Annotated in this window: 103 protein-coding genes and 1 other annotated feature (2 of these 104 running past the window's edge); of the genes, 68 read left to right on the forward strand and 35 right to left on the reverse strand. The window is 27.3% G+C overall.

Annotated elements, in window-relative coordinates; genetic code table 11:
• The 4 genes in view from IC175_RS14020 to IC175_RS14035 are tightly spaced (at most 29 nt apart) and all read left to right on the forward strand, a layout consistent with a single transcriptional unit that may run on beyond the window.
• Nucleotides 1-567 carry the 3' portion of a LamB/YcsF family protein gene (locus IC175_RS14020; RefSeq protein ID WP_227434288.1) on the forward strand. The gene continues 225 nt to the left of window position 1, outside the view, so only the last 567 of its 792 coding nucleotides appear in the window; its start codon lies beyond the left edge, outside the window; its stop codon occupies nt 565-567.
• A 28-nt stretch (nt 568-595) separates the two neighbouring features.
• Nucleotides 596-1,816, forward strand: a complete 1,221-nt coding sequence (locus tag IC175_RS14025; RefSeq protein ID WP_227434289.1) for an NRAMP family divalent metal transporter — start codon at nt 596-598, stop codon at nt 1,814-1,816.
• Between the two features lie 19 nt (nt 1,817-1,835).
• The gene (gene pxpB, locus IC175_RS14030) at nt 1,836-2,531 is read left to right on the forward strand and encodes a 5-oxoprolinase subunit PxpB (protein ID WP_227831190.1); all 696 of its coding nucleotides are present in this window, start codon (nt 1,836-1,838) and stop codon (nt 2,529-2,531) included.
• A 29-nt stretch (nt 2,532-2,560) separates the two neighbouring features.
• The gene (locus IC175_RS14035; RefSeq protein WP_227831189.1) at nt 2,561-3,547 is read left to right on the forward strand and encodes a biotin-dependent carboxyltransferase family protein; all 987 of its coding nucleotides are present in this window, start codon (nt 2,561-2,563) and stop codon (nt 3,545-3,547) included.
• 202 nt (nt 3,548-3,749) lie between these two features.
• On the opposite strand, the gene IC175_RS14040 is transcribed toward IC175_RS14035, so the two are convergent.
• Nucleotides 3,750-4,316, reverse strand: coding sequence for a helix-turn-helix domain-containing protein (locus IC175_RS14040; protein ID WP_227434292.1), 567 nt, complete (start codon nt 4,314-4,316; stop codon nt 3,750-3,752).
• A 341-nt stretch (nt 4,317-4,657) separates the two neighbouring features.
• Here IC175_RS14040 and IC175_RS14045 point away from each other — a divergent pair, with 341 nt between their 5' ends.
• Genes IC175_RS14045 through IC175_RS14055 form a run of 3 tightly spaced genes read left to right on the forward strand, consistent with a single transcriptional unit; the run spans nt 4,658 to nt 9,015 of the window.
• Nucleotides 4,658-5,725, forward strand: a complete 1,068-nt coding sequence (locus IC175_RS14045) for a mandelate racemase/muconate lactonizing enzyme family protein (RefSeq protein WP_227434293.1) — start codon at nt 4,658-4,660, stop codon at nt 5,723-5,725.
• Between the two features lie 19 nt (nt 5,726-5,744).
• Nucleotides 5,745-6,905 (forward strand): DUF819 domain-containing protein, encoded by a 1,161-nt coding sequence (locus IC175_RS14050; protein WP_227434294.1) that lies wholly within the window; start codon nt 5,745-5,747, stop codon nt 6,903-6,905.
• A gap of 13 nt (nt 6,906-6,918) precedes the next feature.
• Nucleotides 6,919-9,015, forward strand: a complete 2,097-nt coding sequence (locus IC175_RS14055) for a CocE/NonD family hydrolase (RefSeq protein ID WP_227851643.1) — start codon at nt 6,919-6,921, stop codon at nt 9,013-9,015.
• Between the two features lie 96 nt (nt 9,016-9,111).
• Here IC175_RS14055 and IC175_RS14060 read toward each other — a convergent pair whose 3' ends face one another.
• Nucleotides 9,112-9,456 (reverse strand): RidA family protein, encoded by a 345-nt coding sequence (locus IC175_RS14060; protein ID WP_227434296.1) that lies wholly within the window; start codon nt 9,454-9,456, stop codon nt 9,112-9,114.
• A 301-nt stretch (nt 9,457-9,757) separates the two neighbouring features.
• Between IC175_RS14060 and IC175_RS14065 the strand changes: the two genes are divergently transcribed.
• A complete protein-coding gene (locus tag IC175_RS14065) occupies nt 9,758-10,657 on the forward strand; it encodes a DMT family transporter (RefSeq protein WP_227482274.1) in 900 nt (299 codons plus the stop codon).
• Nucleotides 10,658-10,843: 186 nt separating this feature from the next.
• A complete protein-coding gene (locus IC175_RS14070; protein ID WP_227482275.1) occupies nt 10,844-12,130 on the forward strand; it encodes a Gfo/Idh/MocA family protein in 1,287 nt (428 codons plus the stop codon).
• A 78-nt stretch (nt 12,131-12,208) separates the two neighbouring features.
• Here IC175_RS14070 and IC175_RS14075 read toward each other — a convergent pair whose 3' ends face one another.
• From IC175_RS14075 to IC175_RS14090, 4 genes are all read right to left on the reverse strand, one after another.
• The gene (locus IC175_RS14075) at nt 12,209-12,652 is read right to left on the reverse strand and encodes a regulatory YrvL family protein (RefSeq protein ID WP_227434299.1); all 444 of its coding nucleotides are present in this window, start codon (nt 12,650-12,652) and stop codon (nt 12,209-12,211) included.
• A 22-nt stretch (nt 12,653-12,674) separates the two neighbouring features.
• Nucleotides 12,675-13,469 (reverse strand): M55 family metallopeptidase, encoded by a 795-nt coding sequence (locus tag IC175_RS14080; protein WP_227851644.1) that lies wholly within the window; start codon nt 13,467-13,469, stop codon nt 12,675-12,677.
• A 617-nt stretch (nt 13,470-14,086) separates the two neighbouring features.
• Nucleotides 14,087-14,563, reverse strand: coding sequence for an SAM-dependent methyltransferase (locus tag IC175_RS14085; RefSeq protein ID WP_227482276.1), 477 nt, complete (start codon nt 14,561-14,563; stop codon nt 14,087-14,089).
• A 97-nt stretch (nt 14,564-14,660) separates the two neighbouring features.
• On the reverse strand, nt 14,661-15,830 hold the full coding sequence (locus IC175_RS14090; RefSeq protein WP_227482277.1) for a M20 metallopeptidase family protein: 1,170 nt from the start codon (nt 15,828-15,830) through the stop codon (nt 14,661-14,663).
• A 173-nt stretch (nt 15,831-16,003) separates the two neighbouring features.
• Here IC175_RS14090 and IC175_RS14095 point away from each other — a divergent pair, with 173 nt between their 5' ends.
• Both IC175_RS14095 and IC175_RS14100 read left to right on the forward strand, forming a co-directional pair.
• Nucleotides 16,004-16,867, forward strand: a complete 864-nt coding sequence (locus IC175_RS14095; RefSeq protein WP_227434303.1) for a S66 peptidase family protein — start codon at nt 16,004-16,006, stop codon at nt 16,865-16,867.
• Nucleotides 16,868-16,937: 70 nt separating this feature from the next.
• Nucleotides 16,938-17,531: a DUF3867 domain-containing protein gene (locus IC175_RS14100; protein WP_227434304.1), complete on the forward strand. Its 594-nt coding sequence runs from the start codon at nt 16,938-16,940 to the stop codon at nt 17,529-17,531.
• Nucleotides 17,532-17,753: 222 nt separating this feature from the next.
• Here the strand turns inward: IC175_RS14100 and IC175_RS14105 are convergent, their stop codons facing one another.
• Nucleotides 17,754-18,392, reverse strand: a complete 639-nt coding sequence (locus IC175_RS14105) for an isochorismatase family cysteine hydrolase (RefSeq protein WP_227482279.1) — start codon at nt 18,390-18,392, stop codon at nt 17,754-17,756.
• Nucleotides 18,393-18,471: 79 nt separating this feature from the next.
• Entirely contained in the window at nt 18,472-19,203 is a 732-nt protein-coding gene (locus tag IC175_RS14110; RefSeq protein ID WP_227434306.1) for a glycerophosphodiester phosphodiesterase, read from the reverse strand.
• A 336-nt stretch (nt 19,204-19,539) separates the two neighbouring features.
• On the opposite strand from IC175_RS14110, the gene IC175_RS14115 reads away from it, so the two are divergent.
• The 3 genes from IC175_RS14115 (at nt 19,540) to IC175_RS14125 (ending at nt 24,408) form a co-directional block, all read left to right on the forward strand.
• On the forward strand, nt 19,540-21,729 hold the full coding sequence (locus IC175_RS14115) for an amino acid adenylation domain-containing protein (RefSeq protein ID WP_227851645.1): 2,190 nt from the start codon (nt 19,540-19,542) through the stop codon (nt 21,727-21,729).
• A gap of 410 nt (nt 21,730-22,139) precedes the next feature.
• Entirely contained in the window at nt 22,140-24,068 is a 1,929-nt protein-coding gene (locus tag IC175_RS14120; RefSeq protein WP_227434308.1) for an OPT family oligopeptide transporter, read from the forward strand.
• Complete coding sequence (locus tag IC175_RS14125) at nt 24,055-24,408, forward strand: PqqD family protein (RefSeq protein WP_227434309.1); 354 nt, start codon at nt 24,055-24,057, stop codon at nt 24,406-24,408. The genes IC175_RS14120 and IC175_RS14125 overlap by 14 nt, the downstream gene beginning before the upstream one ends.
• Before the next feature lie 146 nt (nt 24,409-24,554).
• Here the strand turns inward: IC175_RS14125 and IC175_RS14130 are convergent, their stop codons facing one another.
• The 4 genes from IC175_RS14130 to IC175_RS14145 all read right to left on the reverse strand — a co-directional run bounded on the left by IC175_RS14130 (nt 24,555) and on the right by IC175_RS14145 (nt 29,735).
• Entirely contained in the window at nt 24,555-26,474 is a 1,920-nt protein-coding gene (locus IC175_RS14130; protein ID WP_227482282.1) for an ABC-F family ATP-binding cassette domain-containing protein, read from the reverse strand.
• A gap of 25 nt (nt 26,475-26,499) precedes the next feature.
• Nucleotides 26,500-27,282 carry a M15 family metallopeptidase gene (locus IC175_RS14135; protein ID WP_227851646.1) on the reverse strand — a complete coding sequence of 261 codons (783 nt, stop codon included), beginning with the start codon at nt 27,280-27,282 and terminating at the stop codon, nt 26,500-26,502.
• 81 nt (nt 27,283-27,363) lie between these two features.
• On the reverse strand, nt 27,364-28,812 hold the full coding sequence (locus IC175_RS14140; RefSeq protein WP_227851647.1) for a PLP-dependent aminotransferase family protein: 1,449 nt from the start codon (nt 28,810-28,812) through the stop codon (nt 27,364-27,366).
• 23 nt (nt 28,813-28,835) lie between these two features.
• Nucleotides 28,836-29,735, reverse strand: a complete 900-nt coding sequence (locus IC175_RS14145) for a D-alanine--D-alanine ligase (protein ID WP_227482284.1) — start codon at nt 29,733-29,735, stop codon at nt 28,836-28,838.
• Nucleotides 29,736-29,994: 259 nt separating this feature from the next.
• Between IC175_RS14145 and IC175_RS14150 the strand changes: the two genes are divergently transcribed.
• Both IC175_RS14150 and IC175_RS14155 read left to right on the forward strand, forming a co-directional pair.
• Nucleotides 29,995-31,251 (forward strand): competence/damage-inducible protein A, encoded by a 1,257-nt coding sequence (locus tag IC175_RS14150; RefSeq protein ID WP_227845301.1) that lies wholly within the window; start codon nt 29,995-29,997, stop codon nt 31,249-31,251.
• Nucleotides 31,252-31,320: 69 nt separating this feature from the next.
• Nucleotides 31,321-32,100 (forward strand): HAD family hydrolase, encoded by a 780-nt coding sequence (locus IC175_RS14155; RefSeq protein WP_227434315.1) that lies wholly within the window; start codon nt 31,321-31,323, stop codon nt 32,098-32,100.
• Between the two features lie 193 nt (nt 32,101-32,293).
• Here IC175_RS14155 and IC175_RS14160 read toward each other — a convergent pair whose 3' ends face one another.
• The gene (locus IC175_RS14160) at nt 32,294-32,878 is read right to left on the reverse strand and encodes a zinc dependent phospholipase C family protein (RefSeq protein WP_227482286.1); all 585 of its coding nucleotides are present in this window, start codon (nt 32,876-32,878) and stop codon (nt 32,294-32,296) included.
• 199 nt (nt 32,879-33,077) lie between these two features.
• A complete protein-coding gene (locus IC175_RS14165; RefSeq protein WP_227434317.1) occupies nt 33,078-34,499 on the reverse strand; it encodes a sigma-54 interaction domain-containing protein in 1,422 nt (473 codons plus the stop codon).
• 325 nt (nt 34,500-34,824) lie between these two features.
• Between IC175_RS14165 and IC175_RS14170 the strand changes: the two genes are divergently transcribed.
• A complete protein-coding gene (locus tag IC175_RS14170) occupies nt 34,825-35,769 on the forward strand; it encodes a DMT family transporter (RefSeq protein WP_227851648.1) in 945 nt (314 codons plus the stop codon).
• A 153-nt stretch (nt 35,770-35,922) separates the two neighbouring features.
• Here the strand turns inward: IC175_RS14170 and IC175_RS14175 are convergent, their stop codons facing one another.
• Complete coding sequence (locus IC175_RS14175) at nt 35,923-36,864, reverse strand: TIGR01212 family radical SAM protein (protein WP_227836117.1); 942 nt, start codon at nt 36,862-36,864, stop codon at nt 35,923-35,925.
• A 118-nt stretch (nt 36,865-36,982) separates the two neighbouring features.
• Nucleotides 36,983-37,531 (reverse strand): DUF308 domain-containing protein, encoded by a 549-nt coding sequence (locus tag IC175_RS14180; RefSeq protein WP_227434320.1) that lies wholly within the window; start codon nt 37,529-37,531, stop codon nt 36,983-36,985.
• Between the two features lie 152 nt (nt 37,532-37,683).
• Between IC175_RS14180 and IC175_RS14185 the strand changes: the two genes are divergently transcribed.
• Together IC175_RS14185 and IC175_RS14190 are read left to right on the forward strand one after the other, a co-directional pair.
• Nucleotides 37,684-38,112: a DMT family transporter gene (locus tag IC175_RS14185; protein ID WP_227434321.1), complete on the forward strand. Its 429-nt coding sequence runs from the start codon at nt 37,684-37,686 to the stop codon at nt 38,110-38,112.
• Nucleotides 38,113-38,202: 90 nt separating this feature from the next.
• Entirely contained in the window at nt 38,203-38,853 is a 651-nt protein-coding gene (locus tag IC175_RS14190) for a diphthine--ammonia ligase (RefSeq protein WP_227434322.1), read from the forward strand.
• Between the two features lie 111 nt (nt 38,854-38,964).
• Here IC175_RS14190 and IC175_RS14195 read toward each other — a convergent pair whose 3' ends face one another.
• Complete coding sequence (locus tag IC175_RS14195; protein ID WP_227434323.1) at nt 38,965-40,320, reverse strand: MATE family efflux transporter; 1,356 nt, start codon at nt 40,318-40,320, stop codon at nt 38,965-38,967.
• A gap of 948 nt (nt 40,321-41,268) precedes the next feature.
• Between IC175_RS14195 and IC175_RS14200 the strand changes: the two genes are divergently transcribed.
• Nucleotides 41,269-41,556 carry a hypothetical protein gene (locus tag IC175_RS14200; protein ID WP_227434324.1) on the forward strand — a complete coding sequence of 96 codons (288 nt, stop codon included), beginning with the start codon at nt 41,269-41,271 and terminating at the stop codon, nt 41,554-41,556.
• Between the two features lie 159 nt (nt 41,557-41,715).
• Entirely contained in the window at nt 41,716-44,259 is a 2,544-nt protein-coding gene (locus IC175_RS14205; RefSeq protein ID WP_227851649.1) for a cell wall-binding repeat-containing protein, read from the forward strand.
• Between the two features lie 317 nt (nt 44,260-44,576).
• On the opposite strand, the gene IC175_RS14210 is transcribed toward IC175_RS14205, so the two are convergent.
• Both IC175_RS14210 and IC175_RS14215 read right to left on the reverse strand, forming a co-directional pair.
• A complete protein-coding gene (locus IC175_RS14210; protein WP_227851650.1) occupies nt 44,577-44,888 on the reverse strand; it encodes a hypothetical protein in 312 nt (103 codons plus the stop codon).
• Nucleotides 44,889-44,916: 28 nt separating this feature from the next.
• The gene (locus tag IC175_RS14215) at nt 44,917-45,903 is read right to left on the reverse strand and encodes a CPBP family intramembrane glutamic endopeptidase (RefSeq protein WP_227482291.1); all 987 of its coding nucleotides are present in this window, start codon (nt 45,901-45,903) and stop codon (nt 44,917-44,919) included.
• A 196-nt stretch (nt 45,904-46,099) separates the two neighbouring features.
• Between IC175_RS14215 and IC175_RS14220 the strand changes: the two genes are divergently transcribed.
• A complete protein-coding gene (locus IC175_RS14220) occupies nt 46,100-46,270 on the forward strand; it encodes a hypothetical protein (RefSeq protein ID WP_227482292.1) in 171 nt (56 codons plus the stop codon).
• A 670-nt stretch (nt 46,271-46,940) separates the two neighbouring features.
• Here the strand turns inward: IC175_RS14220 and IC175_RS14225 are convergent.
• Both IC175_RS14225 and IC175_RS14230 read right to left on the reverse strand, forming a co-directional pair.
• A complete protein-coding gene (locus tag IC175_RS14225) occupies nt 46,941-48,674 on the reverse strand; it encodes a sensor domain-containing diguanylate cyclase (RefSeq protein WP_227432764.1) in 1,734 nt (577 codons plus the stop codon).
• A 413-nt stretch (nt 48,675-49,087) separates the two neighbouring features.
• Complete coding sequence (locus IC175_RS14230; protein ID WP_227482294.1) at nt 49,088-51,322, reverse strand: EAL domain-containing protein; 2,235 nt, start codon at nt 51,320-51,322, stop codon at nt 49,088-49,090.
• A 410-nt stretch (nt 51,323-51,732) separates the two neighbouring features.
• Between IC175_RS14230 and IC175_RS14235 the strand changes: the two genes are divergently transcribed.
• Both IC175_RS14235 and IC175_RS14240 read left to right on the forward strand, forming a co-directional pair.
• Nucleotides 51,733-52,542: a MerR family transcriptional regulator gene (locus IC175_RS14235; RefSeq protein ID WP_227851651.1), complete on the forward strand. Its 810-nt coding sequence runs from the start codon at nt 51,733-51,735 to the stop codon at nt 52,540-52,542.
• Nucleotides 52,543-52,983: 441 nt separating this feature from the next.
• Entirely contained in the window at nt 52,984-53,667 is a 684-nt protein-coding gene (locus IC175_RS14240) for a hypothetical protein (RefSeq protein ID WP_227432768.1), read from the forward strand.
• Nucleotides 53,668-53,710: 43 nt separating this feature from the next.
• On the opposite strand, the gene IC175_RS14245 is transcribed toward IC175_RS14240, so the two are convergent.
• The 3 genes from IC175_RS14245 to IC175_RS14255 form a co-directional block, all read right to left on the reverse strand.
• Nucleotides 53,711-54,385, reverse strand: coding sequence for an MgtC/SapB family protein (locus IC175_RS14245; RefSeq protein ID WP_227432770.1), 675 nt, complete (start codon nt 54,383-54,385; stop codon nt 53,711-53,713).
• 220 nt (nt 54,386-54,605) lie between these two features.
• Nucleotides 54,606-55,160: a cysteine hydrolase family protein gene (locus IC175_RS14250; protein ID WP_227823704.1), complete on the reverse strand. Its 555-nt coding sequence runs from the start codon at nt 55,158-55,160 to the stop codon at nt 54,606-54,608.
• A 78-nt stretch (nt 55,161-55,238) separates the two neighbouring features.
• The gene (locus IC175_RS14255; RefSeq protein WP_413926667.1) at nt 55,239-55,517 is read right to left on the reverse strand and encodes a winged helix-turn-helix transcriptional regulator; all 279 of its coding nucleotides are present in this window, start codon (nt 55,515-55,517) and stop codon (nt 55,239-55,241) included.
• Nucleotides 55,518-55,829: 312 nt separating this feature from the next.
• Between IC175_RS14255 and IC175_RS19460 the strand changes: the two genes are divergently transcribed.
• Both IC175_RS19460 and IC175_RS14260 read left to right on the forward strand, forming a co-directional pair.
• Nucleotides 55,830-55,964: a hypothetical protein gene (locus tag IC175_RS19460; RefSeq protein ID WP_255287760.1), complete on the forward strand. Its 135-nt coding sequence runs from the start codon at nt 55,830-55,832 to the stop codon at nt 55,962-55,964.
• Nucleotides 55,965-56,159: 195 nt separating this feature from the next.
• The gene (locus IC175_RS14260; RefSeq protein WP_227851652.1) at nt 56,160-56,945 is read left to right on the forward strand and encodes a GNAT family N-acetyltransferase; all 786 of its coding nucleotides are present in this window, start codon (nt 56,160-56,162) and stop codon (nt 56,943-56,945) included.
• 94 nt (nt 56,946-57,039) lie between these two features.
• Here the strand turns inward: IC175_RS14260 and pdaA are convergent, their stop codons facing one another.
• On the reverse strand, nt 57,040-57,864 hold the full coding sequence (gene pdaA, locus IC175_RS14265) for a delta-lactam-biosynthetic de-N-acetylase (RefSeq protein WP_227432773.1): 825 nt from the start codon (nt 57,862-57,864) through the stop codon (nt 57,040-57,042).
• Between the two features lie 224 nt (nt 57,865-58,088).
• Here pdaA and IC175_RS14270 point away from each other — a divergent pair, with 224 nt between their 5' ends.
• Both IC175_RS14270 and IC175_RS14275 read left to right on the forward strand, forming a co-directional pair.
• On the forward strand, nt 58,089-61,199 hold the full coding sequence (locus tag IC175_RS14270) for a helicase C-terminal domain-containing protein (RefSeq protein WP_227851653.1): 3,111 nt from the start codon (nt 58,089-58,091) through the stop codon (nt 61,197-61,199).
• 24 nt (nt 61,200-61,223) lie between these two features.
• Complete coding sequence (locus IC175_RS14275; RefSeq protein ID WP_227432776.1) at nt 61,224-61,823, forward strand: viroplasmin family protein; 600 nt, start codon at nt 61,224-61,226, stop codon at nt 61,821-61,823.
• A 184-nt stretch (nt 61,824-62,007) separates the two neighbouring features.
• Here the strand turns inward: IC175_RS14275 and IC175_RS14280 are convergent, their stop codons facing one another.
• Complete coding sequence (locus tag IC175_RS14280; protein ID WP_227851654.1) at nt 62,008-64,101, reverse strand: peroxiredoxin; 2,094 nt, start codon at nt 64,099-64,101, stop codon at nt 62,008-62,010.
• 264 nt (nt 64,102-64,365) lie between these two features.
• Between IC175_RS14280 and IC175_RS14285 the strand changes: the two genes are divergently transcribed.
• The 26 genes from IC175_RS14285 (at nt 64,366) to IC175_RS14410 (ending at nt 88,607) form a co-directional block, all read left to right on the forward strand.
• Nucleotides 64,366-64,614 carry a hypothetical protein gene (locus tag IC175_RS14285; RefSeq protein ID WP_255612780.1) on the forward strand — a complete coding sequence of 83 codons (249 nt, stop codon included), beginning with the start codon at nt 64,366-64,368 and terminating at the stop codon, nt 64,612-64,614.
• A 164-nt stretch (nt 64,615-64,778) separates the two neighbouring features.
• Nucleotides 64,779-66,170: a UbiD family decarboxylase gene (locus IC175_RS14290; RefSeq protein WP_227831171.1), complete on the forward strand. Its 1,392-nt coding sequence runs from the start codon at nt 64,779-64,781 to the stop codon at nt 66,168-66,170.
• A gap of 123 nt (nt 66,171-66,293) precedes the next feature.
• Nucleotides 66,294-67,763 carry a VanW family protein gene (locus IC175_RS14295; protein WP_227834606.1) on the forward strand — a complete coding sequence of 490 codons (1,470 nt, stop codon included), beginning with the start codon at nt 66,294-66,296 and terminating at the stop codon, nt 67,761-67,763.
• A gap of 64 nt (nt 67,764-67,827) precedes the next feature.
• Nucleotides 67,828-68,421 carry a GAF domain-containing protein gene (locus IC175_RS14300; protein WP_227432784.1) on the forward strand — a complete coding sequence of 198 codons (594 nt, stop codon included), beginning with the start codon at nt 67,828-67,830 and terminating at the stop codon, nt 68,419-68,421.
• 181 nt (nt 68,422-68,602) lie between these two features.
• Nucleotides 68,603-69,952: a tetratricopeptide repeat protein gene (locus IC175_RS14305; protein ID WP_255613196.1), complete on the forward strand. Its 1,350-nt coding sequence runs from the start codon at nt 68,603-68,605 to the stop codon at nt 69,950-69,952.
• A 180-nt stretch (nt 69,953-70,132) separates the two neighbouring features.
• Nucleotides 70,133-70,504: a CidA/LrgA family protein gene (locus IC175_RS14310; RefSeq protein WP_227432786.1), complete on the forward strand. Its 372-nt coding sequence runs from the start codon at nt 70,133-70,135 to the stop codon at nt 70,502-70,504.
• Nucleotides 70,497-71,186 carry an LrgB family protein gene (locus IC175_RS14315; RefSeq protein ID WP_227432787.1) on the forward strand — a complete coding sequence of 230 codons (690 nt, stop codon included), beginning with the start codon at nt 70,497-70,499 and terminating at the stop codon, nt 71,184-71,186. Before IC175_RS14310 ends, IC175_RS14315 begins: the two co-directional genes overlap by 8 nt.
• 511 nt (nt 71,187-71,697) lie before the next feature.
• Nucleotides 71,698-72,564, forward strand: a complete 867-nt coding sequence (locus IC175_RS14320; RefSeq protein WP_227432788.1) for a YitT family protein — start codon at nt 71,698-71,700, stop codon at nt 72,562-72,564.
• Nucleotides 72,565-72,809: 245 nt separating this feature from the next.
• Nucleotides 72,810-73,619, forward strand: a complete 810-nt coding sequence (locus IC175_RS14325) for an MORN repeat-containing protein (RefSeq protein ID WP_227432790.1) — start codon at nt 72,810-72,812, stop codon at nt 73,617-73,619.
• Between the two features lie 159 nt (nt 73,620-73,778).
• Entirely contained in the window at nt 73,779-74,843 is a 1,065-nt protein-coding gene (locus IC175_RS14330) for a CAP domain-containing protein (RefSeq protein WP_227432791.1), read from the forward strand.
• Between the two features lie 27 nt (nt 74,844-74,870).
• Nucleotides 74,871-75,590: a polysaccharide deacetylase family protein gene (locus IC175_RS14335; RefSeq protein ID WP_227851656.1), complete on the forward strand. Its 720-nt coding sequence runs from the start codon at nt 74,871-74,873 to the stop codon at nt 75,588-75,590.
• A 24-nt stretch (nt 75,591-75,614) separates the two neighbouring features.
• On the forward strand, nt 75,615-76,199 hold the full coding sequence (locus tag IC175_RS14340; protein ID WP_227432795.1) for an anthranilate synthase component II: 585 nt from the start codon (nt 75,615-75,617) through the stop codon (nt 76,197-76,199).
• Between the two features lies 1 nt (nt 76,200).
• Nucleotides 76,201-77,550: an aminodeoxychorismate synthase component I gene (gene pabB, locus IC175_RS14345; RefSeq protein ID WP_227432797.1), complete on the forward strand. Its 1,350-nt coding sequence runs from the start codon at nt 76,201-76,203 to the stop codon at nt 77,548-77,550.
• A complete protein-coding gene (locus IC175_RS14350; RefSeq protein WP_227432799.1) occupies nt 77,540-78,280 on the forward strand; it encodes an aminotransferase class IV in 741 nt (246 codons plus the stop codon). Before pabB ends, IC175_RS14350 begins: the two co-directional genes overlap by 11 nt.
• Nucleotides 78,281-78,316: 36 nt before the next feature.
• Nucleotides 78,317-79,018, forward strand: coding sequence for a hypothetical protein (locus IC175_RS14355; RefSeq protein ID WP_227432800.1), 702 nt, complete (start codon nt 78,317-78,319; stop codon nt 79,016-79,018).
• A gap of 25 nt (nt 79,019-79,043) precedes the next feature.
• Nucleotides 79,044-79,616 carry a GTP cyclohydrolase I FolE gene (gene folE, locus IC175_RS14360; RefSeq protein WP_003429416.1) on the forward strand — a complete coding sequence of 191 codons (573 nt, stop codon included), beginning with the start codon at nt 79,044-79,046 and terminating at the stop codon, nt 79,614-79,616.
• Nucleotides 79,617-79,682: 66 nt separating this feature from the next.
• Nucleotides 79,683-80,474 (forward strand): dihydropteroate synthase, encoded by a 792-nt coding sequence (folP, locus tag IC175_RS14365; RefSeq protein WP_227836044.1) that lies wholly within the window; start codon nt 79,683-79,685, stop codon nt 80,472-80,474.
• Nucleotides 80,475-80,484: 10 nt separating this feature from the next.
• A complete protein-coding gene (folB, locus tag IC175_RS14370) occupies nt 80,485-80,850 on the forward strand; it encodes a dihydroneopterin aldolase (protein WP_227432804.1) in 366 nt (121 codons plus the stop codon).
• On the forward strand, nt 80,843-81,349 hold the full coding sequence (gene folK / locus IC175_RS14375) for a 2-amino-4-hydroxy-6-hydroxymethyldihydropteridine diphosphokinase (RefSeq protein ID WP_227432806.1): 507 nt from the start codon (nt 80,843-80,845) through the stop codon (nt 81,347-81,349). The genes folB and folK overlap by 8 nt, the downstream gene beginning before the upstream one ends.
• On the forward strand, nt 81,330-82,115 hold the full coding sequence (aroF, locus tag IC175_RS14380) for a 3-deoxy-7-phosphoheptulonate synthase (RefSeq protein ID WP_227851657.1): 786 nt from the start codon (nt 81,330-81,332) through the stop codon (nt 82,113-82,115). The genes folK and aroF overlap by 20 nt, the downstream gene beginning before the upstream one ends.
• Nucleotides 82,116-82,378: 263 nt before the next feature.
• The gene (gene dnaG, locus IC175_RS14385; RefSeq protein WP_227432809.1) at nt 82,379-84,166 is read left to right on the forward strand and encodes a DNA primase; all 1,788 of its coding nucleotides are present in this window, start codon (nt 82,379-82,381) and stop codon (nt 84,164-84,166) included.
• Between the two features lie 17 nt (nt 84,167-84,183).
• Nucleotides 84,184-85,350: an RNA polymerase sigma factor RpoD gene (gene rpoD, locus IC175_RS14390; RefSeq protein ID WP_227432810.1), complete on the forward strand. Its 1,167-nt coding sequence runs from the start codon at nt 84,184-84,186 to the stop codon at nt 85,348-85,350.
• 148 nt (nt 85,351-85,498) lie between these two features.
• Nucleotides 85,499-86,188, forward strand: a complete 690-nt coding sequence (locus tag IC175_RS14395; RefSeq protein ID WP_227831165.1) for a class I SAM-dependent methyltransferase — start codon at nt 85,499-85,501, stop codon at nt 86,186-86,188.
• A 13-nt stretch (nt 86,189-86,201) separates the two neighbouring features.
• A complete protein-coding gene (locus tag IC175_RS14400) occupies nt 86,202-87,299 on the forward strand; it encodes a Nif3-like dinuclear metal center hexameric protein (protein WP_227482307.1) in 1,098 nt (365 codons plus the stop codon).
• A gap of 62 nt (nt 87,300-87,361) precedes the next feature.
• A complete protein-coding gene (locus IC175_RS14405; RefSeq protein ID WP_227432814.1) occupies nt 87,362-87,943 on the forward strand; it encodes a flavodoxin family protein in 582 nt (193 codons plus the stop codon).
• Between the two features lie 142 nt (nt 87,944-88,085).
• Entirely contained in the window at nt 88,086-88,607 is a 522-nt protein-coding gene (locus IC175_RS14410; protein ID WP_227432815.1) for a GNAT family N-acetyltransferase, read from the forward strand.
• A 341-nt stretch (nt 88,608-88,948) separates the two neighbouring features.
• Here the strand turns inward: IC175_RS14410 and IC175_RS14415 are convergent, their stop codons facing one another.
• The 3 genes from IC175_RS14415 to IC175_RS14425 all read right to left on the reverse strand — a co-directional run bounded on the left by IC175_RS14415 (nt 88,949) and on the right by IC175_RS14425 (nt 91,281).
• A complete protein-coding gene (locus IC175_RS14415) occupies nt 88,949-89,551 on the reverse strand; it encodes a TetR/AcrR family transcriptional regulator (RefSeq protein WP_227432817.1) in 603 nt (200 codons plus the stop codon).
• A 244-nt stretch (nt 89,552-89,795) separates the two neighbouring features.
• Complete coding sequence (locus IC175_RS14420; protein ID WP_227432818.1) at nt 89,796-90,515, reverse strand: hypothetical protein; 720 nt, start codon at nt 90,513-90,515, stop codon at nt 89,796-89,798.
• A gap of 298 nt (nt 90,516-90,813) precedes the next feature.
• Nucleotides 90,814-91,281 carry a pyridoxamine 5'-phosphate oxidase family protein gene (locus IC175_RS14425; RefSeq protein ID WP_227482310.1) on the reverse strand — a complete coding sequence of 156 codons (468 nt, stop codon included), beginning with the start codon at nt 91,279-91,281 and terminating at the stop codon, nt 90,814-90,816.
• Between the two features lie 146 nt (nt 91,282-91,427).
• Nucleotides 91,428-91,694, forward strand: a binding site (T-box leader).
• Between the two features lie 170 nt (nt 91,695-91,864).
• Here IC175_RS14425 and IC175_RS14430 point away from each other — a divergent pair.
• Nucleotides 91,865-92,416, forward strand: coding sequence for a tryptophan transporter (locus IC175_RS14430; RefSeq protein ID WP_227432821.1), 552 nt, complete (start codon nt 91,865-91,867; stop codon nt 92,414-92,416).
• 118 nt (nt 92,417-92,534) lie between these two features.
• Here the strand turns inward: IC175_RS14430 and IC175_RS14435 are convergent, their stop codons facing one another.
• The 3 genes from IC175_RS14435 to IC175_RS14445 all read right to left on the reverse strand — a co-directional run bounded on the left by IC175_RS14435 (nt 92,535) and on the right by IC175_RS14445 (nt 94,609).
• A complete protein-coding gene (locus IC175_RS14435; protein WP_227432822.1) occupies nt 92,535-93,011 on the reverse strand; it encodes an HD domain-containing protein in 477 nt (158 codons plus the stop codon).
• 118 nt (nt 93,012-93,129) lie between these two features.
• Nucleotides 93,130-94,227: a DUF5808 domain-containing protein gene (locus IC175_RS14440; RefSeq protein ID WP_227851658.1), complete on the reverse strand. Its 1,098-nt coding sequence runs from the start codon at nt 94,225-94,227 to the stop codon at nt 93,130-93,132.
• On the reverse strand, nt 94,220-94,609 hold the full coding sequence (locus tag IC175_RS14445) for a GntR family transcriptional regulator (RefSeq protein ID WP_227432825.1): 390 nt from the start codon (nt 94,607-94,609) through the stop codon (nt 94,220-94,222). The genes IC175_RS14440 and IC175_RS14445 overlap by 8 nt, the downstream gene beginning before the upstream one ends.
• Nucleotides 94,610-94,815: 206 nt before the next feature.
• On the opposite strand from IC175_RS14445, the gene IC175_RS14450 reads away from it, so the two are divergent.
• From IC175_RS14450 to IC175_RS14475, 6 genes are all read left to right on the forward strand, one after another.
• The gene (locus IC175_RS14450) at nt 94,816-95,271 is read left to right on the forward strand and encodes a hypothetical protein (RefSeq protein WP_227851659.1); all 456 of its coding nucleotides are present in this window, start codon (nt 94,816-94,818) and stop codon (nt 95,269-95,271) included.
• A 268-nt stretch (nt 95,272-95,539) separates the two neighbouring features.
• Nucleotides 95,540-96,244: a response regulator transcription factor gene (locus IC175_RS14455; RefSeq protein ID WP_227482313.1), complete on the forward strand. Its 705-nt coding sequence runs from the start codon at nt 95,540-95,542 to the stop codon at nt 96,242-96,244.
• A complete protein-coding gene (locus tag IC175_RS14460) occupies nt 96,231-97,481 on the forward strand; it encodes a sensor histidine kinase (RefSeq protein ID WP_227851660.1) in 1,251 nt (416 codons plus the stop codon). Before IC175_RS14455 ends, IC175_RS14460 begins: the two co-directional genes overlap by 14 nt.
• Before the next feature lie 79 nt (nt 97,482-97,560).
• Nucleotides 97,561-98,238: an ABC transporter ATP-binding protein gene (locus IC175_RS14465; protein ID WP_227432830.1), complete on the forward strand. Its 678-nt coding sequence runs from the start codon at nt 97,561-97,563 to the stop codon at nt 98,236-98,238.
• On the forward strand, nt 98,239-100,803 hold the full coding sequence (locus tag IC175_RS14470) for an ABC transporter permease (RefSeq protein WP_227432832.1): 2,565 nt from the start codon (nt 98,239-98,241) through the stop codon (nt 100,801-100,803).
• 224 nt (nt 100,804-101,027) lie between these two features.
• Nucleotides 101,028-102,302, forward strand: a complete 1,275-nt coding sequence (locus IC175_RS14475) for a 4Fe-4S dicluster-binding protein (protein WP_227482316.1) — start codon at nt 101,028-101,030, stop codon at nt 102,300-102,302.
• A gap of 75 nt (nt 102,303-102,377) precedes the next feature.
• On the opposite strand, the gene IC175_RS14480 is transcribed toward IC175_RS14475, so the two are convergent.
• Nucleotides 102,378-105,422 carry a serine hydrolase gene (locus IC175_RS14480; protein WP_227851661.1) on the reverse strand — a complete coding sequence of 1,015 codons (3,045 nt, stop codon included), beginning with the start codon at nt 105,420-105,422 and terminating at the stop codon, nt 102,378-102,380.
• A 207-nt stretch (nt 105,423-105,629) separates the two neighbouring features.
• Here IC175_RS14480 and IC175_RS14485 point away from each other — a divergent pair, with 207 nt between their 5' ends.
• Entirely contained in the window at nt 105,630-105,929 is a 300-nt protein-coding gene (locus IC175_RS14485; RefSeq protein ID WP_227823720.1) for a rhodanese-like domain-containing protein, read from the forward strand.
• Between the two features lie 303 nt (nt 105,930-106,232).
• Here IC175_RS14485 and IC175_RS14490 read toward each other — a convergent pair whose 3' ends face one another.
• Both IC175_RS14490 and IC175_RS14495 read right to left on the reverse strand, forming a co-directional pair.
• The gene (locus tag IC175_RS14490) at nt 106,233-106,802 is read right to left on the reverse strand and encodes a TetR/AcrR family transcriptional regulator (RefSeq protein WP_227851662.1); all 570 of its coding nucleotides are present in this window, start codon (nt 106,800-106,802) and stop codon (nt 106,233-106,235) included.
• A gap of 200 nt (nt 106,803-107,002) precedes the next feature.
• Entirely contained in the window at nt 107,003-109,231 is a 2,229-nt protein-coding gene (locus tag IC175_RS14495) for a YhgE/Pip domain-containing protein (RefSeq protein WP_227432838.1), read from the reverse strand.
• A gap of 291 nt (nt 109,232-109,522) precedes the next feature.
• Between IC175_RS14495 and IC175_RS14500 the strand changes: the two genes are divergently transcribed.
• From IC175_RS14500 to IC175_RS14525, 6 genes are all read left to right on the forward strand, one after another.
• Nucleotides 109,523-111,298, forward strand: coding sequence for an ABC transporter ATP-binding protein (locus IC175_RS14500; RefSeq protein WP_227851663.1), 1,776 nt, complete (start codon nt 109,523-109,525; stop codon nt 111,296-111,298).
• Between the two features lie 12 nt (nt 111,299-111,310).
• The gene (locus IC175_RS14505; protein ID WP_227432841.1) at nt 111,311-113,134 is read left to right on the forward strand and encodes an ABC transporter ATP-binding protein; all 1,824 of its coding nucleotides are present in this window, start codon (nt 111,311-111,313) and stop codon (nt 113,132-113,134) included.
• A gap of 118 nt (nt 113,135-113,252) precedes the next feature.
• Nucleotides 113,253-113,798, forward strand: coding sequence for an NADH peroxidase (locus IC175_RS14510; RefSeq protein WP_107594844.1), 546 nt, complete (start codon nt 113,253-113,255; stop codon nt 113,796-113,798).
• A gap of 164 nt (nt 113,799-113,962) precedes the next feature.
• The gene (locus IC175_RS14515; RefSeq protein ID WP_227432842.1) at nt 113,963-114,574 is read left to right on the forward strand and encodes a dienelactone hydrolase family protein; all 612 of its coding nucleotides are present in this window, start codon (nt 113,963-113,965) and stop codon (nt 114,572-114,574) included.
• Between the two features lie 510 nt (nt 114,575-115,084).
• Nucleotides 115,085-115,294: a FeoA family protein gene (locus IC175_RS14520; RefSeq protein ID WP_227432843.1), complete on the forward strand. Its 210-nt coding sequence runs from the start codon at nt 115,085-115,087 to the stop codon at nt 115,292-115,294.
• 12 nt (nt 115,295-115,306) lie between these two features.
• Nucleotides 115,307-115,343, forward strand: partial view of a FeoA family protein gene (locus IC175_RS14525; RefSeq protein WP_227432844.1) — the 5' portion only. It continues 185 nt past the right edge of the window; the window shows 37 of its 222 coding nt (coding positions 1-37); its start codon is at nt 115,307-115,309; its stop codon lies off the right edge, out of view.

The raw sequence follows: 115,343 nt of genomic DNA on the forward strand, positions 1-115,343 counted from the left end.
GAGATGAAAATAACAAAACAAGAAGCTAAAGATTATACAAAGTATCAATTAGGAGCATTAATGGCATTTGCAACTTCAAATGAATGTAATATACAGCATGTAAAGCCACATGGAGCTTTATATAATATGGCTGCAAAAGATAAAAATTTAGCCATGGCGATTTGTGAAGCTATATATGAAGTTAATAAAGATATTACATTGTTAGGGCTATATAATAGTGAAATGATAAATTCAGCTAAAGAGGTTGGACTTAAGTTTGCAAATGAAGTATTTGCAGATAGAGCCTATGATAGCAACGGATTTTTGGTTCCAAGAAATGTAGAGGGAGCCGTTATACATGATACAAAAACTGCAATAGATAGAGTTGTTAAGATGGTAAAAGAAGGAACAGTGGAAACTATAACTGGCGAAATTATACATATTAAAGCGGACTCTATATGTGTGCATGGAGACAATCCAAAAGCAATAGAGTTTGTTAAAGAAATAAGAAAACGTTTTGAATTAGAAAGTATAGAGGTTTGTCCATTAGAAAATATGGAAGTTTGTTCATCAGAGGACACATTGTAAGACTGATAATATGAGGGGGAAATAAAATATGAGTACAAAAAATATTACAGATAACGAAAAAGGTAAAAAAGACGTTGGGGCACTTATAGGGGCCGCATTTATAATGGCAACATCAGCAATTGGGCCAGGATTTTTAACTCAGACAGCACAGTTTACTCAAGATTTTGGGCCAAGTTTTTCATTTGTAGTACTAATTACAACTATCCTTTTTATAGGAGCTCAAGTGAATGTATGGAGAGTAATTGGTGTATCAGGTCTTAGAGGTCAAGATATAGCAAATAAAATAGTACCTGGCTTAGGTTACCTAGTAGCCTTTTTAGTAGGCCTTGGTGGATTAGCTTTTAATATAGGAAATGTTGGTGGAGCTGCACTTGGTATGAATGTAATGTTTAATATGAATATGACATTAGGAACTGTATTAAGTGGATTAATAGCAATATTTGTATTTATGTCAAAAAATTCAAATTCTTTAGTAGATAAGATAACTAAGTTTTTAGCATTAGGTATGATAATTATAGTTGGATATGTAGCAATATCAAATCATCCTCCTGTTGGAGAAGCAGTTTATAGAATGGTAAAACCAGAAAATCCAAAGACACTGATATTTCCAATAATAACTCTACTTGGAGGAAGTGTTGGAGGATATATAACATTTGCTGGAGGGCATAGATTAATAGATGGTGGAATAACAGGTGAAGAAAATATAAAAGAAATAACTAAATCATCTCTTTTAGGGATATTAGTTGCAACTATGATGAGGGTACTTTTATTTTTAGCAATATTAGCAGTGGTTTCAAAAGGGATTCAACTTGACCCAGAAAATCCAGCAGCTTCAGCTTTCAAATTTAGTGCAGGAGCGATAGGATATAAATTTTTTGGGCTTGTATTATGGTCTGCTGCAATTACATCAGTTATAGGAGCTGCTTATACATCAGTTTCTTTCTTAAAGACGCTAAATCCTTTCATAGCAAAAAATGAAAAGTATTTTATAATAGCATTTATAGCTATATCAACACTTATAATGGCATTTATAGGAAAGCCAGCAACTTTATTAATTTTAGCAGGAGCTTTAAATGGTTTAATACTTCCAATAACTTTAGGAATAATGCTTATAGCATCTAAGAGAAAAGATATTGTTGGTGATTATAAACATCCTACATGGCTTTTGATATTTGGATTAATAGTAGTTTTAATATCTGCTTATGCAGGGATAACTTCTCTTAGTAGCCTGAGTACTTTATTTGCTTAATTTAAAAGAGGTGACATTTATGGAAACTAGATACTTGCTATCAGGAGACAAAGCAGTAGTTGCTGAATTTGGAAATGAAATATCGGAAGATATAAATAAAAAAGTAATTTCGTTTATGAGAGCGATAGAAATATCAAATCTCAAAGGTATTGTTACAGAAATGGTGCCAACATATAGGTCACTTATGATAAGCTACAATCCCTTGAAAATAGATTTTGATAGTTTAATTGAGAGCTTAAAAAAAATAGAAAATAATTTAGAAAGTATAGAGCTGCCAAAACCTAAAATACATGAAATTCCAGTATGTTACGATAAGGTATTTGGTATAGATATTGAAACTGTTGCAAGCTACAATAATCTGACTGTAGATGAAGTCATAAATATACACACAGGCAGAGAGTATTTAATATATATGTTGGGATTTACTCCTGGATTTCCATATTTAGGTGGAATGGATGAAAGAATAGCTACACCTAGATTAGAAGTACCAAGAACTAAAATTTATGGTGGAAGTGTGGGAATAGCTGGTTCTCAGACAGGTGTATATCCTATAGATAGCCCTGGTGGATGGCAAATAATTGGTAGAACACCTTTAAAACTATATGACGAAAATAGAGAAGAACAAATTTTACTTCGAGCTGGAGATTTTATAAAGTTTGTTCCAATAACTTTAGATGAATTTATAGAAATTGAAAAAAATAATTTAAGTGTTTAAAAATAGTGATAATACAGGGAGTGGTATATATGGGATTTAAAGTAGAATTAGGAGGTTTCCAAACATTAATACAAGACAGAGGTAGAGTTGGATATGGACAATATGGTGTATCTGGGTGTGGAGCAATGGACGAATATGCACATAGAGTGGGAAATATATTAGTTGGAAACTCTGAAGATGAAGCTTCTTTGGAGGTTCTAATGTTAGGTCCTACAATTACCTTTGATGAATATACACAAATAGCAGTAACTGGTGGAGATTTAGGAGCTAGAATAAATGGAAAAGAGATTCAAAATTGGAGGTCATATCAAATAAATCCTGGTGACATATTATCATTTAGAGGTGTAAACTCAGGGGCTAGGGCATATGTATCAATAGCTGGTGGAATAGATGTTCCACTTGCAATGGGAAGTAAATCAACTTATACAAGAGCTAAGATTGGTGGATTTGAAGGTAGAGCACTTAAAAAAGGTGATTATATAAATACTTTTGCTCAAGAAAAAGATTTTACAATAAACAAAAAATTAAATTCAAAATACATTCCAAATTATAGTTCAGAAATAGTACTAAGAATTGTAAAAGGACCTCAATTTGATGCTTTTTCTAAAGAGGAAGTAGAAAAATTTCTATTAAATGAATATAAAGTTACAAATGAAATAGATAGAATGGGTTGTAGATTAGAAGGAGATAGTATAAAGCATATTAATGGAGCAGATATTATATCTGATGGTATTTCTTATGGAGCTATACAAGTACCTGGACACGGGAAACCTATCATAATGTTATCAGATAGACAAACTAGTGGTGGTTATACTAAAATAGGAAATGTTATAAGTGTAGATTTGTGTAAGTTAGCACAAGCAAAGCCAAATGATGTAGTAAAGTTTGAGTTTGTAGATATATATGAAGCTCATAGATTATTGAAAGAACAAGAAGATAAGATTCAAGATATATATAAAAGTATGAAAAATATAAGAGTTGTTAAAGCCAAAGTATTAAACGATATAGCGGTTTAATTTAAATTTAATTAATATTAATTTTTGTTACAATTTAAAGTACAATTTAGAAATAGCTATTTACTATTTGCCATTATTAAAATGGTTTGAATTAGTCAAATAGCTATTTTTATTTGAGTAAATACATTAATTTTAAAAGAGCTTACGTTTTGGTTTTATGTATTAAAACATTTTACATATTAAACAATTGTATTGTAGATATTTACTTGGACTTTATTGGCCAAATGGGAGGTGATATAACACCATATCCACGAGCTGGTTTATCTTTACTTGGATTAATAATTTTATGAGGAGTATTAGCTTTTATAAATGTTGAATCCCCAGGATTTAATCTTACTATATTTTCACCTATACAAATATCAACTATACCACTTGTCAATACAACTACTTCTTCTGATGCATGAGAGATATAGTCTTTAGTATCTTCACTTTCTGGTTTAAGTTCAAATTCTAAAAATAAGATTGAAGGTGCAAAATCAGCTGTTGGCATTGGAGATACTATCTCATAAAACATTTCACTTTTTGGAAACTTCATCATAACTCTATCTTCTTTTCTGATGACTAAATCATCCGTGTTATTATCATCCATAAACATATATAAAGGAGTATCTAAAACTTCAGCGATTTTTCTTAATGAAGACAGGGATGGTTCAATAGCATCTCTTTCGATTTGAGATATATAACTTATAGATAAGTCTGTCAATTTGGAAACATCACTTAGTGTTTTTTTCTTGTTTTTTCTTATATTTCTCATCTTTTCCCCTAGCATAAGAACCTCCAAATAATAAAATTTATACAAAATATTCGATTAAAACAAAGTAATTATAGCATAACATAGAAGTAGTAGCAAGAAAGATGAATGGAAGATTTTAAGAATTAGCAATTAGTGAGGTGCAAATAAAATCTTATAAAAATAAATTGTTGATAAATTAATATAATGCAGAAAAATTTAATATAGGATTATTAATTTTAAAGGTATTATTGTAGGATATTTTAGAAAAAATTAAATTTTCAGTAAATTATATTGACAGATACATTGAAGTAATAATATAATTTGAAGTATAAAAATAAAGAAATTAAATTATTACTTCAAAAAATGAGGAGGTTAACATGAAAATAACAGATATTAAATTTGAAAAATTAAGAATCAAATTAAGAAAGCCTGTTGTAGTTTCGTTTGGAACAATTGAATATGGAGAGAGCATAATCTTAAAAATTGAGACTGATGAAGGTTACTGTGGATTTGGAGAAGCTGCTCCTCTTGCAGCAGTTACAGGTGAAGTTTTAGATACTGTAATTTCTATATTAATCATGTTTAAAAAGGAACTTATAGGTAAAGACCCATTAGATATTGAAACTATACATACAATTATGGATGGAATCATAATAGGTAATACTTCTGCCAAAGCAGCAATTGATATAGCTTTGTATGACCTTAAAGGTAAAATTATGAATGTACCTCTTTATAAAGTTCTTGGAGGATATGATAACAAAATTCAAACAGATGTAACTATAGGTATAGATAAACCAGAGAAAATGGCAGAAGAAGCACTGGGAAGAGTTAGAGAAGGTTTTAGAATATTGAAACTTAAAGCTGGAATAAGACCTGAAGAAGATATTGAAGCTGTAAAATTAATTAGAGAAGCTGTTGGAGATAATATAAGAATTAGAATAGATGCAAATCAAGGCTGGAATGTAAATAGTAGCATAAATACTATCAAAAAACTAGAAGAATTTGGCGTTGATGCGATTGAACAAGCACTTCCACATTGGGATTTAGATGGAACTGCTTACATAAGAAATAAGAGTAATACTAAGATTATGATAGATGAGTCATTACATTCACCAATAGATGCAATTAAAGCTATAAAGAAAAATGCAGTTGATACATTTAATATCAAGTTAATGAAATCTGGTGGAATTTACCCTGCAATAAAAATCAATAATATAGCTGAAGCAAGTGGGGTTAATTGTATGTTAGGATGTATGCTTGAGACAAGGATTGGTATAACAGCAGCAGCAAATTTAATAGCATCTAAGAAGAATATAACAGAAGCTGACCTTGATAGTTTTATGTTTTGTGAAGAGTTAGAAAGTATATCTGGAGGATTTGAAATGGATGGAGATATTATGAATCTTATCGACAAACCAGGTTTAGGAATAGAAGTAAACTTATGATGAAATTAGGGGGTTAAATATGAATACACTTTTTTCAAGTACAGGTAGTATACTTGCAATAATGACAGCTATGGTTGCATTTGGATTTTACTTACAAAAATATAAAGTAACTAAGAGTTTAGGACCAGCACTTACAATAATCATAATGGGAATAATACTTTCAAATTTAAAGGTAGTTCCAGTAAGTACAGAATTGTATGGAACTATTTCTACATATGCTATACCAGTTTCTATGACTATAATGTTGATGAGTGTTGATTTAAAAGAAATGACAAAGCTATCAAGAGAGCCTTTAATAGCAATTTTTGTGGCAGTATTGACAGTAAGTATAATGGCGTTTTTATTTGGATTGGTATTTGCAGGTGAAATATCAGAAGGATGGAAAGTTGCAGGGATGTTTGTAGGTACATATACTGGAGGAAGTGCTAATCTTACAGCTATTGGAACAGGTCTTAATGTAAGTAGACAAACTCTAGCAGCAGCGAATGCAGCTGATTATGTAATTGGAGTTCCAACATTAATATTTATGTTTGCACTTCCAGCAATATTAAAAAATTCTAAGAAGTTTCAAAAGTTTTGGCCATATCATTTAGAAGAATCAGAGTTAGAAGATTGCCAGAATGAAGAATTTATGGAATCAAAAGAGTGGAGCATAAAAGATATCGCTTGGATGCTGGCTATAGGCTTTGTTGTTACAGAGGTTGCAACAATTCTTTCAGGATATTTTAGTTCAAGCTTTAGCAGTGCAGCAAGAATTCTTTTAGTTACAACAATTTCAATTATAATTGCTCAATTAAAACCAGTAAAAAAATTAAAGGGGAATTTAGATTTAGGATTGTTTGTTGCATTATTCTTTTTATGTACAATAGGATTTTCAGTAGATATAAAAGAATTTTTAGGTTCAACTTTTACTATAACATTTTATTGCTTTAGCATAATCTTTGCTTCATTTGTCTTCCATCTATTTGTAACTAGAATGTTAAAGATAAAGTATCAATATGTAATACTTTCTATAGTTGGAGCAATTGCTGATGGTCCAACGTCAGCTTTAGTAGCCGCTTCAGCAAAATGGAATTCGCTTGTAAGTGTAGCTGTAGTGATGGGGGTAATTGGTGGAGTATTAGGAAATTATGCAGGTATATCGGTGGCATATGCAATAAAAATGGTTCTTGGTCTCTAGGAGGTGAATTTTATTGAAAAAGTTTAAGTTATATATATCTGGTTTGTATAGTGGTAATGTAGTATTTGATGAAACATTACTTATTGAAAAATTAAATCCTTTTACAAATGAAATAGAAGAAATAAAACCTATGAATAAAGATGAAGGAATATATTATTTAAATCTTACAAAAATAGATTTAAACTTCTTATTTGAAAACTTTAATGTTTATAGTAATAGCTTAATAAACACAGATAAAAGTATGGTTGTAAATGAGTTAGGAGAAACATATTCTAAGTTTAATGACTATATCTGGGTTCAAAGAAATAAAAAATTTCCTTTAGATGTAATTGTTTTGGATAATAAAATAGTTGGTTTTATATGCTTGTCCAGGGAAACTTGTACTATACTAATTATGGATGAATATGAGGATTATACGATATTAAAAGAGTGGAAGAAAACACATAAAAATGAAGCGATATATCCTATAAAATTTGATGGAAATTATATGATTGATATGAAAGATGGAATAAAACTTTCTACAGATGTATATCTTCCTAAGTTTAAAGACTCTACTAAAAAAGTACCTACAATTCTTATGAGAACTCCATATGGAAAAGAAAATGACAAAGAAATATACTATAAGTATGTACAAAGGGGATATGCTGTTGTCATACAAGATGTCAGGGGAAGAAATGAATCAGAAGGTAAGTGGGAGCCTATGATTTATGAAAGAGAAGATGGAGATAGTACTATAAATTGGATAGTAGCACAAGACTGGTCAAATGAAGTTGTTGGAATGATGGGAGCCTCATATCTTGGTTATGTTCAATGGGCAGCTGCATCTTCAGGAAACAAACATCTAAAAGCTTTAATTAGTATAGTTACAGCAGGTAGTCCTTTTATTGACATACCAAGAAAAGGTGGAGCTTTTGTATCTGGAATGCTTGCATGGGCATTTATGGTATCAAGAAATAAAGTTGATAGAAGTAAAATGCTAAGAGATGACTGGGATGATGTTTTAAATATAAGACCGATACAAAATATACCTATTGAAGCACTTGGATATAGAATAGAATTTTTAGAAGAGTGGATAAAAAGAGTAGAAAAGGATGAATATTGGGATAGGATGGATTGGCATCTAAAAAAAGATAAAATAAATGTGCCTGCATTAGTCATATCTGGATGGTATGATGATAATGGGATGGGTACTACAGAAGCTTTGGATGTAATAAAAAATTATGAAAGAGGAAAGAGAAAGGCTATATTAGGTCCATGGATGCATAATTCAAACACGATAAGGGATATAAATGATATTCCTTTTGGAGATAATTCATTGAGGTATGATGTAGACTATAACTATCTATTATGGTTTGATAAATACTTAAAAGGAGTAGAAAATGATATAGATAAGACTGCTCCAATAGAGTATTATTCAGTAGGTTCGAATGAATGGAAGATGGCAGATAATTGGCCAATAGCAAATAAAATAGATAAAAGTATCTATTTAATAAGTGGTGGAAATGCTAATACATCTTTAGGAGATGGAAAACTATCTTTTGAAGAATGTTCAAAAGAAAATTATGATAGTTACATATATAATCCAAAAGACCCTTCAATACAGTTGATTGATATGTCAGAAAATGAAGTGGGAGTTCCAAATAATTATAAAGATTTGGAGAAAAGAAGTGATATGTTGTGCTACACATCAGATGCTTTTAGTGAAGAATTTACTATAACAGGTGATATAAAGTTGGAATTTTTTGCATCAAGTTCGGCAAAAGATACTGATTGGGTTATAAAAATTATGGATGTGGATTTAGATGGAAACTCAATTAAATTAGCTGATGGTATACTAAGTGCTAGATTCAGAAATAGTTTTTACAAGTCAGAATTTATGGAAGAAGGAGAAATTTATAAGTTTACAATAACAACTTCAAAAATATCAAATACATTTAAAACTGGGCATAGAATTAGGTTAGATATAACATCTAGTGCGAAAAACTTTATATTCCAAAATAGTAACACTGAAGATAGTTATAATAGTATTGAGTATATAAAAGCAAAAAATACAATTTATCATGGAGGAAAATATCCATCTAGGTTGATATTGCCAATAGAAAACAATTAAATTGATGAATTAAATAATAAGGAGATGTAGTATTAATCAATACTATATCTCCTTATAGGTTAAAGTAATTATATTTGCTTATTAAATTTAAAACAATTATTTTGTAGCAGCAACAACGCTCATTTCAACTAATAAGTGTTCTCTAGCAAGTCTAGCTTCAACACAAGCTCTAGCAGGTTCAAATCCTTTTTCAACCCAAGCATCCCATACAGAGTTCATAGCTTCAAAGTCCTTCATATCTCTTAAATAAATGGTAACAGATAGTAAATGTTGTTTGTCTGAACCATATTTGTTTAATAAATCTTCTATTTTATTTAAAACTTCAGTAGTTTGCTCAACTACTCCTCCTTCAGCATGAGTTTGTCCACATAAATAAACTGTATTGTTGTGAACTACAGCTCTACTCATTCTTCCAGTTCCTTCATATCTTTTTATTTCCATATTTTAAATACCTCCATAATTAAAAAATCCACTAAAAATCTAAATAATAAATTAAAAAAAGTCTATACTATATAAAATTATAGTATATATTTGGCGAATAATCTATAAAAAGATATAACTTTTTACTTATAATTATTATTGTTATTAATTGAAAAGATTTATTAGTTACTTGACATAATTTATACTTTTAATTATAGTATAAATTGGAATATTTAGATAATTATTATTTAATTTAGAAATTTTAGTTTTTTAAGTAGTTTTTAAATATAGGTTTATGTATTTGTATAGAAAAGAGGTAAATATGAGTAGTACAATCAAATCAAATCGAATAAAAGGTATAATGTTTATAATAGCATCAGCTCTTGGTTTTGCAATGATGTCTGCATTTGTAAAACTGGCAGGCGATTTACCAAGTTTTCAAAAAGTATTTTTTAGAAACTTGGTATCGGCTATAATAGCGTTTTGGCTAATCATAAAACATAAAGGAAGTTTAACAGGTAAAAAAGAAAATATGAAGGTTCTTTTATATAGGTCAATTTTTGGAACTTTAGGGGTTATATTTAACTATTATGCAATTGATAAGTTGATGCTTTCAGATGCTAATATGCTAAATAAAATGAGTCCTTTTCTTGTAGTTATATTTTGTGCAATTATTCTAAAAGAAAAAATAAACATAAAACAGATAGGGGCAATTATAATTGCATTTATAGGAGCTTTATTTATAATAAAACCAACATTTAGTGTTGAAGTAATTCCATATCTAGGAGGAGTTGCAGGAGCTGTATTTGCAGCAATGGCATATACTTGTTTAAGAATTCTTGGAGATAGAGAAGATTATTATACAATTGTGTTTTTCTTTTCAGTTTTTTCATTAGTTACTGTAGGACCAATAGCTTTTGCAGTGTATGAACCAATGACTCTTATGCAACTTGTATATTTATTACTAGGTGGAGTATTTGCAAGTTTAGGTCAATTTGGTATAACTTTAGCATATAAGTATGCGCCAGCCAAAGAAATTTCTATATTTGACTATAGTAATATAATATTTTCAGCAATCTTGAGTATATTCTTGTTTAATGTTTATCCAGATATGCTAAGTGTTGTAGGATATGTAATAGTCTTTTCAGCAGCATTTTATATGTTTTTATACAATAAAAAATTAGACAAGCTAGAAAAAGAAATTGACAAGCAAAATAAATAAAAATAGTATTAAAATTTACATTAAAAATAAATAATATGATTCTAAAAAAGAATAGCATATTAAGTTAAAACAGCAGTTAAAAGTAAAAAACTATAACTGCTGTTTCTTTTATCAAAAATATCCAAATATATTTAAAAATAGAATATAATAAAGTAGTAGAATAATATAAAGGGGATAATTTAAAGTATGGAAAAAGTAAAAGTTGCTGTGGTTGGAGCAGGTAATAGAGGTACATATGCATATGCTCCATATATTTATGAAAATTCTGATACATGTGAGATAGTTGCTGTAGCAGAGCCAAAAAAAGGAAGACGTGAATTATTTGCACAGAAGTATAACTTAAATAGCAAAAATGTATTTGAAAGTCTAGAAGAATTCTTTAAACAGGATAAAATGGCAGATGCAGTCATAATAGCTACAAATGATGATAGACATTATGATGTAGCAAGTTTAGCTCTTCAAAAAGGTTATCATATATTATTGGAAAAACCAATGTCTAATAGTTTAGATGGATTAGTACATATAAATGACCTATGTGAGAAGTATAAAGATAAGATTTTTATGATTTGTCATGTACTTAGATATTCTCCATTTTACAATAAATTAAGAGAAATTGTAGAAAGTAAAAAATTAGGAGAATTAGTTAGTATACAATATAATGAGAATATAGGCTATTGGCATTTTGCTCATAGTTTTACTAGAGGGAATTGGAGAAATAGTAATGAGACAAGCCCTTTGATTTTGGCGAAGAGTTGTCATGATATGGATATTCTATTATATTTGGTAGGTAGTAGATGTAAAAAAATCTCTGCATTTGGAAGTTTAAAGCATCTTAATAATGAAAATGCTGGGGGAGAAATGGCACAGAATTGCCTTCAATGTTTGGTAGAAAAGAAATGTCCATATTCTGCAAAACAAATTTACCTAGAAAATGACAGAAATATAAATAGAGCTGTGCATATAAATCCTACAAAAGAGAATCTTTTAAAGATACTTGAGACAAGTCCATATGGAAGATGTGTTTACAGATGTGATAATAATGTTGTAGATAACATGGTAAATATATTACAATTTGAAAATGGAGTAACTGCTACTTTTAATTTATGTGCATTTACTAAAGAAAATGGAAGAACTATAAAGATGATGTTTAGTCATGGAGAAGTTGGTGGAGATTTAAATAAAAATGAGATAAGAATTAAAGAATTTGGAAAAAATGAAGAAGTAGTTATAAATCCATCAAATAAGAAAGATATGGTAGAAGAATATGATAGAAATCTCATAACTGAATTTATTAAATTAGTTTTAAATAAAGACTTAGAAAAAGGAAGAGCAGCAGCAAAAGATGCTATAGAAAGTCATGTAATGGCGTTTGCAGCAGAGTATTCAAGATTGAGTGATGAAGTGGTGCATATAGATAAATTTTTTGATGATGCTATAAAGATGACTAAAGAAATAGAAGAAACTATATTTTAAATATAAAAGATTACACAAATAAAGATAGATTAGATAATAGGGATATATAAATCGTCTATTAAGTAATCTATCTTTTTATTAAGATTTTTTCTTATCTTTATCAAAAAAATCCATGCATTCAGATAAGAGATAAGAAAGTAAGGCAAATAAAATTTCTGTACTTAAAGGAATCATTATTGAATCCATAAATGTATCAATTATGTTCATAGCTAAAAAAGTCAGTATAAAATCAATTATAAATTCGCAGAATTTATAAATTGAATACGGCAATTTGTTTACATATCTAAATATATCTAAAATGGTAGTGCATAGAAAATCAATTGGGGTAGTTATACAAAAATATATTAAAAAGAAAATTAGTACAGACCCAAGAGATTTATATTCAAAACCTAAGAATGATAAGAAGCCAATTCCTATAACAGTGAAAATACAAAAAGTTATACCAAAAAAAACAGCAAAAAATAAAAATACAGAAATAAATTCGCCTAAAGGAATCCTTCTTTTATTACTTATCTTAATCAACTCCTTATGTATAACATGAAATTTATATAAATAACAACATTCTTAAAAATTCATAATAATCTTCTGTTTCAAATAGTATTGTTTGAGAATCTATTTTTTTCATATTTGGGTAAAAAGAAGCTTTAAAAGCCTTGTAATGTTCTCTAAACTTTATTTCAATTTTAAATTTGTTTGGTAATTTTATTAAGTGTCTAGATAAATTTCCAGATAAAGATTCTTGAACACCTTCTTCTATTTTTTTTAGTGCAAGATTTGGGTGGATTGAAATTGAGCCATTTCCAATTCCCTTTGAAACAGGAACAGTGATTATATTTGGGTTTAGTTTTTTTGCACTTTCACAAAGCATTTCATCTCCACTTAAAAATGCTACAGGAACATTATAGTATGCAGCAGCATAAGCATTTATAGTAAATTCAGATGCTATTTCATCATTTATTTTAAAATAGTCATAGTCAATATCCATAGTATGAGAAAGTGGATTCCCATTACAAGTAGCTCCAGAATGATAGCCAGTAAATACACATGCATCAAAACTTTTATCAATACCAGCCATCATAACTAGTGGGTCTTTAGTCCATCCTCTAAGGATTTTGACATTTTCAGGTAAAATATCTGGATTAATATTTCTACCACTATCATGTGCATCTTTAACAAGTATTTCATGCATACCAGACTGAGTAGCTCCATTACATGCAGCTGCTATTTCTTTGCTCATTTGTGTTCTATAGTGTTGTGAAAATTCACATTCAAGCTTTGTTTCATCCCAATTTACAATGCCACAAGTACCTTCTATATCGGCACTTAAATATAACTTCATAATATAAGCCCCCTTAAATTTATTATTAATGATAATAACAGATAACAGTAAACATACAATTAATAAGAGGTAGAAAAATATTATTTCTCATTATTAATTATTATTAAATCTGTAACTGAAAAATAACTGATATTAGAAATATAACACTAACTAGTATCTATTATCCTATTATTGCTATATACAATATTTATATAAAATTGTAACACAGAAGTAGCTACATTTACTAGTTTAACATACTTAAAACATTGATAGATATTATTTTTAAGTTTGTTTAATGGTTGTAGTGTTTTAAGATTAGGAGAAAGAGTGGAATTATAGAATTATTCTATAGAATTAGTAAAAAAGAAGATGTTTAAGGGGCTATAAATAGCTATCCATCCAAATAAATTTGCTGTTTGTAGACTAAATATTGTCATGAGTATTCTCCTTTATAATTATTTATATTAAGTATACAAGATAATTTGCCAATATGAAAGTGGATAAAATCAATTATATAATTCAAGAAAATGAAATACAACGAATATTTTATAGAATTAAAATATAATAAGGTAGAGTATTAAATTAGAATTTTTTAATTTAATACTCTACCTTTAATTTAATACTCTATCTAAAATAAATTAAAATTCAAATTCATTTTCCCAATCAAATTCCCCTGATTTTTCTACACATTTAGGCCAATGACTACACCATTCAGGGACTGAGGGATTTTCAACTCTATCAATACTTGGAGTATATGGTTTTAAGTCGATAACAGGGCTATTATCATTAGCATCGATATATGGAATTCTTATTATACCATGCTCATGGTCGATGCTAATAATTTGTACAGTAGTTAATGCTATTGGGTTAGGTCTAATAGGTGACCTTGTCGCAAATATTCCCATAACATCAGGTGCTTTTTTATAAGGCTTTGGAGTTTCTAAGATACTTCTTGCTTCAACATCATCAAATCCATCAAACCACCAGATTACATTTAAATGACTAAATTCATCAAGTGCTTTTAATGCAGGTATATACTTTTTATCCAATTTGATAGAAATTTCTTCACCTTGAACACGTATTTTTCCTATAGGGTTTACTAAAATTTGTTTCATAATATTACCTCCAATTATTTGGTTTGTTATTTGTAATTTTAGAGTAAACCCTAACACCATGTGAGAGTCAATATAAAAAGGAGATAGAAGCATATAATTAAAAGGATAATACATTTTTTGAATGAAGCATAACACCAGTAATAAGACAATCTTCATCAATATCAAAGGTATCTGTATGAAGAGGAGAATTAATATTTTTTCCCTGATTTGCACAACCAAGGTGATAAAAAACACCTTCACAATATTCCAAAAAATATGAAAAATCTTCAGCACCAAGAGTAGGTGTATCTTTAATCAAAATATTTTCTTTTCCAAATAATTCTACTGCATTTTGTTTAACATAATCTACAAGAGAATTTGAATTTATAAGGGAAGGATAACCTTCTTCAATTTCAACATCAATATTTCCACCAAATGTTTTGCAAGTAAAATCACAAACTTCTCTAATTCGTTTTTTTGAAAAATCTCTGGTTTCCTGCGTTAAAGTCCTTAAGGTTCCTTTTATAACAACTTTATCGCAAACTATATTTTCTTTAATTCCGCCTTCAATTTTTCCTAAAGAAATAACTACAGAATCAGTGGGGTTTGTATTTCGACTGACAATTGTCTGCAAAGCAGTTATGATATGAGCAGAGATAACTATAGCATCAACACCTTGATGAGGATAAGCTCCATGGCATTTTGAGCCATATACAGTTATACAAAGTGTATCTGTTGATGCATTTAAAGTATTGTATTTTAGTTCAATTAAACTTTTATCAATATTGGGATTTACATGAAGACCAAATATATAATTTACATCTGGGTTTTTCATACATCCATCTTCTATCATAAGTTTAGCGCCACCAATAGTTTCTTCAGCAGGTTGGAAAAAAAACTTTACATTTACATTTAAATAATCCTTTAATTTAAATAGTATATTACAAGTGCCAAGTAAAATAGCAGTATGTGCATCATGGCCACATGCATGCATTTTACCTAAATTAATGGATTTATAAGGAAGATTGAGTTTTTCTGTTATAGGTAAAGCATCTATATCAGCTCTTATAGCAATTGTCTCAAAGTTTGGATTTACATTTATATATGCAGTTACTCCTGTGTGATTTTCATATTCAATGTAACTTATACCTATTTCATCTAAATATTTAATAATTTTTTTCTTAGTTTGAAATTCTTCTAAGCCAAGTTCTGGAGTTTTGTGTAAATCTCTTCTAATATCTATAACCCAATCATTTATATCATGGCAAAGAGCTTTAATATTAATAATAAAACACATCCTAACTATATTAAAATTAAAAATTTATTTTTCTTCATTATTATAATTATATTATTCTATATAAAACATTATTCTGTATCAAGTATAAATAAAATGTCTTATAATTATAGTAGAGATGTTTAGCATAAATTAGAATATATCATTTTAGAAGAAGAGGTGTTTAGATGTTAGGAGTAATTGCGCCTTCTGGACCATTGAGAAATATAAGTCTAGGAGAAATAAAATTTAATTTGGAGAAGTATGGTTATAAAGTTAAATTTTCTGAAAGTTGTGGACTAAATTATAAAGGTTATTTAGCTGGGAATGATGATATTAGAGTAAGAGATATAGAAGAGATGTTCTTAGATGAAGAAGTAGATATAATTATGTGTTTAAGAGGAGGTTATGGAACAACAAGAATACTAGATAAAATAAATTACGAAATAATAAAACAAAATCCTAAACCATTTATAGGTTTTTCTGATATAACAGGTTTAAATCTAGCTTTTTATAAAAATTGTGGTCTTTTACCATATCATGGAATAATGGCAGCGAATGTAGCTAAATGGGATGAATTTACTTATAAATCTCTAGTAGATGCTTTAGAATTTAAAGATGAGTTATACTTAGAAAATCCAAAAGAAGAAAAGATTTATACTGTATGTGAAGGCAAAGCAGAGGGAATAATAATGGGAGGAAACTTATCTCTAATAATTTCTACAATAGGAACTAAATATGAAATAGATGCAAAGGATAAAATTTTATTCATTGAAGAAATTGGAGAATGTCAATATAAATTAGACAGGATGTTAACTCAATTGTATTCTTCAGGAAAACTGGATGAATGTAATGGTATAATTTTTGGAGATTTTAAAGACTGTATCAAAGAAGAAGATTTAATAGAACTATTGGAGGAATTTGCGCAGAAGGTTAATAAGCCAGCTATATATAATCTACAATCTGGGCACTGTATACCAATGATAACTATTCCTTTAGGAAGAATGTGTGAATTAGATGCAACAGAAAAAATGGTTAAATTAAAAAAATAGTGTATATATAAATATATTAGAAGTATGGTATAATCTTATACAAGTAAAAATTTAGCTAGGAGGATAAAAAATGTCTGATGATAGAATAATTGACTTTAACGAATTAAAAAACAAAGTTAAAGATTCTGATGTAGATAAATTTGAGCAATACATATATAACTTATATTTTTCTGTTATGGATGGAAAGATGTCGATGGCTGAATTTTCAAGAAAAATATTTGATTATATGAAAGATAATGACATATCTCAAGAAAAGTTTATGAAAATACAAAAACAGTTCATGGAAAGATATGGTATGGACACTGAAGAAGTAGAAAAACAACTTAGAAACTTTGGAATCGACCCTTCTACAGCAGGTTTTATGAGTAATAATACTTCCAGCAAAGTATCTACAGAAGATTTAGAATCGTTTAAAAAGAGTGCAGGATTTTATGAGAAATATGGTGAAAAAATTCAACCTAAGAGTTGTATAACAACATTCATAAAAAATGATTTAAATGATATTAATGTAATAATAGATCAAGAAAAAATAATGCTTTGTAGTGACAAAAAAATAAATCTTATGGACTCAGAATTAAATGAGTTTTTATTAGAATATAAGAATATGTTTAATAAAAAGATAAAAGTAGTTATGTGTGAAACTACAAATAAATACGATTATTAAAAAGTAAATTTAACTATTGAAGCGGTATGGTTGATTAGTATTATGTAAAAAATAGAAATCGCAATTTAATTTCTCCTACAGAAGATGTATAGAAGAATATTTAAATTGCGATTTCTATATTTATATACTTTAGTTATGTTAAATTAATTGTATTAAGTAATATTTGTATAGAACAATCTTATTATCAAAGTTGTATCCCTATATAAATCTATAAAGTATTTATTATAAGCTAATTTCCTTTAATACCTTAATTCCATTTTGAAGCATACTATTAAAAAATACTAGGTTTAAAATCTCTGCAGGATGAACATTAGGAATGTCATAAGTGTCTACTAAATTCATAGGAACAACTATATTTTTTTCGATATTATATTGATTAAAATAAGATTTTAGAGTTATTGCAAATTGATATATACATATATCTGTGCAATCACCAACTATAATTATATTGTCTATCCCATCAAAGTCTAAATTTTCTAGTGCGAAAAATCCATTAGTAGAGTTTTTAGGGAAAACTTGTAGATTTTTTATAGACTTAAGTTCGTCAACTAGTTCACTTTCCACATCACTTTCTAAACAGTGAACAGGATAACTTAAAAGTTCTATAGATTTAGGTGTATGACAATCAGTAAATGCAATTACTTTATTTAGTTTATTTGATATTTTTTTTGCGAAAATTTCAATTGGTTTTATCAAAGATTCTACTCTGGGAGAGTATAAGGCACCTTGTTTTGCAAAACCATTATTGACATCAATTATAAATAAAACTGTTTTACTCAAATCGTAATTTTCTATTTTTTCTATTGGTAAATTATCCAAATTACTTTTTAAAGCTTCAAGTTCATTTAATAAGTTATCCATAAGTATACCTCCAAGCTAAATTTAATAAAATTGTACATATTAATCATATAAAAGTCAAGGAGTATAAACTACTATATAACTAGCTATATTGCTTTGATTGTAAAAGGTTTAAAGCTATATCTGGATAGTTAGTAAAAATACCATCTACATTAAGAGATAGGCAATGTAGCATATCTTCTTCTTCATTTACAGTATACACATTGACACCTAGTAAATTTTTGTGACAAAGTTCAACTAGAGATTCATTTACTAAAATTAAAGGAGGGTGAAGATAGCTATTTCCTAGAAATTTAGCAAATTCAACTACATTATTTATAGGTAAGTAGCATAATAAAGCTGTTTTTATACTGGGTTCTAACTTATGAAAATTTTTTAAGCTATTACTATTAAAACTAGATATAAGAACTCTGTTTTTCATATTATACTTTAAAATAAGTTTCAAAACATCTTTTTCTATATTAGTGTAATTTACTTTGTCAGTTTTTAGTTCTATATTTAAGATAAGGTCTGTAGGCGAAATTAAGATTAAGACTTCTTCTAAAGTTGGAATTTTACATTCTTTATTGTTTTGGTAACCCTCAAAGGATGAGTTCAATGTTTTTAGTTTTCTTAAAGTAAGGTCTTTTACAAAACCATGTCCATTAAAAGTTCTATCAACCGTTTCATCATGAATAACTACAATTTTTCCATCTTTAGTCTTGTGAACATCAAGTTCTATTCCGTATATATCCATATCTAAGCATTTTTTAAAAGCGAGAATAGTGTTTTCTGGATATTTTCCACTAAAACCTCTGTGAGCATAAATGTTCATTTGTAAAGCTCCTTTCAATAAATATAACTTATTCTTATAAAATTTTAATTAATATAATATATCATATTCTAAACAATATAATTATACATTAATTAAATAACAATTTATAATTTATATATTATATAAATGTAAGAAAATAAAATCATATCTGTGTTATAATATATTTTAAACATTATAAATATTACGAATTTAATAGTCATAATATATAAGTATAAGTTTATGCAAGCTCATGTGTTTAGAGCTTGCATATATATTATTAATATATTTCTGTATTTAAAAAAATGAAATTCCAAAAGAATTTTTTCTATAGATTTAGTAGTAAGGGGGAATTTTGATATGTATGAAGTTAATTTAGAACGAGCTATGAATTATTGGATGGATTTGTTAGATGATTATACCAATCTAGCAAAAATTCCAAATGATTTTTTTTATAAAGATTGTTCTGACGAAGTTGTAGATGAAATTTTTAAGATTGATATTGAAAAACATGAGAAACTAATTCAATATTCTAAAATGAATAATATAAGCATAAGTTCTATTATAGAAACTATCTATGGACTTATATTACAAAAGTATACATATGAAGATGATGTAGTTTTTGGAAAAACAATAAATATAATTCCTATAAGAGTTAAGGTTCGACAAAGCGAAAAGTTTATAGATGTTGTAAAAAATTTAAAAAGGCAATGGAGTAGGTCTTTAGAATATGGATACTATTTATTATCAGATATAGAGAATAAAAATCATCTGAATACTAAACTTATAAATACAATATTTGTAGCTAAAAGTTTTGATTTATCATATGACTATGACATAGAAAAAAAAGGATATGATTTATCTGTAATAGTTTATACTAAAAGGGCATTAAAAATAAAAATAAAATATAAGCCATCTATATACAAAAGAGAAACTATTAGAAGGATATTAAATCAATTTGATTATATAATAGAGCAGATAATAAGGAATAATAACATTTTAATAGAAGATTTAGAATTTGTATGTAAGAAAGAAGAAAGAATATTATTGAAAGATTTTAATGATAATCAATGTGAGATACCATATGACAGAAGTTATATTGATTTATTTAGGGAACAAGTTGAGAGAACACCTAATAATGTAGCTGCCAGAGATGAAAATAGAAATTTGACATATAGAGAACTTGATGAGTTAACTGATAGACTTGCAGGTTATTTAAATTATATAGGGGTAAAAAGTGAAGATATAGTAGCTGTAATGTTGCCAAGAGACATTAATATAATTGTTACAGCCATAGGAATTATGAAATCAGGAGGAGCATTCTTCCCGATAGACACAAGTAATCCAGAAGAAAGATTAAATTACCTTCTTGAAGATAGTAATGCAAAAGTAGTAATAACTACAGACGAACTTAGATGTAAGGTTATAAATGAAAACACAATAGTAATTGATATAAATGATGAAGATATATTTAAAATTAGATATGACTTAACTGAAAAAATAACACCATCAAACTGTGCATATACAATATCTACATCAGGGTCAACTGGTAGACCAAAGACTATAGCTATAGAGCATAAGAGTTTAGTAAACATGTGTTATTATAGTATAGAAGCTATAAGTGCTACAGAAAGTGATATATGTGGGATATATTTAAGTTTTAGTTTTGATGCTGTAATGAAACAACTATTTCCATATCTATTGATGGGTGCTTCAATAAACATTATGCCAGAAGAAGCAAAATTTGATGAATATACAGTAAATGAGTATTGTGAGGAAAATGATATAACTATATTAGCATTACCAACAGCGTTTGCAAGATTATTTATACAAAACTGTAACAACAGTTCACTTAGGATTGTGCAGACAGGAGGAGAAAGATTAAAAGGATATAGAAAACGTAACTATGAGTTATATAATGAGTATGGACCAACAGAATTTACTGTTGTATCAACTTCTTTTCATGTGGATAAAGAGTATGGGAAAATACCAATAGGTAAGCCAATCTTTAATACTTATGCATATGTATTAGATAAAAAAAATAAACTATGCCCAATTGGAGTTCTAGGAGAACTCTGTCTATCAGGAATCCAAATATCAAGAGGCTATTTAAATAAAAAAGGTTTAACAGAGCAAGTATTTGTAGAAAATCCTTACAAAACTTGTGAACATAATAAATTAATGTATAGAACTGGTGATTTGGTAAGATGGCTAGATGATGGAAATTTGGATTATATTGGTAGGATGGATAATCAAGTAAAAATTGATGAATTTAGAATAGAGCTGTATGAGATTGAAAACATAATAAACAATATTACAGAAATTAAAAGTGTTGTTTGTATCTCAAGAACAAATGAGGATGGAGATATGTATATATGTGCATATTATGTGATTGATGATGAGGATAGTGAAAAAATAAATGACATAACAGTTAGAGAATATTTAAATGAGCATTTACCTCCATACATGATTCCAACAATAATAATGAGGATAGATAAAATACCAGTTACACCAATTGGAAAAGTAAATAAAAGGGCATTGCCAGAGTGATTTTGTATTATGACAGGTGTTATAAAGGAACTATAGAAGTTTCTTTATGACACCTATTTTCAAGAATGAATCAATTGACATAAAAGAAAGAATTTTCTGTACATTTTTACTGTGGTGAAAATCTGTTTATAAGGATGATTATTGTATTTTTTATACTTTTCCGCATTTTAAAGTGTTTTTATAACAAATTTAATTTTAATATAAAAAAAATTTTTATTTTTTATCTTAATCCTTTTTAGTATAATCGAAAAATAAAAAGAAAATTAGCATAAAAATATCTAAAAATAGAAATTAATAATATGGGATTAAATTTTAGTAGTTTTTACTCGCTATTTGTAAAATAATAAAAAGTTAAGTTTTATATGTATATATGTTATAATATATACAAACTGAAAAGGGGTGAAAATTTTATGAACAAAAAATTACCTAAGGGAGCTTATGGTGAGGTTAGTGGAAAAGATTACGTTCCATACATCACAGATAAGTCCAGAACCGGTGGAAATGTAGCTGTATTGATTATCGGTATCATTTTAGCTGCCATTTTTGCCGCATCTACAACTTATTCTGGAATGAAAGCTGGTCTTACAGTTGCAGCAGGTATTCCAGGAGCTATAATAGGTTCTGCTTTTGTTGGAGCATTTGCTCGCCAAAAGGGTATTCTTGGTAAGAACTTAATCCAAGGTATGTCAAGTGGTGGGGAATCTGTTGCAAGTGGATTCATTTTCGTATTACCAGCAGTTATCTTAATTGGAAGCCAAATCACATTTTTAGAAGGCTTAGCTGTTGGAGTTGGTGGTGTTTTATTTGGTATAGGAGTTGCAGCAATAGTTCACAATTATTTAATAATTGAAGAACATGGTAAACTTATGTACCCAGAATCAATGGCTATATCTGAAACACTTGTTGCTTCAGAGGCTGGTGGAGACTCAATTAAATACATGGGAATTGGATTTGTAATAAGTGGATTTATCACTGTATTAACTGGTTCATTCTTAAATGTAGCAAACAATGTAATGAGTCTTGTAGGAAGTAAATTCTACAAATGGAAATTTGATATTGAAGTAAACCCTCTACTTTTAGGAATTGGGTTTATAGTAGGGCTTGAAGTTTCTTTAACAATGTTTGCAGGAAGTATCTTATCAAACTTTGGTATTGCACCTTTAATAGGTTACTTTACTGATATGGCTAAAGATGGAGCTATGGTATGGAATAATCCTGCAATGCCTCTTAACCAAATGGATGTTGGAGCTATATCTAGTAGTTATGTAAAATATATAGGTGCTGGTATGATGCTTTGTGGAGGTATTATTGGTGCAATAAAACTTATCCCAACTATAATCGCTTCTATAAAAGAAACACTTAAAGCTAAATCAAGTACTGGAGATGCAGAAGAAGGTTCATCTATACAAATGATACTTTTATTAGGTGGAGTAGTAGTTGGGTTCTTAGCAGCGTTCTTGATTTCTGGTAATATTGCTATGGCAATTATTGGAGCTATCATATCTCTTTTATTATCTTTATTATTCGTCATAGTAGCTGGACGTTTAACAGGAACAATAGGAACATCAAATCTTCCAGTTTCTGGTATGACTATAGCTTCTTTAGTTATTGTAACATTAGTATTTGTTATAATGGGATGGACTGATTTAGAAGCTAATAAATCATTACTTTTATTTGGGTCATTTATAGTTGTTGCTATTGCTATAGCTGGAGGATATACTCAATCTCAAAAAGTAACTTACATCATTGGTGGTAGCAAAAATGAAATGCAACGTTACTTCACAGTTGCAAGTATAGTTGGTGTTATAGTTGTTGTAGGAGTAATCTTATTACTTTCTGACCAACTTAAAGCCACTGGTGATAATGTACAATTTGCATTACCACAAGCAAACTTAATGTCAACATTAACTTCTGGTATTATGTCAGGTAGTTTACCTTGGGTTATGATTATTGTTGGAGTATTTATGGCAATTGTGTTATATGCATTAAACTTACCAATAATGACTATAGCTATAGGATTCTATTTACCAATAGCAACAACTTCTATAATATTAGTTGGAGCATTAATTCGTTTATTTGTTGAACTAGTATCTAAATCTGAAAAAGAAAAAGAAGCTAAAGTTTCTAATGGTATAAGTTTATCTTCTGGTCTTGTTGCAGGTGGATCTATCATTGGTTTAATAGGTATAATATTACAAGTAACTGGAGTTATAACTCCAAAAGTACCAAGTGGTTTTGCTGCTACAAATTCAATGGCAATTGCTTTATTAATAGTTTTAGTTGTACTTACAACATTACCTATCATTTTATCTAAAGTAAAAAATAATGAGCAAGAGTAATGATGTTTTAGATATTGTATTTAAAATTACTGATGGACTTGAATATGAAGTAGATGAAAATGGTATTGTAACTATACTTGAAAAACAGGACCATAAGATTCAAAAGTTTTTTAGAAAGTTAAAAGCTAGAATACCTAAATATAAAAAAATAGAGCTAGATGAATATTCTAGTTTTGTATTTTTACAAATTGATGGTCAAAAGACTGTTAGGGAAATAGGTGAAAACTTAGAATCTAAATATGGAGAAGAATCTCATCCACTTTATGAAAGGTTATTGGTTTTTTTAAATCATATTGATGTCAATTGTCACTATGTTGAAAGAATGGATATAGACTTATAATAAAGAATTATTATAGGATATATCAGAATATAAAAATTAGAAGATAGTTAAAAAAGAGCTATATGTTTTTAAAGACATATAGCTCTTTTAAATATTTATAACTTATAAACTTAAAGTAAAGGTTATTAAACTTAGATGTTTTAATATTATTTATTATTAGCTATTTCGTCAGCTAAATTATTTAGATATTCCCATCTTTCATATTTGTACTCAAGTTCTTTTTCCAATTTTGATTTTTCATCTAAAATTTCTTGAAGTTTAGTAAAATCAGTTGCAAATTTTGAAGTACTTTCATCAAGTTTTGCAATTTTAGATTCAAGTTTTTCTATGTCAGAATCAATATTTTCAAACTCTCTTTGCTCATTGTATGAGAATTTAAGTTTTTTATCATTTTTAGGTTTTTCTTTTTTTGGAGCAGTTGAATCATCATTTTTAAGTGATTCTTTTTTAGATTCTTCAAATTCAATTCCTTGAATCTCTCTATAAATAAGATAGTCACTATAATTACCTGTATAAATATGAATTTTTCCATTTCCTTCATATGCAAATATTTTATTACAGATTCTATCTAGGAAATATCTATCATGTGATACTGTAATTACTACACCTTTAAATTCATCAAGATATTCTTCTAATATTTTTAGTGTTTCTATATCTAAGTCGTTTGTAGGCTCATCCAAAAGAAGTACATTAGGAGCTGTCATAAGAATTCTAAGAAGGTGTAGTCTTCTTCTCTCACCACCAGACAGTTTGCCTATCAAAGTATACTGCATGGTACCATTAAAAAGGAATCTTTCACACATTTGAGAAGCTGTAATCCTAGTACCATCAGAAGTTTCTATATAATCACTAGCTTCTTTTACATAGTCTATAGCCCTTATGCCAATGTTCATATGAGAATCATCTTGAGAAAAGCAACCTATTTTTACAGTTTCTCCAATTGAGATATATCCACTATCAGGGGCTAATTTCCCATTTATTATGTTTATTAGAGTTGATTTACCCATACCATTTTTACCTATTATGCCAATTCTATCTGTACGTGCTAAAGTATATTCTAAATTATCTATAACTGTAACTTCTTCAAAAGATTTAGATATATTGTGTATTTCTATTATTTTATTTCCAAGCCTACTTGAGGCAACCGATATATCAATATTTTCATCAGGTTTGAAAGAGTCTCTATTTACAAGTTCATCAAATCTTTGTAGACGAGCTTTTTGTTTTGTGCTACGAGCTTGAGCTCCACGTCTAACCCATGCAAGTTCTGTTCTAATTAAATTTTGTCGTTTATCCTCAATACTTGATTCTAATGCAAGTCTTTCCATTTTCTTTTCTAAAAATATTGAATAATTACCATCATAGCTAAATAATCTACCTTTGTCTAATTCAATTATTCTATTTGTAACACGGTCTAAAAAATATCTATCATGAGTTATCATAAGCAATGAACCTTTTCTTGAATTTAGGTATTCTTCAAGCCAATCGATGGTATCATTATCTAGATGGTTTGTTGGTTCATCTAGTATTAAAAGCTCACAAGGAGTAATAAGAGCTGAGGCTAGAGAAACTCTTTTTCTTTGACCACCAGAAAGTTCTATTATTTTTTGATTGAAATCATTTATACCAAGCTTTGTAAGTACAGATTTGGCTTCGCTTTCTAAATCCCAAAGGTTTAAAGCATCTATCTTCTCATGCATGGATAATAATTTTTTATTTAGTTCATCTGTAAAGTTAGAATTAAGTTTTTCTAAAGTTTCTTGGTATTTACCAAGGAGTTTTAATTCTTCTGAAGTTCCATTAAATACTTGTTCTAGAACAGTTGAATTTTCATCATAAGTTGGGTTTTGAGGAAGATATTCTACTCTAATACCATTAGCCTTTGTTATATTGCCAGTTTCACTTTCTTCAGTTCCTGCAATAATTTTAAGTAAAGTAGATTTACCAGTACCATTTACACCAATAAGTCCTATTTTTTCTCCATCATTGATACCAAGAGATATATTTTCAAGTAATTTTTTTTCAGAATAGCTTTTACTTATATTTTCCAATGTCATTAAATTCATATAATTCACCTTTATTTCTAATCTATTATTTTTCAAAATGTTGGTAGTCTGGGTTTTTCCAATATCCACCCCAACTCCAACCTCTGCTTACAAAAGCATTATAACAATCATCACCCTTTTTTATCATTCCAAATTTTAAAGCAGACCTATCTGCATAAACAGTGCTTACCTTAGGGCTAACATTGTCTCCAGAAACATGTGGGTTTTGTAATGGATTTATATCTATAGCACGTCCTTTACCATGATTTGAGACAGTATTTGTACCAGCTACAGTTCTATAACAAAATGCAGATGTATTATTATCAGACATAGATTTTTCATCTACAGCATCATAATCATCTATTAATTTAATTTTTTCAATTGGATATTTTTTTTCATATAACTCTTTAAAAATATCGACAACTTCTGAAGCTAGTTCACTATTTACTATCATCTCACCTTGATGAGTTTTTTCATCAAATCCGTAGTAGGTAAGTTGCAAGTAAGATAAACTATCAAATCCTATAGGTTCATCAGAAGGCATAGATTTACCAATCATTTTGTTTTTTATGTTATCTGGTATTGAAGAATATGAAAAAGTGGGCTTAATGTTGTTATCTTCCTGTTTTTTAGTAGAGTTTTGATTATTTTTAGAATCCTCTGTTGTATTGTTTTTATCTTGCATAGTTTCTTGACTTTTTATATTATCTTCTTTGTTGGATTTAGAGAAAAATATCTCATATATAGATAGTAAGGCAAGAAATAATACAGTTATTACAATTGTTAGCTTTAATTTATTAATCTTCTTTCGTTTTGACTTTTTACTCATATTATCCCCCATGTTAGATTCATATAAACTATATATATTATACCTCATAAAAATAAACTAGGCTAACAATATTTAGTTAACCTAGGACATTTCATCTATAGTTTCTCCTATTATTTTTATACCAGTTTCAATATCTTCAAAAGAGAGTCTCGAAAATCCAAGTCTTAAAGTGTCAGAACCAAAGCCATTTGTAAAAAATAAATCTCCAGGCATGAAGAGAACATTTTTTTTGTAACATTTTTCTAATAGCTTTCTAGTATCTATATTCTTAAGTTTGATAAATATATGCAAACCACCATCACCTAAGATATATTCCGTTTGCATATATTTTTTTACACATTCATAGGCGAAGTTAAATTTATCCCCATAGAATTTACGTATTTTTTTTACGTATTTTTCAAATCCTCCATTACTTAAATAATCAAATAAAATACCTTGGTCTAAAAAAGATACATGTATATTTCTGCACCTTTTTACACTTTCTAACTTATCTATAACTTTTTTATCTGCAAAAATCCATCCAATTCTTATTCCAGGAAATAAAATTTTTGAAAAGCTACCAATATATACAACACCATTATTCATATTATCAAGAGAGCAAAGGGGAAATATATGAGAACTATTGTAGAGTAATTCTTCATTAAATCCATCTTCTATAATTGCTATATTGTATTTTTTCATAAGATTATAGAATCTATATCTATTTTCAGGGGTCATTACAATCCCTGTTGGGTTGTGATAAGAAGGTGTAATATATGCAAATTTTATTTTATTTTTGTACTCAATTAAACGATTTTCGAGCATATTGAAATCTAAACCATTTTCAGATATATCCACACCTAAAATATTGAGATTGTGTGACTTCATAATTTTTATAGCTGTGTTGTGAGTAGGATTTTCACAAATTATATAGTCTCCTTCTTGAGTGAAAGAGGACATAATAATATCAAAGCCTTCTGTAAATCCATTTGTAATTAATATATCTTTGTTATTAATATCAACGCCCTTATTTGTCATATATTCAAGCAAATAGTCAATAAGAGGTTTATAACCTTGTGCATATCCATAGTTAAGTAGTTTGTGACCTTCTAATGAGATTCTATTTAAAAAAGATTTTTTTAATTCCTCCATATCAAATAAATCTCCATCAGGAGATATACTTTTAAATGATATTAGGTTAGAGCTCCAAGGTATTTCGCTTTTTATAATATCTAATTCATTAGCTTTTTTAGAGTATGTATTCTCTAAACAATCCCAATTTAAAGACCATGTAGTGTTTGAAGATTTATTTTTTGAATTAACAAATGTACCTTTTCCTGAAACAGAGTAGATTAATCCCTCTGATTTTAGTTCTTCATAAGTTAAGACTATGGAATTTCTACTAACTTGTAAAAGCTGACTAAGCTCCCTTGTAGAAGGGAGCTTACTATTGTCTGGAATTAATCCTTTTGATATCATATCACTTATATAATTTTTAATTTGTATATAAATTGGTTCACTATCATTTAATCTTAGATTTGAAAATATCAAATTACCACCTCAAATTGTATTATCTAATTTAAAGAGTATTCTATAAGTTTATCTAATAATTGGCTATACTCAAGACCTTTAGCAGCGGCACTTCTAGGTATTAAACTAGTTTTAGTCATGCCAGGAAGAGTATTTAGCTCAAGAACATAAGGAATACCTTCACTTATAATCATATCAACTCTTACATATGCTTTGCAATTAAAAATTTTCCAACAAGTCTCAGAAATCTCATTTACTCTTTTTTGAAGTTCATCATCTAAATAAATAACTTCTTCTTTTGCTCCTTTTTCAAGTGAGTATTTAGCTTCATAATCAAAGAATCCTGAGTCTGATTTTATAGATATAGTAGGAAATACTTCGCCATTTAATATGAATGAAGTATATTCTCCACCTGGTATATATTTTTCAATCATTACAAACTCATCAACTTCTAAACCTTTACGAACTGCTTCTTCAACTTCATCTTTGGAATGGATGAAGAATGTAGCAACACTTGAACCTCCTGAATTTGGTTTTATAAATACTGGATAGCCTATTTTGTCTATCTCATCATAATTTATTTCATCAATTGATTTTACTAAAGCCCATGGAGCAGTAGGAAGGTCTGAATCTCTAAGCATTTTTTTAGTGATGTTTTTGTCCATACACATTCCACTACAAAGAGGTCCACATCCAGAATATGGTATATCCATAGTCTCAAGTACTGACTGAATGCATCCATCTTCACCAAATTTCCCATGTAGTGCTAGTACTGCAAAATCTGTATCTTCTGGTATTTTTGTAAATATATCTTTTTTATCATCTATTATCACCTTTACAACATCATATTTACTTTTATCAAGATTATTATATATTTCTTTTCCTGAATTTAAAGAAACTTCTCTCTCTGATGATATTCCACCCATTATAACTGCTATTTTCATATTATACACTCCTATTTTAAATTTTATTATTTTTAAATTAAATTTTTTAATTTACTTACTTAATTATATGAATTAATGGTTGATGATGAAAGTACCACTACATGTGAAGTTTATATTATGTGTGGTTTTAGAGTGATAATCTAACTTACAGATAGATTTGAATGATTTTTTAACTTTATTTATATCATTATTTTTGCTAAAATTAGTGGTATGAACTTAAGACTAGTCTTAGTGGCTATAAATCAAGGAGTGATAAAATTTGAAAGCAGAAATAATAAGTGTAGGAACAGAGATACTGTTGGGAGATATAGTAAATACAAATTCTCAATTTTTAGCTAAAGAACTTGCAGCATTGGGAATAGAAGTATACCATCAAAGTACAGTTGGAGATAATAAGCAAAGACTCTTAGAATGTTTTGATGAAAGCTTAAAAAGAAGTGATTTAGTAATTACTACAGGAGGTCTTGGACCAACTGGTGATGATATGACAAAAGAAACTGCAGCAGAGTATTTTGGACAGGAATTAGAATTACATAAACCATCATTAGAAGTCTTAGAATCATTCTTTGTTAAAACAGGAAAAAAAATGGCCGAAAATAATATGAAACAAGTATATTTTCCAAAGGATGCTATAGTATTAAAAAATAATAATGGAACAGCACCAGGAGCTATTTTAAAGAAAGATGATAAAAGTATAATAGTACTACCTGGACCTCCAAGAGAAATGAAGGCAATGTTTAATGAAAGTGTCAAACCTTACCTACAACAATTTACAAAGGAAATGCTAGTATCAAAAACTTTAAGATTGTATGGAATAGGGGAGTCAAACCTAGAATTGGAAATTTTAGATATAATTGATGAACAAACTAATCCAACAGTTGCTTTGTATGCAAAGGAATTAGAAGTTACAATAAGAATAACTGCAAAAGCTGAAAATGAAGAACAAGCTTTTGAATTTATAAGACCAGTAGAAGAAAAGATAAAGGACAGAGTAGGTAAATATGTATATACTGAAGGAGATATTTCAGTATCTGAAGGAGAGTCTGCATTAGAAGATGCTGTTTCTAAGCTTCTTGTAGAAAAAAACTTAACCATAGCAGTGGCTGAATCTTGTACTGGAGGTTTGGTATCTTCATCTCTTATAAACTACCCAGGAATATCTTCTGTATTTCTTGAAGGATGTGTAACATATTCTAATGAAGCCAAAATGAAAAGATTGGGAGTAAAAAAAGAAACTTTAGAAGACTTTGGAGCAGTAAGTGAACAAACAGCAATAGAAATGGCTGAGGGCGTTGCTAAAGGGCTTGGAGCTAATATAGGTATATCTACAACTGGAGTAGCTGGACCTGGTGGAGGAACTGAGGAAAAGCCTGTAGGGTTGGTTTATACTGCAATATATATAAATGGAAAAATAATAGTGAAAAGAAATATATTTAATGGAGATAGAAGAAAAATAAGATTGAGAGCTACTAGAGATTTACTTAATGAGTTGAGAATACAATTAGAAAAACTTTAAACTATTGTGATATTGATTATATTTAAAGTATTGGTATAATATAAAATCATTTTTGGAGGCTTTTAATTTATGATAAAACATATATTTTGTGATTTAGATGGAACTTTATATGAAAATGGAGCTATAACAAAAGAAGATATAGTAGCAATTGAGGAAATAGAAAAAAGAGGAGTACAGTTTAATGTTGCTACAGGTAGAGTTTTCAAACAGGCTCGTGATATTATCGAAGGGAGCTTAGATATGAATGGCTATTATATATGTGAAAATGGTGCATTTATACATGATAAAGATTATAATGTGATTTTTAAGCAAACTATAGATGATAAATTAGTAAAAAAAGTTATTGATAGATTTGAATCAACTGATGCACAATTGTATTTTAAATATAAAGGAGATGTAATTGTAGATAGTGACACAACAGCTTTTAGACATTATTCTAGCGATTTTATAGTGGACCCCGATTTTGAGAAAAGAGATAGTTTTGATAATCTTATAGGCAATATTGGTATATGCTCTGAAAATTTAGAAGAGTTGTCTAGAATAGAATTATATTTAAAAAGTGAGTTTAGTGAAGTGTTGGAAATATATTTTTCTAGTACTTATACTTTAAACATAGTTCCTAAAAGTGTATCAAAAAGAGGTAGCATAGAACATGTAATAAAAACTCTAAATGTAAGTCCAGATGAAGTTGCTACTATTGGAGATTCTCCAAATGATATTTGTATGTTAGAGGGATTTAAATATAGTTTTGTAATGTCAAAGGCAAGAGAAGAAGTAAAACAAAGTGCAAATTATGTAGTAGATAGTGTAAAAAGTGCTATAGATGCTATCATAAAAATAAACAGTTAGATATAAGATTGATGAGAAGTAATAAAAAATTAGTAAATTATTTTTGTTTGTTGATTTACTAATTAATCAATTTTATAAGGTATTACCTATTCAGTATAAAAAAATGACTGTTCAGTAGAATTATAAAACTAGATTTTATATTCTGTAGAGCAGTCATTTTGATTATATTAATTGTCAGTTTAAAATTCTTAAGTTAACCACAATTTGCTATATGGTATGATTTTATTGTATTAGCTAAAATAGAATCTAATATATAATTTATAACACTATTGCAAGTATACGCTGAAAATTTTAAATCATTCATATAGTCGCTTTTCTTTTTGTATTCATTGTAAAGTTTAACAAAAAATTTTTCAAATCCACTATTTATAGTATTACCTTTAATTTTAGATAAATCAACATCCTTTGCAAATGCTCCAAGTTCTCTTTCATAAGTAACATGTTTATTCAAACTATGCTTAAATTCCCAGCGTTCACTATGAGCTAAGCAGAAAAAATCGCATAAAAAGTGGCAGATAACACCAAGCTCTTGACTAAGTCTACTTACTGAAAAATATTTAGAAACACTGTCTATAGTAAGACTGCACAGATATTTTATTTTAGAAGCAATCATATTAAATGATTCATCCATATAATGTTTTTTTAATTTATATTTAGAAAAAGCATCTGGCTTTATATTACCATATATAAAATTTTTTTCGCTTATAAAGAATGTTTTATTTTCATCTATATTATTAAGTATCGATTTTGCCATAATAAAATGGGTATTCATTAACATATTTACACCTCGTATAGTTTATTAGACTTATTAAATATATTATTATGATATGATATTTATGATAAAAGTTTAATGGTAAATATATGAAATTAAGTCAATCACATTTATTTAAATAATTTCAACCATATTCATAATACCAGTAATTGGCGAAATTTACAATATGTAAATAATGTTAAGTTTTTATTTATCAAATTTAAAATTAAGTATTAGTATACTTTCTAATTAGCCTATTAGCCTTGGATTGAGAAATTTCAAGTTGTCTAGCTACTTTATAAGAACTACCAAATTTCTCATAAGCATCCAAAATTACATTTTTTTCATACTCCATAATCAAGGTGTCAAAGTTTTTGTTTTTATAATCAATATGTAGAGAATTATCTACATTGGTTGTGTATGTTGGAGGGTTATTTCCATAATTTACAATATTTACATTTTTAGTGAGTATACTTGGTAAATCGTCTGTTGTTATATGATTATCTCTACAAGTAAGTAAGATTTTTTGAATTATATTCTGTAACTCTCTTATATTACCTGGAAATCTGTAGTTTGCAATAATACTTATAGCTTCTTTTGAAATTGTCTTGTTTAGATTAAAGTCACTTGAATATCTATTAAAATAATATTTTATAATCTCTACTAAATTATCCTTTCTTTCTCTAAGTGGAGGGAGTTTTATTTCTATAACATTTAATCTATAATATAAATCTTCTCTAAATTTTTTTTCTTTTACTTTAGAAATTAAGTCAGCATTTGTAGCGGATATAATTCTTATGTCAACTTTTTTATTTTTTAAACTTCCGACTGGAGTAAAAGTCCTATCTTGTATCAATTGTAAAAATTTTGCTTGTAGATTTTGTGGTATATCACCTATTTCATCTAAAAAAAGAGTTCCTCCGTTAGCCAATTCTACAAGACCAACTTTACCTTTGGTACTTGCACCTGTAAAAGCACCTGAAGTATATCCAAAAAGTTCAGATTCAAGTAGTTGTGGAGATATGGTTGCACAGTTTATAGTTATAAATGGACCACTTGACCTGTTGCTATTGTGATGTATATATCTAGCAAGTGAACTCTTTCCTGTTCCAGATTCTCCTAATAATAGTACACTTACATCAGTTTTAGAAACATGGTTGACTGTATTCATAATAGGTCTCATAACTATGCCATCCATAATTACTGTATCTTCAATCCTAAGAGCGGTTCTATATAGTGTTTCCACTTCAGATTTGTATTTTTTTACTTGTTTTTTTGTATCTTCAAGTTTATTTTTTATATTATTAAGTTCGGTTATATCTCTACAATTTTCAACAGTGAATTCTAGCTCACCATTTTCATCAAATACAGGACTTGCAGTTATAATAAGTTTTTTTCCTGTTTGAGTATCTTGTTCAAGTGAAAATTTAGACTTTGTTCTCAATACTACTGGTATGGGGCTTTTTGTTGAATATCCAGATTCTTCTAAGAAAGAAACATTTTTTCCTAAAATATCTTCTTTTTTTAGACCATAATTTTCTTCAAATGCCTTATTACAATATATTATTATACCTTTATCATCAGATGCACATATTTCGTCATGAGAAGCCTCTAATATTTTTTTATAAAACTCTAAATCTAAATCCATTTTCCCTATTGTCCCCCTAAATTTTTAATGATATATTAAAATATATTTAATTTATTAAATATAATTAAAAGTATAATCTTTATATAATACATAAACTTCAGTCTATTTTAACTTTGAATAAGTTATATATAACTTATTTTACAATTAAAGCGAGTCTAAATCAACTTAAAATATACTTGAAATAACTATAGAAAAGTTGAAAAACTAGTAATATTGTTGCAAATTCTAAGTTTTTAGTGTCGATATAAATAAAATAAAAGTGGCATGGTTTTTGCTTGATAAAAATGATGTGTATTGACTAAATAATAGTAGAGGGGTATTTAAGATGGGAGAAAAAAGTAAAGGGTATGTATTTATAGCAACAGCAGGAATCTTATGGGCTACACTTGGGTTGTTTGGAAAGTTTCTGATGGGAAGTGGATTGACATCAGAACAAGTAGCATTTACAAGATTATTTTTTGGATTTATAGTTTTAGGTGTTTATTCAGCTATAAGAACACCACATATTTTGAAAATAAACAAAAGAGGAATTATTTATTCAGTAATAATAGGAATTATATGTCAAGCTATGTTTAATTTATGTTACTTTAAAGCTATTGATACTGTAGGTGTATCTGTAGCAGCAGTTTTATTGTATACATCGCCATTGTTTTTAGCTGTATTTTCAAAATTTTTTTATAAAGAGAGTATTACTAGAAGTAAAATATTTTCGCTGATTTTTTGCTTTATTGGAGCTATTATGGCAGTAACTGGTGGAAGTTTAAATTTTCAAAACTTAAGTACTATGGGATTATTGCTTGGAATATTATCTGCAATAGCGTATGCACTTATGCCAACTATTAGTAAGAATGCCTTAAAAGAATTTTCAAGTTCAACAATATTAGTTTACAGCTTTTTATTTGGAGCGATATTTATGATTCCTTCTGCTAGACCATGGGAAATATTAACCTATGCTAAAGATTTAAATATTTTATCTTGTATGTTGATGTTAGGGGTTGTTCCAGCGGCACTTGCATATATTTTTTATGCAGCAGGTATATCTAAAGGTGTAGAGTTATCTGTTGCAGGTGTTGTAGCATCAGTAGAATTAGTTGGCTCTGTTATAATTGGATGCACTATGCTAGGAGAAAGTTTTTCTATAGGAAAGCTGTTTGGAGTGATGTTAATGTTGATATCAGCTGTAATAGCACTTAATCTTTCTTATGATGGAATAAAAATTTTCTATAAGTCTAATAAATTAAAACAAACTGAGAAAACAGAAAGTATTTAAGAATATGTATTTTGTCCTTATATATTTATATAGGGGTATTTTTCATTGTAATTTTTAATATGAAATTTGCTTTGGAAACAATAAAATAACTATAGATAGATTTATGTTTATATAAAGCTATCTATAGCTATTATGTTATCTTTAATCATTTATTTAATCTTGAATAAATTTACAACCTTGATAGGAGTTGCGAGATTTTAATGTATCATCAATTTGATTTAAAATCTCCCATTTTTTTAAACTCCATAAAGGTCCAACCAGTTCATCTCTTTTACCATCGCCAGTAAGTCTATGAATTATCATAGTTTCAGGTAATATTTCTAGTTGGTCACAAACAAGATTAATGTATTCATCTTGGTTCATAAGAGTTAACATTCCATTTTGAAGCATTTTCTCCATAGGAGTATCTTTTATAACATGTAATAGATGTATTTTTATACCATCCACATTCATTTTGCCAACTGCCTTAGCAGTTTCCATCATCATATTATAATCTTCACCAGGTAGACCATTTATAATGTGTACAACTACTTTTATATTTTTAGCCTTTAATTTTTCAACACCTTCAACAAATGTTTTATAATCATGTCCTCTATTTATAATTTTAGATGTAGAATCATGAATTGTCTGAAGTCCAAGTTCAACCCATAGATTAGTTCTTTTATTAAGTTCAGATAGATAATCAACTACATCATCTGGTAAACAGTCAGGTCTTGTTGAGATTGAAAGGCCTATAACATCATCAAGAGATAGTATAGTTTCATATTTATCTTTTAAAACCTCAAGAGGTGCATAAGTATTTGTATAAGCTTGAAAGTAGCCAATATATTTAGCATGAGGCCATTTTTTTAACATCATTTCTCTTATATTATAAAATTGATTAATAAGATTATCCTTAGGATTTCCAGCAAAGTCGCCTGAACCTTCTTTACTGCAATAAGTACAACCACCATAGCCAATACTTCCGTCAATATTTGGGCAAGTAAATCCTGCATTTATTGATACTTTAAAGACTTTTTCTCCAAATGTATTTCTAAGGTAGTAATTCCAAGTATGATATCTTTTATTATCAAAAGCATATTTAAATTTATCCAAAGTAATCACCTATTTCTAATAAAATTGTACATTAAATTTGTACAAAAAACATATTACCACAAATAGGTGACTTAAACAAATTCTATTTTAAGTAATGAAGAATAAAGCAACAAAATAATTAATACTTTCTAGATTTGTTTCCAGAAAAAAATAGAGCAAGTCCAAATAATATTATAAAAAATGACATTATTGAGACTATAAATCTAGATAAAAATAGTGGTGACAATATAAGGCATATACCAAATAAAGTTTTAACTATATTCCAAGTTGTAAACTTAGAATATGGATTATTTTTACTATTTACAAACACTACGAGTTGATTAAAAATTAAATAAAAGCCCAAAAGTAATGAGAAAATACTCTGTATTTTTTGAGGAAATATAAAAAGTAGTATACATGTAATTATTAGAATCCATTGAACATTGGTAGATGGTTTAATTTCTTCTTTAGTAGCATATCTTTTTAACTCATTAATGTTTTTAAGATTTAAATATGCAAAGAATAAAAGTGCAACTCCAAAAGTCCAAGAAATTAATTTTATACCTAGAGTCTTAAACGTAAGGCACAAGAATCCCAATATAACAAGTAACACTCCCATTATCATAAATTTAGTAGCATTTTCCTTTTTATTAAAGTTATCAAAATTGATATTAAAATTTGTATACATAAAATCACCTCCAAAATCAATAGAACAATTATAACAGAAATTTATACTCAAATAAAGCCACATAGTATAAAAATAAAACTCTAGTTAGTAATTAATTAATAGGTTGTATCATAAACTCTTATTAATAGAATTATATAGGAGGAGGTTTGTCCATGACAAAATTATGGGCAATAATATTTGCATTATTGGCGGGTGGGTCTACTGCTCTTGAAGCTTTTATAAATGGAGAATTAGGTAAGAGTACAACAGCATTGGTTGCCACCTTTATAAGTTTGACTGTAGGAGCAATATTTTTTCTTGCAAGTATAATAGTTGCTGGAGATTTAAAATGTTTAGTATCTTTAAATGGTTTTAATTATAAGTTATTGCTAGGAGGAGTATTTGGAGGGCTAATAATATATTTTACAGTAAAAGCAATTCCAAACTTAGGGGTATCAAATACACTTATATTAACACTTGTATCTCAAGTTCTAATCGGTTTTTTTATTGATAGTGTGATTTTGGGACAAGAAACAATGCATTTATACAAATACATAGGGGTTATACTTTTAATTTTAGGTACATTCTTTATAGTAAACTAATGATTTAAAATACTATATAATTTGCTATATAACTTAAAAATTTGGTATAATTAGGATAGTAAGTAAAGTTAAAAGAAAGAGGTGTTAGGAATGGCTGATGAAAAATTTGTAATGTCATTTAGTGGTGGTAAAGATAGTATATTAGCATTAAATAGAATGTTGGAAAAAGGATATAAGCCTGTGGCACTCTTGACAACTATAAGTGAAGAACATGGAAAATCATGGACTCATAACTTAGAGCATAAGATGCTTAAACAAGTAAGTGATAGTATTGGGCTACCTCTGTTAGTTGCTGAATGTGGAGTAGAAGGATATGAAGAGAGTTTTGAGAGAGCTTTAATAAAAGCTAAAAACATGGGAGCAACAATATGTGCATATGGAGATATAGATATAGAAAGTCACAAAAAGTGGGACTCTGACAGATGTGATGCAGTTGGTATGAAGGTAGAACTACCATTGTGGCAAGAAAGTAGAGAGGAATTGGTATATGAATTTATAGATAGTGGATTTTGTAGTGTCATAACAAAAGTAAACTTAAAGCATTTAGGAGAGGAATTTCTAGGAAAAAAATTAACCAGAGAACTTGTGAAAAAGATAAAAGAAACAGGCTCAGACCCATGTGGAGAGCATGGAGAATATCATACATTTGTAGTAGATGGGCCAGTATTTAGAACTCCTGTAGAATATGAAGTAAAAGGAAATGTAATAAAAGATGGTTATGGTTATTTAGAAATAAAATAAGTACATAAATAAAATACCTATTATACAATCTTAATGTATGCAAAGTATTGATGTTTGCAAGATTGTATAATAGGTATTCTGTATTTTATATATTATTATTGCTACTTTTGTTTAAGCTATTTTTTTTAGACTAGAATCTAATGTAGAAAAATTCTTCTTTAAGAAAATTATTGATGCAATAAGGCATATAAATTCAGAAACAATAGTAGTCATCCATATTCCTTGACCACCAAACATTAGTATCATTACAATTAAACTTAGAGAGACGATTATAAGACCTCTACCAAGAGATATAACTGTAGAAATTGATGGTTTTTCTACTGAAACAAAGAATCCTGAAATTATTACATTAAATCCAACTAACAAGAATGATATAGAGAATATTTTAAATACACGAACCCCTTCATTGAATAATATAGTTTCTTCTGGGTGAATAAACAGAGAAACTATTGGTTCTGAAAAAGTCATACAGATTGCAAATACAGCTATTGAAGCTATTATTGTAGCTTTTACACCCATCTTCAATAATTTCTTTACATTATCTATGTTTCCTGCACCATAATAAAAACTAGTAAGTGGTTGCATACCCTGAGTGATACCCATCATAGTCATAAGAACCAATGTGTTTATATAGTTTATAACACTATAATAAATAAGCGCATTTTCTCCTATATATTTAGTAAGACTCAAGTTAAAAAGTAAAACAACTATACCGCAGCTTAATTCAGTAGTTGAATCAGGGAAACCTATAAAGAGAATTTTTCTAAGTGTCTTAAAATTAACCTTAAATTTAGAAAAATTCAAAGTTGAGTTTTTTCTAAAAAAGTGTATTAAGAAAAAAACAGTAGAAAAAACTTGAGACAAACCAGTCGCAATACCAGCACCCTTTACACCCCATCCAAACTCTATTACAAATAAATAATCTAGTATGATGTTTGTAAGGGCTGATATTATAACACCAACAGTAGCCAATATTGGGAATCCATCAGTTTTTATTATAACTTCTAAAGAATAGGAGACTATAAAGAAACCATTAAAAAATATTATTATTCCTAGGTAGTCTTTAACCATACCAATTGTAGATTCTGTGGCACCTAAAAATAATGCCAATCTATCTAAGTTAAAAAAGGTTACTGCCAATATAATTAATGATAGTATAATTATTGATACTAAATTAAATGAAAAAACTTCATTTGCAGATTTGATATCTTTTTTTCCTAGATAAATTGCGATTATAGTAGATGCACCAGTTGAAAATAACAAAGAAACCGCAAATATAAAATTAATAAAAGGCATAGATATATTAACAGCAGCTAAGGCTAATTCTCCAACTCCTTTACTTACAAATATTCCATCAACCATTGTATATAATGAGAAAACCCACATTGCAACTACAGATGGAGCTAAGTATTTAAAAAACCTTTTGCCCAAACTTATGTTTTCGTCTATAGATATTTTTGTATCCATTTATTATCACTCCTTGTAAAGCTATTATAAAAATTATGAAACTATTAATTAATAATTTTATTTATTACTAATATAGATGATAAACTATAGTATAGTACCAATGTCAACAGCAAATAGTAAATAATTATAAATTTTATTAAACAATAGTGATTTTAAATGTTTTATAAGTAAATTGTATTATCTATATTACTGACATTTAACTGACAAATAGAAAAAAAGTATTTTAACTGACCATCTAAGTGATACAGTTTTACCAAAATGCAATCCAAGAGTTAGCATCAGAAAAATTGGTATACCTATAAGGATATTTTTCTATTTTTCTAATAACAATTGTGCTTCTTGTTTTGTATAAAACTTAGAATTTGAATTATTTATTTTGCTTGGAGTTGCACCAATATTATTGGATATATTTTAAATGATTCAAAGCCTACAGCAATGTTAATTGAAAGTTTTTTCTGTGACAATAAAGAAGATTATTAGAGAACTAAAAAACTTGGATATGAAAGTATGGCCAAGTTAATTGTAGAAGGTATATTAAATAAGAGTATTGTAAATAATGATGTGAAGCAAATGTATAAACAATTGTTTATAGTGGTGATGATAAAGTATCAGCAGACATTTTAGGACTATATTACAAGAGAGTAAAAGAAAGTTATCTAGTTACAGATATAGAAGCCTATAAGCCACATTAAACACAAAATCTGTATGTAATTGGTGGAGTAACTTGCAATAAAATAAAAGAAATGAGTAAGATTATAGGAAAAAAATTCACTCAGATATATGACAATGATGTGTGGTCTACAATGGATAAGGCTAGAGAGTTTGTAAAAGCCAAATTATAGATTTAATATTTTATTATAAATAATTATGAAAAATATGGAAAATATGTTTAATATGATTTTGATTAAGGTATAAATTTAATAAATAGAATGATAAGGGGTGGATAAGATGTTAATAAATGATAAGAGTTTTTATCCAAATAATATTTATCCAGCGATAGACTTTCTCAAGATAAAAAGACAATTAAAATCAATATACAAGAATGATTTATCAGATTGTGGAAGCATATGTATAATAGAAAGAAAAGAATATTCTATAAGTATAAATAGCATAGGTGAGATAAATATATATTATGATTTAGAGTATGAAAATAAGATACAAAGTATAGTTAACGAGATTGAGCAGTTATTCAAGTCTCAAGTTGAAAATTTTAGTATATCAAAACTTAAGAATTGATGATTAGAAGGTAGCAATTAAAATAGTTGTTACCTTCTTTGTCTATAAACAATAAAAATTATTTGAAGATTAGGATATTAATTTCAAAGTTTATTTCGAAATTTTATAATATGTGCTACAATTCAATTGAATAAATATTACTTTAATTGAGGTGTGGGGATGAAAACTTTAAGTAAAAAAGCAGTTATTTTATCACTTTCATTGGTAGTTGTATCACCTTTAGTACATGATATAAATGCACAAGATATTGAGAAGAATATGGAAGTTAGATATGAAGCAAGGCAAATTAATAACTTAGAAAATATGACAATGGAAGAAGCCTTTCCTGATGAAAATTTTAGAAAAGTAATTTGTGATAAATTAGGTATTTTGGATGATGGGAATCCTATTGGAACTTCGAAAAAAGCGATTATAGAATCTACAAAAGATTTAATATTAGGAAGCAAATCAATAGAAAATTTATCAGGAATTAATTATTTTATTGGGTTAGAAAATTTTAGTTGTAGAGGAAATCAGTTAACTAATCTAGATTTAAGTAACAATATAAATTTAAAAGAATTGTATTGTAATGAAAATCAGTTAACAAGTCTAGACTTAAGAAATAATAAAGAGTTAATAACAGTACATTGTGGGGAAAATAATCTAACAAACTTAGTTATAGAAAATTCTAAATTAGAAAAATTGAACTGTAGAAAAAATAATTTGAAAAACTTAGATATAACTAAAGCAACTAATCTGACAACTCTTTTATGCTTTGAAAATGAATTGAGTAGTTTGAATTTGTCTAAGAATCAGAAATTAAAAATTTTAAAGTGTGAGTATAATAATTTAAATACTTTAGATGTATCTACAAATTTAGAATTACAAGATTTAAACTTTTCATTTAATCAATTAACAAATATAAATTTAGATAATAATAAAGAACTTCTTAAGTTAAGTTGTCAAAATAATAAATTGCAGAGTTTAAATTTGAAAAACCATGAAAAACTTGTAAAAATATATTGTAATCAAGAAAAATTAAGTAATCTAAATATCGAAAATTGTATTAATTTAGAAGATTTAACTTGTAGTGAAAGTAATCTACAGGATTTATATATAAGCAGCAATAAGAATTTAAAATATCTAGATTGTGCAGGAAACAAATTAACAAATTTGAATATAGGGAATAATATAGAACTTATAGAATTATATTGTTATGGTAATGAGATAAATGTTTTGGATATAAGTAAAAATATTGACTTGGAGAATTTAACTTGTTATAAAAATAAATTAGATAGTTTAAATACAAGTAAAAATAAAAATATTAAATACTTAATTTGTGCACAAAATGAATTAGTAAATTTAAATCTTTCTGATAATGTGGAACTTGTTACATTAAACTGTCAAAAAAACCAATTAACAAATTTAGATGTAAACAAAAACGGTAAGATAAGAAATTTAGATTGTTCACAAAATGAATTAACCAGTTTAGATGTAAGTAGTAATGTCCTTATGAGTCTTTTAAATTGTTCGCAAAATAAATTAACCAGTTTAGATGTAAGTAATAATGTCCTTATGAGAAGTTTAAATTGTTCACAAAATGAATTAACTAGCTTGGATGTAACGAAAAACACAGAACTTGATAGGTTGTATTGTAGAGAAAATAGATTAACCAGTTTAGATGTAAGCAAAAACACAAAATTAGAAGAGTTAGATTGGTCAAATCAAAAAAAATCAACATCAGGAGGAAATTCGTCAGGGGGTGGAGGAGGTTCATCATCCACAAATGAAGAGTCTTCTAAACCTAGCACAGCAACTTCAAACTCAAAACTAGTTGGTTCAGACAGAAATGAAACATCAGTAAAAATAAGTCAAAAAGGATGGAATAAAGCTGATAATATAGTGTTAATAAATGATTCTAGTATATCTGATGCCTTATCAGCAACACCATTTGCCAAGTCTAAAGATGCACCAATACTGCTTACTAAAAATGATAGTTTAAATAAATTAACAGAAAAAGAAATAAAGAGATTAGAAGTAAAAAATGTGTACATAGTAGGTGGATTAAAGTCTGTAGGTGAAAAAGTAGTATCTGATTTAAAGACAAAGGGATTAAATGTAATTAGGATATCTGGAAATGATAGATACGAAACATCAATAAAACTTGCAAAAGAATTAGATAAAAACTCCAAGTTGTCAAAAGTGGTAGTGGTTAATGGAGAAAAAGGACTAGCTGATGCAGTAAGCATGGGAGCTATATCAGCAAAAGAGGAAATGCCAATTCTTCTTACCAATCAAAATGATGATATGAAAGATATAAAAGACTTAATAGGTAATAAAGAAGTATCAAAGTCATATGTAATAGGTGGAGAATCTTTATTTAATACTAAAGAAGTGAGTAATACATTACCATCTGTAACTAAAATAGCGGGTTCTGATAGAACAGAAACTAATTCAAAAGTAATAAATCATTTCTATAGAAAAGAGATACTTAATGACTTATATGTAGCTAAGAATGGAATGAATAAACAAGATGATTTAGTAGATGCTTTATCAGTAGGAGTACTTGCAGGCAAAACTGAATCTCCAGTAGTCTTAGTTGGAAATGGATTAGATAATAGCCAAAAAGAGTTAATCAAAAATAAAAAGTTCAAAAATATAACTCAAATTGGCGGGGATGGGAATGAGAAAGCATTTAGTGAAGTAGAAAACTTAGTTAAATAGACTAGAAGGTAGCAACTAGAGTTAGTTGTTACCTTCTTTTTATATATTTTCTTTCTATAAGTTTTTTATTTTCCATGTCATCCAACATTTGTAATGAAGTCATGCAATATATCTGGTATTCTTTAAACTCCATTGATTTTTTATTTGCTTTACCTAGAATAAGAATAAAGAAAATCAAGATAAAACTTTCAATGATAATAAAGTATATTTTTAATTTACTAATTATAATTACAAAAAAGGGTGTTAAAAATGCTACATACAAAGTAATATAAAATGAGGTTACAGGGTTATTTTTAGATTTCAAGGATGACTTAATTCTAGCCTTTTCTTATATTTTCAATGGAGTTCATTTCTTTCATATTATTATAAAATTTAAAACTATAATCATAATATTTTCTATATTTTTCTATATCAATTATTTCCTCTTTATGAATTTTTTTTAATTCATCCATATTATATCTCTCATTTTTAACAATTCTTTTTTTATCTATATTTCCATACATTGATTCTAATTTATTAAAATATTTTTCACTACAAAAAATAATTTTATATTTAATTAAGTATATTATTGTAGTTAATATTATAATTCCTATTCCAATAAATATAAGATAGGTATTCCAAAAGTTCATATAGTATATCTCCTTTACATAATAATTTTTATATGTTTTGCTTATATTCTTTTGTAAATAGAAATGGAACATAAAAAATTAAAATAAGTATGGATATTTCTAATATATCAGAATAAGTAATAGTTGAACAATAGGTAATACTAGAACCTGATATAAGAAAAGATGTATTATTTAAAGCGTGGATTATAGCACAAAACCATACATTTTTAGTCTTCATGTATACATATCCTAAAAATATTGAAATTCCAAATATATATATTGAGCGAGTTATTAAGCCTAATACTGGTGTTTCGGGTGTATATAATGTAAATATTAGAGGTAAATGCCACAAACTCCAACACATACTTAGTGCTAGAATACCAATTTTTTTACCAAATCTATCAAAAAATATATCTTGCAAAAATCCTCTCCAACCATATTCTTCACCAAAAAAAGGGTATATATATAAGAATAACATCATAGAAGAGAATATATAATTAAAAATACCTTCATAGTTAGGTTGATTTCCTTGTATTATTAGGCTAAGTGATTCTGGAATAATTTTGGAAAACATGAAATAAAAAATTAATAAACAACCTACTTTAATATTTTTTATAGGAGACAAATCTTTTATACTGTCAGAATAAAGAATAATAGATAAACTACTTATAATAACCAATATAGTATTTAATGATTGAAATTGCTGATTATTTATTAAGTTTAATAATTCAATAATAAGTAAAAATAAGTAAATTAGAAAAAATAATATTATTAATGAATAAAATTTATATTTATCATTAGTCATTCCTTCTGTATAAAATTTTGCGATTGCAACTGAGGATAAGGGCAATATCATCATAAATAATCCAAAATTTTCTGGGTCAATAAACTTATTGAAATATAATAGAAAACCTAATAAATAAGTTAAACCAAAAGTTATAGAAAAAAATATTATAATCTGTATTTTATTTCTTTTTTCCTCGTTTTCAATATATTTTGGGTTTAATAAATCAATCCATTTTTCTTTTAACTTCAATAGAAAAACCTCCTTTAAGATATGACTTTTTTTAAATAATCACAAAATTATATTAGATTTAATTTTCCTAATCAAAGTATAGCAGTAGTATAAGTATAAAGAGTGTCTAAAAAATTACAAATACAAATTGATTTAATTTCAAATATAATATAATAAAAATAAATTAATAAAATTTTATTTAGAAAGGCTAATTTTTATGGAAATAAAAAAGATAGATAGTAATTATATAGAACATTTACTTAATAAATTAATCAATGAAGATAGCATAAATGAAAATATTTTATCCAATTTACTTGAAGTGGAAGTAGAAAAATTAAAAAATTATAAAAAGTATGAAAAAGAGTTAACAATAGATTTAGATACTTGAGTAAATGGGTAAACTTAGCACTACAACTTGAATATACTATAAATGTTGATTAAGATTCTAGATTTAGAGGTATTTTAAGTTTATTAATTGATTTAAAGTAGCGACTTCCTGAAATATCAAGTTTTTTGACATTTGGAAAAATCGCATTTCCATCTTTTGATGCCAAGAAAAAACTGTCAGTAAAAGGGGGATATTCTTTAAATTTTTTGTTTTCATAGTACTTTTATTCTTTAAGCATATGAAAGATGTTTTAAATAATTTCAGTATATCATCGAGATGACTTATAAACAATAACACAAATTAAAAATACATCTTATTAAATTGACAAATATTTTAACTTATATTATTGATTATAAAATTAGAAACTTATATATAACGAAATGTTTTTATACAAAAATATTTCGTTATATATAAAATATGTATAAGATTAAAAGATAGTATAAAAACCAGTAAAGAGGTCTATATGTTAACCTCAGAAAGTTTAATATATAAGTAGTAGTTAGAGGATTGGAGCATATAGTAAAGAAGTTGAATTATTAAAAATTATATTGATTGTAATAACTTAACTTGGGAAGAATTTACTGTTTACAGTGCTTCATTATAGCATTTATAAAAGTATATATCTTATAAATTAAATTTATATTAATATGGAATATGTTAAATAAATATATTATTCACATATTCTGTAACAATTTTTACCACTTGCTTTTGCTAAATACAAAGCTTCATCTGCTTTAGAAAATAAGTTTTTATATGATTTACTTGAATCTGTAGCAAAAGCAATACCAATACTTAATGTTATTTGATGATTGTTTTTTACTTTTATTTTGCTTACATCAGTTAAAATATCATTAATACTTTTTATTACAAAATCCTTTGTCAACGATTTCATAAATATCATAAACTCATCTCCGCCAATACGAGCAACTATATCCTTATCATCTGCATTTTGCATTAATATTTTTGAAACAGCAACTAAAACTTCATTTCCTTCTAAATGTCCAAAAGAATCATTTACAGTTTTAAAGTCATCAATGTCAATGACCATTAAGGCTTCACTATTTTTTTGTTTAGTATTGTTAAGATACTCATCTATAAAATTTTCTGATGCTTTTTGATTATAAAGCTGTGTTAATGGATCTCGTTGAGTTTGAGCAATTAATTTTTCTAATTTAGATTTGTCTTCAGTTATATCTTTCAAAACGCCAATTGTTTTGATTGGATTATGATCACCATCATAAATAACTGAACATTGAACACGAATCCATCTCCATTCATCTTTAGTTAATGATTCTAACTGTCGTATTTCAATTGTTTCACGAAGATTTCCGCGAAGTACTTCTAATAATTTACCAATATCATCAAGATGAATGCTTTTTCCATCTTTCAATATGTTAGAATAATTTTTCGTTTCAAAATTTTCTAGTTCAATTTTTCGGTCTATTTCAACTCGTTGATATATCATAAAGTTATCGTTTTCAATGTCATATTCAAACATAATATCTGTAATGTTTTGTAAAGCAATGCGATAGCGTTCTCTCTCTAACTTTAATTCAGACTCTATATTTTTTAGTTGAGTGATATCTGTAATAATGCTATTAATTTTTACGATACCATCACTATTTAAGGATTTCATTCCAGAGTCTAATACCCACATTAATGTTCCATCTTTTTTACGTATTCTATATTCAGATGAATAGGTAGTGCCTTTTGCAAAACAACGTTGGCAATCTTCTAGTGCTTTAGGTAAATCTGGTGGGTATACAGCACCTACTGCAGAGCCACCACTCATTTCAATAAACTCATCGTATGTATATCCTAATATTTTGGGTAATCCTTCATTGACATAGAAGAATGAATATGTATCATCATCATTACTTCCTTTTAATCCACCATTGATATTATTGGTAATCATTTCAATTACTTCTGTTTTTTCCTTTAGTAATCTTTGCAAATAATCATAACTTTGTGTTCCTATTTTATTAGGGAAGAATTCATCAACTTGCATTTCACTATATGGATTTGATATGTGCATATGTCTCACCAATAACTGTCCATTATTTTCAATTATTTCAAATGTACAACGCTGACACACCTCTAAAATCATTTGGTCATTTTCTTTAGTACGAATAGTATATTTTCCTACTACAATACATCTATATTTATCTTCACTTACAACTTCAAATGTTTCATTATTCATATCACAAGAAGGGACTTCATTTTGACCAGCATAAAAATAGTCTTTTATTTCATTAAAAGAAGTGAGAAACTCTTGTTCTCCTGGACCAATCCAAGTAATATCTTTTGACAGATATCTTAATACCTCATTAATATCTCGATTTACATAAAAACTCATTAAAATATGTCTTACCAATTCAGGTGCTTTTTTTGAGAGTGTGCTCATGATATTCCCCTTTCTTAATATTATATAAATTAATTATATTATACATTAATGCTTTTAAATTAGAAAACTTTGTTGAACTATGACATTTCTATGAAATAAGAAAAATTTATGCAATATTTTAAGTAAAAGTAGGTTTTTTATATAAAAACTTATTTTATCTATGTTAACTCTGATTTATAGCATCAAATGATTTTATTATAAAAACACAAATAAATCAAAAATAGTTACTCTAAATAGCCTAGTGCCTTAAATTTAAATTAATTTTATTGCATTATATATTAACTTATAGCACATAGTGGGAATTTTATCATCAATTTGTCGAACGATTGTTATTAATTATACATAAATTGGAATTTTAATTTAATAAATCTATAACAGTATTTGTAATTTATTTATAGTTGAGACAGTTAAAATTAAATATCTATTAAATTTTTTATTTTATCAACATCAATATACATACCTTGTGCAATAGATCTTCCATCAATTGCAGAAAGATTACATTGTTTATACATAACTGTAACAATCTGACCATTACGTTTTATAAATCTGTATAAAAAAGGATTAATATTATTTGTGTCAATCATTTCTAAACTTTTTTTATAAACAAAATCTAAATCATCTGGATGAACAATTGCTCTTAAGTTGCCACTCATTTCACCAAAAAATTGTTCTTTTGTATAACCTATAATATCAAACATTTCCTCATTCATATATGTAATAATCATATCACCAAGTAAATCATAGCGAATGATACCTACAGGTAGCATTGAATAAAATTGTGATAAAGTACTACTTTCATCGAGATGAGTGTTTGTCATTTTAGGTATTGAATATGATTCAAATTCATTTATATAACCAGCAGTTTTAATTAAATCTAAATGTATTTTTGTTAAGATTAATTTATTTTCTGAAATAATACAATTTGCACTAAAATAGAAATTACTATATTTTTGATAATCAGTAGTTTCATCAGATAAAACAGCTTCTCCACTAATTAGTAATGAATCTGAACCAACATCATGTGGAGTTATACTTTTATAAAGAATAGAAAATTTTTTACCTTTGATATGTTTTTCAAAGTGTTCTATCACCTCAGAAAAAGATATAAGTTCTTTTTTGTTATAAAAATCAAACCATTTAATATTTTCAATAACATTTGCTCTTAGTTTTTGCATATCTTGCATAATAAAAAATGCATCAAAGATTTTTTCTATTAAAGATTTTCCTATATCAGAATATTTGATAAACATTTTATCTGAAGTATTTTTTTTAGATAGTAACTTTTCAAATTGCTTACATTCCATAGGTTTTGCATAATAAAAACCTTGAGCAATGTCACAGTTTATGCTTTTGATAAACTCTACTTGTTGTTTTGTTTCAACACCTTCACATACTGTAAGCATACCAAGAGCTCTTGCAATATTTATTATAGAATACAAAATTGTTGTATTTTTAAAATCATTTAAGTCATGGGATAAAAATATTTTATCAATTTTTATTATATCCAAAGGGAGATTTTGCAACATACCAAAGGATGAATATCCAGAGCCAAAATCATCTATTGATACAGAAAAACCAAAAGAACGTAATTCGTTTAGTTGTTGAATAATTGTATTTGTATCTTCTATTAATATATTTTCTGTAATTTCAATGCTAAAATTTGATGTAGATATACTGTATTTCTCAGTAATATTTTTTAAAGTACTTGGAAAATTAGGGTTAAAAAAGTGAAGACGAGAAAAATTACAACAAATTGATACAAACACATCATTGTTATCAATCCATCTTCTTATATTTCTACAGTTTTCTTCAAATAAATATAAATCTAATTCTATTATAAGTCCAGAGTGTTCAAATAAAGATATAAATTTATCTGGAGTGAGAAGCCCTTTAAGAGGATGTCTCCAGCGTGCAAGTGCTTCACATCCAACTATAGTATTACTTTTTATGTTATAAAGTGGTTGGTAAAATACCTCAATTTGTTTATCCAATAAAGCATATGATATTTCTGATAAAAATTCTTTATCACTTTCTAATTTATTATAAAAATTATTATCATTAAAATCAAATGAAATGTATCTATTTTTACCTTCACTTTTAGCTTTTTTTAAAGCACTATATACTTGATTTAAAAGTATTAAAGTAGTTACATCTGATTTCCCATTCCAAACTGTACTACCAATACTAAATGTAACATTAGAATAGACTTCTTTTTCATTAGGAAGTTGTATTTTTAATTCCCTAGCAGATTTTATAATAGATGTTCCCATATCATCTAATTTTTCCTTTGATATATTTGGGATAGCAATCAAAAATCCTTCTCCTTTTAAATGGCCAACTATTCCTTTAGATTCTGGAACATAATACAATAGTTTTTGAATGAGATTAATTAATAAATTTTCTCCAACTAGGTATCCGTATATATCATTGAATAATTTAAAATTATCAATATTTAATAACATAATTCCAATAGAAGTATTTTTTGAAATACAATTATCAATATATTGATATATACATTTTCTATTTGGCATTTTAGTAAAAAAATCTATTTCGTTTGAGACTTTTAATTTACAATTTCTTTTCTCTAAATCTTTAGACAATAGTTCTACTTTTTTATTTAACATTTTTATATAATCATAATTTGGCATAGCATTCCTCCATAAGATACTTTGATTTTTTGATACTAACTGTGTTTATACTAAAAATATTTAAATGTTAATTAATATTTGAACAATATACTGAGATAATATATCAATATTATTAAATTTATAAAGGGATATTTTGGAAATAAAAAATATCATATAAAAACATAATGGCATAGATGTAAATACAAAGTCAAATATATCTTTTGAAAAGCGTAGAGTCAGAAACATCATAATCAATATTATAATAGAATAATGAACAAAATATAGATATATTTAGATAGTTAACAAAATACAATTTATTTTTGAAAACTTGTTTTAGACGATTTTTTAGTATATTCTAAAATAGAATTAGGGAAATAGACGAGTTATTTATTTTTAAGAAAAAATATAATTATGGAGGTCTTTATATATAAATGAAAGATTATTATAAAATAGGAGAAATATCTAAAATATATGGTATAGGAAGAGATTCTTTAATGTACTATGAAGAAATAGGAATTCTAAAACCATTTAGAGATACCAATGGATATAGAATGTATAATATATCTGATATATGGAAATTGAATTTGATAAAAGAATTTAGAAGTTTGAATTTTCCGATGAAAAAGATAAAAGAATATTTAGATGATAGAAGTATAGAATCTACAAAAACTATATTAAATGAAGAACTTGATTTAATTGACAAAAAGATGCTTGAGCTTGTAAGTCACAAGGAAAATATCATAACAAGATTAAGTTCAATTGAAAGTGTGATTCAAAATACTAAAATAGATGAGATAGAAGTTGTATATATAGAAAAAAGAAAAGCCTTAGAATTAAATGCTGATATAGAAAGAGATGAGGATTTTGATTTCTTAATTCAAAAGCTTCAAAAAGAATATGAAGACAGATTTAATATACTTGGAAATAATAATATTGGTTCTGCTTTTTCTATTGAAGCAATCAATAATGGTATCTTTAATGAGTTTAAGTCTGTATTTTGTTTTTTGGAAGATAATGAGGAGATATATAATATAGTTTTTGATGAGGGGTACTATGTAACATTAAATTATACTGGAAGTAACTCTAATAATAAAATATATATGGAAAAAGTATTTAGATTTATAAAAGAAAATAATTATAAAATAAATGCTGCGCCAATAGAGATATATAAAATAGATATACATGAAACTGGAATTGTAGATGAATTTGTAACTGAAATTCAAGTTCCTATAAATAAATAGCTAAATTTTAATAAACTAGACAATAAATAACATAAAAAAATGTAAATTTACCACCAATTTGCCACTTTATTATAAAATTGGTGGCAAATTGTATTTTAAGAACTTCTAAAATATTTACTGTTTCATTTTCCATTCTGTGTGTGACATAAGAATAAGTCTTAATTATGTTTTATATTGGTTAAAGTATAAGTAGATAGTGTTTAAATTGAAAATTAGTAATAATTATCTTTATACCCAATTAACAATATATAATTTTGATTTTCGACAACATTTATTATTTGTTTACTATATAATTTAATTAATAATGTATAAACAGGGGGATATAGGATGAAAATTAAGGGATTATTAAAAATTAACATCAATATTTATCAGACTTAAATCTTATTAGATTGATAGTCATGGATGATAAAGTAGTTAACTTATTGTTTTGGAGGGGAATTTATGTTTGAGAAGTTTAAAGTATTAAAAAGTTGGCAAAAGATATTAATTGTTATTATAGGAATTTTATTATTACCATTAACATTATTATTATTGTCTATTCTATTTTTAGTAAAAAGTATAAATAAAAATAGTAATAAAATAGTGAAAACATTAAAAGTTGTTATAAGCCTATTTGTAGTGTTTATACTCTTAATGTTCAATTGGGTATGGTGGGGAGCAACGTTTAAAGTAGCAACGGAACCTAACTTAAATGAGCAACAGGAAATAAAAAGAAAAGAAGAACAGGATACAAAAGACAAGGAAGTAAAAGAAAAACAAGAATTAAAAGCAAAAGAAGAAAAAGATAACTTAGAGAAACAAAAGAAAAAAGAGTTAGAAGAAAAGAAAAAACAAGAGGAGTTAGAGTTAGCTCAGAAAGAAAAAGAAGAAAAGGAAAAAGCAGAAAAACTTGATAAAGAAAGCGTCGACAAGTCAACTGAAAACGTTCAAGTTCAAAATCCTAAAACTGAAGAATCAAATCCAAACAACCAAAAAACATCTGAAACTGTATATGCAAATGGAGGAAAATCTAAATCAAATAAATATCATTCTTCTCCTACTGCACATAATATGGAAGGTGCAATTTCAATGAGTAGAGAAGAAGCAGAAGCAAATGGATATGTAGCTTGTAAAATATGTTATTAGTAACAAAGAAATAGACTAGTTTTTAGCTAGTCTATTTTTTATATTATATCTCTAAAGATTCTATAAGAGGATTATCACTAAACAACTTTAACAGATTTGTCTTTTTATATCCTTTGGGTAATTTAGTATAGATAATTACTTCTAGCCAATCTCCATCAATGCGTTTAATATTCATATTTATAATTTCAATTTTAGACTGCTTAAATTTTTCTTCAATATATGAGATTGAATCAGTGCTGTTAGAAATTTTGAGAGAGACCTGCTCTGCTGTAGGGAGTTTCATCCATTTCCTATCTCTATGAAGTAGTATTTGCGTGATAACGATAATAATGCTTGAAACAATACCAAGTAAGTATAATCCACAACCAATTGCAAGCCCTGTACCTGCTGTCGCCCATATACCAGCAGCTGTAGTAAGTCCACTCACTGATTGATTTCTGATAAATATCAATCCAGCCCCTAAAAAACCTATCCCACTGACAACCTGTGCTGCAACACGGGCAGGGTCTAAACCAATACCTGGAGTACCTACTACATCATCAAACCCATATTTAGAAACAATGATTATAAGTGCTGATCCTAGTGCTACTATAAAATGAGTTCGGATTCCAGCTTCTTTTAGCCTATTCTTTCTTTCATATCCAATCAAAGCTCCACATAAACCAGCAATAATGATTCTTGCTATATATTCAAATTGAATAAGTATATGATTATTCATCTATTTAGCACCCCCTTTTATGTAATATTATATATACTATAACACTACATTTTTTATGTGGATATAGTAACATTTGAAAATTATATGATTGTTGCACCTAAATCTAAAATCAGAAAAAGTATTTTATATATATAAAAATACTAGAAGGGATATATAAGATTATATGATTAAAGAGCAAACTTAAATTAATTAAGTTTGCTCTTTATAATGGTAAATATTTTTATTTACAATAATTAGACAAAAAAATGTCTGTATTTTTTATATCTGCAAAACTAGATTGTAAGGATGCCATAAATACTTGATGTACAATTTCAGCATTAATCTCTTTGTCATCCCAAAATAAATTTTTTGTTGTGCAAGCATCGCTTATAAGCGTAATATCGTATCCAAGTTTCTTTGCTGTTCTTACACTTGTATCAATACACATATGACTCATCATTCCACAAATCACTAATTTATCTATGTTTTTTTCTTCAAGACAACTTTGTAAACGTGTTTTAAAAAAACTATCTGGTGTATGTTTAATGATAATTTCTTCATTCTCAAGTGGAAAAACATTTTTATTTATTTTTGCACCATAAGTGTCGGGGAGAAAGAATGATGAAGTTGAACTCATTGATATATGCTGTATATGAATAATTGGTAAGTTATTTTTTCTAAAGAGTGTCAGTATTTTTTTAGCATTTTCAGCAGTTTTTTCTGTATTAAATAATTCACATTTCCCATTTTTAAAATAATCATTTTGAATATCAATTAAAATTAAAGCTATAGACATATTTATACCTCCTTTTATATTTTAATTATAATACTGCTAAATGAAATGTAAATTACTTACTTTTTGGTATGTATAGAATTATTTATTATAACAGATTCCTTTATTGTCTAAAAATTCTTGTTGTCCATGTTCAAGCATATATTCTATACCTATTTCTTGCATTATCTCTACAGCTTGGAGCATTTTTTTGCCACGATTGGTAAGGAAATATTCAGTATGTAATGGATATCCAGTTGAACTGATTTTATCAACAATACCAAATTCTCTAAGTTCTTTTAATTGTTGGATTAACATTTTTTGACTTATTCCATCTATACTATGCTCTAAGTTAGAGAATGTTTTATTACATTGTCTCAACTTGAATACAATTATAGTCTTCCATTTCCCTTTAATGATATCATGTACAATTTCAAGAGGGCATGTATATTCATCTCTTATTTTTATAATATATCACCTCCATAAAATGATAATAAATTATATCACTGTTTTTATAATATGACAAATCTATATGAAGTATATATAAAATTTGTGTTTTATTAAGTTCTAAATTTCTTCTAATATAGTTCACACTTAGTACACAAATAGTTAGTAATATATAAGTAAGTAATATATTTGATACAAATTAGATAATTTTAAAATAATTTATGATAATTTAGAGGAGGAAAATATATGAATATATCAAGAAAAGCTATGAGAATAATAGAATTAGCACAAAGGATTGCAACCAAGAGAGGTATCTCAGTAGAAGAAGCCTGGGATGAGGCATTAAAAGAATATAAACAGAAATACCAACATATTGCATAGAAATTTAAAAATATAGTTCAATTTTGTAAAGTAGAAAATATAATATAATCACTGATTGATTTTTCTGAAAAAATTATAAATTTACAAATTTAAATTATTTAAAAAAATTTAGAATATTTAGTAGAAGTTAATAACTTTAAATGATACTATAAATTATAAGGTATATCATTATTAACACAAAAGGAGGATGTACACTTGATTGTAAAAATAGATAATACTTTAGAAAAAAAATTCTGGCAATATGTATCACATGAAGAAAGTTTAAACTTATTTATAATTGGATATGTTGAAAACTATGGATTTAGTTCTGATTCTCAAAAAGTATGGTCTCAGATAAAAGAAGGAAGTATAACTTCTATAATATTAAAAAATAAGTCAACACTTATAATCTATAGTTTAGAAAATAATTTTGATGTAGAAGAAATGAAAAGCCATATAAAAGGATTAGATATAGAAAGTATAAGTGGAAAAAAGTGTGTAATAGATAGACTAGTGAGTATATACAAAGATTTTTATGAAAAATTGGATAATAAATTTTGTATATTAAAGAAAATAAAAGAGCTGGATTTTTCTACTATGAATGAATATAGGATAGAAAAGGCATATGAAAGAGACATTGATGAAATAGGAAAACTTTTAAATGAATCAGGATATAAGGTAAGTCCAAATTACATAGAAGCAAGAAAAGAGTACTTAAAAGAAGGTAACGTAAGAGCATATTTCATAAAAGATAATAATACTATGATTAGTACTGTATCAACTGGTATGGAAACTAGTTTTTTAGCAATGATAGTTTCTGTAAGTACAGACAAACAGCATAGAAAAAAAGGGCTTGCTAGTTATATGGTGTACAATTTAAGTAAAGAACTATTGTCAGAAGGGAAAATACCATGTCTTTTTTATAATAATGAAATAGCAGGAAAAATATATCACGATATAGGATATGAAGAGATAAATGAATGGACAATGCTTTTTAAATAATTCTAAAACACAAAACTCCATCAAGAATTAAAGTATTTATAAATAGATTTATTTTTACTATAATTCATGAGGGAGTTTTATTTTAATTAAAATGTTATTTTTTACTGCTTAAATAGTCAAGTGTTTTAAGTTTGTAACCTTCTTTTTCCCAATGTGTAAGTACTTCATCCAATATCTCAGTATTAGTTGAAGAATTTGGATGTAATAAAACTATTGCACCAGGATGTGTTCTAGAGTAAATTTTGTTTTTAGCAAACTCATGAGTAGGTTGTTTCTTTTCATACCAATCTACATAAGCAAAACTCCAAAATATAGATTTATAACCCAAGTCTTGTGTATATTTTAGAGATTGTTCACTAAATTTACCCATTGGTGGTCTAAAATATTTAGGCATTTCTTTTCCAGTAACATCTTTATATGCTTTTTCTACACTTGTAATTTCTTCTTTGAATTTTTCAAAATCTGTAATCCCAGCCATTGATGGATGACTTTTTGAGTGATTACAAACCAAATGACCTTCTTTTTCCATACGTTTTATTAAATCTGGATTACTTTTTATATAACTCTCAACTACGAAAAATTGTGCCTTTGCATTGTGTTTTTTTAGTGTATCTAACAACTTTGGAGTGTTCCCACTTTCATATCCAGCATCAAATGATAAGTATATAACTTTTTCATTAGGGTTTCCTACATAATATGAATCATATTTCTTAAAAAAATTGGCTTCTTTTATAGGGGATGGTTGTTTGCCATCCTCTCTAGGATTAAAATACCAATCATATTCATGTGTATCAAGTGTTGGACTAGAAATTTGAGTTTTTGTTTTATCTAGGGATTTAAAGTTCATACTAGCAATTCCAAAAAGTATTAAAGCGAATGCTCCTATCATAATGTATTTTTTCAGGCTATCTTTTTTCACAATGTCACCTCTTATTTAAAATTTCAAGTAAATCTTTCTTATAATATAGTTTGAATATTTATAGTTAAAAATATTCATATATACAAATAATAAATTAAAGAAGTTTCTTTTAATATATATAAAATAACATTAATTATCTTAAACAAAATACATTATAAATGATAAAATATAAGGAGCAATTATTGTGTAGAAGTGAAATTGGTTTAACTTGAAGGGATAAAAAAATGAATAATATAATAAGTATATTGAATGATGTTGTTTTTTTAGATATAGAAGTTAGTGGAATAGACTATTTAAATTCAGAAATTTTAGAAGTTGGAGCTGTTAAAATTAAAGATTGGAAAGCTGAGACATATCAATCGTTAATAAAAAATAAAGCTGAAGTACCTATAGAAGTATTCTCTCTATGTGATAATCTTAAAAAAATTGATTTAGAAGATGCTTTTAATCTAAAAATGGTAGAAGAGGAGTTAAGAAATTTTGTAGGAGATAGTCTGATTATATGTCATGATTTAAGTTTTAAAAGAAAGTTTTTTGAGTACTATATGCCAAAGCTAAAAAATAAATTTATTGATTCAATTGAGTTGGCAATTATTTTAGAGCCATATCATAAGGATTATAGTTTGGTGTATTTAAAAAGTATTTTAACTAGCGATAAATCTGAGACCAAGAATAGAGCTTTATCAGATGCTATTGATACTATAAATATTGTAAATTCTCTTTTAATAAGATTTAATAACCATGAGAAAACTAATTTAGAGCCATTAAGTTTTAAAATAAATTCATATCTAAATAAGTTTAATCTTGGAAAATGGGAATGGAGTAAATTTTTAGAAGAAGCAAACTATGATTTATCTCATGATGTAAGTATTATAAAAGAACATGAGGAGTTTAATCCAAAAGAAGAAAATATAAAAGAAAAAGAAACTTTAAAAATTTTACGTGAGCAAGAAAAGAAATATGAAGAATTATTAAAATATAAGCATATATGGGAGAGTAAAGAGGGATTTACATATGAATATAGACCAGGTCAGTATGAGCTTACTAAGGCAATACGAGAATTGTTTAGAAATAATGAAGATGACGAAAAAATTGCGTGCATAGAGGCGCCAACAGGGATAGGAAAAAGTGTTGGATACTTATTGCCAGCTATATTAGAAGCTAGAATTAATAAAAAAAGATTGCTAATTTCTACTGATACAAAAGAATTGCAGATACAATTGATAAATAAAGATATTCCAAATGTGTTAAATTCTTTAGGGTTAAATGGTAAAGTAAGTTATGGATATATAAAGGGAAAAAACAACTATATATGTATAGATAGATTAGAAGCATATATAGCAGATTATGAGTCTCAAGAACCTACTAAAGAAGAAATATTATCTTTAATATTTTTAGAAAGATTAGTTGAAGGTGGTAAATATGGAGATATAGAAGAAATAAATTATTGGGTGTTGGATAACTTCAAGGAAATAAATACTCACTTAAGAAATATAAGTTGTGACCCAAACATGTGTAAACCTAAAAAATGTAAAAAAGATTGTCTATATAAAAATAGGACAGAAGAGTTAAAAGATGAACATATAACAGTAATAAACCACTCTTTACTGGCTAAATGGCCATATAAAGATGAAAAGCCTTTAGAAAATATAATAGTAGATGAGGCTCACAATTTAACTGAAAAAGGATATGATTTTTTTTCAAGTATCATAAATTCAAAGTCTTTAAGATACTTATTGCAAGAAATTTATCCTTATGAATTTATACAAGATAGTAGTTTTATGTATAAAAAAACTAATACAAACATGAAGAAAATAAAGGCTTTTGATAAATTCTATCATATATTAAAAATTGAAAGAAAAGATAAACAAAAGATTGCTAGGAGTATAAATCTTATTATTGAAGAAATAGATTCAATATTAGCATTTGGCAATTGTAGTGAATATGGTAATGTAAGCAATTATAACCTAAGATGGGAATTAAATTTACAAATAGATGAAATTGCAGGAAAAATAAAAAAAGATGATATAGATACTGAAGTTAGCTATAGATTGTATAGTGAAAAGATAAAACTAAGTTGTGAAAAAATAATAAAAAATTTAGTTTCAATAATAATTGTAATTTATAGGAATATTGATGATGATAGTATAGATAAAGAAACAGATATATATAAGTTTGGAAAAGCAAAGACAAGAGATTTAGAGGATATAAAAATTGTTTTTGAAATTTTCTTAGAGTATGATGAGAATGATGATTATGCAAGAATAGTTGAAATTGAAAAGAATTATAATGATTTTGAATTTAGAGTAGTTCCATTAAAAATAGCAGATTTATTTGAAGAAAATATTTTATCTCAGCTAGAGAAAGGAATATTTTTATCAGCAACCTTAAGTTTATCTCAAAATATGTCTTATTTTAAAACTACATTGGGAATAGATAGGGTTAAGAATATAGAAAAAATTATAGAACCAATTTTTGATTATAAGAATATGGTTTCTGTAGTAGCGTTTTCTGATATTTGTGAGTATAAAAATGCTGAATTTCCAAATGAAATAAGTAAAATTATATCGAATATATCATGCATTACAGAAGGGCATATGTTAGCTCTTTTTAATAGTAAAAATAGACAAGAAAAAACTTATGATATATTAAAAAAATATTTGCATGGTTTAAATTTAGAAATTTATGCTAATAAAAAAGGTGTTAGACATCTTAATGATTTAAATAGAAAGTGTGTAGTACTTGGCTCAAAAGGATGTTTTGAAGGTGTAGACATTCCAGGCGATGGTTTGGTATGTGTAACTTTGGACAAGCTTCCTAATTTAAACCCTAAAGACCCTTTGTATTATACTATAATGAAGAAGTATAATATAGATTATTACAGTATAAATTATCCCCAGATGACTATAAAAGTAAAGCAAGCTATGGGAAGACTTTTAAGAAGTAAATATGATTATGGATGCTTTGTGATTTTTGATGTTGGCACTAATATAAGCACATTAAAAAGACTAGAGCAAGATTTGCATGGTTGTAAAATTTTAAAGATGAATAGTAACGATTTTTATACTTATGCAAAAAAACACTTAAATAAATCTAGAAGCCTAATACTAAAATCTGTTATATTTGATACTATAAAAGCATTACAGGTCAATACTAAAATAGAAAATGATGAAGTTGATAAAAATACTATAAAAAAAGATATCAATGAAAATATAAGGCAAAGAGCTGTAAAAGGAGAAGTATATCATATAGATATTGAAAACAAAGATATGAGAGTAAAGTATTTCGATAAAAATTATCTAATAAATCTAGATATATTTATGAGAGAAACATAAAAACTAATGGTGGGAGTGATATATTTGGCAAAACAAAAGTTTTATGCTGTAAAAAAGGGCAAAAAAATTGGAATATATGAGACATGGGATGAGTGTAAAAAACAAGTAAATGGATTTTCAGGAGCTGAATACAAGAGTTTTACTACATCACAGGAAGCAAAAGAGTATGTTTATGGAGCAACAAAACCAACATTTAAAGAAGATGAAGAATTTATAGAAGCATATGTTGATGGTAGTTATGAGCATTCAATAAAGATGTATGGTTCAGGTGTTGTAATTCTAAAGAAGAATGAAGTTATAAAAACTTATAGTAAAAATGGAAAAGAGCAAACTTTAGTAGGTATGAGAAATGTGGCGGGTGAGATAGAAGCTTCTAAAATTGCAATGCAGTACTGTATTGATAATAATATTCAAAACCTGATTTTATATTTTGACTATGAAGGTATTGAAAAGTGGTGCACTGGAGTTTGGAAAACAAATAAAGAAGGAACTATAGCATATAAAAACTTTTATGATAGTATCAAAACGGAGTTAAATGTCAGATTTATGAAAGTTAAAGCACATTCTGGAAATAAATACAATGAAGAAGCTGATAAGTTAGCTAAAAAAGCTATTGGTATATAATTAGGAATTAGCATGCTATTAAAAAAACATTGACTTATAACCAAAAAAGCAGAATTGTATTATAATAAGATAAGTTTCTGATTTCAAAATAATTGATATTATTATCAATTAAGTAAAACTCATTTAATATAATGCAATCTGCTTTTTTATATGGCAAAAGTATAAAATTTTATATTATGTCTAATTAGAATTGACCATAAAGACCTTCAAGTTCTTCTTTTAACAATTCAGGGTCATTTATACCAATAGACATAGTTCTAGCTAATATATTTGCCTGGTCATAAGTTGATGTCCAAGAGAATACCCCACCTAAACAGTTTCTAAGCACATATTGAGTTTTTAAGAATATAGATAATGAATCATCATATGACATTGCAAATTCTCCATCTTTAACTAAATATGGAACCTGAGCAACTCTATCAAATCTATATTCATATCCGTTTTTATTTATATAATCTTTTCTAAGTTCATCATAAGTTCTTGTTATAGTGGCACCTAATCTTCCATAAAATGGAAGTCCGAGAAGGATTTTCTCAGAAGGCATTCCAGCATTTTCAAGGTTTCTAACCATTGCATCAACACTATATCCTGGTAAGGATAAGTCTGAGTCAAAAAGGTTTGCCTGATGTTTTCTGCCATTTGGCCCTGTTTCACCTGCTGTGAAATCATAACTCATAAGATTAAAATAATCTATTATTGGAGCTATTTTATCTATTTCAGCACTTGAGTTTATATATCCCATATCCCCTGTTCCAGCTACACTAAGCCATTTCTCATCTCCTATAACGTCTCTTATAGCTGTTAGTAAAAGTGTGAAATTTTCTCTATCTTGAGGTCTCGATTTTATACCAGCTGCACTACTTCCAGGATATTCCCAGTCGATATCAACTCCATCTAAAGCATATTCATTTATCATTTGATTGACTTGTCTTGCAAAGTTATATCTGGATGTAGGCGTTAAAGCTGCATCGGAGAATCCTTCAGCTCCCCAACCACCAATGGCTACAATTACTTTTAAGCTAGGCTTTTCAGCTTTAAGCGCAAGCAATTGGTTTAGGAATCTAGGATAAGGAATAAATAAATTACCATATTGGTCTATTTCAGCAAATGCAAAAATAACTGCATCTAATAACTGAGCATCTACATTAGTTGGATTACCAAGAACATATTCCATTACAATAGGATTTATATCTGGACAATTTATATTTTCAACTATTGGATTATATGGGTCATTTATTTGTGGTCTAACTAACTTCTTTGAGTCTTTTAATGTTTTCATAGCTATTTTTTTAGAATTTTTTTCACTTGTATAATCATAGTTTTTATAATTTTGTTTATAGAAATCCTCATAGCTATTATCCTCTTTACTACATTTATCGTATTTGTATTTTATTTCATCACAGGATTTATCTTTAAGTTTATCCTGTTTGGAGTTATGAATTTTGTTAGTATTTTTAGTATGTTTTTGTTCGCAATCACAACTATCTTTAACATCCTTATTGTATTCTTGTTTGTGGTCATGAGATTTGTTTATACACTTAATATTTTCTTGTTCGTAATCATTTTCAATATTTTTAGTATGTTCTTTTTTACAACTGTAAGTATCATCAATATTTTTAGTATATTCTTCATCTGTGTAATTATCTGGCACAAAACATAAGTACCAATCCATACATGAATACTTTTTATTACAACTATTTACTCTATTTTTTAACTCTTTATAGTTTTTAGGATATGGCAAGATAACAGGCATTCCAGGGAACCAGTTTGCAGGAGTAACTACATTATCTCTATCACTAGTTTGAAGAGCATCTACTATTCTAAGTATTTCTGGTATATTTCTTCCTGTAGTCAATGGATAATAAAGAATAGTTCTTAATATTTGATTATTATCTATAATAAATACAGAACGGATAGTAGATGTATCACTCATTGGTTTTGATATCATGCCATATAATTTGGCAATTCTCATATCTCTATCTTCTATGATAGGGAATGGGATTTCTACACCTGTAAGTAAAAACATATTGTACATCCAAGCTAAATGAGAGCTATTGCTATCAACACTTAGGCCGATTAATTCTGTATTTCTTTTCTTAAATTCATCATAATATTTAGCAAAGCATAAAAATTCAGTAGTACAAACTGGTGTAAAATCACCAGGATGTGAAAATAAAACAACCCAATTACCTTTGTAATCAGACAGTCTAATAGGGCCATCTGTTGTATTGGCTTTAAAATCAGGAGCCTTGGATCCTAAACTTGGCAAATTTGGCATGTAAATCACCCCTCAATAAATTATCATTTATTTCATTCTATTAATTAGCACAGATTAGTGTTACTATTTTATTAAAATGAAGGAATACTAATGTCAAAAAAAGATATTTATTAAAAATATTTAATATTTTCGTAATATAAATGACAATAATAATTGCTATTTTTTTACTAATTTGGTATAGTAATGGATAAGGGGTAGTGTCAATATTAGTGATTATACGAGGTGATTGGATTGAAAAAAATTCTAAGAATTTTAGTTATCTCCATGATGATATGTTTTGCAATGACTTTTGCATTAGTATTAATAAATTCAGTTATGGGAGTACATGTAGGATTGGATTATTACTTTTTAATGGCGAGTGTGCTTACAGTATGCTTGACTACAGGAGTTGTTTTATGCAATGCTAGAAAAATATTTGCTAACAAAACTATACATACAACAAGAATGAAAAATGTCAGTGCTAATAAAAAACAAAAAAGTCATTCTAGGGATATAAAGAGAAAGATATCATAATTTATGTAAAGGAAATATTTATGTATAAAATAATGATTGGTAGGTAAAATAAAAACACGATTTAACTTGTGTTTTTATTTTTTTTCAGGAATTATGATATAATAACCAATAAGAAATTTAGTTTATCATAAATATAAATATTGCTAAATAGAGAGGGAACTATAATGAATTTTAGAGATTTATTTGAAAAAACTGTAGATTTTATTGATGAAAAAAGAAAATCTATAGTAGCAGTTTCATTATCAGCATTAGGCATACTTGTTTTAATCATAGTATTTTTCTTAAGTAGTAATGAATTTAGTGTAGGAAATGAAGCAAATGAGTTGTTAAAAATTGTAGAGAAAAGACAATACTCTATTGCTGTGGATTACTATGCAAGTGTAGATAAAAAGTTTTCTGATTCAAAAATGGAAAGGTTTAATAAATCCATTTCTAAAAAAATAAATAAATTATTATTAAATAGTGGTGACAAATATTTAGATGGAGATATAAGTCAAGAAAGTTTTATTGGATTAATAAATACAGTAAAATCATTAGATAAAATAAATATAAATGTAGATGATTTAATAACTCAAGCTAATAGAGTTGGAGAAATGTATAAAGAAGAAAATATTACTTACAATGTGGCAATTTCTTATATAAATACTATTTCAATTTTAAATGGTATAGGTGGCAACTTAGATGTATACAAGCAAAATGTAGAAACAATTAAAGAATCTAGAGATGTTTATGACTCTGCAGTAAAAGACCAAAAAGTATATAAATATTATGATGCTATTGAAAAATATAATAAAGTATTAAAAGAAGACGAAAAATATTACAACCTAGCTCAAAACGCTAAAAAACAATGTGTTGAAGAAATGTATGATTACTATATAAGTAAAGCAGAAGAAGCAAACACTTCTGGTGATTATGAGAAAGCATTACAGTATATAGACTATCTAAAAGAAGACTATTCAGACGATGAAAAGGTACAAAGTTTAGAGAAGAAATATAAAAAGAATTTATCATTGTATACTTTAACATCTGATGACATTATAAATATAATCTCTAAAAAAAGTGGGAAAGAAAAGGCAAATCTATCTATAAACTCACTTCCACAAATGGTAAAAAACGATAAATACTATTATGCTGAGGTATATGAGTATGATAAATTAATAAATGAAGTTTTAATAAGTGCAAAAACTAAAGATTTATATTCATATAAAGATGGTAAAAAAGATTATAAGGTGGACTATGGAGAAGGATATTTTAGAATATTAGAAGATGGAAGCTATCAATTTGGTATTACTAAAGATAAAGCTAAATTTGTGTTGACTAATACTCTTGATGAAAAAGAAAATAAATACAAAAAGGTTGATATATTGGATATAGAAAAAGCTGATAAATATGTAAAAAGTAAAAAAAGTTTAGAAGAATTATTTGGAAAACAAAAAAATATTTATTATTATGCTGTAGTAAACAAAGGTTTATTTAGAGGAAAAGAAGTTTATGCTATCAACATATACAATGAAAAAATATATTCTATATCAGAAAAAGGATTGAGTGAATATTAGTTATTTATATTGATAATGTTAAATTATTATATAATTAAAAAGTTTTTGGGTTTTTAAGGCACATTATGTAGTAATATAATAGTAGGTGTATATAAATAATTTTATTGTAAGGAGAAGTAAGGGATGATTAATGTGAACAAAAAGCTAGTTATAGCTATTGGAGCTGTAGCATTATTATTAGTAATATTTGTAGGTATAATGTGTATACAGTTTAAAGGGGAGAAAATAGCAAAAAACACATATGTTAATGGCATAAGTGTTGGAGGATTAACTAAATCTCAGGCTAAGCAGGAATTAGCTAAAAAATACAATTTAGATAATGTTGAATTTAATTACAACGATAGAAATTGGAAAGTTAAAAGTCAAGACCTAAATTTATCTGCTGATTTGGATAAAACTGTAGAAAATGCATATAATTTAAATAGAAAGAATGGTTTCTTTAGCAACCTATCAAAAACTATTTCAGCAAATTTTGGTAAAAAGAGTGATTTAGTAGTAGTAACAAATTATGATAAAAATAAGTTAAAAACAGAAATGGAAAAAATAGCTAAAGAAATAGATGTAGAGGTAAAAGATGCAACAATTGATATAAGTAGTGATAAGGTAAAGGTTGTACCAGATTCTGATGGCCTTAAAATGGATATTTCTAAGAGTATGAATAGTTTTGACAGTCAGATCAAAAAAGGAAAGTATACAAATAAGTTAGTGGTAAAAGCTACTTCAGCAAAAATAAAAAAAGAGCAACTTGCTAATATAGACACAAATTTAGGTAAATATGCAACAACATTTAAAACTTCTCAGGTAAATAGAAGTATAAATATAAAATTAGCAACAGATAGTATAAGTAATATTTTACTTATGCCAGGAGAAACTTTTTCGTTTAATGAACATACAGGAAAAAGAAGCAAAGCGAATGGCTACAAAAGTGCTCCTGTTATAGTAGAGGGAGAAATGGAAGAGGATTATGGTGGAGGAGTTTGTCAAGTTTCATCAACTCTATATAATTCTGTTTTATATGCAGGCTTAGAAATTACTAATGTAAAAAATCATACTATACCATCAAGTTATGTTCCAAAAGGAAGGGATGCCACTGTTGCAGACAGCGGAATAGATTTCTTATTTAAAAACAATCTTAAGCATCCAATTTACATAAAAAATTATGTTTCAGGAAATCAAATTGTTTGCAATATATATGGAAGTGCAGAGGATAAACAAAATATAACAATATCAACAAAATTAGATGGAGTTTCACAAACTACAATGAAGAGGGTCAATGATTCTTCAATGCCTAAAGGAAAAGAAAAAGTAGATAAGAGTGGAAGAAATGCATACTCTGTATCAACATATAGAACATTTAATGATGCAAATGGCAAGAAAATTAAAACTGAAAAAATAGCTAATTCATATTATCCTAAGAAGGAAGGTATTATATTAGTTGGAACTATGGAACCAAAACCAGAAGAAAAGCCAAAGACAGATGAAAATAAAGATAATCAAAATACAAATAATCAAAATACAGATAATAAACCAAAACCAGAAACACCACCAACTGATAATAAACCTAGTGAGACACAACCACAACCACAAGCTTAAAGTTCTCAAGAATAGGATTTATGTAGAGTATTAAAAAATATAAATCTAAATAGGAGGGATTACTTTGAATTTAAATAATATAACTAATTACGTTCAAAGTATTTGCGAGAATATTTCTAATGTGTTAGATGTAGATGTTACTTTAGTTACAAAAGATTTGACTAGGATAGCAGGAACAGGAATATTCAGAGGTAAAATAGGAGAAACAATATCAGAGAAATCTGTGTATTCTCTTGTTTTAAAAGATGGAAAATCCTATGTTATAAATAAGGAAATAGAAGAGAACTGTAATAAGTGTGCAAATAGAGAAAACTGTAAAGAGTTAGCAGATATCTGTACTCCTGTTAAAATGGGAGAACATATACTTGGAATATTGGGTATAGCTGCATTTAATGAAGAGCAAAAAGAAAAGATACTTTCAAAAGATAAGGAATTAACTGCTTTTGTAAGGAGTATGTCTGATTTAATATCTTTTAAATTGGATGAACTATACAAACAAGAGGTTAAGACTATGGATGACCTTGAAAGAGAAGCTATAGAAAATGCTATCAAAAAATATGGCAGTAATACAGAAGGAATGAAAAAAGTAGCAGAAGCATTGAATATAGGTATAGCTACTCTTTATAGAAAAGTAAAAAAATTCAACATTAAAAGTTAGTAATATTGTAAAAAAGGTAACCTTTTCATAAAAAGAATTGGATTACCTTTTTTATTGTGAGAATAATGGCAAAAAATGTATAGTTTTGACTTGACATATTAAATATGTTATCTTAAATATATATTTTGAAGTGGAGGTGATTATTATTTTAGTGAAAGATATAAAACAAGATATAGAAAACATGCCTAGAAAAATTTTAGATATATCTTTGATAGAAGAAAATAAAAGCGATTTAACTTTTTTTAACATAGAAGAAGAAGATGGTGATGAGACACTAAAAGCATTAAAACAAAGCTATGTGACTACTAATTATAAAGAAGAGACTCTTTTAAATTTACAAGGAGCTTTGAAGTCAAAGTCAGACACAACATCAAAGGAGTTGAAATTAGAATCATATAAGAGGTACAATAATGCATTGGACTTAGCGTATAAAGACTATATAACTAGTGCTGTTAATATGGTAAATAAAGCTTTAGAAATAAATCCTAAAGATATTGATATATTAAATCTTAGAGGGCTTCTAAAGTTATTAAAATGCGATTTTGCTAAATCATTTGAAAGTTTTTATACTGCTCTATGTTATGAAAATAATCATATATCAAGAAAATATGTTAATTTAATTTCATCTGAAGATTTCAAAACATTTTTAGGCAGATACAATCATTCTATAAGGTTTATAAATGAAGAAATGAATTATGAGTCAATACATATTTTGGAGAATATAGTAGAGGAAGAACCACAACTAATAGAACCATATGTAATCTTATCTTTATTGTATGATAAACTAGGTAATGTAAAAAAGAGAGAAGGATATTTGGATAGACTCAAAGAGATAGATAAAGATAATCCAGTATTTGAAAAAGAAGAAGAGAAACCAGAAGATACAAGTAAAAAAGAAGAGGAAAAACGAGTTAAAAAGAAGAAGAAAAATAGCTTACCATATATTATATTTGCTTGTATTGTAATTGCAATGGGTGTATATTTTATTCAAAGTAAAAAGAGAATAGAAACCTTGAATAATCAGATAAGTAAGAAAGATGAGAAGTTAACTGAAACTGATAAAAAACTGGGTGAAACAAATAAAGAATTAGAAAAAACAAATAAAGAGTTAGATGAAGCTAAAAATAAAGAACCAGAAAAAGAAATCACTGTAGCTAATGAGGAAGACTTATACTATAAGGCTTTAGATTTAAAGAAAAATAAAGAGTATGAAAAAGCGATAGATAGTTTCAAAAGTATAGTTTCCTCAGGAAAAACTAAAAAATACATTTCTGAATCAATATATCAATTAGCAATAACAAATAAAGCATTGAAAAATAAGGATGAAGCTATAAAGTATTATAAGAAGTATATAAATACGTATACTAAAAATGACCAGTACTATGATGATTCATACTATGAGTTAGGCATGCTATATTATGATAATGGAGATTTAGAAAATGCAAAAAAAACTTTTTATAGTTTAAGAAGTGAAGTTCCAGATAGTATGTATAACAATTCAAAAATAAAAGAAATTTTAAGCAAAAAATAGATTTATATAATTAAGTTTTTTGAAACAACCAAGTATGTATTTTATTAAATTAAAATAAAAATAAATTTAAAGAGAGATTGTATTAAATCATAACTTTCTATTTGAAGAAAGATATTTGCTTGTTTATAAGACTACAAATATATGGTTTGAAACAATCTCTTTAGTTTTTGGAGGTGGAAAATGAAAGTTTTCAATCAATTAGTAATAATTTTATGTATATGGGTAATAGGAGAGTATATAAGTTCATTTATACAAAGTGTTATACTTATTCCTGGGAGTATAGTTGGTATGCTATTATTATTCCTATTGCTACAATTTAAAGTGTTGGATTTAAGCAGTATAGAAAATATAAGTGGATTTTTCCTTGATAATATGGCTGTATTTTTTATACCAGCGGGAGTGTCTCTTATAAAATCACTAGACCTAATAAAAGAAAATGTATTAGTACTTTTACTAGTTATATGTCTAAGTACATTAGTAGTAATGTACACCACTGGAATTATAGTGGAAAAAATGATAAAAAAGAAGGAAGAAGGACAAAAGAATGTATAATGTATTACAAACACCAGTATTTGGTATAATAGTAACAATCGTGTTTTTTAATTTAGGGAGATACATTCAGCGAAAAACAAATAATCCTATATGTAACCCTATGTTAATTGCTATTGTAGGAATCATATTATTTCTAAGCATAACAAAAATTCCGTATGAAAATTACAAGATAGGAGCAGATAGCATAAATTTCTTTTTAGGACCTGTTACAGTAGTGCTTGCAGTTCCACTTTATAAACAGTTTGAATTATTTAAAAAGCATATGCTTGAGATTGTTATAGGAATAGGTTGTGGTATAATAATTTCTTTTGCATCTGTATTAATAATTGGTAAAATAGCTAATTCAGATGTAAGTATAATAAACTCACTTATTCCAAAATCTATAACAACACCAATGGGAATATCTTTAGCAAATTCTTTAAATGGTGTAGAGTCAATAACAGTAGTAGCTATAATTTTTACAGGTATTTTTGGTGGGATGGTTGCTTCAACTGTATTTAAACTTGGAAATATAAATCATCCAGTTGCTAAAGGAATTGCACTTGGGACATCAGCACATGCTCTGGGAACAACTAAAGCTTTTGAACTTGGAGAAGTAGAAGGAGCAATGAGTGGAGTTTCTATTGGGGTTTCTGGTACGATTACAGTAATATTAATCCCAATTATAATGAATTTTATGTAAAAATATAAAGTAACAATAGGCGTCTTTGAATACTTAAAACAAAATAAAATGAAAAAATTTTAAAGTAAAAACTGAATGAAAAAATTGCAAATAATGAAATAAAAAAATCATGTACTGAAATTATAAAAATAAAAATTTCATTTAAAACTTAATTATGAATAAAGAATTATATGGTTAAGTTTACTAAAATACTATAAAAATAAATATTTAAGAAAAAATACTATAAATTTACTATATTGCAAGTTGCATAATATATAGTATCATATTGTGCTAGAAGAATTTTAATTTGGAGCATAAATGAGAGAATTTAAGTACTTTGAAATTTTGGAATATAAAAAAATGCACTAGACATATATATAAAAGATACTATAATAGATGATGTAATAGATGACAGTTCAAGAAACTCTATGAAAAAATTTGCTTGAAATATTATCTATTACATCAGTAATAATATATATAAAAGTAAGTTTTTAAAATTCTAAAGATTTATAAGAATTGAAGGGAGAAAGAAATGAGTGAAGTTAAGAATACCCTACAAAAACATCCAGCTTTAAGATATTCAACAATGCTACTGGGGATGTTGATGACATCTATAGGAATAAATGGGTTCTTAAGACCAGCACATCTATTAAGTGGAGGTGCTACAGGTATAGCAACATCTATAAACTATTTGACAAATATCAATGTGGGTCTATTAACATTTTTAATCAATATTCCAATATTTATTTTAGGTTTTATATACCTAGAAAAAGAATTTTGTATTTCAAGTTTATTAAATATGATTGTATTTTCATTATTATTAGGTGCAACTCAGGAAGTAAGTAATATCATACCTATCAATGATATATTACTTCAAAGTGTGTATGGAGGTATATTATCTGGTTTAGGAGTTGGTATTGTATTTAGAACTAGGTCTTCTCAAGGTGGTACAGACATTATAGCTGCAATACTAAAAATTAAGAAAAATATAGAAATGAAAGATACTGCTTTAGCAATAAATGGTTTGATAGTACTTACAGGAAGCTTTTTATTTGGTTTAGATTTAGCATTATATACTCTCATAGGATTATTTCTAAATGCATATTCAATGACTTTTATTAAAGATGCAATGAATTATCAAAAATCTGTTATGGTAATGTCAACTGAAGTCGATTTGATAGCAGAAGACATAATGAGAAGTTTAGTTAGAGGTGTAACTTTCTTGGATGCAGAGGGTGCATACACTCATCAAAAAAAGAAGATTATATATACAATAGTTGCATCAAGTGAGATACCAAAGATAAAGGATATAGCTTTAAAATATGATAAAAAAGCATTTATATCTGTAAATGATGTTACAGAGGTAAAAGGAAGAGGATTTAAAGCAAAAGACTTATAAACTATAAAAATATAAGCTGAGGGTTTGTAATATGTAAATTTATATATTATAGTCCTCAGCTTCTTTTATTTAAAAATATAATAAATATGGTTTATTTACTATTTGTGTATCACTTTAAAAGAGGTTATTTTAAAATTAAAATTGAAAAAATTACTCAATGTGTAGAAAACATGACCAGTATTAGGATATAATAAATTTAATAGATTTAATAAAATATCTATGAATAACGTTGGAGGAATGGCATTATGAATTTATCTAAAGAATATGTTGATTTGTATGATAATTATTTAAAATATATAAATGAAGTAAATAAAGAGATTAAGAGCATAAAAAATATGAAAAAACGTGTTTTAAAAAAGGGTGATTTTGCATCAGAAAGTGAAGTCTTGGAATTAGAAGGAAAAACAATTCGTGATATAGATGATGTCGATACAAAAAAGCCAAAAAACAAAATATATAAATTTTCTAATGGAGATGTATATGTAGGAAAGTTTTTAGAAGGAAAGATGGAAGGTCAAGGTTCATATACTTTTTTTGTTGATGAAGGAACTGATATGGAGTACATAGGAGAATTTAAACAAGATAAAAAAAATGGAAAAGGAAATTTTGTATTTTCAAACGGTAATGAGTATATAGGTTATTTTGAGGAAGACATGATGAATGGCATTGGGAATATGCTCTATAACAGTAAAGATGAATATATTGGAACTTGGAAGAATGGCAAAAAAGATGGAAAAGGCATTTATAAATGGAATGATGGATGTATATATGCAGGAGAATTTAAAGGTGGAAAGATGGAGGGATATGGTATTTGTTATAATAGTGAAGGAGAAATACTTTATGAAGGAGAATGGAAAAATAATTTGATTCATGGAAAAGGAACTTACATATGGTCAAAAGGAAAGAAGTATGTAGGAGAGTTTATGCATGGTAAAAAACATGGTCAAGGTACTTTTTATCTAAATAATGAATTAGTTTATGAAGGAACTTGGAAATTTGATAAGCCATCTATCTTTGATAGAACTTTAGATGAAATATTTTCATTAAGATTGTAGCTTTATCTATTAATAGGTAAAGCTTTTTTATAATACTTATTAAATAAAAAACATATAAAGAGATGTTAATAGGATTTAATTAGTATATATTATCAGTATTAATACATGATAATGTATATATTAGAAATTTTTAGTGAAGCTTTTTAAAGGAGGAATATATTGAAAAAATTAATTGCTTTAGTATTAGTAATACTTATTGTTTTATTTTATAGTCCTGAATTATTGAGAGAAGTAGATGATTTGAAGGAAAAATTTTTTCAAAGCGAAATATGGAATGAGTTTTTAGATAAAATAAACTTAAGTGATAATTCAAAGAAAAAGGAAGATGAGAAAAATCAAAGCTCACAACTAAATAATAATGGAGAGAATAATTTAAACGAGACTAATATAAAAAATTTTGAAAAACTAAATTTAGGAGAAAACTTAAATCAAGTTTTAGCTAATATTGGAAAGCCTGGTAGAATTGATACTAGTGAATATGGATTTGACTGGTATGTATATAATCAATATGGAAAAGATTTTGCAATGGTTGGTGTTGAAAATGATGAGGTAGTTGCACTTTACAGTAACTCTATGAACTCATGTGAAAATCAAGATATAAAAATAAATCAAGATAGACAAACAGTAAGAAACAAGATTACTCCATTAAAATATAAGAAAAAAGGAAATACTAGATATATAATAAATTCAGAAAATCAATATGATATAATAAATAAGGAAGGTAAATATATTACAATTTTCTACGATATTCATGAAAAAAATAGAGTTTGTTCATATTTAATAATTGATAAAAGTACAGAAGATGAGTTCAAAGAATTATATCCAACTGATAAAGAAGAACTTAAAAAATGCTTTGAATTTGAAATTATAGACCTTGTAAATAGTGTTAGAAATCAAAGAGGATTGAATTCACTAAGATACAGTGAGCAAGCCACTTTAAGTTCAAGAAAACACAGTGAAGATATGAGAGATAATAATTTTTTTGACCATATAAACAAAAAAGATGAAACTCCTTTTGATAGAATGAAAAGAGAAGGAATAATATATACTTCAGCAGGAGAAAACATAGCAGCAGGACAGATTAATGCAATATATGCACATGAAGCTTGGATGAATTCAGAAGGACATAGAAAAAATATTTTGGGGAATTATAATAATATTGGAGTTGGAGTAATATTTGGAGGAAGTTATAAAACGTACTACACTCAAAATTTTTATAAATAACTAAAATATTTGAAAGGAAGTTTAAAAATGACACCAGGGAAAAAAAAGACAATATTTAAGAGTTTAATAGCAGTAGTCTTGTTTTGTGGAATAATACTAATAGCCAATTTTAGTAAAGTTTCTGCTTTAATGATGGAAACGAATGAAAATATTTTAATTAAACATGGTTCAAGGGAAAAGAAACTAATAGCAATTACCTTTGATGATGGACCTCATCCTAAAGAAACTGATCAAGTTTTAGATGTGTTAAAGAAGTATAATGTAAAGGCTACATTTTTTATAGCTGGAAAACATGCACAGTGGTATAAAGAACCACTGGTAAGAGCAAGTAAAGAAGAGCATGAAATAGGAAATCATACTTTTAATCATCCTGATATAAGCAATTTAACTTCTAGTCAAATTGAAGAGGAGATTGTTAAGTGTGAAGAAATTTTAAAGAAAGTTACTGGAAAGAAGCCTACATTATTTAGACCACCATTTGGGAGTTACAGAGAAAAGGATTTAGTAGAAATTGCAAAAAAGCATAATTACAAAGTAGTTTTATGGACAGGTGTAGATGTGAGGGATTGGAAAAATCCTGGAGCTAATAGTATCGCAGATAAAATAATTAATAAAGTACAAAATGGAGATATAATACTTTTACATGACTATGCAACTGATGATACAGTCAAAGCTTTGGATATATTTATTCCAAAGATGATAGAAAAAGGTTTTAAGTTTGTTACAGTTTCTGAATTAATTAAATAATTTTTTTGGGGGGAGATTTATAGTATGATTCTCATGATAGACAATTATGATTCTTTTGTGTATAACTTAGTACAATACATAGAAGAATTGGGGGAAACAGTTATAGTAAAAAGAAATAATGAAATAACATTAAGAGATATTGAAGAACTAAATCCAGAGATAATTGTGTTATCTCCAGGTCCATGTTCTCCAAAAGAAGCTGGGGTTTGTATAGATATTGTTGAATATTTCAAAGATAAGAAGCCTATACTAGGAATTTGTTTAGGTCACCAAACTATTGGACATGTTTTTGGTGGTAACATAATAAAAGCACAACAACCTGTTCATGGAAAAGTATACAGTATAAACCATAGTAATAAGGGAGTTTTTAGTAGTCTTAAAAATCCTTTAAATGTTACTAGGTATCATTCGCTTATAATTGATTCTGATACAGTTCCAGATGAACTTGAAGTTACAGCAACAACAAGTAAAGGTGAAATAATGGGAATTAGACATAAGAAGTATTTAATAGAAGGAGTACAATTTCATCCAGAAGCTATTTTATCAGAGTATGGTCATGAAATGCTGAAAAACTTTATAAAAGAAGCTAGGGAAAGGATACATAGATAAAATGATAAGAGAAATAAAAACTAAATTAAATTCTTTTGAGATATTTACTATTTTTAGAAATGAAAATGATAGTTTTATATTAGATAGTGCTATGGACAAAGAAAAGTTAGGAAGATATTCTTTTATAAGTAGCCAGCCATTTAAAGTGTTAAGATATAAAAATACTGATGAAAATCCATTAGAAAATTTGAAAAAAGAATTAGATAAATATAAAGTTGTAAATAAAACTGACTTACCGTTTATAGGTGGAGCTGTAGGATATTTGTCTTATGATTTGGGAAATTATATAGAAAAATTACCTAGAACTGCTATAGATGATATTGAGATGCCTGATATGTATTTTGGATTTTATAACCATGTTATAGTAATAGACCATTTGAAGGGAAAAACTTACATAGCCACTCCAGATATAGATATAAAAGTAGAAGAAAAAATAATAGCTGATATAGAAGAAAAAATATTAACAGGAGAGAAAAAAGGAATAGATAGTATATGCTATCAGGAAAAAGATGTAAAACCTATTCAACTTAAATCTAACTTTACAAAGGAAGAATTTAAAAATGCAGTTGGAAATGTTAGAGAGTACATAAGACAAGGTGACATATATCAAGCTAATTTGACACAAAGGTTTAGTGGGGAAACAGAATTGACAAGTTTTGAGTTATATAGAGATTTAAGAAGATTTAGTCCAGCACCATTTGGAGCATTTTTAAATTTTGAAGAAGCACATATCTTATCAAATTCTCCAGAGAGATTTATAAGATGTATTGATAAAAAAATAGAGGCAAGGCCAATAAAAGGCACTCGACCAAGAGGGAAAAATAAGGAAGAAGATTTAAAGCTTCAAGAGGAGCTTAAAAATAGCGAAAAAGATAGAGCAGAGTTACTTATGATAGTGGATTTAGAAAGAAATGATATTGGTAGAATATCCAAAACTGGAAGTGTCAAAGTTCCAGAGTTGTTTGTAATTGAACCTTATGCAAATGTAAATCATCTGGTTTCAACAGTTGTAGGTGAACTAAAAGATGATAAGGATGCTACTGATATAATAAAAGCAACTTTTCCAGGTGGTTCTATAACAGGAGCACCTAAAATTAGAGCAATGGAAATCATAGACGAACTGGAACCAACACAGAGAAATGTATATACTGGTTCAATTGGATATATAGGTTTTAATGGTGATATGGATTTTAATATAGCAATTAGAACTATAATAAAAAAAGACAAAAAAGTATACTTCCAAGTTGGAGGAGGCATGACTTGGGATTCTGACCCAGATGAAGAATACCAAGAAACACTAGATAAAGCAAAATCTATAATGAAAGCCTTGAGGGGATATTATGAAGAATAATTTAAGCTTTAATAGTAGCTTGAGTAAATTTGGAATTGGGTTATTTGAGACTATTAAAGTTAAAGATGGTATAGCTATAGATTTAAATACACATATAGATAGGATGCTCAATTCGATAACATGTTTGGATTTGAATATAAATTATGAAAAGCGATTTCTAATAGATGAAATTATTAAATACATAAAAAAAGAAAATATTATTAATAAAGCACTTAGGATTACCGTTTTTGATGAAGGTTACAATATATCTATTAGAGAAATTCCATATAATAAAGAAGCATATAATAAAGGTTTTAAATTGACTATATCTCCGATAGTTAGGGGAGATAGCCTAATTTATAGACATAAGACTACTAATTATTTTGAAAATATATATACTAAAAATATTGCAAATAAGAATGGATACAATGATGGTATATTTATAAATTCAGATGGTGTGATTTTAGAATGTTCTATGAGTAATATATTCTTTATAAGAGGAAGTAAAGTATATACACCCAGTAGTAAATTACCAATTTTAAATGGAACAATAAAAAAAAGGATTATAAAGATTTGTGACGAATTACATATAGAGTTGATGGAAAATGAAATTAACATATCAGAAATTAGTAGTTTTGATTTTGTTTTTGTCACAAATAGTCTTATGGGAGCAATGAAAGTTACAGAAATTGACAAGACAGAATTTGGCAAAGAAAATATTATTTTTAATAAAATAATAGAGTGTTTGTAATAAATTAAAATATTAACAATTTATTGGAGATAAGAGATGGCAAGTCATACTTATAAAGTATATAGTGAAAATATTAAAAAAATAATAGACAATCCAAATACATTAGCAGTATTTCTAGTGGGTTCTAGTAAAGATGTAGATTTTAGTTTTTATAATGTAGAAGTTAATGATATTGATGTATTCGTTTTTGTAAAAGAAGGGGAAAAACAAGAGCGAGTACTGTTTGAACAAAAGGGAATAGAATTTGATATAAATTATTTTTCAAAAGATGGTGTAAAAAAATTATTGTCAGATAGAGAGTACTTCTTTGTGAAAGAGATGAAGGATGCTAAAGTACTATTTGATATGGAGAATATATCCAATACTATAAAAGATATGAGCAGAGATATTTACTTAAAAGGTCCTAGCAAATTGTCTTTAGAAGAAAAGTCTTTTTTAAAACAAGATATTGAAACAAAAATATCAAAGTTGAAAAATAAAGAAAAATTTGATGTTTTTGAATATCATTTTTTGACGAATTTATATTTAAAAGATATAATAATTGGGTACTTTAATATAAATGATAAATGGGTACCAAAAGATAAAAAATTGCTAAAAGTTTTGAAAAAAGAAAATAAGGAACTTTTTAACCTAGTATCAAAGGTAAGTGAAAGTTATGACTATCAAAAACTTTTAGATGTTTATAATTATATTTTTAAAGAAATTGAGACAAAAAAGATTATAAAATTAATCTTCTAGTCACGAGTCAATGGGGGGAGTTTAAATGAATAAAGTAGATAAAGAAAAAATACAACATGCAGTAAGAGAAATATTAGAAGCAATTGGTGAAGACCCAGATAGAGAAGGTCTAATAGAGACTCCAAATAGAGTTGCTAGAATGTATGAAGAGATATTCTCTGGTCTTAGTGAAGAACCAAGAGACCACTTAAAAGTTCTTTTTGCAGATGAAAAGCATGAAGAACTAGTACTAGTAAAAGATATTCCATTTTATTCATGCTGTGAGCATCATTTGGTTCCTTTTTTTGGAAAGGCACATATCGCTTATTTACCAAAAGGTGGAAGACTTACAGGGCTTTCTAAGCTTGCTAGAGTAATAGACACATTAGCAAAAAGACCTCAATTACAAGAAAGAATTACTAAAAATGCAGCAGACATAATAATGGAAGAGTTACAGCCATATGGTGTTTTAGTAGTAGTGGAAGCTGAACATATGTGTATGACAATGAGAGGTGTAAAAAAGCCTGGTTCAAAAACTGTTACATCAGCAGTTAGAGGTATATTTGAAAAAGATATTGCATCAAGAGCTGAGGCTATGAGTTTAATTACTATGAAGTAGTAAATTATTGTAGATAAAAATCGTTTGATAAGATATAAATTTTAATTTAAGGGAGTGTCATTAACTGTGTTTGATTATGGTAAAAGAACTTATATAATGGGTATATTAAATGTAACTCCAGATAGTTTTTCTGATGGAGGAGACTTTAGTAATTTAGACATAGCAATAAAACATGCAAAAGAAATGGTTGAACAAGGTGCTGATATAATTGACTTAGGTGGTGAATCTACACGTCCAGGTCATAGCTATGTGGATTCAGAGGAAGAACTAAGAAGAGTAATCCCTGTGATAAAAAAACTTAAAAAAGAATTAGATATACCAATATCAATAGATACTTACAAGTCAGATGTTGCAGAAGAAGCTCTAAAATTAGGTGTCACTATGGTAAATGATGTTTGGGGGCTTAGAAGAGATAAGAATATGGCTTCTGTGGTAGGAAAATATGATGCAGAAGTATGTATAATGCATAATCAAGATGGAACAAACTATGACAAAGATATAATGGAGTCAATAAAGGACTTCTTTAAAGAGAGCATAAAAATGGCAATAGACTGTGGTGTAAAAAAAGAAAAAATAGTTCTTGATCCAGGGATAGGGTTTGGGAAGACATTTGAGCAAAATATAGAAGTATTAAGAAGATTAAATGAATTGAAAGAATTAGACTATCCTATTTTACTTGGAACATCCCGAAAATCAGTAATAGGGAAAGTACTTCCAGTTGAACCTAAAAAGAGATTGGAAGGAACAATAGCTACTACTGTACTTGGAATAAGAGATGGTGTAGATATAGTTAGGGTGCATGATGTTTATGAAAATTTAATGGCAGCTAAAATGACTGATGCAATATATAGAAAGTAGGTGTAGTATAATGGATAAAATATTACTTAGCAATCTAGGATTCTATGGATATCATGGTGTGCTTAAAGAAGAAAATTTTCTAGGTCAGAAATTTTTTGTCGACATGGAACTTTATGTTGATTCAAGAGAAGCAGGACTTAGTGATGATATAAATAAATCTGTAAACTATGCTGAAGTTTATAGTGTTGTTAAGGATATTACAGAAAATAAACAATTTAATCTTTTGGAGGCTTTGGCAGAGAACATTGCTGAAGAAGTCTTAAATAAATTTAACCTTGTAAATGGAGTTATGGTTAGAGTTAGAAAGCCAGAAGCTCCTGTAAATGGAATTTATGACTACTTTGGTGTTGAGATAAGGAGAACAAGAGATGAATAAGGCTTATTTGGGAATAGGGACGAATATGGGCAATAGATTTGATAATTTATCAAAAGCATGTGAACTTTTGAGAGATAGTGATTCTATATATGAAGTAAAAGAATCAAAATTATATGAAACAAAGCCATGGGGATATACAGAACAAGCAGATTTTCTAAATATGTGTGTAGAGATAGAAACAGAGTTTGAACCTTATGAGTTGTTAGAATATTGTCAAAAAATAGAAGAAGAATTGCATAGAGAGAGAATAGTACATTGGGGTCCAAGAACTATTGATGTAGATATACTATTTTTTAATGATGTAGTTTCAACTGATGAAAGATTACTAATACCACATCCAAGGATTCAAGATAGAGCTTTTGTTTTGATACCACTTATGGATTTGAATGAGGAACTTTTAATAAATAAAAAATCAATAAAAGAATATTTAAATCTCCTATCTGCTAAAGAAATAGAAGAAGTAAAGGAGCTTGTAGGTTATGAGAAAAAACCTATTTAATGATAATTCAAAGATAGTGATAAATACAAATAATAAAGAAATAACTGTAAAAGAAGATAAACTTGTAATAGCTGGGCCATGTGCAATAGAAAATTATGAGCAACTTTTAAAGACTGCTAAATTTGTAAAAAGTCATGGTGCAAATATTTTAAGAGGAGGAGCATATAAGCCAAGAACATCACCAAACTCATTTCAGGGATTAAAAAAAGAAGGTCTTGAAATATTAAAAGCAGTTAAAGAAGAGGTTGGGATAGCTGTTATTACAGAACTTATGGATATAAGAGATATGGATGAATTATATAGTATCAGTGATATAATTCAAATTGGCTCAAGAAATATGCAAAACTTTACTCTTTTAAGTGAAATCGGAAAACAAAATAAGCCTGTTATGTTAAAAAGAGGAATCGCATCAACAATTACTGAATGGATAGGTGCAGCAGAATATATAGCAATAGAAGGAAATAGTAACATTATAATGTGTGAGAGAGGTATAAGAACATACAATGATTATACTAGAAATACATTAGACTTAGCGGCTGTACCGATTATTCAAAAAGAAACGGGACTTCCTGTTGTAGTAGACCCAAGTCATGCTACTGGAGTTAGATATTTAGTAAAACCTATGTCAATGGCATCACTTGCATGTGGAGCAGATGGAATAATGGTAGAAGTTCATCCAGACCCAGAAAATGCTCTATCAGATGGGATTCAATCTCTCTGCTTTGATGAATTTGAAGATTTGATGAAATCAATTAGTGTTTATTAAAAAGAGGCAAGAGCCTCTTTTTTATTCGTGATAGTTTTGATGTAAATTTATAAGATAATAGATATATAATTTAATAGTTAGATTATTTGACATAAATAAAAATCTAATATTGATGTAATTAACATAAAAAATAAAAATTTTTTGATTAATAAGAAGGATATCAATAAAAAAAGTCGAATTCTGTATATTGAGTGATTGACAAATTTAGAATATAGTGTAGAATAGAAATGTTAACACAAAAAATTACACCAGAAGGTGATAATATGAATGATATAAAAGACGTTATCGAAGAAATAAAAGCTAGATGTGATATAGCAAGTATAATATCTGAATATATGAATATAAAACAATCTGGAGCTAATTATAAAGGATTATGTCCATTTCATGGAGAAAAAACTCCATCTTTTTATATAAATACATCAAAACAAATTTATAAGTGTTTTGGCTGTGGTGAAGGTGGAGATGTGATAAATTTTGTCATGAAAATGGAAAATTTAGATTTTATGGATGCTGTAAAAATTTTAGCAAATAAATGTGGTATAGAAATTAATACCAACATGAATGAAGAAACTAGAATGAAAATAGAGAAATCTAAAAAGTTTCAAGATATTCATACAGAAGCTGCTAGATTTTATCTTTCAAACTTATTGGGAAGTAAAAATCTTGGGTATGAATATTTAAGGATTAGAGGATTAGATGATAAAATAATTAAAAAATTTGGTCTAGGATTTTCTTTGGATTCATGGAATTCTCTTATGAATGCTCTTATTAATAAAGGGTATACAAAACAAGATTTATTGGAGTGCGGTCTAATTGCAAGAAATAGAGATGGAACTAATTGCTATGATAAATTTAGAAATAGAGTTATGTTTCCTATATTTGATTATAGAGGAAATATAATTGGATTTGGAGGAAGAGTACTAGATGATTCTTTACCAAAATACTTAAATTCTCCAGACACATTAATTTTTAATAAAAAACAAAACTTATATGGACTAAATTTTGCTAGAAAAAATTTAGATAATAAAACTATAGTCTTAGTTGAAGGATATATGGATTTAATTTCACTTTATCAGTATGGTATAAGAAATGTAGTAGCAACCCTTGGAACAGCCTTGACTGAACAACAAGGTATTTTAATAAAAAGATATGCGGATACTGCTATTATATCTTATGACTCTGATGAAGCTGGAATAAAAGCGACTTTAAGAGCTATAGATATACTTATTAAATTAGGTATTACTGTAAAAGTTTTGGATTTGAAAGACTCTAAAGACCCAGATGAATTTGTAAGAAAGTACGGACTTAGTGATTATAAAAAGGCAATGGATGTTTCTACTCACTACATAAAATATAAAATAGATCATCTTAAAAAAGAATTCAATATTCAAAAAGATGAAGAACGAGTGAAGTTTGCAAAAGAAGCTTCTAAGATTATAAAACAATTGACAAGTCCTGTAGAAATTGATTTTTATACAAAATATTTAAGTAATCAAATAGATATTAATGTCGAGTCTATAAAAAGGGAAGTGTATGGTAAAAACTACAATAAGCCATATAATAAAAACCAGAAAAAGATAGAAGAAAAAGTAATTGAAAAAGTCGAAGTTAGACAAGATGGAAAACAATTAGTTGAAGAAACTCTAATAAAAATAATGTTAGAAGACAAAAAAATTAGAGAAATAGCTCTACTTAAAGTAGAAGAAAGTGATTTTTTATTGAATGAAAGTAAAGAAATTTTAAATTACATGATTAAAAATCAAGAATTGGACAAAATAACTATTGACAAATTGAAAAGTTTAAACATATCCGAAGAATACTTAAAAGAATTAAATTCAATTTCTTTGAATAGTATAAACTTAGAGAACACAAAAGAAATAGAAGGAATAATAACAAATATCAGAAAGAACTCATTAGAAGAACAAATTAATAACTTGTTGAAAGAACAACAGGAATTAGAAAATAATAATGATATGAAAGAGGTAGATGGTAAAGTTATGGAAATTGCTTTAAAAATAGTTGAGATAAATAAAATTTTAAAAAGCTTGTAGAGAAAGGAGGTTTGAGTGTGGAAAATAAGTCGAATAAAAAAGAGTTAAAAAAAGTTACCGCTAAGACACTAATAGAAAAAGGAAAAAAGCAAGGTTCATTGACGCTTGCAGAAATAATGGAAGCTTTTTCTGAAACTGAACTTGATAAGGATCAGGTAGAAAATCTTTATGAAACTTTAGGTAATTTGGGAATAGAAATAACAGAAACAAAGAACTATAAAGCTGATATAGACTTTTCGGCTACTGATGACGATTTAAATATGAGCCACATAGATGAAGATGCAGAAGTAATTTCACATGAGGACTCTTCTGCAATAGAAATAGAAACTGTGGATTTATCTTTACCAAAAGGGATAAGTATAGACGACCCTGTTAGAATGTACTTAAAAGAAATAGGAAAAATTCCTCTACTTAAGCCACATGAAGAGGTAGAATTTGCTAGAAGAATGCATGAAGGTGATGAGATAGCAAAGCAAAGATTAGTTGAAGCGAACTTAAGACTAGTTGTAAGTATAGCAAAAAGATATGTAGGTAGAGGTATGCTTTTCTTAGACTTAATACAAGAAGGAAATTTAGGTCTTATAAAAGCTGTTGAAAAATTTGACTATACAAAGGGCTATAAGTTTAGTACTTATGCAACATGGTGGATAAGACAAGCTATAACACGTGCTATAGCAGACCAAGCGAGAACTATAAGAATACCAGTGCATATGGTAGAGACTATAAATAAATTAATAAGAGTATCAAGACAACTACTTCAAGAACTTGGAAGAGACCCAAAACCAGAAGAAATTGCAAAAGAAATGGAAATGACAGAAGATAAAGTAAGAGAGATAATGAAAATAGCTCAAGACCCAGTGTCTTTAGAAACTCCAATAGGCGAAGAAGAGGACAGTCATTTAGGAGATTTTATTCCAGATGATGATGCACCAGCTCCAGCTGAGGCAGCAGCATATTCTTTACTTAAAGAACAAATAGAAGATGTACTTGGCTCATTAAATGATAGAGAGCAAAAGGTATTAAAGCTTAGATTTGGTCTTGAGGATGGAAGAGCTAGAACTCTTGAAGAAGTTGGAAAAGAGTTTGATGTAACTAGAGAAAGAATAAGACAAATAGAAGCAAAAGCACTAAGAAAATTAAGACATCCAAGTAGATCAAAAAAACTTAGAGATTATTTAGATTAAAAAGATACATCATTAATGTTTTTGCAATAAAGGCCATGGGATAAGTGATATCTCATGGCTATTTTGTGGTAGAGATTTTATATTATTTTTTATCTTGGTTTTAGTTTAAAATCAAGAACAAATAAAAAGATTGAAAGGAGATATATCTTTGAAACTAACAGATAGATTATTAAAAATAGCATCATTGGTGTCAGATGGTAAAAAGATAGCTGATATAGGAACGGACCATGGATACATACCAGTTTATTTGCTAAAGGAGGAAAGAGTTCCATTTGCAGTGTTGGCAGATGTTAATAAAGGACCTCTTGACAATGCACGAAAAGAGGTCATACAGAACAATCTTTTAGAGAAAGTCGATTTACGATTGGGTTCTGGTATAGAGGTACTAGAAATAGGTGAAGTTGAAGAAGTAATAATTGCTGGTATGGGAGGTATATTGATAAGTGAGCTTCTAGAAGCTAAAAAAGAAGTAGCACATAGTATAGAAAAATTGATATTACAGCCTATGCAGGCACAAGAAGAGCTTAGACGCTATCTTCTGAATAATGGATATGAAATTTTAACAGAGGCTTTAGTGAGAGAAGATTTTAGGATATATGAAATAATAGTTGCCAAATATACAGGTAAAAATACTATAATAGAAGATGAGATACAGTTTGAAGTTGGAATAAAACTTTTAGAAAATAAAGATTCTCTTTTTTATGACTTTGTAGAAAAAAAAATAAAAACATATAGTGCTATAGTTAATCAACTAGAAGGTAAACATGGAGAAGAAATAGATAGGAAGAGAGAAGAAAGTAAAATAGCAATAAGAAAACTTGAAAATTTAATAAAATAAATAGGAGGTAAATATGTTACTGAAGAGTCTTACTAGAAAAATTGAAAAAAAGTATCCTCTAAGCTTAGCTGAAGATTGGGATAATGTAGGTCTTATAGTTGGAGATTTTGATATGGATGTAAAGAAGATTCTGGTATCCTTAGAAGCCAATGAAAATGTAATCAATGAAGCTATATCTCAAAATGTTGATTTAATTGTTACACATCATCCTTTTATATTTGGAAAAATTAATAAGATTAATAGCGCCGACTTAAAAGGTAGACTTATACAAAAACTCATTAAAAATGATATAGCCCTTTATTCTATGCATACCAATTTTGACATAGCATTTGATGGTCTAAATGATTATTTCATGGAGATTATGGGATTTAATAACTCAAAAGTTTTAGATGTCACTGAAAATGAGACTTTATACAAACTTGCAGTATATGCTCCATGTAATTATTCAGAAGTGTTGAGAAAGGCACTAAGTAATTCAGGAGCAGGCCATATAGGAAATTATAGTAACTGTACATTTTCTATAGAAGGAGAAGGTCAATTTAAGCCATTAGAAGGCTCAAATCCGTTTCTTGGAAGTATAAATGATATAGAAAGTGTAAATGAGGTTAAAATTGAAACTGTAGTACCACAGAAGCATTTAGGTGGAGTGATAAGTTCTATGATAGATGCACATCCTTATGAAGAAGTTGCTTATGATTTGTACAAGCTAGAAAACAAAGGAAAAACATTTGGATTAGGTAGAATAAGTAAACTTGATGAAAGTACAACATTAGAAAATCTTTCTAATAAAATAAAAGAAAAATTAAATATGAAGCATATAAGGGTAGTTGGAAGTCTTAATACCGAGATAACAAAAATTGCTGTTGTAACAGGAGCTGGTTCTGAGTTTGTGAAAAAGGCTAAGAGACAAGGCGCAGATGTTCTAATAACTGGTGATGTAAAATATCATGAGGCACAAGATGCACTTGATATGGGAATATGTATAGTAGATTGTGGACATTTTGATACAGAAGATATATTTAAACATGTTATGAAGAGATTTTTGGATGAATTTGAAGAGATTGAAACAATAAAAAGTAATGTATATTTAAATCCATTTAGTATCATTTAATGGTACTTGATAATAAAAGCACTATATAAAAAATAAATTTGATTTTGATTAGGGGGATAAAAATGAAAGTAGCAGTGATTTTTCATAGCGTTTGTGGAAGTACATATTTATTAGCAAGGGAGTATAAAAAGGTACTTGAAGAAATGAATATAGAGGTAGATATATTTAAAGTAAGTGATGAGGTTGCAAAAACACTTCCTCAGTACTATTTGATAAATTCAAAGGAACATAAAGATGAATTTGAAAGTATAAATGTAATTAAATCTGGAAAAGAATTACTAGATTATGATGCAATATTTATGGGTTCACCAACATATTATGGAAATGTATCTGGTCAAATGAAGATGTTTATGGACAGTTTTTCTGATGTATGGGTAGGAGCACCTTTAAGTGGAAAAATATTTGGTTGTTTTGCTACTGCAGGTTCACAACATGGAGGAGGAGAACTAGCTTTACAATCAATGAATATATTTGCTCAACATATGGGGATGACGCTTTTATCAGTTCCATGTACAGTAAGAGGAGGTCATCCAGCATATGGAATACTTCATATAGCAGGAGATAACTCTGATATAAGACCAAGTGATGATGTTAAGTTTGGTATAAGAGATTATCTAAACAGTCTTAGTATATATAAAAAATAGATATATTTTCAGCAATGGTTTAACCTTACAATTCATTTTATACTTGGACAGATATTATAATCTAAATAAGAGCTAATTAGAGTTTCATTAGACTAAAAAGATGTGGTGCGAAGGTTGTTTTATATAATAGGAGGATAGCAAAATGCGCTTTGAGAGGCTAAGAACATATGAAGATAAATTGTATTTAGAGGCAATAAAGTTATACAATGTAAGTTTTCCTTTTCATGAACAGAGAAACCCATCTTTACAAGCAGAAATTATGGGTCATGAAGAATATCAATTTAACTTAATTTATGATGAAAACGACATGGTTGGTATCATTTTATGCTGGGAAACAGAGAATTTTATTTATGTGGAACATTTCTGTATCAATCCTGAAATGCGCAATAAAAAGTATGGAAAAAGAGCTTTGGAGCTGTTAAACCAGCGAGGCAAAACTGTTATTCTAGAAATCGACCCTCCCATTAATAAAATTTCCATCAAGCGACAAGGTTTTTATGAGAGGGTTGGATATAAGGTAAATGATTTTGAACATATTCACCCACCATACCATGAAGAATGCAATGGACATCAGTTAATTTTGATGTCTTATCCAGAAACATTGACAAAAGTTGAGTATGGTAATTTCAATCAGTATTTAAGAAGAACAGTAATGGGGTTATGATTCAGAGTAGGTATAATTTATATGTGCCTTATTGAGATATTTTACGAAACATCATTTTTGCTGTTTTTAAAAATGGCAAGCATGAAAGAGTGGTATATACCAGCCCATTCTTGCCAATCATATTTTCATGCAAGTCAAGAATAAGGAAAACACCAAAACTCGTATAAACACTACATTTTTATGAGTTGTTGGTGTTTTCTATATTTTTAACTCAGTTTTCTTTGCTTACTCATAATAACGAGGCCAAATCTTATATCAGTTTTTAATGCCATTTTCTCTCAGATATACTTTTGATGTCATTGTTCAATTTTAATACATAGATGTTCATTGTCGATATTCTCTTATTCTTCAAACAAGCTATATGGAACTTGTAAAGTTCTGCATAGTAAATTTATAATTAAAAGCATCTGTTTTTCTTTGCTTAATTCAGCAAATGATTTATCATGTAATAATCCACTGATACCTTTTAGTACAAATGGCGCAAGCCATTTAGACTCACTTAAGTCTTTTTTATCTGCTAATCTGAGTATTTCAATAATCATTGTCCTAAAAGAGGGCAGAATTGCTTCTAAGGTTAAGCTGTGAATAGATGATAAAACTGACCAATGAATAGCTCCATCAGATAATTTCGAAAATTCATCCATTCCGCTGTCATAGCATTCTATAAGTTGTTCCAATCTCATTCGTGGGGAAATCTTATCGGATTTCTGACTCATCAGTTTAGAAGTTCGCTCTCCTTGCATTTTCATGAAGAGTCTTAAGGCTTCATCAAATAATTCTTGTTTGGAAGAAAAGTAATGGTAGAACATTCCAACTTCTCCACCAACCTCATTTAATATCATGCGAATAGAGGTGCTTTCATAACCGTTTTTTAGAAACAACTGTAAAGCGCATTTAAGTATTTCTTCTCTTTTACCACCTTCTAAAATAGGTTTTCGTGCCATTTATTTAATCCTCCCTTAAACAGAATGGTGTTTTGCTTAAAGAATATCACAATGTATAAATAACGTCAATAATAAAAAGAATAATGTTCTTATAATTATTATTTGTGGATGAGTAATATGTTCAATTTTACCTAGTGCTATGATATATGTACTCATATCCAAAAGGAAAAATAAACAATAAAATATAAATATGAATACAGAAAGTCAAAGAAAAAGAAGGCTAAAGTCTTCAATTTTTTATGTTTTAATCTCTAAAATCAACATTAGTAAATCCTGTTAGCGAAATGTCAATTTGATTTTTTCTCGTACCATTCTTATATTCAAATCCTTTATTCATCTTAGTAAAATAGTCTGGATAATTAATTAGACCATATTTAAGAAATTCTTTATCTGTTGCGGATAGAGAAATAGTGCTATTTTTGTATTGATTTTTTGAAGTAAATTCTATACTTGAATCTTTTGAAGTAACATTTATTGCATCAATACAATTTTCGGGTAAATCATAACTAAAGCTACCATCAAGCACATTTACATCCATATTGCATTTTATATTTGGAATATGGAGTTGAACATAGCTAGAATTGCCCATTTTAGCTGTTTTTCCTGATATAGATACAACCCATTTTCCGTTTTGTTCTATCATTTTAATATTGTAGTATTGGTTGTTGTAATTTGCTATTATTTTGTTGGATGAGGTTGGTAGTATTTCTACTCCTCCATTGCAGATGTCTAAAGAAACATTAAGGTTTTGTGCATTGTGAGGTAAGCTATCACTGCTTTTTTGTGAGTCTGCACCTACCTTGGAATTAGCAGAGGTATTGAAATTTCCTCTATTGCTGATATCACTATCACCATGTACTTGTGATGATGTATGGATTTCTAAAGCTGTTGCTCCTGTTGATAATATAGTTATTATTAAAAATGTAATGAGGAGTAAAAACTTTGGTTTTTTCTTGAATTTCATAATTATTTTCAACCTCTCTTTCAATAATTACTTACTTTTTTTGATAGTTTTAATGGCAAAAAAATTCTGTAATTTATGTTGATATTTGACATATATGACTGTATTATTTTCAAGTTTTTATATGGGTGTGGAAAAATTTATGTCAGCTTGGATACAAGTAACTTTGTGTTGTATCTACATAGGTATTGAGGAAGTTTCTTAAAGTGTTTTGAGCATTTTCAATTAATAAAAATAATGATAAATAAATATATTTAAAGTGACCATACATATAGCCACTTTATTATATCGTATTAGATTATTATAAACGAGAAGCTTTACCAGAAATATGGTCTATTTCTATTTTAACTACAGTTGTCAAATTTATATCTTTTTCTATGTACTTCATACCTTCTTCAATAAAGCCCTTAGAATATTTTTTTATTATTTCTACAAGAGCATTTTTCTTTTCCTCATTGTCTACTGTTGAAGCTTTTCCAAATACTACAGCGCTAGCATATGTAGTACTAAATTTATCTGGAAGAACACTTTCATTAGCTACTACTAAGAAAGAAACCTTGTTATTTGCTGAGATATTATCTAATTTATGTCCACTTCTTGCACAATGAAAATATACAGAATCATTAAAGTATACATAATTTACAGCAACTCCATAAGGATAGCCATTTTCACTTATAGTAGAAAAAGTACCAAATTCACCATTTTTTAATACTTCTATAGTATCTTCTTTTGTCATTTCTCTCTTTTTTAATCTCATTTCTCTAAACATAATATCATCCTTCCTAATTCAATATTTAAATAAAAGTTTAAAGCATTTATAAAAATTATTCTACACTTTTTGTAAATTTTAAATAAAATAAAAAATACAGTTGACAATTATAAAAATTTAGAATATTATAATAGCAACAGCAAATTAAAAATCCTATGACAAGGAAGAGTAATTATGTTTAGCTTCAACATAGAGAGCTGAGGATGGTGGAATCTTAGCAAGAAGGAATATAGTGAATGGACCTTAGAGGAATAAATTGAAATCATATTTTTATGAGAGTAGACTTTATCGTCAGTCGCACGTTACAGCGAATAGGGTATGTAAGTACTTGATAATGAGATATATAAGAATTAAGTTTTAAGCTTATTTTTTATATAATTTAGGTGGCAACGCGGATAATCTCCGTCCTATTGATTTAGGACGGAGTTTTTTATTTTGCAAAAACTATTAATAAAGAAATTATATAATTTAAAATAAAAGGTGGTGAGAGAGATGTTATGAACTTCTAAAGCTAAAGAGAATGATATGGAAAATTGGAACGAAAATGAAATAAATATTAAACAAATTAGGGGGAAATATTACAATGAAAACAAATACAAAAAAATTAACTTTAAATGCAATACTTTTAGCTATGGGATTATTGATACATCAACTTACACCTGCTATAGGACTTCCAATGCAACCAGATATATCACTAGCAATGATGTTTATAATAATGATACTAAATAAGGATGATTATAAGATTTGTTTGGTAGCAGGAATTGTAACAGGAATATTTGCAGCATTAACAACTAAATTCCCAGGTGGTCAGATTCCAAATATACTTGATAAAACTATTACAATAAATATAATGTTCATGATAATGTATATAATTTATAAATTACCATTTATGAAAAAATTGAACAGTAAAAAACAAGATTTAATAGCTGCAACAATAATATTCCCAGTAGGGACAGTTATAAGTGGAACTCTATTTTTACTAGTTGCTCAAGCTATAGTAGGTCTTCCTGGAGGTTCATTCACAGCGTTATTTATGGTAGCAGTGGTACCAGCAATATTGATAAACTTAATAGCTGGTATGTTATTATTTAAAGTAGTAAGTATCTCTATAAGAAGAATAAGTTATCAAGGATAAGATTATATTTTATAAGCATATGACAAAAATAAATAATAAATTAATAAAGAGGTATTAAGTTAAATGTAATCTTAATACCTCTTTTTAAATTAAATCATAACAATATCAAAGACCTATTTTATATGTGATAAGGAGAGAGTAGTGAGTGTATTCTTAGAGTCTCAACTAGACAACAAAATTTATCTAATAAGCAAACAATTAATGCTTCTTTGTATCTAGGAGGTCTAACAGTAAGTGGCCACATATGTTTTAAAATAATGTCTGTTTCTTTTTCATTTATTTGAAAGAATAAATTTGCGTTTTTTAGTGCTTCTTTAGGATGAGTAAAACCATGTAATCCCTTTCTATCACCTTTATAATGCCAGTCATAAAGAAAAAAATCATGCAGTAGAGCCCCTCTAATAACGCTTTGAATTTCAACATTTAAATGCAATTTTTTACATAATAGATAACTATAATATGCTACTGATAAACTATGTTCAAGACATGAAACATTGCCATGATGAGGAAATGTTCTCATAAGTTGTACTTTTTCAGATGAAAGTATCTCAGAAGCACAATCATTAAAGTATTTAATTTCAGTTTTTGACAACATTATGCAAATCTCCATTCCTAGTAATATATAAATACTATATTTCAATGATAATATGAAATATTTCTTATCTTACAAAATATAATACCCAATAATACAAGTAAGATACCTTTTATGGTATTTAAAGTAAAAGAGATTTTATAACACTAAAAAGTGAAAAAATTAAAAATATAGCTATAAGAATATATAATATCTTTCCAATCGGATTTCCCAAATTTATAGTCCATCCTATGCCAAATCTTTTATCAACCATAAATGATGGGTCGTTTGGATTATTATATATAATACCTCCTATCCAGTACTTTTCATCATTATCTGGAGTATAAGAAGAATTGGATTTTAAATTTGGAGAATTAATATATGTTACCATTAAATAAATTATAACTAAAAGCATTATTATATTTATAACAGTTAATAAATTTGGATTTGTTTTTAATGATAAAAAAACGATAAAGAATTGTACTATCATCATAATCATCAATATAAAAAACAAATAACCAATTTTATTTAGATATTTAATGTTTTTAGTTTTACTTTCTTCAATTTTATTTGTATCTACTTTAATTCTCGCTTTTATAGCTCCAATAGAAGTTATATATAATAAAATCATTATACAAAACTCAAGACCTATTAATTTAAACACACCAAGATAGGATTTTTTCATAAATCCATCAGGTTTTCCTGTTATAGTAGAGTGCGTAGTAATTAAATCTGGTAATTGATTATAGTTAAGCAATATAAAAATACTTATTCCAAAAGTAAGTAATACTGGTATTAAATACAATATCTTAAATTTTTTTATTATTTTATTTTTTTCATTTATAAAATCCATATCTATTACTAATTTTGAGTCTGCACTTATCTGACTTAATTCAGTGAAAAACTTGGATTTAGTCATTTTAACTTCTTTATGAATATAGATATATAATATACTTTCATATAGTAAAAACCCTATAATACTAATAGAATAAGAAAATTCTATTTTATCAAACATAAAAACTAGAGCTAAAACTAAAATAAAAATCACAATGAGTCCTATAGATAAAAGTTTTTTAAATTTTTTATCAAGTATTATAAAATCAGGATAGTTTCTATGTTCTTGGTTTATAGAAACACCATAAATGTGATTTTTGCCAATAAGATGTGGCATAAAATAAAAAGTAGCATACATCAAAATTAAAGTTGAAAATATTGTAAATAAACATTCAATCTTATTCATAGTATTTCACCTCATACTTATCAAATAGATTTTTACTTAACGTCAAGAACTCTTCTTTATTGATACCTGATAAATAAGATTTTGCTACTAAAAGTTCTAAATCAATTCTATTTTTTTGGCGAGTTGAATTTTCTGTTTCCATTGGAAGTTGAGCTACAATTGCACCTTTTCGCCTATCAATATTTAAAAATCCTTCTTCTTTTAGTTCATTATAAGACTTATTTACAGTATGTAGATTTACACCAATATTTTCAGCCATACTTCTTACAGATGGAAGTGATTCATTTATTTTTAATTCTCCTGAAGCTATAGCTTTAGTTATCTCTTCTTTAATTTGTACATAAATAGACTTATCACTATTAAAATCTAAATTTAAAATCATAAAAAACCTCCATAATATCGTTATAAATAAAAATACTTGTTATATATATAGTATAACACAAAAAACATTATCAAGTACAAAATATAAATTTATATTCTACAAGATGATTTATATTATTTGTAAAAATTGTAATTTAAAAATAACATAATTTTTATCAAAATAATACAGATACTATCTATAAATAGAAATCAGAAAGGAGAAAAAATATGTTAACATATTTAATTAAAAGACAAATGAATAAAAAAGATGATAGAATGAGTAAGCCAATGATGTTTGCAGGAGCCGTGATTACAGGAGTGGGTGCATATGCAACTTATAGGATGATAAAAAACATTAAATCTAAATCTCAAATGTCTCAAATGATTGATACAGAGTATTATGGAAATAATCAATACAATGACTATAAATATGATGAGTTTGGTTATGAATGTGATTGTAGTGATAAAAAACAAGATTATGAATATGAAGAATTAAAAAAAAAAGTAAGAGAATTTAATTCAAGAAGAATAAATTGTGAAAATTGTCCACATGTTTCTCAAGAAGAAATGATGCATTATGTAAATAGTGTTAAAAATGATAAAAAAGACATTGATTTACATGAAGATGACAAAAAAAATAATATTTATAAAGAAGAAGAATATAAAAAATATGAGGAAGAATAAAGTAAGCTTTAAATAGTTAAACAGATGAGAATACCAGTTTATATAAAATTAAATATCTAAAATGTGAGTTGTAGCTTAACTTGAGAAAAATCTATACTATTTTCAAAATAGTTAAGTGTCAACTTGCATTTTTATTTTTATGTTTTTTAGTAATTGTTTATGACTATTTTGTAATTCTAAATATATTTTAGTATCTAAAACAATTGTGTATAATAAAAGTTGTATATGTAAATAGTTTAAAATTAAAATGTTAAGAAGGGAAATAGTTATGTTAAAGTTATTGATAGTTGAGGATGACAGTACTATCTCTTTTGGAATAAAGTATGCATTGGAGCAAGAGGGATTTAGTGTAGATATATCAAAGGATTTATCAAGTGGAAAAGAAATGATATCTTCTAATGAATATAGTATGGTACTACTGGATGTAATGTTACCAGATGGAACAGGATATGAATTTTGCGAGTATGTAAGAAAGTTTTCTCAGATTCCCATAATATTTTTAACTGCTTGTGATGAAGAAGTAAACATTGTACTGGGTCTTGATATAGGTGGAGATGACTATATAACAAAACCTTTTAGAATTAGAGAATTAATATCGAGAATAAAAGCTGTTTTAAGAAGAAAAGGTGACGCTACAGAAGAAAATAAGAAGATACTTAAATATAGAGATTTAAATATATATACATTAGAAGCTAGAGTATATAAAAATGACAAGGAAATATTTCTGACATCTGTTGAATATAAGCTTCTTTTAATTCTTATACAGAATAAAAATACAGTTTTGAGTAGAAGTCAAATACTAGAAAAGCTTTGGGATGTAACTTATGATTTTGTTAGTGATAATACTTTAACTGTTTATATAAAAAGACTTAGAGAAAAAATAGGAGATGACTTATGTAAACCAATTTACATAGAAACTGTAAGAGGACTAGGTTATAAATGGATAGGAAGTGAAAATAATGTTTCTATATAATCCTGAAGTAAAGAACTTTTTTAGTAAATATATTATTTTAATGTTGATGGTAATTCTTATATCAATTGGATTTGGTATAATCAATATAAATACAACTAAAAATACGATTGTAAAAAATAATCAAGCTATAATAGGAACCTTAGTTAACAAGTATCCAAAACTAGAAAGTGATATCGTAGATATAATAACACAAGGAAAGTCCATGCAAAATGTAGAATTTGGTGAGAAAATATTAAGTAAGTATAACTATGACAAAACTATTAGAATAAATTCTGAGCCTCTTACTTCCAAATTACTTTCAAACACTATAAAAATAAATATAATCTTAGTTTGTATAATTTTTATAATGATATTTATGTTGATACTTAAATATTTTAGAACTATGTATAATGATTTATCAGATATGACTAAGTATGTTTACTATAGTTCAGAAGGAAAAGAATTTGATATGAAAAATAGAAATCAAGAAGGGCAGATAGGTCTTTTAAAAACAGAGCTATTGAAGATGACAACAATTCTTAATGAAAAAGTTGAACTTTTAAATTCAGAAAAAATATTTTTAAATAATACAATTTCAGATATATCACATCAGTTAAAAACTCCCATGACTTCCTTAATCATACTAAGTGATTTATTATATAATGATGTACCATATGAAGTGAAAATAGATTTTTTAGACAAGATAAAAAATCAACTAAATCGTATGGATTGGTTGATTAAAAGTATGCTTAAATTATCAAAAGTAGAAGCTAAAGTTATAAAGTTTAAGAGAGAAAAAATAAAGTTTAGTGAACTTATACATAGAGCAATCCAACCAATGAAAATACCTATGGAGATTAAAAACCAAAAGTTAAGTATAGAAGGCAATGGTAATGTATCTTATGTTGGTGATATTGATTGGTCAGTTGAGGCTTTAGTAAATATAATAAAAAATTGTATAGAACATACTCCTGAGTTTGGAAATATAAGTATAATTTACAAAGAAAATCCATTATTTTCAGAGTTAATAATAAAAGATGATGGTGAAGGTATAGATAAAAAAGATATACCACATATTTTTAAACGTTTCTATAGAGGGAAAAGTAGTTCAAAAGAGGATAGTGTAGGTATAGGGCTTGCAATGGCAAAATCCATAATAGAAAGCCAAAATGGAGATATTTATGTAAATAGTGAAAAAGGTAAAGGAACTGAATTTCATATAGCATTTCATAAGATATATGATGATAATAGTGACTAATCTGTAATATTTAATTCACTTTATAGTAATAGCTTGAGTCTAATATATGAAGTATAGAATATAAATATTGGAGGTAGTTATGGAAATTTTAAGAGTAGAAAATCTGACTAAAAGTTATGGTAAAAATGAAACAAAAGTCGATGCAATAAAAAATGTAAGCTTGTCTATAGAAAAAGGTGAGTTTATAGCAATAACAGGTCCAAGCGGAAGTGGAAAGAGTACATTATTACATTTATTAGGAGGTGTTGATAGACCTACTAGTGGTAAGGTTTATATAAATGATGTAGATATATATAATCTAAAAACTAAGGATTTAGCAATCTTTAGAAGAAGAAATATAGGTCTTATATATCAATTCTATAATCTGATTCCAGTTTTAAATGTCAAAGAAAATATATTACTTCCAGCAGAGCTTGATAATAGAAAGATTGATAAAGAATACTTGAATGATTTGATGAAAACATTGGGTCTAAGCAACAGAGAAAATCATCTTCCTAATCAATTATCAGGAGGTCAACAACAAAGAACATCTATAGGACGTGCCTTAATTAATAGACCATCTATAGTATTAGCAGATGAACCAACAGGTAATCTAGATAGCAAAAACTCAAAAGAAATACTAGAGTTATTAAAATTATCAGTGAAAAAATATAATCAAACATTAATAATGATAACTCATGACAAAAATATAGCACTTCAGGCGGATAGAATTATAGGCATAGAAGATGGAATTATAAAAAGTGATGAGGTGATATAAATGAATCTATATACATCTCTAACTGTTAGATATTTAAAACAAAATAAAAGACGAACTATTGTAACTATAATTGGAATAATACTTTCCACTGCTTTAATTTGTGGTATAGGTAACATATTTGAAAGTTTTATGGATTATCAAATAAGAGAAACCATAAAAAATGATGGGAGTTTTCATGCTAAATTCTATAATGTAAACAAAAAAAATATAGACTATGCAACAAAATCAGCTGAAATAAAAAGTTATGCACTTACTAATCAACTTGGATACTCTAGAATAGAAGATACTGTAAATGGTATATTAAGCGTTAAGCAATATGATAAAAATGCTATGGAAGGATATAGAGTTTCTATAAAAGAAGGTAGATTTCCAGATAAAGATGGAGAAATTATTTTAAGTGAAAACATAGTTAATCTTATGGAGAAAAAGCTAAAAATAGGAGATAAGATAACCTTAAAAGTAGGTGATATGTTTGATAGTAATAACAAAAAAATTGATGATATGAGTGTATTTCATGAAGGCGATTATATTGCCAATGAAAAAGAAAAGACATTTAAAATTGTAGGTATAATCAAAAGGCCAGGATTTGAACTAACTGACCAAGTTGCTACTGGTTTAACTTACTTTAATCCTATAGATAATAATAAAGAGACAGTGAATATATCAATAACAGCAAAAAATCCTAAAGATATATATGAAATAACAAGAAAAATAAGTAATAATATATATACAAATAAAGATAAAGCATCAAACTCTGAAATGATAAAATACAATGAACATTTATTGAGATTACAAGGAGCTAGTAAGTATGCAAATATAAATAGTTCTATAAAAGCTATAATTACTATGGTAACTATTTTAGTAATTATATGTACAATTGCTACAGTATATAATTCTTTTAGTATTTCTATAACTGAACGAAAAAAGCAGTTTGGAATATTAAATTCTATAGGAGCTACTACTAATCAAATTAAAAGATTAGTTTTTATTGAAGGTATTATAATTAGCTGTATTGGAATACCAATAGGACTATTGTCTGGAACAGTAGCTATAGATTTAGTATTTAAAGCTATAAATAAATATCTTACAGAATCAGTTGTATCACAGATGGGTTTACAAATAGTATATAATCCATTAATAATAATTATCAGTATAATAATTGTTTTACTTACAATTTTTATATCAATTCTCCTACCTGCAATAACAGCCTCTAATATTTCTCCTCTTAGTGTAATAAGAAGTAGTGGAGATTACAAAGTAGGTAAGGTTAAAAATTCGAAACTTATTAAATTAGTTTTTGGAACAGAAGGTGTACTTGCATATAAAAGTGTAAGAAGAAATAGAAAGAAATTTATTGTGACACTTTTTTCTTTAATAGTAAGTATAGTAATATTTATATCTTTTAGCGGATTTATGGCGAATTTCTTAAAAGGTGAAGAAATCAGAAATTCTCAAAGAAACTACGATTTATATTTAAGTTCAAGACAAATATCTAAGTCTATGGATGATACTATAAATAAACTAAAAAATATATCTGGAATAAAAAACTTTGAAGTAGCTGTAGGAGAGTATATTTCTATAGGAGTAGATAAGGATAAAATAAATAAATCTAAAGAAAATCTAATTAAGGATTATTATCAACAACGTAAGGTTGGAGATAGTTATGTATATGAGTTTAACAACAACGAACTAATTTTTCCTGGAGAAACTGCAATACAAAATAAAACAAAAAACTTAATAAAAGGCTCTTTTGATAAAGAAAGAGCGATTAAAGAAAATGGAGTGATATTTGTTAGAAAAAGTTACTTTGAATCAAAGGGTAAGAAAGGCGTAATAGAGTTAACTAATTACAAAGTTGGAGATACTGTAACTTGTGAATATACTGGCGAAAATGATTCAAAGAAAAAAGTAAACATAAAAATTCTTGGTATAACAGATGAAAAACGTCTAGGAATGGGTTATCAAAATATGGGATTGCAATTTTTAACTTATGATGAGGTTGCTGAAAATATGGATTTAAAGTTAGAGAAAGGTATTGTCTTTATTGACTCAGGGGGAAGTGCTCAGACTAGGAAGAGTATAGAGTCTTTGGCTAAGAAAAATAATGTCAATTTTCATGATGAAAATACAAGTGACAAAAGTGAAAAGCAAAATTTAAAAGCTATTAAAGTTTTTGTATATGGGTTTATAGTAGTGATATCTCTAGTAAGTGTTACAAATATACTAAATACAATAAGTACAAGTATAAATCTAAGAAAAAGAGAACTAGCAATAATACAATCAATAGGTGTTACTCCTGTAGGTTTTAGAAAAATGATATACTTAGAAAGTTTTATCTATGGTATTTTATCTTTATTGTTTGGCGTACCAATTGGTATTGGGTTGATATTAATTATGAATAAATTAGTTTCAGGTGTAATTGAATTTTCTACAGTTATACCATGGACAGCAATTGGCATATGCATAGTTAGTGTTTTTATAATAACCTTTATAGCAGCATATATACCTATGAACAAATTAAATAAGGAGAATATAATAGATAATATAAGAAAGGAAAGTATATAAAATACTATAAAAATAATTTATAGATATGTAAAATATTATTAAAATCGTTTAATTGGTATAAACTATAATTATGCTGATTAAACGGTTTTTATTTATATAAGAAATCTAATAAATAAATTGCTAGAGGTATTTAACTATTTAGAAAGAATTGGTATTATATAAAGTAGGAGTTTAGATAATAAAGAAAGATATTTGATTATATTGGAAAACAAAAGAAAAAGAAGGTGATTACTATTTCTCATATAACTGCTAAAAACATGTATAAAAGCTTAGAGGAAAGAATAAATAAATTTCCACAGGGTGCTCCACCCTCTGATACATTATATAAAATACTAAATGTACTTTTTACAGAACAAGAGGCAAAATTAGTGGCACAACTTCCAATAAAGCCTTTTAGAGTAAAAACAGCAGCTAAAATTTGGAGTATAAGTGAAAGTGAAGCATATAGGGTGCTAGATAAGCTAGCTAGCAGGGCACTAATACTAGATATAGAAGATAAAAAAGGTAAAAAATATATAATGCCTCCTCCAATGGCTGGTTTTTTTGAGTTTGCCATGATGAGAACAAGACACGATATAGACCAAAAACTTTTATCAGAACTTTACTATCAGTATATGAATGTAGAAGAAGATTTTATTAAAGATTTATTTTATTCAACAGAAACAAAACTTGGAAGAGTTTACGTTCAAGAAGAAGTATTGACTAATGATAATGAAGTAAGTATTTTAGATTATGAAAGAGCTACTCATATAATTGATGAATCGACTCATATAGGTATAAGCATGTGTTATTGTAGACATAGAATGCAACACGTTGGAAAAGCCTGTGATGCTCCTATGGATATATGTATGACATTTGACAATGTAGCTAATTCTTTAATAAACAATAAATTTGCAAGACGTGTAGATAAAGTAGAATGTAAGGAATTACTTCATCAAGCATATGAACATAATTTAGTTCAATGTGGAGAAAATGTTCGAAAAGGAGTTACATTTATATGTAATTGTTGTGGTTGCTGTTGTGAGGCGCTAGTAGCAGCAAAAAGATTTGGAAATCTTCACCCAGTACAAACAACTAGTTTTATACCAAATATAAACCATGAAAGTTGTGTAAAGTGTGGTAAATGTATATCTGCATGTCCAATAGATGCAATAAGTAAAGTAAAAGAAAATGATAAAGAATATATAAAAGTTGATGAGGATAGATGTCTAGGTTGTGGCGTTTGTGTTAGAAATTGTCACAAAAATAGTATTATGCTATTAAAGAGAGATGAAAAAATAATAACTCCTGCAAATTCAGTACATAGAGCAGTTCTCATGGCAATCGAGAAAGGGCAATTACAAAATCTAATTTTTGATAATAATGCTTTAGCTAGTCATAGAGCTATGGGAGCGATACTATCAGCTATATTAAAACTTGAACCAGCTAAAAAAGCTTTGGCTAGTAAGCAGCTAAAGTCAGTATACTTAGATAAATTACTAAGTATGAATGATAAATAAAGATTAATTTTATAATTGTAATAAAAACGGGCTATATTCAAATAAAATTATTTGAATATAGCCCGTTTTAAAATATTAAGCTATTTCTTTAATTTGTTTAAATGAATTTTCATTTCCATTTCCACCAATTTGTGTTACTGATTTAAATCTCATAGTTTTAAATAGTTCTTTTTGACTATAGTCTAGTAAATTTCCTACTAGTATTACAGGAGATTTAGTTTTTCCAGCTAAAACCCCAACAGATAAACCATCTATTAAATCATCTTGTTTATTGATTCCATTTTTAGCTACATATAGGTTATTTATATTAGAATCCTTGTAGAACTCTTTTATTACTTTTGCATTTGTTTCATTTCTAGTACTACCTGATATTCTTTGTGGATTTTTAAGTTTGTTTTCTATATTTTTAGAAACTGTGTATTCTCCACCTATTATATAAGATTTATCTATTTTTTTATCTTTGAATAAATTATTTATTTCAGTTATATTACTATTTTCATTAGTAAGTATTATAGGCATATCATTTTGAGCTGATGCTGCACCAATACTTACTGCATCTGCTAATCCTTTTTCACCATTAACTACTGATATTTTTGATACATTACTAATTCCTTTTAATTCTTTAGCAAGATTTAGAGAAGTCTCATATCTATCATTTCCTGAAATTCTAGATACAGACATATTATCTGACTTTATAGTATCTAAAGATTTTTCGTTTACAGAAGCTTCACCACCGATTACATATACATTTTTAACTTTTAATCTCTTTAATTCAGCTAAAGTTTTTTCATTTATTTGAGAGCTTCCAGTTAGCAATATAGGAGCATCTTTTTTATATGCAAATGGTGTTGCAGCTAAAGCATCTGCAATTGCAGAATCATTTATTAAAACGGCATTTTCAGCATTTTCCCAACCTGCTTGGCTTATCTTAATAGAAGTTTCATATCTATCAGTTCCTGTTAATGCATTTGCATTTACTTCATCTTGGTATGTAACTTCAAATTTGGCATTTGGACTTCCTAAGAAAGCTATTACGCCTCCTTTTGGCAATCTAACTCTATTATTCTTTGTCACTAAAGAGTAATTTACAGGAGTTCCTTTATCATCATAAACTGCAAAAGATGAATTTTGAGGAAGATTAACTTCTATTTTTTTATTTGCTATATCATCGCCAATTTTGTACCATTTTGCATACCCCTTTGAATCTATTTGATATGTAAAAGATTTTTCTGATGATAAATTAGTTAGGGAATCTTCACTTACATATGTTTGTGTTGCAAATTTTAGGTATTCTGTACCATTTTCTTTATACAGTTTGATATCACTCAAATCACGACCCATTACACCAGGTATTTCTATAAAAGCATTTGAATTATTCTCATCTATTATTTTAGTATTAGCTAAAAAACCTGGAGTTTTATCAGAAACACCAAGAATTGCTTTAACAGAACCAAGCATATAGTGTTGAGAACTATATTTTTCATCCACTATATAGTAGCCTTTTTCACCTCTTTTTTCCCATGCTTCTTTGACACTATCTGATATATCATTGTCATCTACCTTTTGAGCTACGTAGTATAAACTTGCTGTCTGACCTAATCCAGGAACATCATCATAAGAGCTCATATTTAAATATGTGATATTATTTTTTTCTTTTACAAATTTTAGGCAACTATTACCTTTTTCAGATACAAATCTATCTTGACCTATGTATACATATTTATCTTCAGGTCCATTTTCTATGTATGGAGAAGATACTGTTAGAGTACCATTATCATTAACATCGATTTTTAGCATATTTGAAGAAGCATAAAGTCCACTATTTTCTTTTAAGTAACTTGGCATTTTGACTTGTTGTGGCTTACTAAATGTTTTATCAGGTTTTATTTCTTTAATTTTACCTTTTTCTTTTAATGCAGATAGTAAAAGTTCTTGACCGATTACTTCGTCAAGTTGACTACTTCCACCAGAAGAAACAACTGCAACTGCCATATTTTCATCTGGAAGCACTGTAAGATTACTATGGAATAATAAAGAATCTCCACCTTTTGTAAGTGCTTTTAGATTATATTGATTAAATGGATAAGTGTTGACACAATCCCATCCTAAACCATATCCAAGGATAGAGTCTTCTCCCTCAGGCCATAGACCATTTAAATATTCTTTATTTTCCATAGCTTTTACTGAAGCAGGAGAAAGAATTCCATTTGATTTTTTCATAAATGTTTGTGCAAATGTACATAGATTTTCTGCACTTGAATATAAGCCACCCATACCTATAGTATTAAAGTTATCTTGTGGAACTGCATCTTCCCAATAAGGTACATAGGCTTTTGCAAGTTTTGAACTATCAAAGCTATTTTCTGGAGTTTTTGTGTTTTGTAAGTTAAGTGGATTATTTATGTACTTATCAAGAAAATTAGTAAATGACATACCAGATACTTTCTCTACTAAAATTTCAGCTAAAGTAAATCCATCATTACAATAAACGGAAAAAGCTCCTGGCTTAGCTTTTAATCTTTGTTTCTTTAATTCTTCCAAGAAATTATCATGGCTATAAGAATCATTGTCTCCCAATAAAAGGGCATTTTTTAAACTTCCTCCCATTAACCCTGATGAATGATTTAATAACATTCTTGGAGTGATTTCTTTATATCTATCATCAGCCATCTTAAATTCAGGTATATATTTTACAACAGGAGTATCTAAATTTACTTTTCCCTGTTCAACCAACTTCATAACAGCTGTAGTAGTAAATACTTTACTGATAGAGGCAATATTATACATATTATCCTTAGTTAAATTTTTATTATCTTGTTTGCTGTATACTCCACCATTTCCAGAAATCTCAATTTTACCATTATCAATTAGAGCATATTGAGCGCTTACAGCACCATATTTAGATAGTAAAGTTTGAATTTTCTCTTTAGCAAGAGCTCTAGTTTTTGTGTAAGACTCCGAACCTTTACTATAATCATTTAACTCTATATCAGAGCTTTGATACTTATCGGAGATATTGTTTGTGTCATTATCAGCAAAAGTAATACTTGGAGTAGCAGTAAATAACATACTAAGTACCAATGTGCTAGATAATAACTTACATAATCTTTGCTTAAACATATTAAATTACCTCTTTTCCCTTTTAATAATTATAATTAGCATAACATTCTTAATTATTTTAATCAACAGATTATTGTTCAAGAAAAGTGTATTTATAATAAGTATACATTTTATATATATGAGAAAAATAAAAATACAATATTTTGTTATCTGATAAAAAATAAAGGGTATAAGTAATATATAAATAAAATGGAGGAATCTTAAATTATGTACAAAACTATAAATAAAAATCAACTTAAGGAAATGATGAAAAATGAAAAAGATGTTTTATTGTTAGATGTAAGAACTAAAGATGAATTTAATGAAAGTAAAATAGAAAATGCGATAAATATATCTTTACAAGAGTTAATTAATAATATAGATGAAATTTATGAATATAAGGATAAAAAGGTAATAGTTTATTGTAGAAGTGGTCACAGAAGTGTTACAGCATGTAATTTATTAGCCGAGGAAGGTTTTAAGCATTTGTATAACTTAAAATCTGGAATAACTGATTATATGAATTAAATACTTAGGTTATGTTAGGTGAAGTAATTTAATATTAAATTTTTATGATATGCTTTTATAAATTATAAAGGCATATTTTTATTTAAAGAAAATAAAGCTAGAATATATGTAAAAGTTATATTTATTTTTTAGAGGAAGAGAATTACAAAGGATTAATGTAACTACAAGTTTATCTAAAGATATGCAGAGTGGTATAAAAAGTGTCAATCTGTGTATCTTTAGATATAGAAGTAAAAGATGGAATGTAATACAAAATTATATTTGTAAAATATATGTATCTCTGATTGTTGAGTAGGGATATATTTAAATATTCATAAGATGAGTTAGGAAAGAACGAATTCTTTCTATCTTTTCATCATTAGAAATGTCATTACGTAGTAATATACCTTGTTGACCGTATACACAAAAGTATGCTGTTGTATCGGAATCAGGAACATCAATTTCTCCTCGCAAATGAGCTAGTTCAATTTGTTTTTTTACAATTGGCACAAGCTTTTCACAGACTTTTAAAGATAACTGGTCATGAATTTTTTTGTTTTGTTCTCCATGACATATTTTGTAATAAAGATTATCATCAGTTTCTATATCAATAAATGTTGGTACTTCTTCAATTATTTGTTTTAATGTTTTATTTTTATCGTTTAGTATAGATAGCATTTTATCTACTAAAGTTTGTGCATACTGATCTATAGCACTATCAAATAAGATTTCTTTTGATGGAAAATAACGATAACATAAACCTTGTGCAACATTCATATATTTTGCAATATCAGTAATAGAAGTTTTTTCATATCCATTTTCATAAAATAACTTCATTGCAGTATCTAAAATTTCTTGTCTACGCTCATTAGGTTCTTTAGTAATACGTGGCATATAGCATCCTCCTTCTGATTTCAAGTACATAATAGCATATGGGATTTTGAAAGTCAATGAATGAATATCAGTCATTTATAAGTAATTGTGAGGGATAGTCTATTAACTAGAAAAAGGTAGTAACTGAGAAGCTACTACCTTTAATATAAACTTAAACTATAGATTATTTTTATAGGATTTTTAAAGATATAATCAAGTGTTTAATGTCCAGTTAAATTACTATCACCAAATTTTTTGTTAAATGGTTTTATAACTCTATTTATAGGCCCTTTTAAAAGTACATTTAAGCAGATGAACAAAATCATAAATAATAGTAATACTAATACATCCTTAATTAAATTTGGAGGATATATACCACCAACAGCCTCCCTTGTGGCACCTATTGCGTAAGTAAATGGCATTATAGGGTTTATTCTTTGGAAGAATGTAGGTGTAACTTGTATAGGGAATGTACCACCAGAAGAACCAATCTGTACAACTAGTAGTACTATTGCAATTGCCTTTCCTATATTTCCAAACACAGACACTAAAGAGTAAACTATAAAATTAAACACCATACTAGTAAACATGAGTAGAATTATTAGTAAAATTGGATGTTCTGCTGTTACTCCTAATAATAATATATCTCCAGTTCCAATTATAAATCCTTGAACGAGGGCTATACTTAAAAAAGTAAGTCCTCTTCCAAAATAAATCTCATAAGGTTTATAGTTTCCATGTACAGATGTAGATAATAATGCTGAAAGCAGTAATATACCTACCCATGTAGAAAGAACACTATAAAATGGTGTCATTGCAGAACCATAGTTGGCAATTGGATATAATTTTTCTGTCTTTACTTCAACAGGTTCCTTTAAAAAGTTTGATTTTGTCAATATATCACTTTCAAGTAAGTTAACTAATTTTTTCATATCCTCGCCATTGCTAATTTTACTTAAAGTATCAACTAAGTCATCCAACATTCCTTTTGCCAAAGGAAGTTTTTCTCTTATTAATGATATACTTTCTTGTGCATTTCCTGAAAGACTTAAAGAAGTAGTAAGAATTTCTTCAACCTTTGGAAGTTTTGCTTCTGCTTTATCTAAAACAGTAATTATATCATTTGCTACATTTATGCTTTTTTCAAATATACTGTTTATAGGTTTTGATATTTTTGAGTCAAAATTATTCAAAATATTTAAATTAATTCTTCCTATACCATTTGATAAACTTAAAACATTATTTAAGGCACTTATAGATGGCTGTTGCCCAGATATAACCTTATCTTTAATATCATTTAATGTTGATATAGAAGAATCTATTTTATTGCTGGAATCTTCAAGGCTATTTATTACATCATCCAGTCTATTGTTGGATGTAAGCTGATTCAATTTAGTTAAAAAATCTTCTAAAGTATCATTTAAAGATTGTAAGTTAGAAAGCTTTTCTGATAAATTGTCTATCAATTTTGGTACATCTTCACTTCCACTGTTTACAGCATCAATTAAATTTAATGTAAGAGAAGAAGCAGAAGATGAAAGGTCAACCATTAAATTTAAATCAGACTTTATAAGAGGAGAAAGTTCATCTACATTGTTATTTGTATCCTCTAAGAATTTTTTTACATCACTTGATAATAATTTTGTATCATTTAAAGTCTTTTTAATTGTAGGTAAATCAGCCTTAATATCTCTAACTGTACCTGATAATTTTGAAGTAGCATCAGCAGCTAAATCGACCGTTTTATTTATATGGTCAAATCTTTTTTGAAGGTCCATAAGAGAGTTTTCAACTTTTGTTAGTTTTGGAAGCCCATGTTCAATTCCTGCACCAACTCCATTTGATACACCAAGAACTATTTCACTCACTGTCTTTATTATTGTTTGATTAACTTGTAACTGTATTGCAGAAGCTCCCTTGTCAGTAATCTTTGGTGCAACTGCATTTATCTTTTCATTTACTGTATAGATAAGTTCACCCTTTTTGACATCATCTGTAATTAGGGAAGTTAAATCTTTTGTGAAATTCTTTGGAATCTTAAGTGATGCATAATAAGTACCTTTTTTAACACCTTCAAGAGCCGTTTTCTCATCTACAAACTGCCAACCTAAACTTTTATTATCTTTAAGTTGTTCAATTAACTGGTCTCCGATATTAATTTTCTGTCCTGCTATCTCATTACCTTTATCTTCATTTGTTACTGCTACAAGCATATTAGCAGTACTCCCATATGGGTCCCAAGATGCTTTTATGTTAAACCAAGCATATAAAGATGGTAAAAAAGCAAGTCCTACAACTATTATAAGTACTGCATAATTTCCACGTATATCTTTTAGGTCATTTTTAAAAATTTCTAATATATTTTTTAAACCCTTTGAAGGTCTTAAATTTTTCATATTATTCCAGTTTAAAATTTCTTTTAAACCATTTGTTTTTTTCAAATCTCTCACCTCCTGAATATTTTAATAGATAAAAAAGTTAGATTTATAATCAATTTTAAATTATATTACTTTTTACACAAATAGTAAAGTTAAAGTTTTGTCTTAATTTTAATACATATATATTATATATAATAGTATGCTATAAATATATATAAATATGGGAAATAAAAACAAATAATTTATAAAATATATAGTATAAAAATTAAGAATAAATCAAATATTTATAATTGATATAATCAATTAAATTATTGATTGTGATATACTTTTAATAGTTAGAAAATACTATGAAGGGATGGTTGAATGAGGTATTTTAAAAAATATATAAAAAAATATATAGTGTTGTTTTTAACAGCAATATTTTTCTTAACATTGGAAGCTTTTTGTGATTTGGCACAACCAACTATAATGGCTAAAATAATTGATATAGGGGTTTCAAATAAGGACTTAGATTACATATTATCAACGGGAGCATTAATGATAGGTATAACTTTTTTAGGAGCAGTATTTTCAATAATAAGAAGTATAATCTCAGCAAGAGTTTCTCAGTGTTTTTCTTATGATTTAAGACAGGATGTATTTGAAAAGATAAATACATCTTCATTGAAGCAAGTAGATAAATTTGGTAGAGCCTCACTAATAACAAGAATTACTAATGATATTAATCAGATACAATTATTTGTTCATGGAATGATGAGAGTTTTTATAAAATCACCAATTATGTGTATAGGAAGTTTAATTATAGCGATAAAATTAAATTTAAAAATGTCAATAATTATTTTAATTGCAGTTTCAATTATATTTATTATAATATTGCTTAACATGAAGATTGGATATAAGTTGTTTAAAAAAGTACAAGAAAGTACAGATAAGATAAACTCAAAATTGAGACAGTTTTTAGGTGGAATAAAGGTAGTTAAATTATTCTGTAGATATGATTATGAGAATAAACGTTTTGAAGAATTAAATAATGAACTTTTTCAAAATAGTAGAAAAGCCACAACAATGATGTCATTTTTTAGACCAACAATTACAATAATTATTAACATTGCTATAATAATAATATTGCTAATTGGGAGATATTTAATTTATTCTGGAGAAATTAAAATTGGAATTATAGTTGCCTATGTAAACTACATGACTAGAATATTAACATCACTTATAATGATTTCACACGTTTTTAATGTTTTTGTGAGAGCAAAAGCTTCTTATGAAAGAATAAGTGAAGTCCTAATTGATGAGAATGAAGAAGTAATTATCAAAAATACTGATTTAGATGCTAAAGAAAGAGAGTTAGAATTTATAAATGGTGATATAATTTTTGAAAATGTAGATTTTTCGTATAATAAAAATATAGATGAGAAGATATTAAAAGACATATCTTTTAAAATAAAAGAAGGGCAAAATATTGGCGTGATTGGTCAAACTGGTTCAGGAAAGACTTCTTTAGTCAATTTAATCCAAAAACTATATATAGTTGATAAAGGAGATATTAAGATTGGAGAGCATAGCATATACAGTATATCTAAAGATAGTTTAAGAGAAAAAATAGGTGTAGTCTTTCAAAATAGCAGTGTGTTTGGAAAGAGTATATCAGAAAATATAATTATGGGAAGTAAAGATATAAGTAAAGAAGATGTTGTAAAAGCATGCGAAATAGCAAATGCAAATCAATTTATAACAAAACTTGAAAATTCTTATGATGAAGTTTTGTTTCAAAGGGGTAAAAACCTATCAGGAGGACAAAGACAAAGAGTTACAATAGCTAGAGCTATAGCAAAAAAACCACAAATATTAATTCTTGACGATTGTTTTAGTGCGATGGACATCAATACAGAAACAGTTATAAGGAAAAATATAAAAGATTATATAAATAATTTAAGAGAAAATGAAAACAAGAAATGTACTATTATAACTATTTCACAAAAAATTAGTTCTATAATTGACTGTGATAAGATTTTAGTTTTAGATGAGGGAGAGGTGGTTGGATTTGCTGCACATGAAGATTTACTGGTTAGTTCTCCAACTTATAAAAAGATTTTTGAGTTGCAAAATCTAGTAAATGAAGATGTAAATTAAGGAGGAAGTGTATTGAATTTGAGTACTGGAAATCAAAAGGTGAGTAGACTAAAGAAAAAAGCAAAGCCTAAAGATTTTAAAAAAACATTTAAAAGAGTTTTTATGTACTTTAAAAAAGATAAAAAAATTACTAGATTAATTTTTTTACTAGTAATAATTGATTCAATTATATCAACTATAATACCATATACTCTTGGAAAAGTAGTTGACATAATAAATATTGATATATATTCAAAGTCTATTTTCTTAAAAGGAATACTTATTTTACTTTTATTTTATATAATTGAATTTTTAGTTAAGTTGTTCAAGGGGATATTTACAGCTAGATTATCTCAAAGCATAGTTAGAGATATGAGAAGTAATTTATTTCTAAAATTCAGGAATTTACCAATAACTTTCTTTGATAAGAGTCCTACTGGAGATATTATGAGTAGAGTAACAAATGATGTTGATAATATTAGTACAGGTATTTCAACTTCATTAGTACAATTAATTACAGGAATTTTGAACATATTGCTAACTTTCATTATGATGTTTATATTAAGCCCTATTTTAACTTTTTGCAGTATCGTGTTAATACCAATAGTAATGTTTCTAAGCAATTTCATTGCAAAGAGGACTAGAGTTTTTTTTAAGCAACAACAAGTAGAATTAGGAAAACTAAATTCTCATATTGAAGAAATGATATCAAATATAAATGTAGTAAAAGCTTTTAATTATGAGAAAAAATCTGTAGGTGATTTCAAAGCAATCAATGATAGGCTTTTGAGTATTTCACTTAAATCACAGATTTATACATCTCTTTTAATGCCTATTATGAACGTAATTAGTAATATAGGATTTGCAATTATATGTATTATAGGTGGAGTACTTGCGTCTAAAGACGTTATAACTATAGGAGTTATAGCAAGTTTTTTAAGTTATGTAAGACAATTTACAAGACCTTTAAATGAATTAGCTAACTTATTTAATACATTGCTTTCAGCTGTAGCAGGATGTGAAAGAGTCTTTGAAGTTATGGATGAGCAAGAAGAAGAACAAATAAATAGTAACACTAAAAGTGACATTTACAACAATAAAAATAATAATTTAAAAAAATCTTTTATAAATGGAGATATTGAATTTAAAGATGTAAGTTTTTCATATGACTCAAAAAAGAATATTCTAAGTGATATAAACTTAAAAATCAAGGCTGGAACATCAAATGCCATAATAGGAGAAACTGGCAGTGGAAAAACGACAATTATAAATCTGATTACAAATTTCTATCAAGTAGAAAAAGGGAAGATATTTTTAGATGGGAATGATATATATTCAGTTGATAGGAATTGTTTAAGAAATTATTTTGGAGTAGTTCCACAAGAAAGTTATATATTTAATGACACTGTTATGGAAAATATAAGGTATGGAAACCTAACAGCAACTGATGAACAGGTTATATCTGCTAGTAAAATAGCAAATTTACACAAGTTTATAATTAAAATGCATGGAGGATATGAGACTGTTTTATCAGATAGGGGTGAGGATTTAAGTGAGGGGCAAAAACAATTAATTAGTATTGCTAGGGCGGTATTAAAAAATGCACCAATACTTATTTTGGATGAAGCTACGAGTAATATAGATATAGCAACTGAAGCTAAGATTCAAGATGCAATAAATAATGTGACTTATGGAAAGACTAGTATAATTATAGCTCATAGACTAAGTACTATATCAAATTGTAACAATATAATAGTTTTAGAAAATGGACGAATTGTAGAATCTGGAAATCATAAAGAGCTAATGAAACTCAAAGGTCATTACTACAGAAATATACTGCTGACAAATCGAAATTAAAAATTAATAAAAAATTTTAAAAAAAATTGTTTGAAGGTATATGACACGGGTATATATAGAATAACTTAGAAAATAAAAAATTAAATTTGATATATAAAATATTAGGAGGAAATTAATTATGAAAAAATTTGTTTGTACAGTATGTGGATATATACATGAAGGGGATGCTGCACCAGCACAATGTCCAGTATGTAAAGTTGGAGCTGATAAGTTTGAAGAAATGAAAGGCGAAAAGAATTGGGCTGATGAGCACAGAATAGGAGTAGCTCAAGGTGTAGATGAGGAAGTAATCGAAGGATTAAGAGCTAACTTTGTTGGTGAGTGTACAGAAGTAGGAATGTATTTAGCAATGAGTAGACAAGCTGATAGAGAAGGATATCCAGAAGTTGGAGAAGCTTATAAGAGAATAGCTTTTGAAGAAGCAGAACATGCTGCTAAATTTGCAGAACTTCTTGGAGAAGTTGTAGTTGCAGATACAAAAGAAAACTTAAGAGTTAGAGTTGACGCTGAATATGGTGCAACTGATGGAAAATTAAAATTAGCTAAAAAAGCTAAAGAATTAGGATTAGATGCTATACATGATACAGTACATGAAATGTGTAAAGATGAAGCTAGACATGGTAAAGCATTCTTAGGATTATTAAATAGATATTTTGGAAAATAAATTTAATATAAATTAAGTAAACTTTTAGGAGTATTCCATTCATGGTTTTTAAAGATTATGAGTGAAATACTCCTTTTTGAGTAAATTAGATTCTAAAACAGTAAATTGACATACATATAGGAATACATTAAACTAAGTATAAAAATATTGACTATTTAATAAAGGTGGTGGATAAACTGATTAAGTATACACATAAAAGTAATATAGCTATTGTAGTGCTACATGAAATTTATGGAGTTAACAATTTTATAAAGGATATTTGTGAAAAATACTATCAAGATGGATATGATGTATTTTGCCCTGAACTTTTGGGTAGCGGGAAAGTTTTTTCTTATTTAAAAGCTCAAGATGCATATAATTTTTTTATAAGTAATATAGGATTTAATATCTATGAAAAAGTAGAAAAACTTATAAATGATTTAAAATTAAAATATAAGCATGTATTCGTTATTGGATATAGTGTAGGTGCAACAATTGCATGGAGATGCAGTGAAAATTCCTTATGTGATGGAATAATTTGCTGTTATGGTTCTCGAATTAGAGATTATATGGATATAATTCCAAAATGTCCTGTTTTATTAGTATTTGCAAAATACGATTCATTTGATGTTGAGTTTGTTGCCTCTCAACTTCTTGCCAAAAAACAAAATATTCAAATTGAAATCGCAGATGCAAATCATGGTTTTGTTGATACATACTCAAAAAATTATTCCAATATTCATACACAAACATTTAATCTTCAACAAATAGAGTTTCTATCTAAATATTCAAGTTAATAGAGAATATAATTATTTATAATAGAATTTAAACTTTGTTTGTCACACTCTCATACATAGAAGAAGAGAGTATGTCAAAATACATTTGTTTGTTGATATTTTAAAATTAGATAAAGACATTTTTACAGAAAAAGATGAAAGTAATAATGAAAATGTTTCCAAGTAAGAATTAAGTATATAAATAAATATAAAATAGATGAAAAATAAAGATGCTTTTAGATAGTCAAAGATACTATCTAAAAGCATCTTTATTTTATAAAAATTATGTTAAGATAAATAAGATTTGTATGAGGAATAAAATTAATTGAGAGAAAAAATCAAAAGAATACAATAATCACTTGCAAAAACTATACTATTATGATAGACTTAAATCAAAATTAAGAATTGTAAAAAGAAGGAAAAAAATAGGTAATCATTTTAATGAACCACAATTTAAAAATAAGATACTAGAATTTAAATAGAAGGAAAAGTCTACATATAAATTTAAATTAGTATAAGGAGGAATATCGTATGCCATTAGTATTATCAAATATAGGAGAAGAAGTAGTTATAAAGAAGATTTCAGGAAGTGATAAGACAAGAACATTTTTAAATAGCATAGGATTTGTAGTAGGAACAAATGTTAAAATAATTTCTAAGATAGATGGTAATTTAATAATAGATGTAAAGGATACTAGAATTGCATTAGATAAAAAAATGGCAAGTAGAATAATAATATAGGGAGGTAGTAATATGAACAAGCTAAAGGATATTAAGTGTGGGGAAACTG

This window comes from Clostridioides sp. ES-S-0123-01, assembly GCF_020658415.1.
Lineage (GTDB): Bacteria > Bacillota > Clostridia > Peptostreptococcales > Peptostreptococcaceae > Clostridioides.

Excerpts from the sequence above, each read along its gene's own strand:
- IC175_RS14440 (WP_227851658.1), bottom strand. The coding sequence starts at position 94,227 with ATGAATAAGATTGAATGTTTATTTACAATATTTTCAACTTTAATTTTG.
- IC175_RS14445 (WP_227432825.1), bottom strand. The coding sequence starts at position 94,609 with ATGATTTTAAATTTAGATTTTAATAGTGATAAGTCTATTTATGTACAA.
- IC175_RS14120 (WP_227434308.1), top strand. The coding sequence starts at position 22,140 with ATGAACAAAAAATTACCTAAGGGAGCTTATGGTGAGGTTAGTGGAAAA.
- IC175_RS14070 (WP_227482275.1), top strand. The coding sequence starts at position 10,844 with ATGGAAAAAGTAAAAGTTGCTGTGGTTGGAGCAGGTAATAGAGGTACA.
- IC175_RS14280 (WP_227851654.1), bottom strand. The coding sequence starts at position 64,101 with ATGCCAAATTTGCCAAGTTTAGGATCCAAGGCTCCTGATTTTAAAGCC.
- pabB (WP_227432797.1), top strand. The coding sequence starts at position 76,201 with ATGATAAGAGAAATAAAAACTAAATTAAATTCTTTTGAGATATTTACT.
- IC175_RS14100 (WP_227434304.1), top strand. The coding sequence starts at position 16,938 with ATGTCTGATGATAGAATAATTGACTTTAACGAATTAAAAAACAAAGTT.
- IC175_RS14035 (WP_227831189.1), top strand. The coding sequence starts at position 2,561 with ATGGGATTTAAAGTAGAATTAGGAGGTTTCCAAACATTAATACAAGAC.
- IC175_RS14025 (WP_227434289.1), top strand. The coding sequence starts at position 596 with ATGAGTACAAAAAATATTACAGATAACGAAAAAGGTAAAAAAGACGTT.
- IC175_RS14425 (WP_227482310.1), bottom strand. The coding sequence starts at position 91,281 with ATGTTTAGAGAAATGAGATTAAAAAAGAGAGAAATGACAAAAGAAGAT.
- IC175_RS14045 (WP_227434293.1), top strand. The coding sequence starts at position 4,658 with ATGAAAATAACAGATATTAAATTTGAAAAATTAAGAATCAAATTAAGA.
- IC175_RS14355 (WP_227432800.1), top strand. The coding sequence starts at position 78,317 with ATGGCAAGTCATACTTATAAAGTATATAGTGAAAATATTAAAAAAATA.
- IC175_RS14160 (WP_227482286.1), bottom strand. The coding sequence starts at position 32,878 with ATGTTAATGAATACCCATTTTATTATGGCAAAATCGATACTTAATAAT.
- IC175_RS14485 (WP_227823720.1), top strand. The coding sequence starts at position 105,630 with ATGTACAAAACTATAAATAAAAATCAACTTAAGGAAATGATGAAAAAT.
- IC175_RS19460 (WP_255287760.1), top strand. The coding sequence starts at position 55,830 with ATGAATATATCAAGAAAAGCTATGAGAATAATAGAATTAGCACAAAGG.
- folB (WP_227432804.1), top strand. The coding sequence starts at position 80,485 with ATGGATAAAATATTACTTAGCAATCTAGGATTCTATGGATATCATGGT.
- IC175_RS14325 (WP_227432790.1), top strand. The coding sequence starts at position 72,810 with ATGAATTTATCTAAAGAATATGTTGATTTGTATGATAATTATTTAAAA.
- IC175_RS14340 (WP_227432795.1), top strand. The coding sequence starts at position 75,615 with ATGATTCTCATGATAGACAATTATGATTCTTTTGTGTATAACTTAGTA.
- IC175_RS14435 (WP_227432822.1), bottom strand. The coding sequence starts at position 93,011 with ATGTTGTCAAAAACTGAAATTAAATACTTTAATGATTGTGCTTCTGAG.
- folK (WP_227432806.1), top strand. The coding sequence starts at position 80,843 with ATGAATAAGGCTTATTTGGGAATAGGGACGAATATGGGCAATAGATTT.
- IC175_RS14195 (WP_227434323.1), bottom strand. The coding sequence starts at position 40,320 with ATGGATACAAAAATATCTATAGACGAAAACATAAGTTTGGGCAAAAGG.
- IC175_RS14455 (WP_227482313.1), top strand. The coding sequence starts at position 95,540 with ATGTTAAAGTTATTGATAGTTGAGGATGACAGTACTATCTCTTTTGGA.
- IC175_RS14065 (WP_227482274.1), top strand. The coding sequence starts at position 9,758 with ATGAGTAGTACAATCAAATCAAATCGAATAAAAGGTATAATGTTTATA.
- IC175_RS14080 (WP_227851644.1), bottom strand. The coding sequence starts at position 13,469 with ATGAAGTTATATTTAAGTGCCGATATAGAAGGTACTTGTGGCATTGTA.
- IC175_RS14470 (WP_227432832.1), top strand. The coding sequence starts at position 98,239 with ATGAATCTATATACATCTCTAACTGTTAGATATTTAAAACAAAATAAA.
- IC175_RS14050 (WP_227434294.1), top strand. The coding sequence starts at position 5,745 with ATGAATACACTTTTTTCAAGTACAGGTAGTATACTTGCAATAATGACA.
- IC175_RS14480 (WP_227851661.1), bottom strand. The coding sequence starts at position 105,422 with ATGTTTAAGCAAAGATTATGTAAGTTATTATCTAGCACATTGGTACTT.
- IC175_RS14250 (WP_227823704.1), bottom strand. The coding sequence starts at position 55,160 with ATGTCTATAGCTTTAATTTTAATTGATATTCAAAATGATTATTTTAAA.
- IC175_RS14410 (WP_227432815.1), top strand. The coding sequence starts at position 88,086 with ATGCGCTTTGAGAGGCTAAGAACATATGAAGATAAATTGTATTTAGAG.
- IC175_RS14105 (WP_227482279.1), bottom strand. The coding sequence starts at position 18,392 with ATGGATAACTTATTAAATGAACTTGAAGCTTTAAAAAGTAATTTGGAT.
- IC175_RS14510 (WP_107594844.1), top strand. The coding sequence starts at position 113,253 with ATGAAAAAATTTGTTTGTACAGTATGTGGATATATACATGAAGGGGAT.
- IC175_RS14235 (WP_227851651.1), top strand. The coding sequence starts at position 51,733 with ATGAAAGATTATTATAAAATAGGAGAAATATCTAAAATATATGGTATA.
- IC175_RS14450 (WP_227851659.1), top strand. The coding sequence starts at position 94,816 with ATGTTAACATATTTAATTAAAAGACAAATGAATAAAAAAGATGATAGA.
- IC175_RS14270 (WP_227851653.1), top strand. The coding sequence starts at position 58,089 with ATGAATAATATAATAAGTATATTGAATGATGTTGTTTTTTTAGATATA.
- IC175_RS14460 (WP_227851660.1), top strand. The coding sequence starts at position 96,231 with ATGTTTCTATATAATCCTGAAGTAAAGAACTTTTTTAGTAAATATATT.
- IC175_RS14190 (WP_227434322.1), top strand. The coding sequence starts at position 38,203 with ATGGCTGATGAAAAATTTGTAATGTCATTTAGTGGTGGTAAAGATAGT.
- IC175_RS14155 (WP_227434315.1), top strand. The coding sequence starts at position 31,321 with ATGATAAAACATATATTTTGTGATTTAGATGGAACTTTATATGAAAAT.
- dnaG (WP_227432809.1), top strand. The coding sequence starts at position 82,379 with ATGAATGATATAAAAGACGTTATCGAAGAAATAAAAGCTAGATGTGAT.
- IC175_RS14115 (WP_227851645.1), top strand. The coding sequence starts at position 19,540 with ATGTATGAAGTTAATTTAGAACGAGCTATGAATTATTGGATGGATTTG.
- IC175_RS14520 (WP_227432843.1), top strand. The coding sequence starts at position 115,085 with ATGCCATTAGTATTATCAAATATAGGAGAAGAAGTAGTTATAAAGAAG.
- IC175_RS14225 (WP_227432764.1), bottom strand. The coding sequence starts at position 48,674 with ATGAGCACACTCTCAAAAAAAGCACCTGAATTGGTAAGACATATTTTA.
- IC175_RS14290 (WP_227831171.1), top strand. The coding sequence starts at position 64,779 with ATGAATTTTAGAGATTTATTTGAAAAAACTGTAGATTTTATTGATGAA.
- IC175_RS14165 (WP_227434317.1), bottom strand. The coding sequence starts at position 34,499 with ATGGATTTAGATTTAGAGTTTTATAAAAAAATATTAGAGGCTTCTCAT.
- IC175_RS14310 (WP_227432786.1), top strand. The coding sequence starts at position 70,133 with ATGAAAGTTTTCAATCAATTAGTAATAATTTTATGTATATGGGTAATA.
- IC175_RS14320 (WP_227432788.1), top strand. The coding sequence starts at position 71,698 with ATGAGTGAAGTTAAGAATACCCTACAAAAACATCCAGCTTTAAGATAT.
- IC175_RS14095 (WP_227434303.1), top strand. The coding sequence starts at position 16,004 with ATGTTAGGAGTAATTGCGCCTTCTGGACCATTGAGAAATATAAGTCTA.
- IC175_RS14040 (WP_227434292.1), bottom strand. The coding sequence starts at position 4,316 with ATGCTAGGGGAAAAGATGAGAAATATAAGAAAAAACAAGAAAAAAACA.
- IC175_RS14085 (WP_227482276.1), bottom strand. The coding sequence starts at position 14,563 with ATGAAACAAATTTTAGTAAACCCTATAGGAAAAATACGTGTTCAAGGT.
- IC175_RS14135 (WP_227851646.1), bottom strand. The coding sequence starts at position 27,282 with ATGAGTAAAAAGTCAAAACGAAAGAAGATTAATAAATTAAAGCTAACA.
- IC175_RS14220 (WP_227482292.1), top strand. The coding sequence starts at position 46,100 with ATGGAAATAAAAAAGATAGATAGTAATTATATAGAACATTTACTTAAT.
- IC175_RS14180 (WP_227434320.1), bottom strand. The coding sequence starts at position 37,531 with ATGTATACAAATTTTAATATCAATTTTGATAACTTTAATAAAAAGGAA.
- aroF (WP_227851657.1), top strand. The coding sequence starts at position 81,330 with ATGAGAAAAAACCTATTTAATGATAATTCAAAGATAGTGATAAATACA.
- IC175_RS14210 (WP_227851650.1), bottom strand. The coding sequence starts at position 44,888 with ATGAACTTTTGGAATACCTATCTTATATTTATTGGAATAGGAATTATA.
- pxpB (WP_227831190.1), top strand. The coding sequence starts at position 1,836 with ATGGAAACTAGATACTTGCTATCAGGAGACAAAGCAGTAGTTGCTGAA.
- IC175_RS14430 (WP_227432821.1), top strand. The coding sequence starts at position 91,865 with ATGAAAACAAATACAAAAAAATTAACTTTAAATGCAATACTTTTAGCT.
- IC175_RS14240 (WP_227432768.1), top strand. The coding sequence starts at position 52,984 with ATGTTTGAGAAGTTTAAAGTATTAAAAAGTTGGCAAAAGATATTAATT.
- IC175_RS14170 (WP_227851648.1), top strand. The coding sequence starts at position 34,825 with ATGGGAGAAAAAAGTAAAGGGTATGTATTTATAGCAACAGCAGGAATC.
- IC175_RS14130 (WP_227482282.1), bottom strand. The coding sequence starts at position 26,474 with ATGAATTTAATGACATTGGAAAATATAAGTAAAAGCTATTCTGAAAAA.
- IC175_RS14415 (WP_227432817.1), bottom strand. The coding sequence starts at position 89,551 with ATGGCACGAAAACCTATTTTAGAAGGTGGTAAAAGAGAAGAAATACTT.
- IC175_RS14335 (WP_227851656.1), top strand. The coding sequence starts at position 74,871 with ATGACACCAGGGAAAAAAAAGACAATATTTAAGAGTTTAATAGCAGTA.
- IC175_RS14125 (WP_227434309.1), top strand. The coding sequence starts at position 24,055 with ATGAGCAAGAGTAATGATGTTTTAGATATTGTATTTAAAATTACTGAT.
- IC175_RS14200 (WP_227434324.1), top strand. The coding sequence starts at position 41,269 with ATGTTAATAAATGATAAGAGTTTTTATCCAAATAATATTTATCCAGCG.
- IC175_RS14420 (WP_227432818.1), bottom strand. The coding sequence starts at position 90,515 with ATGAAATTCAAGAAAAAACCAAAGTTTTTACTCCTCATTACATTTTTA.
- IC175_RS14060 (WP_227434296.1), bottom strand. The coding sequence starts at position 9,456 with ATGGAAATAAAAAGATATGAAGGAACTGGAAGAATGAGTAGAGCTGTA.
- IC175_RS14205 (WP_227851649.1), top strand. The coding sequence starts at position 41,716 with ATGAAAACTTTAAGTAAAAAAGCAGTTATTTTATCACTTTCATTGGTA.
- IC175_RS14185 (WP_227434321.1), top strand. The coding sequence starts at position 37,684 with ATGACAAAATTATGGGCAATAATATTTGCATTATTGGCGGGTGGGTCT.
- IC175_RS14295 (WP_227834606.1), top strand. The coding sequence starts at position 66,294 with ATGATTAATGTGAACAAAAAGCTAGTTATAGCTATTGGAGCTGTAGCA.
- IC175_RS14350 (WP_227432799.1), top strand. The coding sequence starts at position 77,540 with ATGAAGAATAATTTAAGCTTTAATAGTAGCTTGAGTAAATTTGGAATT.
- folE (WP_003429416.1), top strand. The coding sequence starts at position 79,044 with ATGAATAAAGTAGATAAAGAAAAAATACAACATGCAGTAAGAGAAATA.
- IC175_RS14315 (WP_227432787.1), top strand. The coding sequence starts at position 70,497 with ATGTATAATGTATTACAAACACCAGTATTTGGTATAATAGTAACAATC.
- IC175_RS14145 (WP_227482284.1), bottom strand. The coding sequence starts at position 29,735 with ATGAAAATAGCAGTTATAATGGGTGGAATATCATCAGAGAGAGAAGTT.
- IC175_RS14500 (WP_227851663.1), top strand. The coding sequence starts at position 109,523 with ATGAGGTATTTTAAAAAATATATAAAAAAATATATAGTGTTGTTTTTA.
- IC175_RS14230 (WP_227482294.1), bottom strand. The coding sequence starts at position 51,322 with ATGCCAAATTATGATTATATAAAAATGTTAAATAAAAAAGTAGAACTA.
- IC175_RS14405 (WP_227432814.1), top strand. The coding sequence starts at position 87,362 with ATGAAAGTAGCAGTGATTTTTCATAGCGTTTGTGGAAGTACATATTTA.
- IC175_RS14285 (WP_255612780.1), top strand. The coding sequence starts at position 64,366 with ATGATGATATGTTTTGCAATGACTTTTGCATTAGTATTAATAAATTCA.
- IC175_RS14400 (WP_227482307.1), top strand. The coding sequence starts at position 86,202 with ATGTTACTGAAGAGTCTTACTAGAAAAATTGAAAAAAAGTATCCTCTA.
- IC175_RS14305 (WP_255613196.1), top strand. The coding sequence starts at position 68,603 with ATGCCTAGAAAAATTTTAGATATATCTTTGATAGAAGAAAATAAAAGC.
- IC175_RS14465 (WP_227432830.1), top strand. The coding sequence starts at position 97,561 with ATGGAAATTTTAAGAGTAGAAAATCTGACTAAAAGTTATGGTAAAAAT.
- IC175_RS14490 (WP_227851662.1), bottom strand. The coding sequence starts at position 106,802 with ATGCCACGTATTACTAAAGAACCTAATGAGCGTAGACAAGAAATTTTA.
- IC175_RS14245 (WP_227432770.1), bottom strand. The coding sequence starts at position 54,385 with ATGAATAATCATATACTTATTCAATTTGAATATATAGCAAGAATCATT.
- IC175_RS14110 (WP_227434306.1), bottom strand. The coding sequence starts at position 19,203 with ATGAACATTTATGCTCACAGAGGTTTTAGTGGAAAATATCCAGAAAAC.